The organism is Rothia nasimurium, assembly GCF_042660305.1.
GTDB classification, from domain to species: domain Bacteria; phylum Actinomycetota; class Actinomycetes; order Actinomycetales; family Micrococcaceae; genus Rothia; species Rothia nasimurium.
The window spans coordinates 1-86,859 of record NZ_JBHSTW010000035.1; the positions used below are offsets into that span (position 1 = coordinate 1).

Here is an 86,859-nt window from a genome sequence, read left to right on the forward strand (position 1 = left end):
GAGCTTCGTGCTCGCATAGGAGATGCTCCCCATTAGTTGGTGACTGTTTTTTAGTAGTCCAACTTATGGGGAGCAGTTCATTACGGGGCCTGGGGCTTTACTGCTGTCTGCGTTACTTATCTTCTGCCTTATCCTCGGCCTGTTTGCCGGGCGAGGGGAAGAGGGAGCGAGCAACGACGTTCAGCAACAAGAAAGCCTGCACCGCGATTGACGCATTGAAAGAGATGAGCACTGCTGGCGCAAGATGGGTTCCCCCTATGGCGGCAGCGGAATTGAGAACCACGATAGCTACCAGGGAAGCAATGACTACCGAGACGATAACCCAAAATATGATCTTCTGATACTGAAGATTCTGCTCAAGGCCATCGTTGATGATCTGGAGCTTACGCTGCGCCTCGGAATCTTGGGGAAGGTCTTTGGCGACTTTCGAGGTACCCACAGACTCCTTGGAGAGATCGTCGCGATACTTGGTCCATCTTCCACCGCCTGCAGCTGCCACAGCTAGTACTCCTTACTCAGGGTTGACGGTCAAGCGATGCAAACGCATGCTCATAGCCGGCAGGGAAACACCAAAGAAGCGAGCCATCTCCACTAGGCTCTTGCCCTCCTTCTGGAGCTCGTCAATCTTTGAGGCAGGCATGAGCAAGGAACCTGCAAATTCATCGGCATAGAACTCATGGATGTCGTAGTTGCCAGGCTTGCGCAGGTCAATGAACGAGTAATCGAAGTCCTCAGCTAAGGTGGTGCGCTCGGCCAGGTGCCCTAGTTCATGTGCCCAGGTAAAACGCTGACGCTCAGCTTTGTCCTTCTTATTGATAAGAATCTGTGCTGGCTGGCCGGGCTCTTTAACGATCATGCCGGAGATGTCCCCAAGCTGGTCATCCAGGCGCCGCTCGGCATACATCAGCTCAGAGACCATTGTGAGGTCTACAGGGAAGGTGAGGGCGTCGCCGAACGCTTCGAGAGCCTTTGCCGCTTCATCTCTAGCTGCTTGGTAAACGAGGGTGTTGTCGTCGTACTTGGCCATTGCCTTCTCCTTTCTCCTGGAATGGTACTGAGGCAGGGACACGAATAGACGTAGTTATATCCAGATTCTAACTCATTTATCGCCTCTGATAACCCCTTATGAGATACCTGATTTTGTGCCGTTCCTCGTTTAAAGGCAGTCAAAACAGCCTGTTTGGAAAAAGCAAAACCCCCGACCTGGAATGTTTCACCAGGTCGGGGGCTTGTTGTGTGCCCAAGGTGGGACTCGAACCCACACTCCGAAGAACCGCATTTTGAGTGCGGCGCGTCTGCCAATTCCGCCACTTGGGCAAGTGCGAAAGCTCTTCTACAATACACGTTTTTGCCCGCTAAAAGCCAATCGGCCCTCACCCTGGAAGAAAGGGCCCGCCCCCGACTAAGATAGGAACCGAAGAGGGTACGCACCGTCACCCGTTGCATGCACGCCCACAAGGTTGTGCGCGTGCGAAAATAGATAGCGAACCTCAACTAAACGCTGAAACGACCTAAGGAGCAGGGTATGTCAGAGCAGACCACCCAGGAGCCCGAGAACCACGATCAGCAGCCCGCACGCACCGTCGTCGTCGCTGAAGACGAGGCGCTGATTCGCCTCGACATCGTCGAAATCCTCAAAGACCAGGGCTTCAACGTCATCGCCGAAACCGACAACGGCAAAAAGGCTGTAGAACTGGCTGAGGAGCACCGCCCCGACCTGGTGCTCATGGACGTCAACATGCCCATCATGGACGGCATCGAAGCAGCCGGCCAAATCAGCGAGAAGCAGCTGGCGCCGGTTGTCCTGCTCACTGCCTTCAGCCAGAAAGAGCTGGTAGACCGCGCCACCGAAGCTGGCGCCATGGCCTACGTGGTCAAGCCCTTCACCCCCAACGACCTGATTCCCGCCATCGAGGTGGCAATTAGCCGCTACGAGCAGATTCGTGCCCTTCAGGACGAAGTCACCAGCATCAAGGAACAGTTCGAGACCCGCAAGCTGGTTGACCGCGCTAAGTCCCTGCTGATGACCAAGATGGGCCTGAGCGAGCCCGAGGCCTTCCGCTGGATTCAGAAGACCTCCATGGACCGTCGCCTGTCCATGCGCGAGGTGGCAGAAACCATCGTCAAGCAGGTGCAGTAGGGGAGTACCCCGCAGCCTATAGCAAGGCCCGCCCCGGCCGTGAAGCTGGAGCGGGCTTTGCTGTATCAAAAGAAGGGGGGGCGGACGCCTGCCGGTGGGGTAGGCGTCCGCCCCTGCTTCGTGGTGCTAGAGGGCGTCCTTGTGGTCGCTCCTAGTTCCGATTCCCCAGAGGGTAATGGCGGCGCTGATGGTCACAGCGGCCCACCAGAGGCCGCCCTGGCTCAGGGCCGTCACCGTGAAGATGAGGGTCAGTACCAGGAAGATATTGCCGATGAGTTTGCGGCGTGCGGTCATGGTGGGCCTTTCGTGAACTGGAGGTTAGTGGGCTGCTGCCAGGCTGCCGTCGCGTTCGTCGGTCTCGGGCAGGTCGTCCTCGTCCGCGCCGAAGGCCTTAGCCACGCGCTCGGTGAGTGAGGCGATAGCGGCGTCGCCGGTGACGTTGGTGGCGGTGCCAAAGGAGTCCTGGGCCAGGTAAAGGGCAATCATCAGGGCAATCATGGACTCATCGAAGCCCAGCATGGACTGGAGCAGGCCGATAGCGGTCATCACGGCGCCGCCGGGCACGCCGGGGGCTGCAACCATCATGAGGCCCAGAACCAGAACCACGGGGATCATGGCGGTGAAGCTGAGGGAGCCGCTGGTCATGTACACCACGGCAACCGCGCAGGAGGTAATGGTAATCATGGAGCCTGAGAGGTGGATGGTGGCGCAGAGGGGGATTGCGAAGTCCACGATCTTGCCCTTGATACCCACGTTCTTAGCGGACGCCACGGTCACGGGGATGGTGGCGGCTGATGACTGGGTGCCGATTGCGGTGAAGTAGGCGGGCAGCATACCGCGCAGCATAGTGATGGGGTTGCGCTTGGAGACGGCGCCGGCGACGGTGTACTGGATAGCCAGCATGACCCAGTGCAGGATGATGACCATGATGAAGACCTTGCCGAAGACCGCAAGAATCTGGCCGACCTGGCCTGCCATGGTCATGTTGGCGAAGACGCCGACGATGTGGACGGGCAGCAGGGGGATGATGACGTAGCCCAGGAGCTTTTCGATGATGGTCTGGAAGTCCTGGAAGAGGTTCAGCATGTTCTTGCTGTTCAGGGCGGTGATGCCCAGGCCCATGATGAAGGCCAGAATCAGGGCGCTCATGACCGACATGATGGGGTCAAGGGTGAATTCCAGGTAGCCGGCTGAGAGGGCTTCTTCGGGGTTTTCGAAGGCGGTGAGCTGCTGGCCCTTAAGGATGATGGGGTAGAGGAAGTGGGCCACAGTGACGGCAAGGAAGCCCGCTGCGATAGATGAAGCGTAGGAGAGACCTACGGTGGTGCCGAGCAGTTTGCCTGCGCCCTTGGCCAGTGAGCCGATACCGGGCACGATGAAGCCGATGATAATCAGCGGAATCGCGAAGCTCAGGAAGGCGCTAAAGACGGTGGAGAAGGAGACAAAGAGCTGGACGACGAAGTCGGTGGGAATGGCTGTTCCCAGGGCGTCGTTGATTCCGGAGATGAGGCCGGGGGTGAAAGCACCGATGAGGATACCGCCGAGGATTGCGACGATAATCCACACGAGCAGAGGAATCTTCTTCATGGGGTTCCTTGGTGTTGTGTGGTCTTGTGTGCGTTTGCACGGACTGCCAGTTTACCAGGGCGCCGCCAGGGGTGCCCGGAGTTAAGGGGCGGACGCCGGGGCTTAGGGGTAGATTGCTAGGGCAGGTCGATGATGTTGTTGGTAATGCGGGCGGTAGCAATGAGCTTGCCCGCCTCGTCAGTGATATCGATGGCGTGGACGCAGACGGTGCGGCCCAGCTTGACCGCCCGGCAGGTCGCGGTGACGGTGCCGGAACGAACCGAGCGCAGGTGGGTGATGTTCAAATCAACGCCCACAGCAGCCTTCTTTTGCTTGGCCACCGAAAGAAAGGCAGAGATAGACCCCAGGGTTTCTGCCAGGGCGGCAGAGGCGCCCCCGTGAAGCAGGCCCACCGGCTGGGTGTTGCCCTCCACCGGCATGGTGGCGACGGTCAGTTCGGGGGAGGCTTCGAGAATCGTGATGCCCAGCTTCTGCGCCAGGGCCCCCGCGTCTAGCCGTTCAAGGATCTGCTGGTAGCGGGCGTCCTGCTCCCGGGTCTCGGTCATGGGTGCTCCTTAGAAAATAGGGGGAGATTGTCTGCCTTCAATCGTAGGGCAGGGGCAGGCGGTAGGATGGTAGGCGTGATGACTAGACCTGAAACTTCTGCACCTGCACCCGGTAAGCTCATGCTCATTGACGGGCATTCCCTGGCTTTCCGTTCTTTCTACGGCACCCCGGTGGATGTCTTCGTGAATGCTGAGGGCCAGCACACCAATGCGGTTCACGGCTTCCTCTCAACCCTGATTTCTCTGATTAAAAATGAGCAGCCCAGCCACATTATTGTGGCCTTTGACCTCTCTGGCGGAACCTTCCGCACCGAGGAATACGGTGAGTATAAGGGTGGGCGTAATGAAACCCCGCAGGAGTTCTTTGGTCAGATCGAGCTGATTCAGAAGGCCCTGGCGGCCCTGAATATTCCTTCGGTGACCCTGCCGCGCTATGAGGCTGACGATATCGTCGCTACCTACACCCGTCAGGGGCGGGAGGCTGGCTTTGAGGTACAGATTGTGTCGGGTGACCGCGATGCCTTCCAGCTGGTGACCGATACCGTTACTGTGCTGTACCCGGTCACGACCGGCCCTACCAAGGGCATCCGCTACATGACCCCGGCTGCCGTTGAGGAAAAGTATAAGGTTGCACCTCATCTTTACCCCGATCTTGCTGCCCTGACCGGCGAGCAGGCGGACAACCTACCGGGCGTGCCCGGTGTGGGCCCCGGCTTTGCCGCCAAGTGGATTAACGAATACGGCGATCTCAAGGGCGTGCTGGACAACGCCGAGAAGATCAAGGGTAAGAAGGGCGAGGCCCTGCGCGAGCATATCGATGATGTGCTGCGCAACCGCCGCCTCAATCGCCTGGTGGACGACCTTGACCTGCCTGTAACCCTCGATGATGCTGAAGGCTACGGCCCCAACGTCGAGGAGCTAGAAGAGCTCTTTGACTACCTAGAGTTCAATTCCATCCGCAAGCGCGTCGCTGAGCTCTTTGAGGGTATGGGGCAAGCTACACCTGCGGTTGAGATTGATATTGAAACGGTAGAAACTATCACCAGCGCGGACGCCCTCACCGCCTTCCTGGCGGCTGCCCCCGAAGCGCTCGCGGCGGTTGAACGGTCGGTCGAAGTACCTGAACGCCTGGCGCAGGCCATCACCCTCTGGCCCGTGGCTGATGAGCAGGCCGGTGAAAAGGGGCTGGCCCACGGCCAGGCCCTGCACGGCCTCATGCTGGTTGCCGGTGCCCGCGCAGCCTACCTTGATTTTGAGAAGCAGGCGGACGGCGTCCGCGCGGCCCTGCGTACCTGGCTGGGGGACGCGTCCGCCCCCAAAATTACCTTCGATGTCAAGCAGAACTTCAAGTCTCTTGCAGCCCATAACCTGCCCCTGGCAGGCGTTATCGAAGACCCGGTGCTCTCCTCCTACGTCTGTGGCTTCATTCCCACCGCCCGTCGCCGCGGCCACCGCGAAATGCTTGAAGACTTGACCCGCGATTACCTGGGCCAGACCTACCCCGCCGCACCTGAACAAGAGGACCAGGGCGAACTCTTCTCCCTGGAACCGGCAGTCGATACCGCCCACCAGGCGCTCCTTGCCCGCTACGTCCAAGAACTGGCCTACGCCCTGCATCTCGATCTGGTGGCTAAAAATCAGCTCGGTCTCTACGAAGAGATTGAACTGCCGGCCGCGTCCGCCCTGGCCCGCATGGAAATTGCCGGTGTTGCTATCGACGCCAGCGCTATCACAGACCTCAAGAGCTACTACGGTGAGCATGTCACTCGCGCTACCGAAGCGGCCTACGAAATTCTGGGGCACGAGGTCAACCTGTCCTCGCCCAAGCAGCTGCAGGGCGTCCTCTTTGACGAACTAGGCCTGCCCACCACCCGCAAACTCAAGAGTGGCTACTCTACCGATGCCGATTCCTTGGAAGGAATCCTAGGCCAGGTAGATCCCGAGAGTCAGGGAGCCTCCTTCCTCGGCGAACTGCAAACCTACCGCGACTACACCAAGCTCAAGCAGACCGTTGAAGGGCTGGGTAAGGCAACCGCAGCGGACGGTCGCATTCACACCACCTACCAGCAGAATGTGGCTGCCACAGGGCGACTCTCGTCCACCGACCCCAACCTGCAGAACATCCCGATCCGCACCGAAGAGGGGCGAAAGATTCGCGATGCCTTCGTCGTGGCCCCTGAGCCGGTCGACGGCACCGACTACACCACCCTGCTCACCGCCGACTACTCCCAGATTGAAATGCGCATCATGGTGCACCTGTCGGACGATGAGGACCTCATTGCTGCCTATCAGGCGGGGGAGGACCTGCACCGCTTCGTTGGCTCAGAAGTCTTTGGTGTAGCCCCCGAAGACGTAACTCCCGAGATGCGTTCCAAGGTCAAGGCCATGAGCTACGGCCTTGCCTACGGCCTCTCACCCTTTGGGCTCTCTAAGCAGTTGGGCATCAGCGTGGACGAAGCTACCAGCCTGCGCGCCAACTACTTCCAGCGCTTCGGCAAGGTCGGTAGGTTCCTGCGCTCCATTGTGCGTGAAGCCCACAAGACCGGTTACACCGAAACCATGTTTGGCCGTCGCCGCGCCCTGCCAGACTTGGCTTCATCCAACCGTCAGCGCCGCGAAGCTGCTGAACGCGCAGCCCTTAACTCGCCCATCCAGGGCACGGCCGCCGACATCATTAAAATCGCCATGATCAACATCGACGAACGCCTGCGCCGCGAAAACCTGGCCACCCGCATGCTCCTTCAGGTTCACGATGAACTCATTCTTGAGGTCGCCGCAGGCGAAGAAAAGATTGCTGAGACCATCCTGGTGGAAGAAATGAGCGGGGCAGCCTCCCTGCGCGTGCCCCTGGATGTGCAGGTCGGCTGGGGCCGCTCCTGGCACGAAGCGGGGCACTAGCAGCCGGACCGATAGGCGTGCGGACGCCGGTCAACACACCCGGGTGCGGGGTAAGACCAACATCACCCCACTTTCCCGTGAACACGCGGTGAAAACGCCCACTAAACCATTGACCGGCACACCTGCGCACCCTAGACTTGAATCTGTGCGTGTACAGTGTCCGCCTCGGCGTCCGCACGGCACCCGCACACCATATTGTCCGTATCAACGCTCAATACAGAGAACCATGCGGACCTTACCCCGCGTAACAGCCCACAGGTTCCACCGCGGGAGCACGTAAGGGCCTGCCTGTATTGACCTAGAAAACTATCCATATTGGAGCCCTACTCTCTATGAGCACCAACGTTCCCCAGGTTGCAATCAACGACATCGGCAACGAAGAAGAATTCCTCGCAGCAGTCGACGCAACCATCAAGTACTTCAACGACGGCGATCTCGTTTCAGGCGAAGTTGTCAAGGTTGACCACGACGAGGTTCTGCTTGACATCGGTTACAAGACCGAAGGCGTCATCCCCTCACGTGAACTTTCCATCAAGCACGACGTAGATCCCGACGAAGTTGTTTCTGTTGGTGACACCGTTGAAGCTCTTGTCCTCACCAAGGAAGACAAGGAAGGCCGCCTGATTCTCTCCAAGAAGCGCGCACAGTACGAGCGCGCCTGGGGCGACATCGAGAAGGTCAAGGAAGAAGACGGCGTCGTTACCGGTACCGTCATCGAGGTCGTCAAGGGTGGTCTTATCCTCGACATCGGCCTGCGTGGCTTCCTCCCCGCTTCACTCGTCGAAATGCGCCGCGTTCGCGACCTGGCACCCTACATCGGCCAGGAAATCGAAGCCAAGATTATCGAGCTCGACAAGAACCGCAACAACGTTGTTCTGTCACGCCGTGCATGGCTTGAGCAGACCCAGTCAGAGGTTCGCTCAACCTTCCTCAACCAGCTCGAAAAGGGCCAGGTTCGTACCGGCGTTGTCTCCTCCATCGTTAACTTCGGTGCCTTCGTTGACCTCGGTGGCGTTGATGGTCTCGTCCACGTATCCGAGCTCTCCTGGAAGCACATCGACCACCCCTCAGAGGTTGTCGAAGTTGGCGACGAAGTCACCGTTGAGGTTCTCGACGTTGACCTCGACCGTGAGCGCGTCTCACTGTCACTGAAGGCTACCCAGGAAGATCCCTGGCAGGCATTCGCTCGCACCCACGCACTGGGTCAGGTTGTACCCGGTAAGGTCACCAAGCTCGTTCCCTTCGGCGCATTTGTTCGCGTTGAAGACGGCATCGAAGGCCTCGTCCACATCTCCGAACTCGCCGTTCGCCACGTGGACTTGGCAGAGCAGGTTGTCTCCGTTGGTGACGAACTGTTCGTCAAGGTCATCGACATCGACCTCGACCGTCGCCGCATCTCCCTGTCACTGAAGCAGGCCAACGAAGGTGTAGACCCCGAGTCCACCGAGTTCGACCCCGCTCTCTACGGCATGGCTGCAGAATACGACGAAGAAGGCAACTACAAGTACCCCGAGGGCTTCGACCCCGAGACCAACGAATGGCTCGAAGGCTTCGAAACCCAGCGTGCAGCATGGGAGCAGCAGTACGCTGACGCCCAGGCTCGCTGGGAAGCTCACAAGGTACAGGTTGCTAAGGCCCTCGAAGCCGATGCAGAAGCAGCAGCTGCTGCCCCCGCGTCCGCTCCCGCCGAAGCTGCACCCACCTCATACTCATCCGAGAAGCCTGCCGAAACCGGCACCCTGGCTTCCGATGAGGCACTTGCGGAACTCCGCAAGAAGCTGACCGGCAACTAGTAGGTGAAGGAAGCGGAGTTCCGATTCCAGCGAAGATTTATTTCCTCGCGCGCTCGGAATCTTCGCTTCCATCCCCGCAAGAAGCTGACCGGTAACTAATTCTCTGAATTAGTCACAGCAATCAAGGGCCCCTTCCACCTTCGGGTGGGAGGGGCCCTTGTTTGTAGGGTGCAACGTGCGTGTGAGGGCGTAGAGGCGGGCGTCATGCCTATAGTTCATGCTCAGGCTAGGGTTAGTTAACCTTGCGTTAACCTTTTCCCCAGACTATTAACAGGGCTCAAATTTTGCCTTAAGACCGTATGAACACAACCTCAAAGGGGGACTCGTGGATTCCAGCGCGAATTCGGGTTCACATCTCGCAACCCCCGCGTTGCAACGAGACACCACCGACAAATGGTGGCACCTCGCCTTCGGCGGCCTCATGGCTGTCTCACTGACACTCTTTACACTCTGGTCCCTCAACTACGTCGACCAGTCAGCTCGCACCCTCGTCCTTATCGCAGCCGTCCTCCTGGGTCTCTTCATGGCCTTCAATATCGGCGGTAACGACGTAGCGAACTCCTTCGGAACCTCCGTGGGCGCGGGTACCCTGACCATCAAGCAGGCCCTGCTCATCGCGGCTGTCTTCGAGGTATCGGGTGCCGTGATTGCTGGCGGGTCGGTCACCGACACCGTGCGTTCAGGCATCGTCGACCTGGGTGCTATTGACCTGGACCCCATGCAGTTCGTCTACATCATGATGGCAGCCCTGCTGGGCGCAGCTATCTGGCTGTTGGTCGCCACTAAGATGGGCTGGCCCGTCTCTACCACCCACTCCATTATCGGCGGTATCGTGGGTGCGGCCCTGACCATCGGCTTCACCACCGGCACCGGCGGCATGGACATGGTGCAGTGGAACAAGATTGGTCAGATTGCCATTTCTTGGGTTCTCTCACCGCTCCTGGGTGGTCTCTTCGCCTGGGTTCTCTTTGGCTTTATCAAGAAGTACATCCTGGGCTACAACGAGAAGGTCGATGCGGCCATGCTCGAAATCAAGAAGCACCAGGAAGAAGAGCGCGCAGCCCACACCCCGCACGACGGCTTCCAGCGCATTACCGACCTGCAGCAGGACGCCTACTCCAACGCTATGCTGCGCAAGAAGAAGTTCAAGCTCAAGAAGCTTGACCCTGAGGCCCCTGAGAGCGAGTACTACCGCCAGGTGCACAAGCTTGACCAGAAGGCTAAGCGTGCTGACTCCCACCGTGCACTTGAGGTTTATGTGCCTATCCTGGCTGCCTTCGGTGCGGCTCTGATTGCAGCCATGCTGCTCTTCAAGGGCCTGGATAACCTGGAGCTGGGTATCTCAACCATGGGTAACGTCATGATTATGGTGATGGTTGCGGCTATCGCCTGGGTGAGTGTTTCAGTCTTCGCCCGCAGCCTGCAGAAGCAGGAACTCTCCCGCGCCACCTTTACCATCTTTGCCTGGTTGCAGGTCTTCACCGCAGCTGCCTTCGCCTTTAGCCACGGTGCCAACGATATTGCCAACGCTATCGGCCCCTTCGTGGCAATTCTCGATGTGCTCAAGACCGGTGCCATTGGTGACGAGGCCGTTGTGCCTATGCCCGCGCTGGTGACCTTCGGTATCGCCCTGATTGTGGGTCTTTGGTTCGTTGGCCGTAACGTGATTGCTACCGTTGGTCACGGCCTGACCAAGATGCACCCCTCATCGGGCTTTGCCGCTGAGCTGGCCGCTGCCGGTGTGGTTATGGCTGCATCTGTTCTGGGTCTGCCCGTTTCGTCCACCCACATCCTGATCGGTGCAGTGCTGGGCGTCGGTATCGTCAACCGCTCAGCTAACTGGAAGCTCATGCGACCCATTGCCCTTGCCTGGATTATCACCCTGCCCATCTCAGCCGCTATCGGCTCGGTAGGCGTGTTGGCTATTTCAGCAATCTTCTAGGCTAGATCAACCCACTGGGTTTCACCCCACGAAATGTGCCCTGCGCCGGCTGTCAGCTCGGCCAGGGCCGTTTCTGTTTGGGCGCGGGTTGCTGCGTCATCAAAAACGCCCAGGGTGATGTGGGCGCCGCTGGCTGTGTAATCTGTACCCAGCACCGTGTAGCCCAGCGCGCGCAGGTCGTTCTCGAAGCGTCCTGCTTCGGCGTGGGAGGCGGTAACGGTTCCCAGTCGCAGGCGTTCGCGGGGCACCAGGGGAGCGGCGTCTAGGGTGGCGACCACCGCGTCCGTATAGGCGCGCACCAGCCCACCGGCCCCCAGCTTGATGCCACCGAAATAGCGCACCACCACAGCGCAGATATCGGAGAGGTCGGTGGTTTCGCCCTTGCGCCCTTCGGTGCGGCGGGCCAGCAGGGCCTGGAGCATGGGAATCCCTGCGGTGCCGGCGGGCTCGCCGTCGTCGTTGGAGCGCTGGGTCTGCCGGTCTGCCCCGATAATAAAAGCAGAGCAGACGTGGCGGGCATCGTGGTAGGTCTTGCGCTTGGACTCAATAAAAGCGCGGGCCTCTTCTTCAGTTTCCACGCGCTGAACATAGCCGATGAACTCACTGCGCTTGATTTCTAGCAGGTGCCGAGTCTCGTTGTGGGTGGCGAGCACGGTGTAGCGGTTGGCGCGGGTTTCATCAGTCATGGTGTCTATTCTAGTGTGCGGTGGTCGCGGCGCGTAGGCTGGTGGGAGCGGGCACCTGCCCGATGCTTAGAGACGAAAGGACGCCTGTGGTTGCGAGAATTGGTCTGACCGGCGGTATTGGGTCGGGTAAGTCGACGGTGGCGAAGATACTGGTGGAGTGCGGGGCTGTGCTGATTGATGCCGATGCTATCTCCCGTCAGCTGATGGAGCCGGGCCAGGCGGTGCTGGCTGAGACCGTCCGCACCTTTGGTGAGGGCATTTTGACCCCTACCGGTGAGCTTGACCGGGCTGCCCTGGCGTCGTTGGTCTTTGCAGACGAGTCTGCCCGTGCCCGTCTGAACGCCATCGTGCACCCGGCGGTGCGGGCTGAAGCCGCGCGGCAGCGGGAGGCGGCGGTGCAGAAGCTGGGGGAGGGCGCCGTTATTGTTGAGGACATCCCCCTGCTGGCCGAGACCGGCCAGGCGGCAGACTTTGATGCGGTGATTGTGGTGGAGGCGCAGCACGGGGAGCGGCTACGCCGCCTGGTTGAGATGCGCGGTATGAGCGAGGCGGACGCCCGCGCCCGCATTGCTGCGCAGGCCAGCGACGAGCAGCGCCGGGCTATTGCCACCTGGGTCATTGATAACTCGGGAAGTTTAGAGCGCACCGCTGCGCAGGTGCGCGAGGTCTTTGCCAAAATCACAGCCGGTTCGTTACATGAATAAATTTTTAGCAAGGAGTATTTGAACTTTTGGTCTAAAAAACCCGGTTGTGACCAGTGGAAACAGGCGAGAACAAGGAAAAGTATAAAAATCAAGTAGACTTACCTCTCCTGGAAAACAACCCCAAGCCCGCTTATCATTGATACGTTGCCCAGAGACCGGGCAGCCGCTGTGCGGGCGGTGGATGCAAGGGGCCCGCACGGTCACACACATACTTCCACCGGGATAATCCTGTGCTGAACAAGCTACACGACAGACTGGGGCTGCGAACCAACCCCGTCATTTTCTTCTCATCTGCACTCTTTATCATCGTCTTCACCCTGCTGATGATGATCTTCCCAACGGCCATGTCAGATGGCATTGGTGTTATCTCTGACTTCATCATCACCTACCTGGGCTGGGTCTACACTCTGGGTATTGCCATCTTCTTTTTCTTCCTGATTTACATGGCGATGAGCCGCTTTGGCCGCATCAAAATCGGTGATGACGACGCTGAACCCGAGTACTCCGGCCTTGCCTGGTTCGGTATGCTCTTCGCAGCTGGTGTTGGCGCCGTCCTGCTCTTCTGGGGCGCGGCAGAGCCCATCACCCACTACGCCAACCCGCCCTACGACGGGGTAGAGCCCCAGTCGGATCACGCGGCTCTCGAAGCACTCGCTATTGCTAACTGGCACATCGGCCTGGGCGTCTGGATTATTCTCACTATTCCCGCCCTGGCTTTCGGATACTTTACCTACAAGCGCAAGCTGCCCCCGCGCGTCTCATCCATCTTCCAGCCCCTGCTGGGCGAGCGCATCCACGGCCCTATCGGTAAGACCATTGACTCGGTTGCCATCGTTTCTACCGTTTTCGGTATTGCGGTTTCGGTGGGTCTGGGCGCTCTGCAGATCAACTCGGGTATGGGCATCATGTACGGTGTGCCCCTGGGTGGCTGGATTCAGGCCGCTATCGTTGCTGTGATTACTGCCGCCGGTATTACCTCGGTGCTGATGGGTATGGATAAGGGCGTTAAGCGCCTGTCCTACATCAACATTCTGCTGGCTATTTCCCTGATGATCTTCATCCTGATGACCGGCGCAACCCGCTTCGTCACCCTGGGCACCATCGAGTCAGCCGGCTACTTCCTGCAGAAGCTGCCCGTGATGATGCTCTTCAACGACGCCTTTGCAGATACCGGTTGGATTGGCTCCTGGACGGTCTTCTACTGGGCTTGGACCGTGACCTGGGCGCCCTTTGTTGGCCTCTTTATTGCCAAGATTTCTCAGGGCCGCACCATCCGTCAGTTTGTTGTCGGCGTGCTGGCTGCCCCTACCACCTTTACCCTGATGTGGGTTGGTGTCTTTGGCCTGAGCGCTTTCAATATCGAGCGCAATGAAAACGGAACCCTGGTGCAGACCGTAGTGGAAGAAGGCGACATTCCCGCTGCCCTCTTCGAGTTCCTGGGCCACTTCCCGCTCTACCAGCTGGTCGCTGCGGTGACCCTCGTGGTGATTACCATCTTCTTCATCACCTCCATTGACTCAGCAGCCCTGGTCATGGACGCGATTGCTAACGGTCATGAGGACCCGGCCCCCAAGAAGCAGGGTATTTTCTGGGCTGCCTCCATCGGCGTTGTATCGGCTTCCATCCTGGTAGCAGCAGGCGATAACGGTCTGACCGCCCTGCAAAACGTCATTATTGTGATCGGCTTCCCTGTCTGGCTTATCGGCTTCATGCAGATGTGGATGCTGGTGCGCGCCCTGCGCGAGGACGCCGGTGAACTGCCTCCCATGCGCACCCGCCAGTGGAAGCAGGTTATCCCCATCGAGGAATACCACCGCCGTGCTCAGGAAGACTTCTCGTCGATTGAAGAGGTCACTATTCGCCCCGAGTACGAGCTGGGCACCGAACCCGAGTTCGAGGGTCTGGTTCCCAATACCGGTCAGATTCCTGTGGTAACGGCCGAAGATATTGCTGAGGACGCCGCCGCGAAGAAGGCAGCCTCCAAGCCGGCTGAAGAGCAGGGCACCCACACCGCTGTGGTAACCGGTGACCTGCCCGCTACCGATATCGACCCGAAGAAGTAAGGTCTGAGCGACCGCTTGTTAGCCCCCGATGAAACTAGTACATATGTTCTAGTTTTGTCGGGGGTTTTTCGGTAGGGTAGAGGGCATGAGCCTTGCCCAAGAAATTAACCGCGTCGTTGCACCTTTTGAAGTTGTCTCTGAGTATCAGCCGGCTGGCGACCAGCCTAAGGCAATCGCGGAGCTGACCGAGCGCGTCCAGAACGGTGAAAAAGACATCGTGCTCATGGGTGCCACCGGCACCGGTAAGTCTGCAACGTCTGCCTGGCTCATTGAGGCCGTCCAGCGCCCCACCCTGGTTATGGTGCAAAACAAGACCCTGGCTGCCCAGTTAGCTAACGAACTGCGCGAGCTACTGCCCAACAACGCTGTTGAGTACTTCGTTTCCTACTACGACTACTACCAGCCCGAAGCCTACGTGCCGCAGACCGATACCTTCATCGAAAAAGACTCCTCCATCAACGAAGAAGTCGAACGCCTGCGCCACTCCGCCACCAACTCCCTGCTGACCCGCCGCGACGTTGTGGTGGTTGCTACCGTCTCCTGCATCTACGGCCTGGGCACCCCCGAAGAATACGTTGCCCAGATGGTGACCTTGCGACAGGGCGAAGAAATCGACCGGGACGAGCTGCTGCGCCGGTTTGTCTCCATGCAGTATGCCCGCAACGACCTAGACTTCCACCGCGGCACCTTCCGCGTCCGCGGCGATACCGTCGAAATCATCCCCATGTACGAAGAAAACGCGATCCGTATCGAGTTTTTCGGTGACGAAATCGAAGCTATCTACACCCTGCACCCGCTTACCGGCGACGTCATCCGCGAAGAAACCGAAATGTACGTCTTCCCGGCCTCTCACTACGTCGCCGGCGCCGAACGCATGGCCCGAGCTATTGCGTCTATCGAGGACGAGCTGCGCGACCGCCTGCAGGAGCTGGAGTCCCAGAACAAACTGGTGGAAGCCCAGCGCCTGCGCATGCGCACCCAGTATGACCTTGAGATGATGGAGCAGATGGGCTTCTGCAACGGCATCGAAAACTACTCCAGCCACATCGACGGGCGCGCTCGCGGCACAGCCCCGCACTGCCTGCTGGACTACTTCCCCGATGACTTTCTGCTCATCGTCGACGAATCCCACGTGACCATTCCCCAGATCGGTGCCATGTTTGAAGGCGATATGAGCCGCAAGCGCACCCTGGTTGAACACGGCTTCCGCCTGCCCTCAGCCATGGATAACCGCCCCCTCAAGTGGGAGGAATTCCTCGACCGCATCGGCCAGACCGTCTACCTCTCAGCTACTCCCGGCAAGTACGAGCTGGCCCAGGCCGACGGGGTCGTGGAGCAGATTATTCGCCCCACCGGCCTGGTCGACCCCGAAATCGTGGTCAAGCCGACCGAGGGGCAGATTGACGACCTGCTCGAAGAGATCCGTTTGCGGGTAGAGCGCGACGAACGTGTGCTGGTCACGACCCTGACCAAGCGTATGGCTGAGGACCTCACCGACTACCTGCTGGAGCACGGGGTTAAGGTGCAGTACCTGCACTCCGATGTTGATACCCTGCGCCGCGTGGAGCTACTCAGCGAGCTGCGCCAGGGCGTCTTCGACGTGCTGGTGGGCATCAACCTGCTGCGTGAGGGTCTAGACCTGCCCGAGGTTTCCCTGGTTGCTATTTTGGACGCTGACAAGCAGGGCTTCTTGCGTTCCACCACCTCCCTGATTCAGACCATCGGTCGAGCCGCCCGTAACGTGGGCGGTCAGGTGCACATGTACGCCGATAAAATCACCGACTCCATGCGCACCGCTATCGACGAAACCAACCGCCGCCGCGAGATCCAGCAGGCCTACAACCGCGAGCATGGCATCGACCCCCAGCCCCTGCGCAAGAAAATTGCCGACATCACCGATGCCCTGGCCCGCGAGTCAGAAGACACCGCAGAGCTCCTTGCCGCCCGCAAGGGGGCATCGGGCAAGCTGGCTCCGGTCAAGAAGGGCACAAAGTACGCGGCGACCAGCCCCGAAGCCGAAGAGCTCTTCAAGAAGGCAGAAGCCCGGGTACGTCAGGACGGCCTTGCGGCAGCTCCCGCCGAAGACCTGCTGGGTCTGATCGAAGAGATGCACGCCCAGATGATGCAGGCCGCCGAAGAGCTCAAGTTCGAGCTGGCGGGCCGCCTGCGCGATGAAATTGCCGACCTGAAGAAGGAGCTACGCGCTATGCAGGAAGCCGGGCACGCCTAGGCCGAGGGGCAGTGGCTAGGGGAAGAAGGTGTGTCTAAGGCCCTAGGGTATACCTGCCAGACAAGCCATATAATTGCACTACACTTGCAAACTCGCATCACCTTAGGGACTTATGAAAAACTCCTCTACCGCAACCCGCGTCGGCATTGTTGTAGCTGTCGCGCTCGCCACCCTGGCAGCATTCTTTGGGTACAACCTGCTGGCCAATAACCAGGACGACACCGCGTCAGTTCCCCAGCAGACTGCTTCTGCCACAGCAGAGGCCACCATTAGCAACAACTCTACTGAAGGGAACCTACGAGTTCCTCGTAACGCTCGCTTCGTCGTGGCCAATACTGAAACTCAGCCACGGCTTGCCCTCGCCCTGCCCGCAAAATGGATCGTCCTTCAAGCTCACGACTTCGACCCTGAGCAGAAGCAGGCCTACGCAGACCAGCAGGGAATTACCCTAGACGAGCTCGACGCTATTATTGGTAGCGCCCAGATTTATGCAGTAGGTGGGTCTACCGGCTCTAACGGCCAGGTCGCGAACGCCAGCGTGGTCGAACAAACCGGTGGAGCAGCCCTCGCTACCGAAGATGAACTGCGTCAGATTATCGAAACTGAAGGGTCTACACCCGATAAGTTCTCCCTACAGTCCACCCCCATTGGTGAAGTCGCTGTTATGACCTACACCAAAACTTCCAGTACCGGTACTGCTATCAACGGGGCTTACCTCAGCACCGCCCCCGATGAAAATGGCACCTACTACACCCTGACTGTAGCCCATGGCGATAAAGACGAAGTCACCACGGTTCTCAGCTACGTCGTTTCAAGCCTAAACTTCGTTCAGTAACTCTCACCGATGCAAAGCATCAATGCTGCCTCCTGCCTGGCGTTTACCGCGGGCAAGAGGTAGCTTTCTTAATATCTGCTCTTGTTTCAAGAAACCTGTGGTACTAAACTGGTGAAGTTTGCGTCAGAACCACCTTGGAGCCTCTATGAGCCAGAAAACCGCGCGTCCCAGCGTTGCCCGCATGCCGGGTATGCCCCAGATTCTGCTTACCTTCGGGCTGACCATTTGCAGTCTATCTATCCTGCTTCCTGCCTCGCCGGCTTGGGCACTGGTAGGTGGGGCAGGCTCCCTGGGTGCGGGTGCCACCAACGCGGTACTCATGGCTGTCACCGTAGCCACCCAGTTCAGCGTCCCTGCCCTCACCCGTCGCTTTTCCTGGGCACTCGTGCTGCCGGTGGGTACCCTCTTTATGGGGCTGCCCTCCCTCATTCAGGCTCTGAGCCCCGACCTACTCAACGTCCTTGTTACCTCGGGTCTGCGCGGTATCGGCTTCGGTATTGTCACCGTCTGTTGCTCATCGGCCATGTCCTACCTCATCCCCGTCGAGTACCGGGGGCGGGCTGTCGGGCTCTACGGGCTGGCAGCTGCAGGTGCTCAGATGTTCTTCACACCCGTCGCCCCCTGGGCCCTCGATACCTTCGATTACCGCTCGGTAATCTCAGCCGGTGCAATCGCAGCAATCGCAGCCCCCTTTGCCCTGCAGCTAGGCCGACTGGTTGACCACTTCATGGAAGAACAAAGGGCCGGTGAGCAGGGGAGTGACGCCACCCCTGCAACTTCCACCGCAACCATCATTGCCCGCATCTGGCCCGCGCTGCTGACCCTCACACTCGTCACCAGCGTCGGCGGTGCCTTCATGACCTTCTCCACCGAAATTGCCCCCACTGCCACTCTGGCGACCGGGGCCCTGCTCCTGCTCTGCGCCCTGGCAACCCCCACCCGCCTCTATGGCGGCTCTCTCACCGACAGGTTCGGCACCCGCCTTCTCATGACTCCGGTGCTGGCCCTCACGGCCTTGGGTGTCGCCTTTGTCGGCTGGGTCAATGGCGTGAGCCTGCCTTCAGTCATATTCCTCCTGGCTGGTGCAACCCTGATTGGGTTCGGCTACGGCTTCCTACAGTCGGTCACCATGGTGCGTGCCCTGTCGGACGCCGGTGGGGCGGACGCCACCCAGCGGGCGTCCGTCGCTTGGAACTCCCACTTCGACATCGGCACCGGCCTCGGCTCTCTTGCCATCGGTGCCGCCGCGCAGGCGACCAGCTTTGCCGCAGCCTGGGCGGGCGCGGCCGTCCTTCTCCTGGTCTGCGCCATCGTGCTCGGCCTTAAGGACGCCCGCGCGTCTGTTCAAAAGTAAGAAGATGGGTTATAGTTGTAGACCGAGCAAGGGAGTATCCCACTAATTCCTGCATCGTCAGCACGTTGATCGAAGGCGCCCAACCGGGGCAGGAAACCACCCCTCAGCGGTGGTGGGAGAGACTTGTGGATTTTGGCAAACCCCAACCACAAGAAAGGCTCCCAATGCATATCACTGGGTTGCAGTGGGGTGTAACGATTGCGTTCATCCTGGCACTGCTTGCTTATGACTTCTTCTTCCACGTGCGTAAAGCGCACGAACCCACCATCAAGGAAGCCGCGATTTGGTCGGCCGTCTACGTGGGTATCGCCCTGCTCTTTGGCCTGGTCATCCTCTTCTGGGACGGCACCCAGTTCGCCGCAGAATACTACGGCGGCTACATCACCGAGAAGGCTTTGAGCGTCGATAACCTCTTTGTCTTCCTGATTATCATGGCCTCCTTCAAGGTGCCGCGTGAGGACCAGCAAAAGGTTCTGCTCTTCGGTATTATCTTCGCGATGATCGCCCGCACCATCTTTATTCTGGTGGGCGCTGCCGCTATTGAGCGCTGGAGCGGGGTCTTCTACCTCTTCGGCCTGGTCCTGATCTACACAGCCGGTAACCTCATCAAGGGTGAAGTCACCGACAAGGAAGAAGAGGACGAAGCCAACAACTTCGTCGTTCGCCTGGCCAAGAAGATGTTCAACACCGTTGACTACTACGACGGCGATAAGCTCTTCACCGTAGAAAACGGCAAGAAGGTCATGACCCCCATGCTGCTGGTCATGGTGGCTATCGGTGGTACCGACATCCTCTTCGCCCTGGACTCCATCCCCGCAATCTTCGGTCTGACCCAGGAAGCCTACATCGTCTTCACCGCAACCGCCTTCTCCCTGATGGGTCTGCGTCAGCTCTACTTCCTGATTGACGGCCTGCTGGACCGCCTCATCTACCTCTCATGGGGCCTGTCCATCATCCTGGCCTTCATCGGTGTGAAGCTGCTGCTGCACGCTCTGCATTCCAACACTCTGCCCTTTGTCAATGACGGCCACCCGGTTCACGTTGTTGAAGTTGGAATTGAGCTCTCACTTGCTGTTATTGTAGGCGTTCTGATTGTCACTGTTCTGGCTTCTCTTTACAGCCCGAAGGGCCGCGCCCTGGCCACTATCCAGCGTGTTCAGACCCTGTCTGAGAAGTACCTGAATCTGCCCGCCGATGCTTCTGAGGCTGAGCGCGCTGAGATTCAGAGCAAGCTTGATGCTGAGGTGGCTAAGTCCCGCGAGATTCCGCAGAAGTACCGCGACGAGCTGATTGAGTCTGAGAACGAGTACCAGGACCTGGTACGTCGTGCCCGCACCGCTCACGCCGAGCGCAGCGCCTAACCGGCGGTAGGCGTCCGCCCCAAGAACTAGGGGTGCGGACGCCCGCCCCGGCTTCACGACCGCTGGCCCCATCCCGAGAGGGAAGGGGCCAGCGGTCTTTGCGTGTGGCGGTGTCACAAGAGCTGGGGCTCTAGAACTAGATTTCAGGTTTGAGTAGAATTGACCTTAACCCCTGTTTCTGCCCAAGAAGGGAGTTTCCATGTCTGCAGCCGATTATCTACCCCTGGTCTTTTGCCTGCTCTTGCTGGGCGGGCTCTTTCTGACGATAGCCCGCATGGGTGCAGCCGGCACCCTGCGCCGTAACGGACTGGTGGGAATCCGCACCACAGCAACTATGCGGTCGGATGCCGCCTGGTACGCGGCCCACAGGGCGATTGCTCCAGTTCTGCGAATCTGCGCCTGGGCTCAGATTGTTGGGGCGGCCGTCGTCCTAATCCTGGGGCTGATGGCTCACAATTCTGCAGTTATTCCGGTTGGTCTCGCCTTTCTGATCCTTCCCACCATCGCCATGATGGTAGCTGCCATGACAAGAGGAACGTCCGCCGCCAACGACGCCCACCGGGCCTGGGAACAAGACCAGCAGACCTCCCCAACCCATCGCTGAACAAAAAGGCCGAGAGGTGCAGCTACACCCCTCGGCCTTCTTGTTATAGCTAAACTCAGTTAGCGCATATCAGCCAGCAAATTCTTCAGATGGCCCAGAATCAGGGGGCCGTCAGCGCCCAGATCGTCATGGTGGTGGGTCTTAGACGTCCACACACGGGTGTTACCCACAAACTCGGCGGTCTTCATCGAGTGGGCGTAATCCACGTACACATCGGGCACGTAGGCCGCTGCAACCAGGGGAACCTCGTTGCGGGCCAGCTGGTCGTGGTCGTAGAGGCGGCCCCAGTCCTTCTTCTCCGCCAGCAGCTGGGCAACCTCAGCCAGCGGACGCAGAGCCGGGTCCTCCTCGTAATACCAGGGGAAGATATGCTCACCGGTCAGAAGCAGGGGAGAGGCGTCTTCGGCAAAGTCCGGGCGCTCCGCGTACATGCGGGCAGCAGACCAGTTCGTCGGTGAAGCGGACGGCGAGGTTCCCCCCAGCTCCTGCGCGGGTCCGTCCGCATAAATCGTCTCGTGCAGCAGGCCGTAGAGGGGGCCAGCCTGGAAGCTGACCTGGGCGCTAACCTCTGCCAGGAACTGGTCAGAGAGCCACTTATCAGACTCAGCAAAAGCCGACTCCAGTACATAGTGCAGGCCCCTAGCCCGGCCGTTACCCCCCAGAATATTGCCCAGCATCTGGAAGCGGTGCGGGGTCAGGCGCTCGCCGGTGGGCAGGTATTCCTCGTTCTTGGCCAGGTGCTCGCAGATGCGGACGGCCAGGTCCTTATCTTCGGGGTACCAGCCGTAGTATTCCTCGGTGCGCTCCTTCATGCGGTCGAGGGTGGAGCGGTAGACATCGTCCACATGGGCACGGATGGGGGCAAGCCCGGCAGTCATGCGGGAATCCTTGACGGACTCGGGCGCAAAGGAGAGGTAGGAGAGAGTCAAGAAGCCGCCGAAGCTCTGGCCCATGGTCGACCAGCGCTTGTCTGTGCGGTCTGCCAGCAGGATTTCGCGGACGACCTCGGCGTCGGCAATGATGGAGTCGGCGCGGAAGAGCTCGCAGAACTCAGCCTGTATCTCGGGGCTGCCCTGGGCGGTGATGACGCGGGCAGAGAGCGGGGTTGAATTGCCGGTGCCGCGCTGGTCCAGCAGAATCAGGCGGTGGGTCTTGGCAAGTTCCTGGACCCAGCCGCCTTCAGAGATGGGGCGGGGGCTCTTGCCGCCGGGGCCGCCCTGCAGGTAGACCATGTAGGGGCGATCGTCGACGGGGGTGGTGAGGGCATCAGAGGTGTCGATGACTTCGCGGGCGAAGATGGTGATGGTCTGGTCGGCAAAGCGGGATTCCAGGGCTGCCGCTTCACCCTTGCCGTAGATGAGCCCGTGGGTTAGGGGTACGGTGAACCAGTGGTCTACCAGTTTGAGGGAGTCGATGGTGTGGGTGACGCCGACGCGGTGGGTCGGCTGGGGTAGGCGGGGGTGGGTAGGCATGGGGCTCCTTTGCACGCAAGTGAGGTCTTTCTTCTACCGATAGGCTACCCTAGCTTCCCGGCACGGGCTCTGAGGTGGTGCGTAAGAAGTTCTAATGTGACCGCTTTAGGTGAGAGCACCCCTAGAATGTGACTGAGGTTACCGATTCAGGGCGCAAATGCAGTAATCTATCTGCATGACACAGAATCCCCTGCTCACAGAATCTTCCCTGCCCTACCGCCTGCCTGACTTCGCTGCTATCCGCGCAGAACACTATCTGCCCGCACTAGAGATTGGGCTGGCTGAAGCCCGCTCAACCTATACCGCAATCGCAGAGCTCACCGATGAGCCTACCTTCGACAATGTGGTTGCCCCGCTGGAACGCCCCAGCGATACCCTCGAACGAACCACCAAGGTCTTCTACAACCTGGTATCGGCGGACGGCACCCCCGAACTGCTAGCCCTCGAAGGGGAGATCACCGAAAAACTCACCCAGCTTGAGAACGACCTCTACCTTAACCCCGCTATCTACTCTAAGCTCGATGCCGTCTACCGGGGCCGTCATGAGGCAGGGCTGACGGACGAACAGGTGCGCCTGACAGAGAAACTCCACCAAAGCTTCACCCTGGCCGGAGCTGCCCTGAGCGATGCTGACCGTGACGAACTCGCTCGCTTGAACCTTGCTATTGCCCAGGCCCAAACCGCCTACGGCCAGCAGGTCACTCGGGACCTGAATGCGGCGTCCGTCCTTATTACCGATGAAGCTGAATCGGCCGGTATGCCCGCATCAAATAAGGACGCTGCCCGCGCGGCAGCTGTTGCCGCCGGGCATGAGGATGGCTGGCTTCTTACTTTTGAGCTCTACACCCAGCAGCCTGCCCTGGCCCACCTCTCGGACCGGGTTGTGCGCCAGCGCGTCTATACCGCCAGCGTAGAGCGAGGCAATGAGACCTGGGCTATGGCGGCTGAGATTGCAGCCCTGCGAGCGCAAAAAGCTGCCCTGCTCGGGTTTGACTCTTTTGCGGCACTCGCGGTTGCTGATCGCACGGCAGGTACTCCTGAGGCTGTGGAGAAGCTGTTCGCCCAGACCATTGAACCGGCTATGCAGAACGCTGACCGGGAGGCGCGTGCGATTGCGGCGCTGGCGGCAGAGGACGGTATAGACAAGCTAGAACCCTGGGACATGACCTATTACTCAGAGAAGGTCAAAGCCCGGGAATACGCTGTTGACCATGAGGCCCTGCAGCCCTACTTTGAGCTCAACCGGGTGCTTGAGGACGGGGTCTTCTATGCTGCCAGTCGGGTCTACGGGCTGAGCTTTACCGAACGCACTGACCTTGCTGGCTACCACGAGCAGGTGCGTATCTGGGAGGTATTCGATGCCGACGGTAGCCCCCTGGGGCTCTTCCTAGGGGACTTCTTTACCCGTGATACTAAGCGTGGCGGGGCCTGGATGAACACCTTTGTTGACCAGTCCCGGGCTGAGGGTACTCGCCCGGTGGTGGTCAATAACCTCAACATTCCGGCCCCGGCGGAAGGGCAGCCGGCTTTTGTTACCTTTGACGAGGTCAATACCCTCTTTCACGAGTTCGGCCATGCCCTGCACGGCCTGCTCTCTGATACGGAGTACCGCTCCCTATCGGGCGCCAGTGTTGAGCGGGATATCGTGGAGTACCCCAGTCAGGTCAATGAGATGTGGATGCTCCACCCGGAGATTCTGCCAAACTACGCTGTGCACTACCAGACCGGGGAGCCGGTGCCTGCCCATCTGATTGAGGCCGTACTCGCGGCTGAAACCTGGGGCCAGGGCCAGGCCACGGTGGAGTACCTGCGTGCCGCTGCCCTGGACTGGGCCTGGCATAAACTGCCCGCCCAGAGGGATGCCACCCCGGTAGAAGACCCCAGGGCTTTTGAGCAACAGGCTCTGACCGAGCTAGGGCTGTGGCACGAACTGGTGGAGTCCCGTTACCGCACCAGCTACCTGAACCACACTTTCAGTGGCGGGTATGCGGCGGGCTACTACTCCTACCTGTGGGCTGAGGTGTTCGACGCGGATACGGTCGCCTGGTATGAGGCTAACGGTGGGCTAACCCGTGAGAATGGGGACGCCTTCCGCCGCCATATTCTGGCGGTCGGCGGCACCCGGCCCATTCCTGAGAGCTTCAAGGCCATGACTGGGCGCGAGGCCGAAACAGCCCCGCTGCTAAAACGACGCGGGTTGGCCTAGAGCCTGTAACGACAAAGGTATATCGTACTGCTGTTATATTTAGAAATATAACAGCAGTACGATACATATTTATTTGAATTAGCGACTAGTGTTAAAATTTCCTGTGAATATTATATTTCCTAATTGGTAGAGTGTTAATGATTTCTATTGTTTCCACGCATGTCCCACTCGCTGGCTAAATCTTTGAGTTGTTTGATTTCGCCGATGTCTGCATTAAGCGTTTTGTTGAGTTTTAGAATTACACCGTCTTTTCCAACTGACCAATCAACCCAATTTCCTAGCGTATTCATCAGTAGGCGCTTCGGAGTGGGGGTTAAGAAACTGATAGATTCATACACTGCTTGTGTACGGCGTAGGGCCCAAACAATTTTGAACATCGAATCAATCACTTGTTTTTCACTGTAGTCAAATTCAAATCCCTCAGGCGCTCTTCCATGCTCATCGTGAGCATTTTTCCAAGCCCAGTATGTGCCGACGATATGTCTGGCTTCGGCAACCTCACCCATGGTTGCGTCCTGAATCATAACTTGAACCCGGTCGTAGGCACCTCGATTTGAGCTCAGGAATGAAGTGACTATGGTTATTATGGTGCCCAGAATCAGTATAATCGCTTCGATATCTAATGGCATTAGATTAGTTTGGCAACGAAGGGGCTTTTTAATTTAAATACTGAAACAATCTGATAGTTTTTTCCATTTCTTGCTCCTGAAGGATTATATTTAATGACCCCGTTACTATTTTGTGATCCGAGAGCAATTGAGGCATCTCCGTTAGGCTTCTTGGGATCTGAATAAATGTATTCAAAATCTCCAAGATTTACTGAAAATTCAGTTTCTATAATTTCAGTAATGACAAATCCTTTATTATTTACGGAACGATTAGATATTTTATTTTTAGTATAGGTGGAAGTGGGGCCATCCTTGAGGGTCACAAGTGTTCCGTCCACGTCTTCGTACCCATCAGCAAACACCACAACGTCCTTGTCGGAGTCATTGGTTGTCGCGGTGCTATCGGTACCTGCGCAAAGGACGTATACCTCTTCTTGCTGGGTGAGTGCTTTTAGGAGGTCTTGGCGCTTGACTAAAGGAAGCCTTCCAGACCATAGGCAATAGCCATAATCCGCGATGTCCGCAGACTTTTTCGTCAGGATATCGTGAATGGTTTCACCTGCATGCATTCCAATTTTGGTAAAGAAATAGTAGTTTCCATTGATCAAGATATGTTCATTCATACGCAATAATGTAAGGTAGAAATATGAGTTTAGCAAGCTCATTTACAGGTTTTACTCAGAAAAGTTTTTACTTTCAGTCTGACAAGAAAAAATAATGCCGGCTTCTTATTGAAACACTTCAAAGAGTGAATCAAGAAGAAACCGGCAGACTGGAGTAGAGAGCTTAGAGACTAATTTAGAAATTGCTTAGGTGTATCAGACTCGTAGCGCAGCTGCTGGCTGGGTCTGGCGTGAATCGCCTTGTGAGCGTTAGCGAACCAGGCGAGAGGGTCAGCGGCAAGCACGAGTCTGAGGCACCTTGTAAAAGAGCTTTTGAATAGTCTCCTAGAAAGCCCCCACGCTCTCAATCAGCACCACGGGCGCGCCTTCCTCGTCTGAGGCGGCTAGGTCGACCCGGGCGACAATCCCGAAATCGTGGTTGTCGTCGGGGTCGGCAAAAACCTGGCGAACCTTCCACACCCCGGGATGAGCTGCTGTATCGTCGTCAATCTCAATCAGACGCGGGGAGCGGGCCTCGGCGTCCGTATAGATATCCTCATACTCCTCAAAGTAATCATCCATGGCCTCAGCCCAGCGGTCGGCATCCCAACCCGAGCGCTCACCGTCCATCTCACCCAACAGACGGTCGCGCTCGTCCGCAAAGAGCTCAACCCGGCGGAAGAGAGCATTGCGTACCATCACCTTGAAGGCGCGGACGTTGCTCGTCACCTTGGGAGCCGACTCGGCCACAAGCTCTTCAAGAGAGTCCTGAACCGGGGTGCCTTCCTCACCGGCAGCCAGGCGCTCCCACTCGTCCACCAGGGAGGAGTCGGTCTGGCGGATAACCTCGCCCAACCACTCGATTACGTCGGTGAGCTCATCGGTCAGGGCAGATAGGGGTACGGTCTGGCGCAGGGCCTTGTAAGCGTCCGACAGGTAGCGCAGTAGAATACCCTCGGAGCGCTCCAAACCGTAGTACTGCACATAATCACCAAAGCCCATGGCCCGCTCGTACATATCGCGCACCACGCTCTTGGGCTCTACCTCAAACTCCTTCATGAAGGGAGCGCCTGCCGAGTAGGTCTCGAAGGCCTGTTCTAGCAGGTCAGCCAGGGGCTGCGGGTAGGTGATTTTGTCGAGCTCAGCCATGCGCTCGTTGTAGTCGAGCCCTTCAGCCTTCATCTCGGCCAGGGCCTCGCTCTTGGCCTTTTTCTCCTGGCCAATGAGCACCTGGCGGGGCTTTTCCAGGGTGGACTCAATCACCGAGACCACATCGAGAGCGTAGGACTCAGACTCCTTATCGAGCAGAGACAGCGAAGCCAGCGCGAAGGGGGAGAGCGGCTGGTTCAGGGCGAAGTTCTCCTGCAGTGAGACGGTCAGGCGCACGGTGCGGCCAAACTCGTCGGGCTCCGGCAGGCGCTCCACCACGCCCCCGTTGAGAAGCTCCCGGTAGATGCCAATCGCCTTGCGCTTGAGGGCGCGCTGCTTAATCGGCGGCTCGTGGTTGGCGGTGAGGAAGAGCATGACGGTCTCAAAGGGGTCAGCCTCACGCTGCAGCATATTGAGCATCATGGAGTGGGTCATCTGGAAGGACGAAGTCAGCGGCTCGGGTTCTGCGGCAATAATCTGCTCGAAAGTCTTGTCGCTCCACGCCACAAAGCCCTGCGGGGGCTTCTTCTTTTTACCCCGGAGCGACTGGGCCATCTTCTTCTCGTCCCCGTTGAACTTCTCCCGGGCCTTGGCCTCAAGCCGGTCGTTCTCAATCTCGTGTTCGGGGGCCTGAACCACCACGTAACCGGCCGTATCAAAGCCAGCCCGGCCCGCGCGTCCTGCAATCTGGTGGAACTCGCGGGACTTCAGGCGGCGGGTGCGCTGCCCGTCAAACTTGGAAAGAGCAGTTACGAGCACCGTGCGGATGGGGACGTTAATACCCACACCCAGCGTATCGGTACCGCAAATGACCTTGAGCAGGCCCGCCTGGGCTAGCTGCTCCACCAGGCGGCGGTACTTGGGCAGCATGCCGGCATGGTGAATGCCGATACCGTTCTTGATGTACTTCTGCAGCTGCTTACCGAAGCCCGCCGAGTAGCGGAAGCCGGCGGTCAGTTCGTTGATACGCTCCTTGTCTTCCTTGGATGCAATAGCCAGGCTCATGAGCGAAGCGGCTGTATCAATGGCCTGAAGCTGAGAGAAATGCACAATGTAGACCGGGGCCTGGTGGGTGCTCACCAGCTCATCTACCTTCTCCACCAGGGGCTCACGCGAATAGGTGTAGTTGAGGGGGATGGGGCGGGTTTCGCTGGTGACCAAGGACGTCTGGCGGCCGGTTAGCTCGGTCAGCTCCCGTTCAAAGCGGCTGGTGTCGCCCAGGGTTGCGCTCATGAGCAGGAACTGAGCCTGGGGCAGATCTAGCAGGGGGACCTGCCAGGCCCAGCCACGCTGGGGGTCAGAATAGAAATGGAACTCGTCCATCACTACCTGGGTCACATCTGCCCCTTCGCCCTCTCTCAAGACCACATTAGCCAGGATTTCGGCGGTGCAGCAGACGATGGGGGCATCGGCGTTAATAGAAGAATCGCCGGTCACCATACCCACGTTCTCAGCCCCGAAAATCTCGCAGAGATCAAAGAACTTCTCAGATACCAGGGCCTTAATAGGGGCAGTGTAGTAGGAGCGCTGGCCGGTCGCCAGACCCATAAAATGAGCCGCAACCGCCACCGTAGACTTACCCGATCCGGTAGGGGTCGCCAAAATGACGTTGTTGTCCGCCGCCAAATCAAGCACAGCTTCGTCCTGGGCCGGGTACAGCTGCATACCGCGAGCCTCAATCCAAGCTAGAAAGGCCTCGTAGGCTTCATCGCCCGTGAGCGGGTTAGAGGCAAAATCGCCACGGAAATAGGACTTGCTGTTATCGGCTAAAGAGGGGGAGAGAAAGGGAAGAATCTTCATGGTTCTTCTAGTTTAATAGACCGGTCAAGATAAAGACGGGTGTGACGCTTGTCAAACCTGCCCAGAGTGTTCTAAGGTAAAGGGCAGAACTTAACCGCATATCTAGCTCACGAAAGGAGGCCCACGAAATGAATAATCGACCTATTCCCTTCAACAGCCTCCCCGTGGGTAGACACATCAATGGTGCGCTCGCTACTAGCCCGACTGCTGGTTAGACGAGTACGATAACCTGACGTAGACACACCTATCGGGGCAAACGAACCCGGTAGGTATTTTTATGCCCTGCGGGTTTTTCCCTCACACACGACCTGCACACCCGCACGCACACGCTGAAAGAGTAGCCTGATGGCTGAGATGACTGACGAGACAAAGACGCCCAAGGAAAAAGTTAAGTTCCGTATCGCCCCGCCGGGCTTCCGCTGGAGGCCCCTCTTCTTTCTGCCCTTCCCCCTCGATATTCTGACCTCCCTCGCCCTGGTATTCCTGCCGGTTCTGGTAGGCACGATTATTGACCTGCACACCTCAGGCGATGAGGCAGGCGCCTGGCGACTGGTCTGGCTCCTGGTGGGCGTGGTGGTCTACCTGTCGGTCGTTGAGTTCGTGGGCTGGGGTATCACCTTTAGGGTGGTGGCCCGCATCGAGCGGGACTGGCGTCTCTACATTGCCAGCCTGATGTCCCGCAGCCCCAACCGCGATACCGGCGCCCTCATTGCGATTTTGAACAAGGACGCCCGCTCTATGGCCCAGATGTGGCAGCCCATGATTCTGGCCTTTTCCGCGGTGGGTGTAACCGCCCTGGGCACCTGGCAGCTGTGGCGCATTAGCCCGGCGATTGCTGTGGTGAGTTTGGGTGGCTTGATCCTAACCATGCTGACCCTCACCTGGATTTCCAAGCTGCTCGAGAAGCACGCGGACGTCTTCCGCGACAAGGTGGGCGTGTCTACCTCCCGCGCCTCTGACGTAGCCTCCTCGATTCGCACCATTCTGGGCCTGGGTGCCCAGCGCCGCATGATGGACCGTTACGGGGCAACAGCCCAGGACGTCTATACCTCCCAGATTCGCCTAGAGAGCGTACAGACCTGGTCCTATGCGGTGCGCAACCTGCTGGTAGGAACCGTGACCTGGGTAGTCATTGCGCTCGCCCTGCGCGGGGCAGCCCCCGAGGGTATCTGGATTACTGAGGTTCCGGCCGGCCAGCTGGTCACGGTGGTTGGTCTGATTAACACCCTAACCGGGCCCATCTGGTCAGTGGAAATGTTGCTCTTCTCCTGGCGTAATGCCCGCGTTGCCCTCAAGCGCGTAGATAGACTTGCAGCTGAGGTTGAGACTAACTCTCAGGTAGAGGGTAGGGACGCTCCCGCCCCGGTGCCCAGCGCCGCAGCAGGGCAGGCGCTGGTTGAGGTTCCTCGGGCCAGCGCCCCGGTTCACTACATCAACCCGCGCGAAGCCGGGTTGCCAGCCCAGGACTACGCCGAAGCTCTGATCGAAGCCCTACGCCAAGCTCAACCTGCCCCGGGTGGGGAACGGGCGGCGGGCGTCCTCGCCGGGGGCGAGCGCGTGCTTCTTTCGGAGCCCAACCCCATGATTTTTGCCGGCTCCCTGGCTGACCACCTGCAGATGGGCACCGAGGGGCTGAGCCGGGAACGCATGATTGAGCTGCTGAAGCTCACCGACTCCGAAGAAATCGCTTTCCGACTCGGTGGTCGCGACCCCGAAAAGTACCTGGCCAGCACCCTGGCCTCAGAGGGCACTAATCTCTCTGGTGGCCAGCGGCAGCGGCTGGCCCTGGCCCGGGCACTAGCCCAGCCGGCGTCCGTGCTGGTGCTCACCGAACCGCTGAACTCGGTGGACGAACCCAGCCAGAAGTTCATCCTGAACCAGCTCGAAACCCATACGGGCCAGCCCGGCCCCCTCGAACACATCCGCCAGATTTACCTGGTCTCAACCACCATGGAGGTTGAGCGACGACTGAAAGCAGGTGAGGCCCGTGGCTAACCTCCTCCCCATTACTGACGGTAAGACTACCTGGAGGCTACTGGCCCGCTCGATTCTCAAAACCCCCTGGCAGCTGATTTGGCTGGTGGTTCTGTTTGTGGCTAGCTCCGTGGCTACCCTGGTGACCCCTATTATGGTGGGGCAGCTCATTGACCGGGCCACCACCGGGCAGCTGACCGGCTACCCCTGGGCAGAGCTGACGGTCATTGGCCTTGCTGTGGTCGCCGGTGCCCTGCTGGCCCGCGCCTGGACCTTCCAGGGCCAGAAAATGGGTGTGCGCCTCAACCGCGACTTGGGCATTGACCTGGTCGGGGCCTCCCTGCAGCTGGACGCCCAAACCGTTGAGGACGCCGGCTCCGGCGACCTGGTAGCCCGCCTGACCGACGACGTCGACAGCGTACGCCAGGTACTGGCCACCGGCCTGCCGGAATTCGCCCATATCAGCATCTACATGCTGATTACCGCGGCTACCATCTTCACCGTCAACCCGGCCATCGGTCTGGTGACCGTGCCCATGTTTATCGTGATGACCATCGTGCTCTCAATCTTCCTACCCCGGATCGCCAAGCTCACCCGGGAAAAGACCGAGGCAGTCAGCGACCTAACCGTAGTGGCAACCGAAAACATTCGCGGTGCTGGAACCGTTGAAGAGCTGGGGATCAGTGAGGCCCGTGCCCGGGTGCAGGATGAGCGCATCTGGAAAACCTTTGAGGTCAGCGATCGCATGGTTGTGGTGCGCTCCATCTTCTGGGCCGTGGACGCCTTCAACTCCTTCCTACCCCTGGTGCTCTCCATGGTCTGGGGTGCCTACTGCGTGGAACAGGGGTGGGCGACCTGGGGCGACGTTGCAACCGCCTCTATCATGCTCTTCACCATGCGCGTCAACTCGGATATCTTCACCTTCTGGCTCGACCGCCTGCGCGAAATGACCGTCACCATGGGCCGCGTCTTTGGTGTTATTGACCTGTCGAACCAGCAGCAGGCCCGCCGTGCCGCCGGGCAGGTACCTGCCCCGGCGCACCTGCCCGAGCAGGGCGCGTCCGCCCCGGTTATCGATCTGAAGGGCGTGACCTACGGGTACGACCCGGACGCCCCCGTGATTAAGGGGGTGGACCTGCAGCTGGCAGCGGGGGAGAGCCTTGCCCTGGTAGGACGCTCCGGCTCGGGCAAGACCACGCTGGCTCGCCTGATTGCCGGGTCGCTCACCGCAGACAGCGGCACCGTGCAGGTTGGTAGTCAGCTAGTGGGCAACGGGCTGTACCCCACCCAGCCCGATGCCAGCGGACGCCCCGCCCTGCTGATTTGCACCCAGGAGGCCCACGTCTTTGTCGGCTCCCTGGCCGAGAACATGACCGTGGCAGCCCCCGACGCTAGCGCCGAGCAGATGCTCACCGCCCTGCGGTCGGTCGGCGCCACCTGGGTTGATGACTTGCCCGAGGGGCTGGAGAGTCGGGTCGGTGGCGGTAGCACAGAGCTCACCCGCGACCAGATTCAGCAGCTGGGTCTAGCCCGCATCGTGGCGGCTAACCCCCACGCGGTGATTCTGGATGAGTCAACCACCCAGCTGGAACTGGCGGACGCCCGCCAGTCCCTGGCCGCGGTAATGCAGGGCCGGGCCGTCATCATCATCTCCCACGATGCCCGCATCGCCTCACTGGCTGACTGGGCCGTACTCCTGGAAAACGGTGAGCTGGTTGCAGAGGGGGCTCCGGCAGAAATCTTTGCCCGCGCCTAAGAAACCTCACAGGTCTAATCCGTCTGGGTCTTACTTGCTCTGACTAAGCCGCCCCGCCCGATACCCCGGGCGGGGCGGTGCTAATCTAGACCCGTGAGTTCATCTAAGCCCCTAACCGACCCCGTCCGCCTGCGCCGCGCCGTCCTGCTCGTTGCCGGTCTCAACCTGGCCTACTTCTTCATCGAGGGAGCTATCGCCCTGGCCATTGGCTCGGTCAGCCTGCTGGCCGACAGCGTAGATTTCTTCGAGGACTTCGCGGTCAATACTCTCATTGCAATCGCCCTGGGCTGGTCACTGACCTGGCAGGCGAGGGCGGGGAAGGCGTCCGCCCTCATTATCCTGCTCCCGGCCCTGGCCGCTGTCTGGCAGATTGTGGCTAAATTCCCTGACCCTGGCGCCCCCGATGCGCTCACCCTCTTCATTACCGCAGGTGGGGCTGTGGTGGTCAACCTTATCTGTACCCTGATTCTGGCCCGTTTCCGTGCCGGTGCCGGGTCGCTCACAGCAGCCGCCTTTTTGGCAGCTCGCAACGATGTACTCATTAACCTCGCTATCATCGTTGTAGCCGGTCTCACCGCCTGGGTAGGAAGCGGCTGGCCTGATCTGGTACTTGGTGCCCTCATCCTGGTGCTGAACCTGGGGGCTGCCAAGGAAGTATGGGAAACCGCCCATGAGGAATCGCTGGCCGCCAAGGCCTTAGCTGGCGACCTCGACGACGACTAAGGCCCTGCCCTGAACTTGCGGGGAGCTGTCAGGGCAGGGCCTCTGGTCTTTAGCTAAAAAGCGCCAGTGAGCGAATCACGGTCTGGGCCAGGCCATAGACCAAGCTGCTTGTGACGAGCAGGGTCAAGGCCCAGGCTGCCAGGGTATGCAGCGGGCCACCGGCGTTGACCTTAACCTGCTGGTCGGAGGTGCCTAGCTTCCCGTGGCCTGCCAGCTTGGCTATGTCCTTTTCTGAGGCATGATGCTTCTCATTCACCGGCTTAACCAGCAGGTTGGCGATGAACCCAACTGCCAGTACGCCCACCATCATGAAGAGGGAGGGCTGGTAGAGCCCGGCGCCCGAGGCATTGGGGTTGCCGCCGCGTACGGTGTCCTGAACCAGGTTGACGATGAGCGGCCCAGCAATGCCCGCAGCTGACCAGGCGGTTAGCAGACGGCCGTGGATGGCCCCTACCTGTAGGGTGCCAAACATATCGCGCAGGTAGGCCGGGATAGTGGCAAAGCCACCGCCGTAGAAGGAAATAATGATGAAAGCGGTAGCGATGAAGAGCACCAGACTGACGTTGCCGAAGAGTGCCCAGATGATGTAGAGGGCCAGCCCTACACCCAGGTACATGACGTAGATATTCTTACGGCCGATGATATCTGAGGTTGATGACCAGACGAAGCGGCCACCCATGTTGCCCAGGGACAGTAGGCCGACAAATCCGGCTGCCGCCGCGGCGGAGATGGGGAAGTAGGACTGAATCATGGGGGAGGCTGATTCAAGCAGACCGATACCGGCGGTGACGTTGGTGAACAGTACCGTCCAGAGCAGCCAGAACTGGGGCGTGCGGATAGCCTGGGCTGCGGTGACGTTCTTATTGGTACGCATGGTGTTGGGCTTCTGCTGGGACGGGTCGAAACCGGCGGGCTTCCAGTCGGGGTGGGGGACCCTAATCACGAAAGCGCCCAGCAGAATAATGAGGGCGTAGGAAGCAGCGAGAACCAAGAAGGAGGGGACGAGCGCTGATGCCTGTTCTGTCTTTTCCGCTGAGCCTGAAAAGAGTTCCATGAGCTGGGCCGATACGGGGGAGGCGATGAGCGCACCGCCACCAAAACCCATGATGGCAAGCCCGGTGGCCATGCCCGGGCGGTCAGGGAACCACTTCATGAGGGTAGATACCGGGGAAATGTAGCCCAGGCCAAGCCCAACGCCGCCGAGTGCACCGTAACCCAGGAAAACTAACCACAGCTGATTGGTGGTCACACCGAGAGACGCGATAAGAAAGCCTAGAACCCAGCAGGTTCCTGCCGTCAGCATCGACTTGCGAGGGCCCACCCGCTCCACCCAGGTACCGCCGATGGCCGCTGAGATACCCAGCATGGCGATGGCGAGAGAGAAGACCCAGCCCACCGCGGTTTCGGTTGAGCCAAAGTGGGTGACCAGCTGGGTCTTGAAGACTGACCAGGCGTAGACCTGCCCGATGCAGAGATGAATGGCAAGTGCCGCTGGGGCCATGAACCAGCGGTTAAAAGTGACGGGTGCTACGATAGCTGACCTATCAAGAACTGACATGAAGCTTTCCTCTGAGATGTGTGTCTGCTGGCGAAATTTAATGTGTAGTGATGCGCTCAACATTACCCCATGCCGGCGGCTGGCGTATGCTGCCTTTTCTAGGGGTGGCAGGCCTGGTAGCTCTTCTAAAATTTTGAGTATTCCTTGAGATGTATGAGTGTGCTGGCTCTACAAAACATGACTCAGGGCACTAAACTGGGTGGTGGCAGATAAGCTAGTAAACAAGGAAGTTCACATTATGAGCAAGCCCTTCCCCTCTGATCTTGAAATCGCCCAGGCAGCGACCCTGCAGCCGATTACCGAGATTGCCGCAGCGTCTGGCATCAATGAAGATCGCCTAGAGCCCTACGGCAAGTACGTTGCCAAGGTGCAGCTGACCGACGATACCACCGCAGAAAAAGCCTTGGCTCGCGGGTCTAAGTACATCGTAGTTACCGCAGTAACTCCTACCCCGCTGGGTGAAGGCAAGACCGCTACCTCGGTCTCTCTGGCCCAGGGTATGGCAGCTACCGGCCGAAAGGCCATGCTGACCCTGCGTCAGCCCTCCATGGGGCCCACCTTTGGTATTAAGGGCGGTGCAGCGGGCGGCGGCTACTCCCAGATCGTCCCCATGGAGAAACTTAACCTGCACCTGACCGGCGACTTCCATGCGGTCACGGCGGCCCACAACCTGCTTGCTGCCATGATTGACAACCACCTGCATCACGGCAACGAACTGCGGATCGATACCCGTGCCATCACCTGGCGCCGCGTCATTGATATGAACGACCGGGCCCTGCGCAACATCGTGGTTGGCCTGGGCGAGCGCATGGACGGCGTGCCCCGTGAAACCGGCTTCGATATCACCTCAGCCAGCGAAATCATGGTGATTCTCTCGCTTTCCACCAGCTTCGCCGACCTGCAGGAGCGCCTGGCCAAGATCGTGATTGGCCTCAACGTGGACGGTGACCCCGTCACCGCAGCCGACCTCAAGGCCGACGGTGCTATGGCCGTCATCCTGGCTGACGCTATCAACCCCAACCTGCTCCAGACCCTCGAGAAGACCCCCGCCCTGATTCACGCAGGCCCCTTCGGAAATATTGCCACCGGTAACTCTTCGGTTGTCGCTGACTACGTTGGTCTTGAGCACGCCGACTATGTGATTACCGAGGCCGGCTTCGGTGCAGACATGGGTGCGGAGCGCTTCTTCAACGTCAAGTGCCGCGTCTCCGGTCTCAAGCCGGACGCCGCCGTCCTGGTGGTTACCGTCCGCTCCCTCAAGTCCCACTCGGGCCGCTACAAGATTGTGCCCGGCAAGCCCCTGCCCGAGGGCCTGCTGGCAGAGAACACCGAGGACGTCGAGGCAGGCGCCGCTAACCTGCTCAAGCACATCGAGATTGTGCGCTCCTTCGGTGTGCAGCCGGTGGTTGCTATCAACGCCTTCCCCACCGATTTCGAGTCAGAACACGAGACGATCCGCCGCATTGCCGAGGAGGCTGGCGCTCGCGTGGCGATTCACCGCGGCGTTGCCGAGGGCGGTAAGGGCGTGACCGAGCTGGCGGACGCCGTCGCCGCAGCCTGCGATGACGTGAGCGAGCTGACCTACACCTACGAGGACGAAGACAGCCTGACCACCAAGATCGAGAAGGTTGCCACCAAGGTCTACGGGGCGGACGGCATTGAGGTCGCCCCGGCTGCGGCCAAGCAGCTGGCCCGCTACGAGGAGCTGGGCTACGGCAAGCTGCCGGTTGTCATCGCCAAGACCCACCTGTCCATCTCGGCTGACGCCTCGCTGAAGGGTGCTCCGACCGGTTGGACCCTGCCCGTGCGCGAGGTGCGCCTGGCCGCCGGTGCCGGTTATATGTACGCCATCTGCGGTACCATGCGGACCATGCCTGGCTTGGCCAAGTCCCCGGCTGCCGAGCGAATTGGCTTTGACGAGAACGGCACCATGGTCGGCCTCTTCTAAACCGTTTTTAAACAGGTAGGTACCATTTAAATCAGAAAAACCCACCTGACTGGTGGGTTTTTCTGATTTAGATGGTACCTAGTCCCTTAAGGGCGAGGTTACTGCTGTTCGGGGGCGTCCTCACCCGGGGCGTCCGGCTGGCACACCGTCCCGTCCTTGGGCACGGTGCCCTCCACCAGGTAGGCGGTTGCTAGCTCATCGACGCAGGTAGAGCGACCCGAGAAGGACGCCCCGTGACCAGCTCCTTCAAGCGTTACAAAGGAAGCCTTACCCAGCTGACGGGCCAGCTCCTGACCGTGCTGGTAGGGAGTGGCATGGTCCCCGGTAATACCAATGACCAGCAGGTCGGTTGATACCTTGGACGCATCAAATGAGGTCGTAATATCGGTGCCGGTCGCAGGCAGAACCGGGCAATCAAACTCGGTAAACTCAGCCAGCACATCATCGGTAATCTCAGGGCCACCGATAAACTCGGGTACGCCCACCTCCTTCATGTGGGCGAGCAGGGCCTCCACATCGGGGGTCTTGGGCTTAGAAGGGCAGACCACCAGCTGACCCGCTGTATCAATCTCAGCGCTATTGGAAGCAATCATTTCAGCCAGAGAATCAATAGCCTCCTTGTCCCCAGCCTTAGCCTTACCCAGCAGGTCCAGGCCGTCTCCCTGCATCATATCCGGCCCGTAGAGCTGGCTGGTCAGGTAGTCCCGCAGCTCAGAACCGGTAATCTCGGTGCCGTCACTGGCCACCAGGGGCTTATCTGTCAGGGATTTTTGATAGTCCAGCATCTGGCGCTCGCTGGTGAAGGGGCAGGTCACAGCTTGTCCCTCTGAGGTGGTGAGCTCAGAGCAACGATCTGCTAGAGCGCCCACAGCTTTGGATACGGCCACCATCTGGTCGAAGTTGTGGGTGAGAGCTCCCCACTGGGCGTTTTCAGCCGAGTCGAGCACCATGCGTCCTGCCTTCTCGGGGAAGAGAGTAGCGTAGGTTGCCCCCAGCATGGTGCCGTAGGAGTAGCCCAGGTAATCCAGGCGCTCGCCTCCGGCCAAGGAACGCAGAAGTTCCATGTCTCGGGCTACCTGGGAGGTGCCCATGTAGTTGGCAACCTCTGAGCTGGCAGCGCACTCGGCGAGCTGCACGGCAGCCACCTCAGACTCAGACTCGCAGATAACGGGGGAGGAGGCCCCGATCCCGCGGGGGTCAAATCCCCAGAGCTGGTGACTTTCCAGGACGGGGATAAAGGACGGGTCGGTGGCCAGTGACATAGCGTGCTGAATTCCGCCGATTCCGGGACCGCCGGGGTTGGTAAAGAGGGGTATCTGCTCCTTACCCCCGGTTGATACAGTGCGGCTGACGGCCAGCTCGACGGTGCGGTTGTCCTCTGGGTCGCCCCAGTTCAGCGGAGCTGTAACGGTTCCGCACTCGTAGTTGGCATAGTCAAAGCCGGTTTCCTTCAAGATTTCTTCGTTCTCGGGTGAGAAGCCGCTGTGCTCGGCAGTGCACTCACCCCAGGTGATGCTCTGGTCGTAGAAGTTCTCAAAGTTTTCCCGCTGCCAGCTTGCCCCGTTTGCCCGGTCGGCGGCAGGAGCAAGCGCCTGATCGGAGGGCTCCTGGGCTGAGGGGATGCTGAGGCTACAGCCTGCTAGCGCCAGGGCACTGATGGTGAGAACGGCTGTGGTCAGGTAGGTGGCACGACGGCCGGTCGGTCGGGGGATTGGGGTGGTCACGGTTGTCTTCTTTCTGTGACCGGTTGTGCGAGCCTGCCCTATACCGAAGGCAGGCCCGCCAACCAATCAGGTGAGAACGGTTTTCATATGTCAGTAAAAACCAGTGTAGTCTCACGCCTGTCTTAAGAAATCAGCCGTCAGGATGAACCTGGTACCCCGCCGCTAGACGGAGAATTTACTCAGCCCAGTTCCTCTTGGGGGAGGTGCCACCGATGCCGGCGTTGAAGGTGTTGGTGGGATCCAGTTCCTTGAAGTGCTCCACCATAGCCTCGGGCATGTGGTAGAGACGCCCATAGTTGTGCTCAGCCGGCAGTTTGGCGCCACGGGCCTCGAGCAGCTCCTGGATATCGTCGTGCAGCTTATGGGGGTCAACGCCCTTCTTAGTAACGTAGTCCTGGTGCATGACGTGGCAGAAGAAGTGGCCGTAGTAGGCGGTAACATCCAGCTGGCTAGCAATTTCAGGGGGCAGTACCTCTAGCCAGTCCCAGTCATCGCGGCGCAGGGCAACATCGATGGGAATGAGCTCGCCCAGCTCCTTGCGCTTCATGCTGGCGTAGCGGGTGGCCGCGCTGGCAGCGCCGAAGCGGTGAAGGTTGGCGCTCTGTGCCTCGTCCGCCGTGCAGATGAAGAAGTCACCCTCGTGCTCGGGGGCCGCAAAGAAGTCCTTGAGCATGGTTTCGGTCGCCTGCTTCTGGGCCTCGCTGACGGTGAGTAGCAGGTGGTGTTCGAAGCGGTCGCGGTACTCCAGCATACGCTTGGGTAGCTGGCTGGGGACCAGGTCGAAGAAACGCTGGGAGACGGTGTCTGCGAAGGTGGGGCCGATGCCCGGTACCTTACCGAAGAACCCGTTGGCCCAGGTCTTGAAGGCGAACATACGGGTTTGCAGGGCAGAGCTCATGTACTTGAGGAAGACGAAGGTGTCTTTACCGTACTTTTCTGCCAGGTCGAAGGCACTACGGCCCATGTACTCACCCGAGATGGGCAGGGGCATGTCGGCTTCGAGGAAGATGCGGCGGATTTCTTCGAGCTCGCGGGGGTTGTGGGTGCCGATGTAGAACATGGCGGGGTTCTTCTCGAGCGGGAAGGTGCGGGTTCGCACGGCAAAGACCATGATTTTGCCAGCGGATCCGGACGCCTCAAACAGGTACTCGGGGTTGGAGTTGTAGCGGGCGGGGGTCGGCTCCATCTTGCGGAGGTGGGCGGCGTACTCGGTCTCGCTGCTGTCGGCAGGGGCGGGGGTGACATCGTCCGCCGACCAGGCGCCGCGCTGCAGGCGGTCGAGGGCGACCTCGGGGTCATCGCCCAGGGAGATGCCCAGGTGGTTGACCAGCTCGACCTTGCCTTCTTCGGTGACGCGGGCGTAAGATGCTTCGCGTGTGAAGGCCGGGCCCTTACGAATCTGGCTGCCGCCGGAGTTATTGGCGATACCGCCGATGACCGAGGCACCGATGGAGGTGGACCCGATCACCGAGTGGGGTTCGCGGCCGTGTGGTGCCAGTTCTTCGGTCAGGTGGGTGAGGGTGGCGCCCGCCAGGGAGATGGCCTCGTGGGCGTCGTTAATCAGGTGCACCTGGTTGATGAGGTGGGTTGAGATGAGCACGATGGGGCGGTCGTAGTCCTGGAAGCCGGGGCCGGAACCGCCGGTCAGACCGGTGTTAGAGGCCTGGGGAATTACCATGAGGTTGTGGTCGACGCAGACCTGGAGCGCCTTCCACATCTGCACCAGGGTGGTGGGGCGGAGGACGGCAAGCAGGGGGCCGCCGCCGAAGCGGTAGCCCTTGCTGTAGGGCATGGTCGCGTGCTCTGCGGTGAGCACATGGTCAGAGCCCACAATGTCCTTGAATGCCGCGAGGGCCTGCTGATGGGCTCCTGAGTTTGCTGGGGAGGTCATCTCACATCTTTCTGTCGAGGGTTAGTGCTTTCACTTTGATTCTACTACCAGCCCCGCTCCTTCCACGCAGGCAGCTGGGGGCGTTCCCTGCCCAGGGTGGTGGAGTCGCCGTGGCCCGGCAGCACCAGGGTGCTATCGTCAAAGCGGGCGAAGATACGTTCTGAAACATCGGCAAAAAGCTGCTCAAAATCCTGGGGAGAGTTAGTCTTACCCACCCCGCCCGGGAAGAGTGAATCCCCGGTGAACAGCAGAGCCCGCTTACCGGCGTCCGCCCCCTCAGATACCCGCAGGGCAAGGGCAATTGAACCCGGGGTATGCCCGCGCAGGGCAATCACCTCAAGCTCAATACCGGCTAAGGTCAGACGCTCGCCGCCCACCAGGCGTTCTTCAACCTCTACGCCTTCCTGCTCGGCGATAGCCTCAGCATCGGGGGCACCGCAGTAGGTTACCGGGTCCCAGGCCTCAACAGCCTCGGGCAGGGCGCGAATATGATCCCAGTGGGAATGGGTGGTTACCAGGGCGCGGACGCCGCCTCCCGCCTGGCCGTGGGCAGCGGGGGAGTCAGCGGCGGCAGCCTGCTGAGCGAAGGCGTTGATGGCGGGAAAATCGTCCGCGGCATCAATCAGCACCTGCCCACCGCTTGCCCGGTGGGTCAGCAGGTAGACGTTGTTTTCCATCTCCGATACCGCAATGGACCGCACGGTCAGGGCATCGGACTCAAAAATTAGGGTATTGGCTAGGTCACTCATGGCCCCATTCTAGGCTCTCACACCACTTTGTACCATGCCCTGCCCGTTTTAAGACCCCAGAATGAGCAGGAGGCGGTACAAACCGGGAGGGGTAGACGCTTTCATCGCCCACGCAAACCCTATAGAATATATCTTCGAAACAATCTCTTAGATAGGTGACTCATGGCAGGCTCAGCCACACAACCCACCGGCAACGACCTCACCCATATCCGTGTGCAGGGCGCCCGCGAAAACAACCTCAAAAACGTCGACCTCGACATCCCCCGCGACGCCATGGTCGTCTTCACCGGCCTCTCCGGGTCGGGCAAATCCTCCCTCGCCTTCGACACCATCTTCGCCGAGGGCCAGCGCCGCTACGTCGAATCCCTCTCCTCCTACGCCCGCATGTTCCTGGGCCAGGTCGACAAACCCGACGTCGACTTCATCGAGGGCCTCTCACCGGCCGTCTCCATCGACCAGAAATCTACCTCTAAGAACCCGCGCTCAACCGTCGGCACCATCACCGAAATCTACGACTACATGCGCCTGCTCTGGGCGCGTGTGGGCCACCCCCACTGCCCCGAGTGCGGCGAGGAAATCTCTAAGCAGTCCCCCCAGCAAATCGTTGATACCCTCATGGACTACCCCGAGAAAACCCGCCTGCAGGTGCTCGCCCCCGTGGTCTCAGCCCGCAAGGGCGAGTTCGTCGACCTCTTCAAAGAACTTTCTACCGCCGGCTACGCCCGCGCCCGCGTGGACGGCGAGGTCATCCAGCTCACCGACCCGCCCAAACTCGAAAAGCAGTACAAGCACACCATCGAGGTCGTTGTTGACCGTATTGCCATCAAGGAGAGCGTCCACCAGCGCCTGACCGACTCCGTCGAAACCGCGCTGGGGCTCGCCGACGGCAAGGTGCTCATCGACTTCGTGGACGAGGACGCCGACGCCCCGGGCCGCACCCGCTCCTTCAGCGAAAACCTGGCCTGCCCCAACGGCCACCCGCTGGCCGTCACCGAGGTAGAACCCCGTGCTTTCTCCTTCAACTCGCCCTTCGGCGCCTGCGCCGCCTGCGACGGTATCGGCTCCACCCTTGAAGTAGACACCGACCTGATCGTGCCCAACCCCGACCTTTCCCTGGCCGAGGGAGCCGTCGCCCCCTGGGCCACCGGCAAGGCAACCAGCGAATACTGGCTGCGCCTGCTCGCCGGTCTTGCCGACGAACTCGACTTCGACCTCGCCACCCCCTTCAAAGACCTTCCCGCCAAGGTCAAAAAAGCTATCCTGAACGGCAAGGACTACAAGGTCACCGTCGCCTACAAAAACCGCTTTGGCCGCGAACGCCGCTACACCTCCGGCTTCGAGGGCGCCAGCGCCTACATCAAACGCAAGTACGAAGAAACCGAATCAGACTGGTCAAAAGACCGCTACGAACAGTACATGCGAAAGGTCGCCTGCACCTCCTGCAACGGCGCCCGCCTCAACCCCACCATCCTGGCCGTCACCGTCGGCGGCAAGTCAATTGCCGACGTCACCGACATGCCCATGCGCGAAGCACTCACCTTCATGCGCTCGCTGACCCTGAGTGAGCGCGAGGCTAAGATTGCTGAGCTGGTGCTCAAAGAAATTGATGCCCGCTTGCAGTTCCTACTCGATGTGGGCCTGGACTACCTGAACCTGGCCCGCTCAGCGGGTACCCTCTCGGGCGGCGAAGCCCAGCGTATCCGCCTGGCAACCCAGATTGGCTCCGGCCTGGTGGGCGTGCTCTACGTGCTGGACGAGCCCTCCATTGGCCTGCACCAGCGCGATAACCGCCGACTGATTGAAACCCTCACCAAGCTGCGTGACATGGGCAACACCCTCATCGTGGTGGAACACGACGAAGATACTATGAAGGAAGCCGACTGGATTGTGGACGTTGGCCCCGGCGCTGGCGAGCACGGCGGGCAGATCGTGCACTCGGGTACCTTTGCCGAGCTCCTTGAGAATAAAAACTCCGTGACCGGTGACTACATGGCCGGACGCCGCGCCATCACGGTGCCCGCCACCCGCCGTCCGGTTGACCCCAAGCGCACCATCAAGGTCATTGGGGCTCGTGAAAACAACCTCAAGAACGTAGATGTCGAGTTCCCCCTGGGTGTGCTCACCGCCGTCACCGGCGTCTCCGGTTCGGGCAAGTCCACCCTGGTCAACGATATTCTCTACACCTCCCTGGCGAATAAGCTCAACGGGGCCAAGCAGGTGCCGGGCCGTCACAAGACCATTACCGGCCTGGAGCACCTCGACAAGATTATCCACGTGGACCAGTCGCCCATCGGCCGCACCCCGCGTTCAAACCCGGCGACCTATACCGGCGTCTTTGACCACATCCGCAAGCTCTTTGCAGAAACCACCGAAGCCAAGATGCGCGGCTACCAGCCCGGTCGTTTCTCCTTCAACGTCAAGGGCGGGCGCTGCGAAGCTTGCTCGGGCGATGGCACCCTCAAGATTGAGATGAACTTCCTGCCCGATGTCTACGTACCCTGTGAGGTCTGCAAGGGCAAGCGTTATAACCGCGAGACCCTCGAAGTGCACTACAAGGGCAAGACCATTGCCGACGTCCTTGAAATGCCGGTCTCTGAAGCCGCCGAATTCTTCGCCGCCTTCACCAAGATCTCGCGCTACCTCGATACCCTGGTGGACGTGGGCCTCGGCTACGTGCGTCTGGGCCAGTCCGCGACCACCCTCTCCGGTGGTGAAGCCCAGCGCGTCAAGCTGGCTACCGAACTGCAAAAGCGTTCTAACGGCCGCTCCATCTATGTGCTCGATGAGCCCACCACCGGTCTGCACTTTGAAGATATCCGCAAGCTCCTTGGAGTGGTACAGGGCCTGGTGGATAAGGGCAACACCGTCATTACCATCGAGCACAACCTGGACGTCATCAAGAGCGCCGACTGGCTCATCGACATGGGCCCCGAAGGCGGCGACGGCGGTGGCACCGTGCTGGCAACCGGTACCCCCGAGCAGCTGGCAACCGTTCCCGAATCCCACACCGGCCGCTTCCTAGCTGAGATGCTCTAGGGCAGCAGCACCCCGCCGGGGTATGCTAAATAGGTCAAAACAGCCCTAAAATTTCAAAAAGCATACCCCGGGTGGGGTGCCTGCCACGGTAGGCCCCGCCAGCTGTGCACCAAGGAGTTCTCATGTCCCTCAAATACAAGGCAACTCAAAAGACCGTCGAAGCCCTGCTCCGTACCGTCTTCCGCGCCCGCGTGACCGGCCTTGAGAACTTCCCCGCTGAGGGCCCCGTCATCGTGGCCTCCAACCACCTGGCCTTCCTCGACTCGGTGATTATCTCAGCCCTCATGCCCCGCCGGGTTGCCTTTCTCGCCAAGTCTGAGTACGTCAACTCACCGGGTCTTAAGGGCAAGGCCATGAAGACCCTCTTCCAGGTCATCGACATTATTCCGGTCAATCGCACCGACAAAAAAGAGTCCATGAAGGCCCTCGAAACCGCCCTCGACCGCCTCAACGAGGGCAAAGTCTTCGGTATCTACCCCGAGGGCACCCGCTCCCGCGACGGCTACCTCTATAAGGGAAAAATCGGGGTAGCCTGGCTGGCTCACATGACCGGGGCCACCGTAGTGCCCATCGGCCTGATTGGTACCGATAAGATTCAAAAGCCGGGCTCCAACATGGTCTACCCTCACCGGTTTACGGTGCGGGTGGGGGAGCCCATGACCTTCGAAAAACTGGGGGAGCGTATGAGCGGCAAGCAGCGCCGCCAGACCACCGACCAGATTATAGACGCTATCGCCCAGCTCTCTGGCCAGCCCCGCAAAAACGAATACAACGTCTCACCGTCAGCAGAACGCGACGGGGGAATCTAGCCCAGCACCCAGCGCGGGCTAGAGGCTCCTGCCGCTCCTGACCTAGCTCAAAGGACCTGATACACGTGGCCGATCCTGCCTCCTACCGCCCGGCGTCCGGCGAAATCCCCACCAACCCCGGGGTCTACCGCTTCCGCGACGAGGTGGGGCGTATTATCTACGTGGGTAAGGCCAAGAATCTGCGCAACCGCCTGAACTCCTATTTTGCCCGCGTAGATTCCCTGAGCCCTAAAACCTACGCTATGGTGCACACGGCCGCCTCGGTGGAGTGGACGGTGGTGGGCAGCGAGCTCGAATCGTTGCAGTTGGAGTACACCTGGATCAAGGAATACAAGCCCCGTTTTAACATCGCCTTCCGCGATGATAAGTCCTACCCCTACCTGGCTGTCACCCTGAAAGACCGCTTCCCGCGCGCCCAGGTCATGCGCGGGGAAAAGAAGAAGGGGGTGCGCTATTTCGGCCCCTACTCCCAGGCCTGGGCTATCCGCGAAACCCTTGACGCCCTCTTGCGGGTCTTCCCGGTGCGCACCTGCTCAGCCGGCGTTTTCAACCGGGCGCAGGCGTCCGACCGACCCTGCCTGCTGGGCTACATCGACAAGTGCGCCGCCCCCTGTGTGGGTAGGGTGAGCCGCGAAGACCACCAGAAAATTGCTGAGGACCTGTGCTCCTTCATGGCCGGGGGAGCCGAGAAGTTCATTGCCGACCTGACTCGGCAGATGAAGGACGCCGCCGCCGACTTTGATTTTGAAAAGGCTGCCCGCCTGCGCGATGACATCGAAGCCCTGACCAAGGCTTTTGAACGCAACGCCGTGGTGCTGCCCGATTCGGTGAATGCCGACCTGTTCAACTTTGTTGAAGATGACCTAGAAGCTGCGGTGCAGGTGTTTTATGTGCGCGGCGGACGCATTCGCGGCCAGCGGGGCTGGATCGTTGAGAAGGTCGAAGACTCCACCCCCGAAGCCCTGGTCGACCACCTACTGGTTCAGGTCTACGGCGAGGCCGCTGCCGCCCTGGCCGCTGGGTCAACCGAGGAAGAAATCAACCACAACCTCAACGAGATACCCCGCCATATCAACGTGCCGGTTCTACCTGAAAACCACGAGAAGCTCGAAGAATGGCTCTCGGGTGTGCGCGGGGCCAAGGTGACCATTAGTGTGCCCCAGCGCGGCGACCGGGTTGAGCTGATGGCAACCGTTGCCGAGAACGCCAAACAGGCCCTGACCCTGCACAAGACCCGCCGGGCAGGGGACCTCACCACCCGCTCAGCCTCCCTGGTAGAACTCCAAGAGACCCTGGAACTGCCCGAAGCCCTCATGCGCATCGAGTGCTACGACATCTCCCACGTACAGGGCACTAACGTGGTGGCCTCCATGGTGGTCTTTGAGGACGGCCTGCCCAAGAAGAGCGATTACCGCAAGTTCTCCATTACCGGGGACGCCGCCCGCGACGATACCGCCAGCATGTACGACGTCATCTACCGACGCTTCCGCCGCTATCTCACCGACGAGGCCCCAGGGGCCCGAGTGCGGGCGTCCGGTCAAATCAGCGACGAGGACCTGCACACCAAGGAGCCGGCCAAGTTCGCCTACCCGCCCAACCTGGTCGTGGTGGACGGTGGCCAGCCCCAGGTTGCCGCCGCCACCCGCGCCCTCGAAGACCTGGGAATTACCGATATCTATGTGGTCGGTATCGCCAAGCGACTCGAAGAGCTCTGGCTGCCGGACGACGACTTCCCCGTCATCCTGCCCAGAACCTCTAACGCCTTGTACCTAATTCAGCGTATTCGCGATGAGGCCCACCGCTTCGCTATCACTTTCCACCGCTCTAAGCGGGGTAAAGAAATGGTCAAATCAGCCCTCGACACCGTACCCGGGCTGGGCCCCGCCAAACGCGAAGCCCTCATCAAACACTTTGGCTCTCTCAAACAGCTCTCTGAAGCAAGTGCCGATGAGCTGCAAGAAGTACCCGGCATTGGCCCGGCTATGGCTCAAAAAATCCTGGAGCGTTTTACGCCGAGTGCAGGGGAGGCCGCCCAAAAGGGAGCTGAGAGTGAACCGGTGCACTAAGCTAGAAGTACTAACCGTTTGAAGCGTGGAAACGAGAGACCCCCATTCATGTCACCCAACTCCAGTGAGCAGACCGTCAAGCCGCAAATTCTCGTGATTACCGGTATTTCTGGAGCCGGTCGATCCACCGCTGCCAACACTCTCGAAGATGAGGGCTGGTACGTGGTCGATAACATTCCCCCGCAGATGCTCGGTTCTCTGGCCCAGCTCGTCAAGGAATCACCGGGCAAACTCCCCAAGGTTGCTGTGGGCATCGACATCCGTGCCCGCCGTCAGCTGGCAGATTTGCCCGAAGCTATCAATAAGCTCCGCGCCTCTGATATCGACTTCTCTATGCTCTTTATGGACGCTGCCGATAAGGACATCATCGCTCGCTACGAAGCCCAGCGCCGCCCCCACCCCCTGCAACAGGGCGGTCTTGTAGCTGAGGCAATTGCCGAAGAACGCCGCATCTTCGCTGGCTTGCAGGAGGAAGCCGACTACGTTATCGACACCTCCGGCATGAACATCCACCAGCTGGCAAAAAAGGTGCGCGAAACCTACGCCCCGGGTAAGGAACGCCTGGTCAACATCACCGTCATGAGCTTCGGCTTTAAGTACGGCACTCCCTCCGATGTGCACTACATGGCCGATATGCGCTTCATCCCCAACCCCCACTGGGTGCCCGGCTTACGCGCCCAGACCGGGCAGGACGCCGGTGTCCGCGACTTTGTCTTTGCCCAGGACGGCACTGAAGAGTTCATCAGCAACTACATTGCCGCCCTCCAGCCGGTGATTGCTGGCTACCGTCGTGAGGGCAAGCTCTATGCAACCTTTGCTATCGGTTGCACCGGGGGTAAGCACCGGTCAGTGGCTGTGAGCGAAGAAATCGCCCGCCGCCTCGGTGAACTGGAAGACGTCAATATTTCGGTCCACCACCGCGACATGGGGCGTGAATAATGTCCGAGGCAACCCGCATGAGCCGCTTCCCCGAGACAGGCCTGCTACCGGTGACTGCTCAGGGGCACGACCTACCCGTGCGCGTCACTGCTCTGGGTGGCGGACACGGCCTCTACGGCTCCCTATCTGCCCTCAAGCTCATTACCACCGCTCTGACCGCCGTGGTGACCGTGGCGGACGACGGTGGCTCCTCGGGTAAGCTCCGCGAAGAGCTGGACGTGCTGCCACCCGGCGACCTGCGCATGGCCCTCTCGGCCCTGTGCGACGACACCGACTGGGGGCGCACCTGGCGCGATGTTATGCAGCACCGCTTCACCTCCCGCAGCCCCGAACGTCCCACCGCCCTTGAAAACCATGCCCTGGGCAATCTGCTGATTGTCACCCTCTGGGAGCTTCTGGACGACACCATCGCCGGGCTGGACTGGGCCGGGGCCCTGCTTAACGCCCGCGGACGCGTGCTCCCTATGGCTACTAGGCCCCTGGTAATCGAGGGCGATATCGTTACCACCAACGACCACGGGGTGACCTTCCGCGATACCGTCCAGGGCCAGGCCACCCTGGCCAAGGCAGGGCGTGTAGACAAGGTTCGCCTGCTCCCCGAGAACACCGAAGCCTGCCCGGACGCCGTCCGCGCGGTGCACGAGGCCGACTGGGTGGTCTTGGGGCCAGGTTCCTTCTATACCTCTCTACTCCCGCACCTGCTCCTGCCCGGCCTACGCGACGCCATACTCAACACCAGCGCCCAGATTTGCCTGGTGATGAACCTCGAACTTGACGCCAAAGAAACCCGTGGCATGAGTGCCGCAGACCACCTGCTCGTTTTGCGTGAATACGTTCCAGAAATTAGGGTTAATACAGTCATTGCTGATCCCGCCACGGTGGGGGAAAGTAAGACCTTTGAAGAAGTAGCAGCCTAGCTAGGGGCGAAGGTGCTCTGGGCCGACGTGACAGAAGCTGACCAACCGGGCGTTCACGACCCCCTCAAATTAGCAGCTGCCTACAAACACGTCTTCAAACACTAAGGCCGAGCACACATCGGCCCCGCGCTGACGAGAGCACACACAATTTTGGAGGAAGACCCGCATGGCCCTAACGGCATCGGTCAAAGAAGAGCTGGCTCACTACGAGGCCACGCGCTCATCTGTGCGCAAGGCTGAAGTTGCCACCATCCTGCGTTTTACCAACGGTCTGCACCTGGTGCAGGGCAAAATTGTGGTTGAAGCTGAAGTTGACCTCGAAACCACCGCAGAGCGCCTGCGCTACAACATCGCCGAAATGTACGGCCATGAGGCTTCCATTACCTCTATCTCGGGTGGTGGACTGCGCCGGGGCGGGCGCTACCTTGTTCGCGTTGATCAGGGCGGTGAGGCCCTGGCCCGGCAGACCGGTTTGCTGGACGGACGCGGCCGCCCCGTCCGCGGTCTACCCCCTGCCGTGGTCAACGGTTCTTTGGCCGATGCTGAAGCTGTCATGCGCGGGGCCTTCCTGGCTCACGGTTCGCTGACCGAGCCCGGGCGTTCGTCCGCCCTGGAATTTACCTGCCCAGGCCCCGAGGCCGCCCTGGCCCTGGTCGGTGCCGCCCGCCGACTGGATGTGATTGCTAAGGCCCGCGAAGTGCGCGGAGTAGACCGGGTGGTCGTACGCGACGGTGAAACCATCTCCCTGCTGCTAGAGCGAATGGGTGCTGTTGACGCCCTCGATAACTGGCGGGAACGCCGCGCCCGTAAAGAGGTTCGCGCGACCGCTAACCGCCTCGCTAACTTCGACGACGCCAACCTGCGCCGTTCAGCTCAGGCCGCTGTCGCCGCCGGTGCCCGCGTTGAACGGGCTCTGGAAATCCTGGGCGATAAGGTACCCGAGCACCTGCGCTACGCCGGTGAACTGCGCGTTGCCCACAAGCAGGCCTCCCTCGACGAACTGGGCCGCCTGGCTGAACCACCCATGACCAAAGATGCTATCGCCGGCCGTATCCGCCGACTGATTGCTATGGCCGATAAGCGAGCCGCCGAGCGCGGAATCCCCGGCACCGAAGCGGGCGTGAACGGCACAAACCACCTTAACTAGGCTGTGTGGGTTTTTGTTGGTTTGCCCTTTACTGGGTGGTCTTCCTCATGCTCTCACCCGACAAAACCCATATTTCCAGGTCAAAACTGGGGTCAAGCGTCCATAAACGCACGCAAGTCCACTTAAAAAGCCGACAGAAACACACCAAAACTCACATAAACAGGGTATGATGGTTAACGAACCGGACGAGAGCTCACCCGCTTGAGCTGAAGGAACCACGTTTTCCCAAGTTCGGCGATGAAACGCCAGAACCGGCGTCTCGTCCACCAACGTCACTAACTGTATCTAGGAGTTTGATTTCAGTGACTGTACGCGTAGCTATTAACGGCTTTGGCCGCATCGGTCGTACCTTCTTCCGCGCAGCACAGCAGCACGGCGAAGGCTTCGAAATCGTTGCTATCAACGACCTGACCGACGTCAAGACCCTCGCACACCTGCTCAAGTACGACTCCATCATGGGTCGCTTCGACGGCGAAGTTGCTGTTTCCGAAAACGGCCTGACCGTCAACGGCAAGGAAATCAAGGTTCTGGCTGAGCGCAACCCCGCAGACCTGCCCTGGGCAGACCTCGGCGTAGACGTTGTTCTCGAATCCACCGGCTTCTTCACCGACGGTGAGAAGGCAAAGGCTCACCTCGAAGCTGGCGCCAAGAAGGTTATCCTTTCTGCACCCGGTAAGAACATCGACGGCACCTTCGTCATGGGCGTCAACGACGACCAGTACGATTCAGCCACCATGAACATCGTTTCAAACGCATCCTGCACCACCAACTGCCTGGCACCCATGGCTAAGGTACTGAACGACAAGTTCGGTATCGAGCGCGGTCTGATGACCACCATCCACGCCTACACCGCTGACCAGCGCCTGCAGGACGCCCCCCACTCAGACCTGCGCCGTGCCCGCGCCGCAGCCCTGAACATGGTTCCCACCTCAACCGGTGCAGCAGCAGCTGTTGGCCTGGTTCTGCCCGAACTCAAGGGCAAGCTGGACGGCTTCGCAGTTCGCGTTCCCACCCCCACCGGCTCCATCACCGACCTGACCTTCACCGCTTCACGCGAAGTTACCGTTGAAGAGGTCAACGCAGCCGTCAAGGAAGCAGCAGAGGGTGCCATGAAGGGCATCATCACCTACTCCGAGGAGCCCATCGTCTCCAAGGACATCGAAGGTGAGCCCGTTTCAACCGTCTTCGACGCACCCCTGACCAAGGTCATCGGCAACCAGGTCAAGGTTATCGCCTGGTACGACAACGAATACGGCTACGTTTCACGCCTGGTCATGTTCACCAACAAGGTAGTTGCAGCTCTCTAAGCTGTCATCCACCGGTCTTTCATGAGACAGCAATAGGATAGGGTTAGCGAATCGACGCGCACACGCGCGGTTCGCTAACCCTTACCTATACCCGGCACCGCCCTGGTGCCCACCCCATTTACCCTCACAAACAATGGAGATGAAAACTCCCATGGCAAAGACTCTCGCAGAGCTCATTGACGGTGGCGTAGCAGGCCGCCGCGTTCTCGTCCGCTCCGACCTGAACGTACCCCTCAAGGACGGCGTCGTCACCGATGACGGCCGCGTCCGTGCCTCCCTGCCCGTACTCAAGAAGCTCACCGATGCCGGTGCCCGCGTCATCGTCACCGCCCACCTGGGTCGCCCCAAGGGTCAGGTAGACCCCCAGTACTCCATCAAGCCCGCAGCAGAACGCCTGGCAGAACTGGCAGACTTCCCCGTCATCATCGCAACCGACCTGGTGGGCGAGGACGCCAAGGCTAAGGCCGAGGCTCTGAAGGACGGCGAACTACTCGTCGTTGAAAACGTACGCTACGACGCCCGCGAAACCTCCAAGGACGACGCCAAGCGCGCCGAATTCGCAGCAGAACTGGCAGCCCTGACCGGCGAGAACGGTGCCTACGTGAATGACGCCTTCGGTGCTGTGCACCGTAAGCACGCCTCGGTGTACGACATCGCTAAGGAACTGCCCGCCTACCTGGGCGACCTGGTCAAGACCGAAGTTGACGTCCTGCAGAAGGTCATCAAGAACCCCGACCGCCCCTTCGTCGTTGTTATGGGTGGCGCTAAGGTCTCAGACAAACTGGCAGTTATCGACAACCTCATCGGCAAGGCAGACGCCCTACTGATTGGCGGCGGCATGGGCTACACCTTCGCCAAGGCCATGGGCTACGAGGTCGGCCAGTCCCTGCTGGAAGAAGACCAGATCGAAAACTGCAAGCGCTACATGGAAGAAGCTCCCAAGAAGGGTACCGAACTCATCATCGCCTCAGACATCGTCTGGTCAGATGACTTCTCCAACGACGCTAACACCGAAATCCGCCCCATCGAAGACCTCACCGGCGGCAAGCTGGGCGCCAAGGCAGAGGGTCTTGACATTGGCCCCGCCACCCGCGAACTCTTTGCCCAGAAGATCAAGGAAGCTAAGCTGGTCTTCTGGAACGGCCCCGTAGGTGTCTTCGAAATTGAAGCCTTCGCAGGCGGCACCAAGGCAGTAGCCGACGCCCTCGTCGAGTCAGAGGCCTTCTCCATCATCGGTGGCGGCGACTCAGCATCAGCAGTGCGCAACCTGGGCTTCTCCGACGACAAGTTCGGCCACATCTCCACCGGCGGTGGCGCTTCCCTCGAATACATCGAAGGTAAGACCCTGCCCGGCCTCGAAGCACTCGGCGCCTAAAACAACACCACGTGGCAGTAAGCCACCCGGCGGTTAACCCGCCAGCGGGCAGGACGGGCGCACCCGCCGCGTCCTGCCCACCCACCTCAAGATTTCGCGAAAGGAACGAGCCCATGACTCGCAAGCCCCTCATCGCAGGCAACTGGAAGATGAACATGGACCACACCGAAGGTGTGACCCTGCTCCAGAAGCTGGCCTGGACCCTGGACGACACCAACTTCAACTACGACACCGCTGAAGTTGCCGTTTTCCCTCCCTTCACCGACATCCGCTCTGTACAGACCCTCGTTGACGGCGACAAGCTCAACATCGTCTACGGCGGCCAGGACCTCTCAGACCAGAATTCCGGTGCCTACACCGGCGATATCTCCGGCGTCTTCCTCAAGAAGCTCGGCGCAACCTACGTGCTGGTCGGCCACTCAGAACGCCGCACTATCCACGGTGAGACCGACGCCGTCTGCGCCGCTAAGGTACAGGCTGCCTACCGCAATGAGCTCACCCCCGTACTCTGCGTCGGTGAAGGCCTCAACAAGCGTGAAGCCGGCGAACACGTCGACTTCACCCTGGACCAGCTGCGCGGCTCCATCGAAGGCCTGACCGCAGAACAGGCTGAGACCCTGGTCGTAGCCTACGAGCCCGTCTGGGCTATCGGTACCGGCAAGGTTGCAACCGCAGCTGACGCCCAGGAAATGAGCAAGGCTATCCGCGAGGAACTGACCAAGCTCTACTCCGCAGAGGTCGCCGATAAGGTTCGCGTTCTCTACGGCGGCTCCGTCAAGGCAGCATCAGCCCCCGAAATTATGGCTGAGGCAGACGTTGACGGCGTACTGGTGGGCGGCGCTTCCCTCGACGCCACCGAATTCGCTAACATCGCTCGTTACAAGGCCTAAAAAATACCCTAACTAGGGGTATAGTAGATTGATGGCGCTTCGAAACGCCCTTCAACCCGACTGAAAGGTTCTGCGTGGAAACCCTCAAGATTATCCTGATGGTCCTCATCGCTATCGCGAGCATTCTTACCATCCTGCTGGTTCTACTGAACCGCGGTAAGGGCGGCGGCCTCTCAGATATGTTCGGTGGTGGCATGACCACCTCTCTGAACTCTTCGGGCATGGCATCTAAAAACCTGATTCGCCTGACCGTTACAGTGATTCTGCTGTGGGTCTTTGCGATTATCGGTTACGCCCTGGTGCTGCGTTTCTCTGAGGTTGCTGTTATCTAGGCTTACATCAAAAATTCCCGCCTACCGGTTCACCGGTAGGCGGGAATTTTTTGTCTCTGAATCCCTGAACTCTAGGAAGCTGAGCCGAGGGCGTCCTCGGTTGCCAGAATCAGGGTTTCGAGCAGGCCGCGGGCCCCAGCTGCCGGGGTCTGAGTGAGGATTTCGGCGGTTAGCTGGGTTTCAGGCAGAGCGGACGCCGCCCGCAGGCGGGCAGTTGCCTCGGCCTTGTCGCTACCGGCAACCAGGAACCAGATGCGCTCTGAGTAGTTAATCACCGGCAGGGTCAGGCTTACGCGGGTGGGTGGGGGCTTGGGGGAGTCGTGCACCGCAAGGGCGGTGGCCTCAGCCTCTAGAATCTCGGCCCGGTCGGGGAAGAGGGAGGCGATGTGGCCATCGGGCCCCATACCCAGCAGGGTCAGGTCAAAGAGGGGGGACGCCTCACCCTCGGGGGCGTAGCGAGCCAGCTCAGCGGTGTAGGCTTCGGCCGCTGCCTCCGGGGTGTCAAAAACATCTGAGGCACCCATGACGTGCAGGTTCTCCTCCGGTAGCCCCAGGGAGGTGAGCCAGGCGTCCTTGGCCTGCTGTTCGTTGCGATCAGCGTGGCCGCGAGGCACAAACCGCTCGTCTGACCACCAGAAATGAACCTTGGACCAGTCCACGGTAGCGCTCAGCGGGCTTTCTGCAATACCCGCAAGTACCGCAATGCCCATGGTGCCACCGGTTAGCGACAGGTGGGCAATACCGCGGGCAGCCACAGCGGTGGTGGCCACATTGATGATGCGGGTGGCACCGGCCAGCTGCAGCTGGGCCTTATCAAGATGGGAAACGACAATAGGATTAGGCATCGTAGACCTCCGTATAGTCGGCGCCCTCATCGTGCACATCGTCTACGTTCACATCGACCACGATGTTGCCACTGGCGACAACAGACTTGAGCACCTCGCCGTAGACCTCATCGGGATCAAGGCGGCGCAGTTCTTCTGCCAGGCAGTCGGCCAGGGAGCGGGCCGGCAGGGAAATCTGCTGGTCGGGTACACCGGGGGAAGAAATGGTAGCAATGTTGCGACCGGGGCGGTGGATGATGATGGAGCCGTCTTCACGTTCAAGTTCTACCTTGTAGAGGCCGCGCTGCACGTCGGTGGTGCGCAGGTGCACCTCAGCGCCCAGGCGGTCACCCAGCCAGGCACCGAGCAGAACAACCGAGGGGCTCATGGACGAACCGGAGACCACCACGCGCTTGACGGGGGCAGGCTCAATCTGGTCGAAGACAGCAGCAATCTGAATACGCCAGAGGGTCAGGCGAATCCAGGCCAGGTCGGTGTCGCCGTCCTTGTAGCTGGCAGCCAGCTTCTCTAGCACACCCAGGGGGTCGTAGGCACGGGCTGAATCGGTGATACGGCGCTGGGCAATCTTGCCGATCGAGTGCTCTGCTGGGTTCTCGGGGACCGAGTGGGGCCACCAGGCAACGATGGGGGAGTCGGGTAGCAGCAGCCCCGAAATCAGGGACTCGGTAGCAACAGCCGCTGAACCGTACCCGCGCAGAATGATGAGTTCTGAAGCACCCGCGTCGCCGCCCACGTAAATGCGGGCATCGAGCCGATCGTCGGCGTCCTGACCGTAATCAATGTGGACGATAATGCGGGAGGGGTGCTCGTAGGATGCCTTCAGGGCCGCCTCAACAGCGGTTTTTGAGTGGCCCTTCTCGGCCAGAATGACCAGGGTCAGCACGCGAGAGGACGTGGTCGCCCCCTCCTCACTGCGCAGGCGGGAGAGCTCCTTGGCAACTTCGCCCACAGTGGTGTCTTTGAGTTTCTTCATCATGGGCGCCTCCAAGCACGGCCGTCGCGTTCCAGCATTTCGTGGGCTGAAGCCGGGCCCCACGAGCCGGGGGCGTAGGCTTCGGGTTTGATTTTGTTTTCTTCCCAGTATTCTTCGAAGGGGTCAAGAATCTTCCAGGAGAGCTCAACCTCTTCGTGGCGGGGGAAGAGCGGGGGCTCACCGAGCAGCACATCGAGAATCAGACGCTCGTAGGCCTCGGGGGACTCTTCGGTGAAGGAGTGGGAGTAGCCAAAGTCCATGTTGACGTCGCGGATTTCCATCTGGGTGCCGGGCACCTTCGAGGCAAAGCGCAGGGTCATTCCCTCATCGGGCTGCACGCGAATCACAATCGCATTCTGGCCGGAGCTATCGGCGCTGCCGCCAAAGAGCAGGTTGGGAGCCTTCTTGAAGACCACGGCAATTTCGGTGACGCGGCGACCCAGGCGCTTGCCCGCGCGCAGGTAGAAGGGCACGCCCGCCCAGCGGCGGGTGTTTATGTTCAGCTTGAGGGCGGCGAAAGTTTCGGTGCGGGAGTCGGCGGGAATGTCGTTCTCGTCAAAGAAGCCGTTGACCTCTTCACCGCCCTGGTTGCCGGCAGCGTACTGGCCGATGGCAAAGGCTGAGGCAATATCATCGGGAATCTGGACTGCCTCAAGCACCTTGGCCTTCTCGGCGCGCAGGTGCTCGGCGTTGAAGCTGACGGGCTCTTCCATGGCGGTGAGCGCCAGCAGCTGCAGCAGGTGGTTCTGAATGACGTCGCGGGCAGCGCCCACGCCGTCGTAGTAGCCAGCGCGGGTACCGATGCCGATGTCTTCGGCCATGGTGATCTGCACGTGGTCGACGTTGGTGGCGTTCCACAGGGGCTCGAACATCTGGTTGGCAAAGCGCATGGCCAGAATATTCTGCACGGTTTCCTTGCCCAGGTAGTGGTCGATACGGAAGACCGAATCGGCGGGGAAGACCCGCTCAACAATGGCGTTGAGCTCGCGGGCGGTTTCGAGGTTGTGGCCGAAAGGCTTTTCGATAACCACACGGCGCCACCCCTCGTGCTGGTTGTGGTTGGCCAGGTCGTGATCGGCTAGCTTCTGTAGTACCTGGTCGAAGTCCTTGGGAGGAATTGACAGGTAGAAGGCGTGGTTGCCGCGGGTGCCTCGGGTTTCGTCGAGCTCTGCCAGGGTTGCCTTGAGCTTTTCAAAGGACTCATCGGAGTCGAAGGTGCCGGTGACAAAGCGAATGCCGGCAGCGAACTGGTTCCAGACGTCCTCGCGAAAGGGGGTGCGGGCGTGGGCTTCAACGTGCCCGCGCACCTCCTGCTGGAAGTCCTCGTGGCTCCACTCGCGGCGTCCAAAACCCACCAGGCCAAAGCTGGGCGGGAGCAGGCCGCGGTTAACCAGGTCATAGACCGCGGGGAGTAGTTTCTTGCGCGCAAGGTCGCCGGTGACGCCGAAGAAGACCAGGGAGGACGGGCCTGCCACGCGGGTCAGTCTGCGGTCGCGCGGGTCGCGCAGGGGGTTTGAATCGTGAGTGTTGGCCACCGCCGTGAATCCTTCACAGGTTGGTTGGGGCGGCAGCTGTGAAAGGTGTGGGGGCTGCCGCGGTTCTCTTGTTCTAGTGTACTAGTGCCCACCGCCGGCGGGTGCTTGCCGCCGGGCTGGGGTGATGGTGAGCGGGTGCAGTGAGGGTGGGGGATACGACCCCCACCCTCAGCGTGAAACGGTACTACTTGCTGTCAGCCAGTGCGGCGGTGACGGTGTTGAGCAGTTCCTTCCAGGAGACCTCGAACTTCTCAACGCCTTCGGTTTCCAGCTTTTCTACCACGTCGTTGTAGGAGATACCTACAGCTTCGAGCTGGTTGAGGATCTCGGTGGATTCCTCGTAGGTGCCCTCGATAGCGTTACCCGCAACCTCTGCGTGGTCGAAGGTTGCGTTGAGGGTTGCCTCGGGCATGGTGTTGACGGTGCCGGGGGCTGCGATCTCGGTGACGTAGAGGGTGTCGGGGTAGGCGGGGTTCTTCACGCCGGTGGATGCCCAGAGTGGACGCTGGCGGTTGGCACCTGCGGCTTCCAGGCGGGCCCAGCGCTCGGAGGAGAAGGCCTGCTCGTAGACCTCGAAGGCCAGGCGGGCGTTAGCTACACCGGCCTTGCCGCGCAGGGCGAGGGCTTCGTCGGTGCCGATGGCCTCAAGGCGGGCATCGATCTCTGTGTCGACGCGGGAGACGAAGAAGGAGGCAACGGAGTGGATCTTTGAGAGGTCCTTACCGTTTTCCAGTGCCTTTTCGAGGCCCAGCAGGTAGGCGTTGATGACGGCGCGGTAACGCTCCAGGGAGAAAATCAGGGTTACGTTGACCGAGATACCTTCAGCCAGGGCCTCAGCGATGGGCTCTAGGCCCTCTTCGGTGGCGGGAATCTTGATCATGACGTTTTCACGGCCAACTGCTGAGTAGAGTTCCTTAGCCTGGGCCAGGGTTGCAGCTGATTCGCGGGCCAGCAGGGGAGAGACCTCGATGGAGACGCGGCCGTCAAAGCCCTGGGTTGCCTCGTAGATGGGGGCAAACACGTCGCAGGCGTCGCGCACGTCGTCAATCATGGCAGCAAAGCCAGCTGCCTCTGCTTCGGTGCCCTCTGCTGCCAGCTTCTTCATCTGCTCGGCGTAGGCTGCGCCGTTCGACAGAGCGGCAGCGAAGATGGAGGGGTTGGTGGTTACGCCGACCACGTTCTTGGTGTCGATGAGCTCCTGCAGGTTACCGCTGGTGAGACGCTCGCGGGAGAGGTCATCGAGCCAGATGGAGACGCCTGCGTCTGAAAGCTTCTGGGTGGGGGTAGTCATAATGTTTTCCTTAACTTGAAGTTCTGTTAGCGGGCAGCGGCGATGGACTCGCGGGCCTTGGCTGCGACGTTCTCGGCGGTGAAGCCGTAGTCGGCGAAGAGTTCCTCGGCTGAGGCTGAGGCACCGTAGTGTTCCAGGGAAACGGCGCGGCCTGCTTCGCCCAGAATGTCCATCCAGGGCATGGCCAGGCCGGCTTCAACGGTCACGCGGGCCTTGACGGCGGAGGGGATAACTGACTCGCGGTACTCGGCAGACTCGGCTGCGAACCACTCGCGGCAGGGCATGGAGACAACGCGGGCGGCGATACCCTCTTCTGCTAGCTGGGTGCGGGCAGCTAGTGCAACCTCGACCTCAGAACCGGTGGCAATGAGGATGACGTCGGGGGTGCCCTCGGTGTCAGCCAGTACATAACCGCCGCGGGCAGCACCGTTAGCCGAAGCGAACTTCTCGCCCTCGGCGTCCGCGTGCAGGTCTTCACGAGCCACGTTGGTCAGGTTCTGGCGGGAGAGCACCAGGCCGGCGGGGTGGTCCTTGATGTCCAGAATCTTGCGCCAGGCTACAGCGGTTTCGTTACCGTCAGCGGGGCGCACAACATCGAGGTTGGGGATTGCGCGCATAGCGGTCAGGTGCTCAACGGGCTGGTGGGTGGGGCCGTCCTCGCCCAGACCGATAGAGTCGTGGGTCCAGACGAAGATGTTGGGCACACCCATGAGCGCTGCCAGGCGGACGGCCGGGCGCTGGTAGTCGGTAAAGACGAAGAAGGTTCCGGAGAAAGGACGGGTGGGCGAAGACAGCGCGATACCGTTGGTGATAGCTGCGGCGGCGTGCTCGCGAATACCGAAGTGCAGCACACGACCGTAGGGGTGGCCGGTCCAGCTCTTGGTGGAGCGGGACTCGGGGTTGAAGGACTTCTCGGTATCGATGGTGGTGTTGTTTGACCCTGCTAGGTCGGCTGAACCGCCCCAGAGCTCGGGCAGAACCGGAGCGATTGCGTTGATAACCTTGCCCGATGCTGCACGGGTTGCGATGGAGGTGCCAGCCTCAAAGGTGGGCAGAGCCTCATCCAGCTCGGCGGGCAGCTCGCCAGCAACCAGGCGCTCGTAGAGCTTGGCCTGCTCGGGGTTGGCAGTAGCCCAGGCGTCGAAGGACTTCTGCCACTCGTCACGCTCAGCTGCGCTGCGCTCGACCAGGGCGCGGGTGTGCTCAAGAATCTCGGGCTCTACCACGAAGTGCTGTTCGGGGTCGAAGCCCAGTACCTTCTTGGTGGCTGCAACTTCGTCGGCACCCAGCTTGGAGCCGTGGATACCACCGGTGTTTTGCTTAGTGGGAGCGGGGTAGCCGATGATGGTGCGCAGTTCGATGAAGGAGGGCTTATCGGTGACCTTGGTGGCTCCAACGATAGCGTCGTAAAGGGCTTCGACATCTTCCTTGTAGTCGCCGCCTACGGTCCAATCCACCTTGGCAACGTCCCAGCCGTAGGCTTCGTAGCGGGCTGCGACGTCCTCGGTGAAAGCCACGTCGGTGTCATCTTCAATGGAGATGTGGTTGCGGTCGTAGATCACGACCAGGTTGCCCAGTTGCTGGTGGCCGGCCAGAGCGGACGCCTCTGCGGTTACACCCTCCTGCACATCGCCCTCAGAGGCAATGGTGAAGACGGTGTGGTCAAAGGGGGAGGTGCCGGGAGCAGCTTCGGGGTCGAAGAGGCCGCGCATGCGACGCTGGGCGTATGCAAAGCCCACAGCGGACGCCAGGCCCTGGCCCAGGGGGCCGGTCGTGATTTCGACGCCCTTAGTGTGACCGAACTCGGGGTGGCCGGGAGTCAGGGCACCTGCGGTACGCAGGGCCTTAATATTCTCAAGTTCCAGACCAAAACCACCCAGGAATAGCTGGTTGTACAGGGTCAGTGAGGTGTGTCCGGGGGAGAGGATGAAGCGGTCGCGGCCCTCCCAGCGGTCATCACGGGGATCCTGACGCATGACCTTCTGGAAGAGCAGGTAGGCCACAGGAGCCAGGCTCATCGCGGTACCGGGGTGGCCCGAGCCAACCTTCTCAACGGCGTCCGCAGCAAGCACGCGAGCGGTATCAACCGCGCGCTGGTCTTTCTCGGTCCATTCAAGCTTCTGATTCAGGTTAGGCATCAGCCGTCCTCTCTCAATCTGGCTACCCAGAAATATTCATCAAACTTATTCTTCTACCCGCCCACCGACGCCCAGCGGGACAAGCCCACACAAGCACACGGTAAAACCGGCAAAAGACGCTACTTCCAGGATAGTTCACCTGCGCATATGTGGGCTTGGTTTGCCTCTCAGCGGACGCCCCCGCTTTAGGGGTGCGCTTAATCTATTAGCCAGGGGGTAGGTAGGCGTTATACGATGTAATTTGACCAAAAGCTCTTTTGGCGTGCTCACAAACCGGCCAACCCCGGCTAAAAGTGATGGGCACCACCCAAAAAATCGGTGCGAGGGGCACTCGGGCGCGCAGACGGCGTCCGCACCTCCAACACGCCGAAAACCGCCACCTGTTTCACATAGTGAATCACCCGGCGGGGGAACCGAAGAGCTGCACACACAACAGTCAAGGGAAGTCAGCATACGTGAAGGGCCATGGCATCAACACCGTGATCGACCGTACCGAAGAAGGCCAGCAAACCCCCGCTGCGCCTGCACCCGGCCGCGTCTCCCTGGGTCGCAAAATTAGGGCCTACATTCACCTCACGAAGCCTCAAATTATTGAGCTGCTTCTGGTAACCACCGCGCCCACCATGATTTTTGCCGCCGGCGGCTTCCCCAACCTCTGGCTGGTGCTCCACACCATGATTGGCGGCTCACTTGCCGCCGGTGCGTCCTGTGCCTTCAACTGCTATATCGACCGCGAAGCTGATCGACTGATGAAGCGCACCGAGAAGCGTCCGCTAGTCACCGGCGAACTCACCGACCGGGAAGCCCTCGTCTTTGCCTGGGTGCTGTCGGTTGTTTCAATCGTGTACCTCTACTTCCTGGTAAACCCGCTGGCTGCCGGTCTCGGTGTCGTCGCGATTTTCCTCTACGTTGTCTTCTACTCCCTGTGGCTGAAGAAGCGCACCAAGCAGAACATCGTCTGGGGCGGCCTGGCGGGCTGCATGCCGGTCTTTATTGCCTGGGCGGCTGTAGAGAACACCATTTCTTGGGCAGCTGTGGTGCTCTTTATGGTGATTTTCCTGTGGACGCCCCCGCACTACTGGCCTCTGTCGATGAAGTACGCCGAGGACTACCGGGCCGCCGGCATTCCTATGCTGGGTGCGACCGATTCGGCCAAGAGTGTTTCGGTGCAGGTGGTGCTGTACGGCTGGGCCATGGTGATGTGTTCCCTGCTGCTGGTGCCCCTGGGCGGCGCTGGCTGGGTGTACACGGCGACCGCTGTGCTGATTGGGGCCTGGTTCCTCTACCACTGCCACAAGCTGCACCGCCTGGCGCTGGCGGAGCAGGCAACCAGCCGGACCGCTATGGTGGTCTTCCACGGCTCAATCACCTACCTGACCGTGCTGTTCATTGCTCTGGCGGTCGACCCCTTCGTGGGTGGCCCGGTGCTCCCCCTCTAAACAGGTAGGTACCATCTAAATCAGAAAAACCCACCAACTAGGTGGGTTTTTCTGATTTAAATGGTCTTTTCTGGCGGACGCTAGCGGTTAAGGAGGTAACGGATTTCGGCAACGATTTCTGCCCGGCGCGTCATAAGATCAACCCACCGATACCGGCGGACTGTCCACCCCGAATTTTGGAGAAGAGACTCCCGACGGCGCTCAGACCACTCAGCATCTTGTCGTGGGCCGAAGTTCTTATACTTGACCTCGCCATCAAACTCAAGGGCAATCATCTGATCAGGGTAGGCCAAATCAAGCCTGAAACGTAGCCCGCCAACGGTTACCTCAACCTGTTCGGCCGGTGCTGGCAGACCCGCATCAATCAAGATAAGACGAAGTAAGGTTTCACCCGGGCTTTCGGCATGGGGGCTCATACCCAGTGCAACCCTTCGACATTTGCGAGAACCCCACCCAACTATCTGAGAAAGCTCAAGAGAGAGTTCCTCTACACTCACCAGTTTTTGGTTCAAGGCACTATCTGCGATGACGGTTGACTCGTTTACGGGAAGATACCGCGCGCAATCTACCACCGTCTGAAGCAAGCCTGTCACTCTCAAGCCGCCCACGAGCGTCCTGTGCTCCTCTATCGGTTTATAGGTGTAATGTTTGCGGGTTCCGGCAGCCCGTCCGCGTGAATCTGGTGGGCCAACGATATCGACTGCTGGCGGGGTTTTCGCTAGAGCTAATCCGTGTAGGCAAGCGGCAGCGGCGTGCGAAAAAGTGGTAGATGGGTCTGACAGGTGTACTGCGGCGATCTGGACTCTGTAGATTTCATAGGGTTTCAGGGAGTCCCACCAGGCTGTTGGGCAGTAGATACCCTTTCTGACGCGTGTGAGTTTCTGGGTTTTTACGTCTCGGTTGATGTGGTCGTAGGTGTAGCCCTGGTTCAGAAGCTGCCGGGCCGTGCGGACTGCGTTGATGTATTCATGCATTGACATGGCTCTAGACTCACTGATGCAGTCTCACTTTTGCTAGAGCCAGTGCAGTCTGTGGATAACCTGAAGGCGGGTGAAGCGAGAAAATTCAAGGGAATGAGCCCTGACACGGTAGTAAGTTGGTGCAGTGATGACGCCTCTATGAAGCATTGGCGCGCGCCTGTGGAAAAGACCATTTAAATCAGAAAAACCCACCTAGTTGGTGGGTTTTTCTGATTTAGATGGTACCTACTGGAGGAGGAGGAGGGCTACGCCGTCCGGACGCGTCCCACCGCCTTCTCACGCGCAGCGGGGGAGGAGAGCACCAGCTGCCGCTCAAACAGCGAAGACGCCGCCAGGGCGAACACACCCGACCCGATCAGGTGCATCTCCACCAGCCAAATCGGCAGCCCGTTGAAGTACTGGGTGTAACCCACGATGGCCTGGTAGCCCAGCACCACCAGCACAAAGGCCAGAGACTTCCCAAAGATAGGGGCCCACCCCTTTGACCGCCACAGCGCAAAGAAGCCCAGCACCGAAGCGCAGTAAATCCACACAAGAGAACCGTGCAGGCGGGTCACCCACACCGGGTTAAAAGCGTGGCGGTGGGTCTCGGCGTCACCCGCGTGCGGGCCGGTACCCGTCGTAACCGTGCCCATGAACATCAGCGCAACAACCAGCACCACGCCGACCCAACCGAGCACCCGCATGAGGTGGGCGGACGCGGGGGCGCCGGCATCCGCGCCCTGAGTTGGGGCATGAGCCGGGGCGGCAGCGGGGACGAGCCCCTCGCGGGCAGCTGTACCCTCAAAGTAGCGGTAGACACGGTTGAGGTAGATACCGGCAATCATGATCATCAGGGCTGAAAGCATGTAGTGGGCGGTAATCATCCAGGGATTGAGGCGCAGCCAGACCGAAATACCGCCGACCACAGCCTGCACCGGAATACCCCAGAGCAGCAGCAGGGTCAGGTTGAAGAGGTCAGAATAGCGGGAGCGGGGGGCGACAAAGCCGCGCGACTCGAGCCAGGCGCCTAACCCTTGAGCGCGGAAGCTCTCGGATCGACTGCCCACGAGGAGGCTCCAGATGAAGCGACCCAACGAGAGACGCTCAGGGAATACCACCCGCAGCACCGCCAGGAAGGCGATGACGGTAACGGCGGCCAGCACGAAGGTTAGTAGGCGGTTGCCGAATTCGACCATGCCGTGGATGCCCATTTCGGGGGTGGTGGTCCAGGAGCCGTCTGAGGTGCAGCGGGGCCAGGCGTCGCAGCCCAGGCCGGAGCCGGTCAGACGGACGACGCCGCCAGAGATAATGAGCACGATATTGGCGATGGCTACTGCCCAGGCGGTCTGTTTGACCCAGCGGGTGTAGCTGCGGGGGATAAGTTTTTCACCCAGGCTGGCAGGCTGGTAGGTGCCTGCGGTGGGTGTGTGCGTGGTCGGCATGGAGCTTTCCTTCACGAGGGTTGCGGACGGTGTGGGGCAGGTTAGGCTGACCATTTGAAGAATCGGGTGGCCAGGGTGGCAAAAACGACGGTTGCTATTACCAGGATGAGGTGGGGGAGCAGCAGGAAGCTGTGGTAGATGTAGTCCCCGCGCAGGGCGTTGCCTAAGGCGGCTGAGGGCAGCAGGTCGATGATGGAGCCCAGCCAAGCGGGGTAGCGGTCGGTGGGAATCAGGATTCCTCCGGCGGCGGCCAGCAGCACCCAGGCCATGTTGACGATAGCCAGGGTTGCTTCGGCGCGCACGGTCCCGGCGATGAGTAGCCCCAGGGAGGTGAAGCATGCTGCCCCCAGTAAGAGGGTCGGCAGGGACATGAGGACGCCGGGCACGGTGGCCGTCCAGCCCAGTAGCTGGCCGAGCGCCCCCACTAGCAGGTACTGAATCAGGAGGACCGCGAGCACCGCCAGCACCTTGCCCGCAATCAGGCCGCCCTTGCCGAGCGGGGTGGTGGAGATAAAGCGCAGCACCCCGTAGCGGCGGTCGAAGCCGGTGGCAATACCCTGACCTGAGAGCGCGGTGGAGAGCACGCACAGGGCTAGCACGCCAGGTACAGCAATGTCGACGCGGCTTACCCCGTAGCGGTTCGCCCAGGGGTCGAGAAAGCTGGTGTAGGCAAGAGCCAGTAGGCCCATGATGGGGAAGGCGATGTTCAGCATGAGCTGCTCACCGTTTTTGAGCATGGCGATGGTTTCGAACTTGCCCTGGGCTAGCACGCGGGTGAGGGCTGGTGCTGCTGTTGAGGTGGTGCTCATCGGATATCACTGCCTGATAGTTCGAGGAAGACGTCTTCTAGTGTTCGGTTGGCCAGGGAGAATTCGCCGGGCATGTAGCCCTGGACGGCCCAGTAGGCGGTGAGGTCGGCTAGGTGCTGGGCCGTGAGCGGGCCGGTGAGCTGGTAGTGACCCTGGGGCTCTTCGACCAGGTGCAGGGGGGAGTCGCCTGCGGGCCAGATGGCTGCAAGGGTGATGCCGGGCGGGGCGGTAAAGGTGAGGCGGCGGGCGTCGTCCTGCCCGCTGGCTAGCACCTGGACCATGGTTCCGGCCAGTACGACTCTGCCGTGCTCAATCATGTAGACGTAGTCGGCGATGCGCTGGGCGTCATCGAGCAGGTGGGTGGTGAGTACAACGGCTACGCCGGCGTCGCGCTGTTCGCGGATGATGTCGAAAACGACGCTGCGTGATTGGGGGTCGAGGCCGGCGGTGGGTTCGTCGAGAAAGAGAATGTCGGGCCGGCCGATGATGGCAGCGGCCAGGGCGACCCGCTGCTTTTGCCCGCCCGAGAGTCTGCGGATGGTGGTGCCGTTAAAGGCATCAATCCCGAGTCGGGCTGCTAGGGCGTCAACGTCGAGGGGGTTGGTGTACATGCTGGCGATGTGCCGCAGCAGGGGAAGCGGACGGACGGACGGGGGTAGGCCGCCGTCCTGCAGCATGATGCCAACGCGGGCACGCAGTTCAGGGGAGGCCCCCCAGGGTGTGTGACCGAGCAGGGAGATATTGCCGCCGGTGGGTTTGAGCAGGCCCTGGGCGCAGGCTAGGGTGGTGGTTTTCCCGGCCCCGTTAGCTCCCAGCAGAACCGTTACCTGACCCGGTTCAATGGTGAGGGAGAGGTGGTCTACCGCTCGTTTGAGCCCCTCGCTGGTGAGGGCTTCGGGGTGCTTGCGCGCGAAGTCCTTGGAGGGGGTGAAGTCCTTGACCAGGTTGTCAATGATGAGAGCGGCGGACGCGGGTGCGTCAGATACGCTCTCACGTGGGCTAAGGCTGGGGGGCAGGTGGTGTGTCGTCACCCGTCTATTCTAGCCCTTTCGTTTCGGCTCTGGGCGGACGCCTGCTGCCGTACTGCCTTAAATAGGTAGTCCTTACTAGCTTAAAGGACCCCAATTACGACATACTTTATTTGTGTATTCCGCAGAGAAAGGCAGAACTGTGACCACTAAAACTGCCCGCCCTGCAGAAACAGAGGAACGCACGCGCGACCGCGTGCTCCAGGGAGTTCTCACTCACGGCCCTGTTTCTGCGGCCAAACTGGGTGAACTGCTCAGCCTCACCCCGGCAGCCGTCCGCCGCCACCTCGACGCGCTTGAAAAGAACAGCCTCATCGAGGTTGCCTCCCACCGCCAGCACGGTGCCGGAGCAGGCCGTCCCGCCCGCCGCTACGTCATCGCCCCGCAGGGGCACAGCGAACTGGGCAACGACTACCTCGATATCGCCCGCGACGCCCTCACCATGCTCAAGGACGCCGTCGGCGAAGACGCCCTGCGCCAGTTCGCCTCAGCCCGCGCCCACGACATGGCAGAGCGCTACCGCCCCATCGTCGAAGCGGCAGGCGATGACGTCTCAGCCCGCGCCGAAGCGCTCGCAGAAGCAATGACCCACGACGGCTTCGTCGCCACCGCCAACGAAATGGCCCCGACTGTTGGCATGCGGTCTAAGCTGCCCGATAACCTGCTGGCCTCCATCCAGCTCTGCCAGGGCCACTGCCCCGTGCGAGACCTCGCCGAAGACTTCTCCGTCTTCTGCGACCAGGAAACCGAAATCATCTCCGAACTTCTCGGGGTCGATGTGCGCAGACTCTCCACCATGGCAGGTGGCGCCCACGTCTGCACCACCCACATCCCGCTCGGACGCCCACCGGCGTCCGCCCCACAAAACCCCGAAGAAACCCCAGGCGACATCGCCCCCTAAAACTTTCCACCGGCAGGGCTTGCCCGGCAGGCCCTGCCACTGAGAAGAAGATTTCACCGATTTACCTCGGTGAAAACCAACCCACCAAGAAAGGCCGTAATGACTGAACAGGTTGAGCGCACCGCCAACAACACCGTCATTTCAGAAATTCTGGAGGCAAACCCCGAACTCGAAGGTATCGGTACCTACGAGTACGGCTGGGCTGACTCCGATGAAGCAGGCCAGGCTGCAAAGCGTGGTCTTGACGAAGATGTCGTGCGCGACATTTCAGCCAAGAAGAACGAACCCGAATGGATGCTGGACCTTCGCCTGAAGGCCCTCAAGTTCTTCGACCGCAAGCCCATGCCCACCTGGGGTGCAGACCTCTCGGACATCGACTTCGACAACATCAAGTACTTCGTCCGCTCCACCGAGCGCCAGGCCGAAACCTGGGAAGAACTGCCCGAAGACATCCGCAACACCTACGAAAAGCTCGGCATCCCCGAAGCAGAACGTAACCGCCTGGTCGCCGGCGTAGCCGCCCAGTACGAGTCAGAGGTTGTCTACCACCAGATCCGCGAGGACCTCGAAGCCCAGGGCGTTATCTTCCTGGACACCGACACCGCCCTCAAGGAACACCCCGAATTCTTCGAAGAATACTTCGGCTCCGTCATCCCCGCCGGTGACAACAAGTTCGCAGCCCTGAACACCGCCGTATGGTCAGGTGGCTCCTTCGTCTACGTGCCCCCGGGAGTTCACGTAGAGATCCCCCTGCAGGCCTACTTCCGCATTAACACCGAGAACATGGGCCAGTTCGAGCGTACCCTCATCATCGCTGACGAGGGCTCCTACGTTCACTACATCGAAGGCTGCACCGCCCCCATCTATAAGACCGACTCACTGCACTCAGCAGTGGTTGAAATCGTGGTCAAGAAGAACGCCCGCGTTCGCTACACCACCATTCAGAACTGGTCGAACAACGTCTACAACCTGGTGACCAAGCGCGCCATCGCCCACGAAGGTGCCACCATGGAATGGATCGACGGCAACATCGGCTCCAAGGTCACCCAGAAGTACCCGGCTGTTTACATGGTCGGTGAGCATGCCAAGGGCGAGACCCTCTCCATCGCTTTCGCAGGCGAGGGTCAGCACCAGGACACCGGTTCCAAGATGGTTCACATCGCCCCCAACACCTCATCCACCATCGTGTCCAAGTCTGTGGCTCGTAACGGTGGCCGTGCGGCCTACCGCGGCCTGGTACAGGTGCGCGAAGGTGCCTCCCACGCTAAGAGCTCGGTGGTCTGTGACGCCCTGCTGGTCGACACCATCTCCCGCTCAGATACCTACCCCTACGTAGATATCCGCGAGGACGACGTCACCATGGGTCACGAGGCAACCGTCTCCCGCGTCTCAGAAGAACAGCTCTTCTACCTGCAGCAGCGCGGCCTGCCCGAAGACGAAGCCATGGCCATGATCGTGCGCGGCTTCGTGGAGCCCATCGCCCGCGAGCTGCCCATGGAATACGCGCTTGAACTCAACCGCCTGATCGAACTCCAGATGGAAGGATCCGTAGGCTAAATTATGGCTAACGCAGAAAACCAGGGTCACAACAACCCCGCGATTCCCGGTATGGACCAGGAAGGTGAGAAGCTCGCAACCGAGCTGGCCACCGACGACACCATCCGCGTCTCAAAGCACAACACCGACAAGGTCGAGATTGACGTCTCCCGCGCCGAGCGCAAGACCTCCTACAAGGTTGAAGACTTCGCAGCCCTCACCGGCCGCGAAGAAGACTGGCGTTTCACCCCGCTCAAGCGTCTGGGCGGCCTGCACACCGATGAACTCACCGGTGCTGCCCCCGCCGTAGAGGTCAACGCGCCCGCCGGCGTCCAGGTCGAGACTATCGCTCGCGACGACGCTCGCATCGGCTCAGCCGGTATTCCCGAGGACCGCGTAGCGGCCAACGCCTGGAGCACCTTCTCCGAGGCAACCGCCATTACCGTTCCCGCCGAAGCTGAACTGGAAGGCCAGATTGAGGTTGCTATCAACGGCACCCACAAGGACGCCGCAGCCCAGCACCTCTTCATCGAGACCAAGCCCTTCTCCAAGGCTGTTGTCGTGCTGCGCCACACCGGCTCAGCCGTGCTTTCCCAGAACGTTGAATTCAAGGTGGGCGACTCGTCCTCACTGACCGTCATCACCGTTCAGCAGTGGGAGGACGACGCGATTCACGCCTCAGCCCAGTACGCTGCTCTGGGTCGCGACGCCAAGTTCAAGCACGTCAACATCTCCCTCGGTGGCGACCTGGTGCGCGTCACCTCCTCCACCAAGTTCACCGCCCCCGGCGCTGAAACCGAGATGTACGGCCTCTACTTCGTCGATGCCGGCCAGCACATTGAGAACCGTCTCTTCGTAGCCCACACCGAGCCCAACTGCAAGTCCCGCGTCACCTACAAGGGTGCCCTGCAGGGCAAGGGCGCACACTCGGTATGGGTAGGCGATGTGCTCATCGGTAAGGACGCAGAAGGCACCGACACCTACGAGCTCAACCGTAACCTGATTCTCGAAGACGGCCCCCGCGCTGACTCCGTACCCAACCTGGAAATCGAAACCGGCCTCATCGAAGGCGCCGGCCACGCATCCACCACCGGTCAGCTCGACGAGCAGCACCTCTGGTACCTGCAGGCCCGCGGTATTCCCGAGGCTGAAGCCCGCCGCCTGGTCGTCCGCGGCTTCCTCAACGAGATTATTCAGCAGATCCGCATCCCCGAGCTCGAAGAACAGCTCACCGACGCCCTCGAAGCTGAACTCGCGATTTCCAACAACTAAAGCTTTACCTTTTACAGGAGAAACAAACTATGGCAACCCTTGAAATCAAGGACCTCCACGTCTCCGTTATTCTGGACGACGAAAACACCAAGCCCATCCTCAAGGGCGTCAACCTCACTATCAACTCCGGTGAAATCCACGCGATTATGGGCCCCAACGGCTCCGGTAAGTCCACCCTGGCTTCTACCATCGCCGGCCACCCCAAGTACCAGATTGACTCCGGTGAGATCCTGCTCGACGGTGAAGACGTCACCGAGATGTCCGTCGATGAGCGTGCTCGCGCCGGTCTCTTCCTGGCTATGCAGTACCCCGTCGAAATCCCCGGTGTCACCATGAGCAACTTCCTGCGTTCAGCCAAGACCGCTGTTGACGGCGAAGCTCCCGCCCTGCGCACCTGGACCAAGGACGTTAAGGCAGCCATGGAGAACCTCTCCATCGACCCCGCCTTCATCTCCCGTAACGTCAACGAAGGCTTCTCCGGCGGCGAAAAGAAGCGCCACGAGATCCTGCAGCTGGAACTGCTCAAGCCCAAGTTCGGTATTCTCGATGAGACCGACTCCGGCCTGGACGTCGACGCTCTCAAGGTCGTTTCTGAGGGTGTTAACCGCGCCCACCAGGCCAATGACATGGGCGTTATGCTGATTACCCACTACACCCGCATCCTGCGTTACATCAAGCCCCAGTTCGTTCACGTTTTCGTGGACGGCAAGATGGTAGACCAGGGCGGCCCCGAGCTCGCTGACCGTCTTGAAGAAGAGGGCTACGAGCGCTACCTGGCTGCTAAGTAGTAGCGGCTGAACTGAAAGGTGACTGCTATGTCAGAAGCCCCCGCTGGTGCCCCCAGCCAAGAGGCCATCGAAGAGGCCCTCATGAACGTGATTGACCCCGAACTGGGTGTCAATATCGTTGATCTGGGTCTGCTCTACGGTATGCGCTGGAATGACGAAGGCGCTCTCGTGCTCGACATGACCCTGACCACCGCCGCCTGCCCCCTGCAGGACGTCATCGAGGAACAGGTTCAGCAGAACCTGGAAAACATGATTGATGAGTGGCACGTGAACTGGGTTTGGATGCCCCCGTGGGGCCCCGAGCGCATTACCGAGGACGGCCGCGACCAGATGCGAGCCCTGGGCTTCAACATCTAACCAACGCGGTTAACATGTGAGGACGCCGCCCCGCACCCTCCCTGCCTTTGGGCAGGGGAGTGCGGGGCGGCGTCCTTGTTGTATTCAGTTAAAGTGAGCTGGTGTGGCTGGTTCCACAGCTTAGTCTATTTCGTGCTGAAGACTCCTTTAGCGCGGTGTAGGAGCTTTCATATGGGAGTATATCCTGGCCGGTTTTTATTTGTGGGCCGGTTGGTGGCACTTAGCCCCAGCAATGACCACAGGCCGTAATGGTTAAGGTGGGTGCGGTAAACCCTAAGCTAGATATACACACCTTGCACCGCCCATCAGCCGGCGGGCTACTCGCACACTAGGGAACACATGGAACATAAAGATACTTCGGCGCGCCCGTCGAAGCGCGCAACAGCGCGCGATTTTTGGGCAGCAACTCGCACCCAGTTTAAAGCCCCCTTCTCACTCAAAAAACCCAACCTGGCCACTAAAGCCGGGGTGGGCGTCCTCGCTCTGGCTACCGCTGTGACCGTGCTGCCGGGCGCAACCGCCTCGGATAGCTACACCCCTGACGGTAAAACCAGCGAAACCGCAGCCGCCAGCTGCTGGGAAGCCAAGCAGACCGACCCAGCTGCCACCAGCGGCACCTACTGGCTCTGGACTCCAGAAATGGCAGCCCCCGAACAGTTCTACTGCGACCAGGAAACTGACGGCGGCGGCTGGGTTATGATCGGCCGCGGCCGCGACGGCTGGGAAGAAAACTACAACGGTAAGGGCAAGGCTTCAGAGCTCTACACCAACCCCGACGGCACCGACGCCTTCACCCCCGTGCAGTTGCCCTCATCGGCAACCAGAAGGTCTCAGACCTGACTGGGGGCTTCCGTATTCGCCGTGCAGCCAACGCCGAGGGCACCAAATGGCAGAACGTCACCGCCACCCGCGCCAACGCCACCGACTGGACCTGGGCCCTCTCAGGCACCCAGACCTGGAAGAATGTGCGCTTCACCGGCGACTCACCCACGGTATCCCGCTCCAACGGCTCCTTCGCCAGCCTCACCGGGCAGATGATGAAGCCGGTACTCTCCATGTACCAGGTCAACTTCCTCGGTACTAGCCAGCAGGCCTGGCGCCTGGGCTTTGCCTACGGCCCTATCGCCCGAGGCGCTGATAACGCCACGACCCACCTGTGGTCCAAGACCGGCTCTAACCCCATCCCCTTCTCCCAGGTGTTCCTGCGCCCCAAGCTGACCCAGGCAGACCTGAACCTTTCCGACTACGCTGACGCGGGGGCGTCCGGCTCTACCCGCCGTGCCCTGCCCAACTCCTACTCAGCCAAGGTCACCTGGCGCACCAGCGACACCACCGGCACCGGAACCCTGGGCGAACTCAACACCTACGTGCAGGCCATCACCCAGGTGGGTAACACCGTCTTCACCGGCGGCGACTTCGCCTGGGTAGAAAACGCTGCCACCGGCGAAAAGGTACAGCAGAAGTTCCTCGCTGGCTACGACGTGACCACCGGTGAGCTTGTGCGAACCTTCATGCCCACCTTCAACGGTCAGATTAAGGCCCTTGAAGCCCTGCCCAACGGCACCCTGGCTGTAGGCGGCGAGTTCACCGAGGTCAACGGCGAAAAGGTGGCCGGCCTAGTCATTCTTAACCCCGTCACCGGTGAAATCGACCGCACCTACAACTTCGGCATCGAAAACCGCGGTGCAGGCTCCATCACCAGCGCCCGCACCCTGGATGTGCAGGGCGACTACCTCTACGTGGGCGGTGCCTTCTCCCACGTGGTCAATACCGAAACCGGCGCTACCGGCTACTCCCGCAACGCCGGTCGCTTCAGCTTCAGCCAGAACGGACCGGACGCCAACTGGCGCCCCTACCTCAACGGCACCGTCAACGGCCTCTCAGCAGCAGATGACGGGGCAACCGTCGCCGCCGCAGGCTACTTCTCAGAGGTTAACGGCACCAAGACCTGGAAGCTAGCCCAGCTCAACACCACCGACGGCAACATTGCCAAGGCATGGACCTGGGAACCCTCCTTCCCCACCATCCAGCGCCAGGGCTACCAGAACGACGTTGAGGACGCCGGCGCTACTGTCTGGGCTGCCGGTTCAGAGCACATTATCCACCAGTACGCCAAGAACACCATGAGCCGCCTCTACTCGGCGATCACCATCGAGGGCGGCGACTTCCAGGACCTCTACGAAGACCAGAACAACAAGGTCATCTACGGTGCCTGCCACTGTGGCAACTACATCTATGAAGGCTCCGGCACTTGGATGCAGCCCTGGACCAACAAGGGCCTCTTCAACCTGCAGTCCATCCGCCTCTCAGCAGCCTTTGACGCTGAAACCGGTCGCGTAATTGGCGAATTCGCCCCCAACCTGCGCGGCCCCCGCGGTGACGGTGTTTGGGAGCAGTTCGTTGACTCCACCGGTACCCTCTGGCTGGGTGGCGACATCAACCGTTCTCAGGGTGCTAACGGTATGCAGCAGACCGTGGGCTTTGCCCGCTTCGCCCCGCGCGATGTTACTGCCCCTGCCGCCCCGCGCTCACTGGCTGTGAGCACCGACGGGGCCACCGACGTCCTGACCTGGCCCTCAGCCGGTCGCAACGTCATCTACCAGGTGCTGCGCGATAACCGCGTCATCGCAACCACCACCGATACCACCTACTCGGTGGCCCACACCGACGATGCCCGCTACTTCGTGCGATCAGCGGACGCCGCAGGCAACTTCTCAGCCTCAACCCCCGTTGCTCTGGCACAGAAGACCGAGCAGCCTGTAGCTCCGGTGGAGCCCACCGCCGAACCTACTGTTCAGCCTACCGCTGAGGTGCCTGCCGAGCCTACTCCGACCGCCGAAGCAACCACTGAGGCCCCTGCCCCGGTAGAGCCCCCGGTTGTGGAAGAGCCCGCTCCCGCTGAGCCCGAGCGCCTTGCTGAGGCTCCTGCCAACGGTACCGTCATCAACAACCCTGCTCCCATTGAGCCTTTTGCGGTTCCGGCTGAAAACTCTGAGCCTGTTCTGGCATCGGGCGATGAGTGGAAGATTGCCTTTGGCCTGAACGCCTGGCAGGGGCTGGACTCCACCTGGCGTGCTACCGACTACAAGTACGACACCGCCAAGTGGTACACCACCTACTCATCGGTTGGCTGGGGCGAACCGCGCGTAGCTACCATGTACCAGTTCTCATCCAGCGCCCAGCCGGTATCGATGATGCTGCGCAAGGAACTCAACCTGAACTTGGCTGCTGGTCAGAAACTCGTTCTGACTACCTACGTGGATGACGGCATGATGATCTGGGTCAACGGTAAGGAATACACCCGCCAGAACCTCATCTGGGGTGCCCTGCCCACCTACACCGCCACCCGCGCTGTAGACTTTGGGGCCGCCCGCACCACCCCGCTGGTCATTGAGATTCCCGCCTCTGACCTCAAGCAGGGTAAGAACTCCATCGCGGTGATGGTCAACTCCAACACCAAGGGTGCAGCAACCACCTTCGACATGATCGGTGAGGTGCGCTAACCCAGAGCTAGAACTTACCCTAGCCCCGACAACTCCCCGCGAGCAGACGAACTCTATCTGCTAGCGGGGAGTTTTTTCTCTGCGAAATTGCTAGGCAGGTGCCCGGGGCGGACGCCTGCCGGGAGTAAGGTAGACAGGGTAAGATCCGTAATCGACTTTCATACAAAAGGAGATCTGGTGGAAGAATTAACCGTCGATGTGCTGGTACTGGGCTTTGGTAAGGCGGGTAAAACGATTGCCATGAAGCGGGCAGCTGCCGGCGATAGGGTAGCGCTGGTTGAGCAAGACCCTGCCATGTACGGTGGCACCTGCATCAATATTGGCTGTGTTCCAACCAAGTTCCTGCTGGAGCAGACCCACCTACACCGGGATTTTCCTGAGGCTCGCGATGACCGTAATGGTTTCATTGCCCGACTCAACGCCGCCAACCAGAAGATGCTGGAAGGCAAAGGCGTGCTGCTTCTAGACGGCGCTGCCCGGTTCCTTGATTCTTCTACTGTGCAGGTGGGGGAGCAGGTGCAGGTGAGCGCATCGACCATCATTATTAACACCGGGGCCAGCTCGGGTGTGGAAGTGGGCGGACGCGTGCACGACTCCACCAGCATCCAGCAGCTAGAGCACACCCCGGCGTCACTGGCCATTATCGGCGGCGGGCCGATTGGCCTAGAGTTCGCTACCATGTTCTCGGGCTTCGGTAGCCGGGTGACCATTTACAAGGGCGAGGGGGACTTCCTGCCCGCCCTCGACCGGCACATTGCCCAGGCGGTGCGCGAGCACCTAGAAGCCCAGGGCGTGACTCTTGTTGATGAGCGCGTCTCGGTAGACCAGGCCACAGACCAGCTCGACGATGAGGTGATACTGGTAGCGACAGGACGCCGCCCGGCAGTTGCGGGGCTGAACCTTGAGGCTGCCGGGGTCAAGTACACCGAGAAGGGAATCGAGGTCGATGAACACTGCCGCACCAGCGTTGAGGGTATCTACGCGGTCGGGGACGTAACCGGCGCACCCCAGTTCACCTACGCGTCCTATGACGACCACCGCATTGTGCTGTCGCACCGCTGGGGCGATGGCTCCCGCACCCGCACCGGCCGTCTGCTGCCCACCACCACCTTTATTGACCCGCCGCTCTCAACCGTAGGGCTCACCGCTGAGGCTGCTCGTGCTCACCACGAGATTGAGGTGCGTGAGTCAAAGATCGCTGACCTGGCGATTGTACCCCGCCCCCAAGATTATGGGCCGGCCTGAGGGCATCGCCCAGTTCGTGCTCGACCAAGAAACCAACCAGATTCTGGGTGCCACCCTCTGGTGCATTGATTCTCAAGAACTCATCAATACCGTAGCCCTGGCTATTACCCATCAGATTCCTGCCGCTGAGGTCGGCGAGGGTATCTACACCCACCCTGCGACGTCCGAGGTATTTAATGCGCTACTGCCCTAATAATGTCGGTTGGTGACCTAGAGTAATTGATGATAGCTGTTGCTACTACGTGATGGAGATGAGCCGTGAATAGGGCAAAGGGAAAAGTCAGTTCCAGGATTGTAGATGCATTAGCGCCCGTTGCACTTGTGCTCGGAATTTCAGCTTTAGCAGGATGTGGGGGATCAAGCGCGGTACCAGAACCGACTCAGGTCCCTCTTGCCAGCGCATCGTCCTCAAGTGAAATCTCAGCAACCGCTCAAGCTTCTTCGTCAGGAGCAGCAGCTGAAGAAACTCAACCACAGCCAGCTGTACCCGAAGCAAGTGAAGTAGCAGCTGAAGAAACTCAACCACAGCCAGCTGCACCCGAAACAACCGAGGCTAGTGAAGCGGCAGCTGCAACACCTACCTTCAACCAGGAGGACTACAGGGCTGCCGATACAGGTGACGGTCGGGCTCGCTACGAGTTCGATGCCCTGGATCTTGAGTGCCATTTGGACGCTGATGGAGCATCGTGTTGGCGGGTTCCTGTCGAATTTACACAGTTCAGTTTTGAGGGTGCCACAGTAGGAGAGAAGTACGGGTATCGTTTTGAAGCGATACCGGAGGTGGATCCTGCAAACATTTTCACTGAGAAAACTGATTTGCCGGTGGGTGAATCAATCACGGTTGGACCTACTACCTGTACCAACACGGGCGCTGTAGTTCGTTGTGATGCATCAGGTGGCTATTGGTTTGAAATGAACGCCACAACAATTGCGCCGACTCCAGAAAATTTGAAAAACCGATAGAGCAGAACTCGCTCACCAACAATATCAGGTGAGCGTGCGTCATATCGCTGAGTGTGCGCATGGCTAGTGCACGCTCAACGATATGACGCACGCTCGGTTAGAGCGCAGCGGAGCCTACCGCCGCCACAGCCGCCCCCACCCGCGCGAGCGGGCTTCAGCGTCCTGAATCTGCCGAGTCAACAAAGCAACCCGCTCAGCCTCTAACTCCAACCTCAGCTCGGCCTTCTCCCGCTCAGACCTCTCCCGCTGCGCTTCTAGCAGGGCGAGGGTATGCTCGCTCTTGGTCACCACATTGAGCGGGCTGCGCTCGCGGTAGCCGGCTAGCAGGGGCTCGCCCAGATAGGCGTCGGTGCGCTCGATGTTCAGCGTGATGGCCTTAGGGGTTGCCTCTAAAACGCAGTCGGCGGGCAGAATAGAGCGAAATTCAATCATCTCTTCTTTCTGGGTCTTGTTGAAGGTGCCGGTTGCCTCCCAGGCAGAGCGCAGGACGGACGCCACCTCGGGGCTGTGCGCGCTGAAGGCTAGGGCGTCCTTGGCGTGGGCCTGGTGGATGGTGTCGGTGATGATGCCGCGGGCGATTTCGTCGCGGTAGCTATAAGGGGTGAACAATTTGGCGGGAAAGGCCGTTTCTAGCCCAAAACGGGCCAGGGTTTCTTGCAGAATCTCAGCGGTGAGCCAGACCCAGTTGCGCGAAAAACGCTGAATCTCGTGGGCGGTCAGGTGGTCGAGCCGCTGGCTGAGGGTAAAGACCACGTGGCGGTAGAGGTTGCTGTTGACCGATCCCGCCAGGGAGGTGAAGTTATAGACCTGCTGGTCAGTGGGCTTGTAGTCGCTGGTGATGGAGATGTACCAGACGCGTTTTTTGATGGCTTCTTGCAGCACAGCCCCGTCGGCGTTTGAGGTCAGAATGATGGTTCCCTGCGGGCCCTCAAACCCGTTGGAGCGCAGGTTGGCCCAATGCTTGATTTTGCCCTGCACCGTTGCCCCGTTCAGGAACTGGGTGCCCACCTCGTCAATGATGAGGGGTGAGACTTCGCCCGATTCCATGTAGCTGTTCATATAGTTGATGGACCCGGTTTTAGAGCCGTAGGTGGTTTTGAGCAGTTCTTCAGCCAGTAGGGGAGAGGAGTCACCGATAAAGGGCTTGAGGTAGTCGTCAACCATGGTGGTTTTACCCGATGACCCAGACCCCAAGATAGCCAGGAGAACGGGGATTTTGTCGGGATTTTCGCCGGTTTCCATAACCAGGTGGCGGATGCGCCAGAGCACCGGGGCCGTCATGGCAAAGAGGAAGGCACTCAGGGCCTGGTGGGATTCATCGCGCATCTTGTTGTCCCGGTAGGAGAGCACGATATCGACGAAGGTTGAGGCGTCGCGGGCTGTTACCTCTGCATCGGTGAGCGGGGTAAGTTCCTTCCCCTCGTGGTTGATGAGCAGGGTGCCGTCGTCGGTGGCAACCCAGCGGGGTTGCGCACCCGTGATGGGGCTGGCGTCCGCCGGGGCGACCTGCCTTTGTTTGAGGTGCACGGTCTGCAAGGCCTTGGTCGCGGTGGCGGGGGTGCGCGGTTTACCGGTGGGGGTGTAGGTGGCTTTGAGGGTGTGCAGGACGACGGGGTCACCCAGCTGGTAGGTTGTGGTCACGCTTTCGGGTGTGGCTGTATCAGATTTTTCCTCGCGCAGGAGCTGGCCGATGGCTTCGCGGTGTTCGGTGGGTAGGAGTTTGGCGTCCTTGATGATGCGGGTATCGATGATGCTGGTGCGCTGCTCGGCGGTGCTGGCCTGTCGGAATTCCTGCACGGTGTTGCGGTCGAGATAGTCGGTGGCTTCGACCTCGAAGTTTTGGGTGAAGAGCTCGGTGTATTCGCGCAGGTAGGCAGTGTCGGCGGGGTTATCGAAGCGGCCCCTGTAGAGGGTGTTGTGCTCGTGATTCTGGGTCATGGCTGCCCGGGTGAGGTTCATGGACCCGGTGAGAATCGCAAACTCGTCGGCCGATGTAAGGATGAAGTATTTGGAATGAAAGAGCTTATCGGCGTTGTATTTGAGGTGCACGCGGCCGCTTTCGAGGGCGTCGAGCAGGGGCTCGCTAGCGGTTTCTAGTTCGCGGACGCGCCGGGTTGGGTCGAAGATTTGCCGCAGCAGGCTGCCGGTTTTGGCTTCTTCAAGGCCCAGAATCAGCTTGACCTGCTCGAACCTCTGGCTGAGCTGGTCAATCGTAGCGAAGGACGAGACGAAGCTGACCCCGTGGAACTCCGTGTAACCTGCCGTGAGCTTCCAGAAGTCCGGCCCGTAGAGCATGGTGCGGGTGTTGAGGTCGAAGACGGTGAGCATGAGTATGCCTTTCAGCTAGTGGGTGGGGTGTGTGGTTTACCCAGTAGCATGACAGACTATTTTGAACAGGGTGCAAATGGCGGCAAGATGGCGAGAAGATGTCTGGTAAATGAATAATGAAAACTTTTAGTCGCTGGTTTTCCGCACATTGCGGCGAAAACAAACGAGCGTGCGTCATATCGCTGAGCGTGCGGCTGATAGGTGCACGCTCAGCGATATAACGCACGCTCGGTTAGGTAAGGTAACTAGTCCTAATCCGGCTGCTGCCCATCGTGGGGCTGCCAGGCGCATTCTGTCAGTTCGAAATCGGTGAAGACAGCGGTGAACGACGAATCCTCGGGGGAGCAGGCATACACCCCAAAAGTGATTTCCTCGCCTGCCTCGGCTAGATGGCAAATACGCATCTGATGCCAGACAAGGCCGTCCTGGGAATTCTCAATACGGAAGTCCTGGCCCCTGCGGCTGAGCCGATACCACATGTAACCGGTTGATGCAGGTATCTCTGTGGTAGCCCAGTCGGAATAACCCCCGTTTGTCACGACTGAGCCCAGGTGCTGGAAGTCCTCATTTTCGTATTCGATAGACCCCTTGATCCAGTTTTCGCTGTCGAGGTAGACAGCTACTCCACACTGGTCAAAGCGGTGCTGGGCGGTATCGAAGTTAGCTTTGACGATGAACGAAAAGTACTGTTCTCGGGTTGTGGTCTGCAGAACGGGGGCGTTGTCGTTGCGGAAGTGGTAGTAGGTTCGCTGCCAGAGATCTGTGCCGGGTTCTGTGGTGATTTCAACTCGGTCGGGGGTGACGGTATATCGCTGGGGTTGGCGTGTCCAGGTGAAGGTGGTGAGGTCCACAGGCTAGTCTCCTAGGTCTCCATCGATGTTTTCTCGGAGCAGGTCGGCATGGCCCAGGTGCCTGCCCCACTCTTCAATGAGGTGCAGGGCGACCCAGCGGTAGCTAAAGCGGGTGCCGTCCTTGAGGGCACCTTCGCTGAGGTCATCCCAGTTACGTTCAGTTAGCAGTTCCCGGGTAGCTTCCATGCTGGCCTGTAGGTTCTCTAGAACCTGAGGCAGGGGAAGGGTTAGATGCCAGTCGGCGTCCGCATCCTGCTCCCAGTCGAAGGACGCCCACGGCTCAGGTAGGGTGTGGCCGAGTAGGATTTCTTCCCGCCAGTAGTCCTCAACGAACCAGAGGTGCCCAGCCATACCGGCTAGGTTCATGCTGGTGGGGTGCAGGGGAGTTGCAAGGACGCTCTCACTCAGCCAGGTGCCGTCCACGCCCTGGAGTTTGCGCAGGAATACCTCTTGTTGAAAACGGATATAACCGAGCACCAGTTCTTTTTCGGAGCCGGTCAGGGGCGGGTCTGTAAAGGGCATTTTCATAGGGCCAGTTTACCGGCCGTACAACGAGCGTGCGTCATATCGCTGAGCGTGTGCATGGCCGGTGCACGCTCAGCGATATGACGCACGCTCGGTTAGGGGAGATGCTGTAGTTAGTCCCAGGTGGGGTTAGCCAGGTCCACCCCGGCACGTTGGGCCTCTGCCTCAATAGCGTCGGCCAGCCACCGGGCTAGGCCGGGCTGCTGGGACTCGTAGTAGCTGGTGAACCGCTCATCCGTAACGTAACCGCGTGAGATCAGGTAATGCTTGGCGGGGGTGACGGGGAAGAACTCGCTCAGCAGCTGACGGTGGGCGTGGACGAGTTCGCTCGCCTCGGTGCCGTCCGTCGGCAGGTTGCGGCGCGCGGCATCCGCTAGTTTTCCGTCCAGCTCAGCGGCACGATTCTTGTAACCGGCCCAGTCGGCCTGGCTCCAGCTTGCGGTGCGCTGCTGACTGATAGCCCAGTCGTCCGTACCGGCGTAGCGTTCCTCAGCTTCGGCCTGGTAATCGGCAAAATTGGCGTCGCCGAGAACTTCGCCAATTTCGGTGAGGGTGAGTTTCTTGTTCGTCATTTCGTTCTCCATGAGGGTGTCGATAGCAGTGACCATAGCGGAGAGCTGCTGTTGCTGCTCCATGAGGGCCTGGCGTTGCCTGCGGAGGTGCTCCAGGCTGGTTGAGCTACTGGCCAGGGCTTCTTTAATGTCGGTGAGTTTCATGCCGGTTGCCCGGTAGATAAGGATCCGTTGCAGGGTCGCAATATCGTCGGGAGTGTACAGCCGATAATTCGACCAGGTACGTTCAGCAGGGGCAATGAGCCCGAGGGATTCCCAGTGGTGCAGGGTGCGCACCGTGACACCGAGAGCCTGCGCTACTTCCCCTACCGTGTAGAGGGTATCTTGATCCTTCATGATTCCATTGTGGGGTCTAACGTAGCGTGAGGGTCAAACAAGATGAGAACTGCGGCTGCATGCTGTCGATTAACTTCGGGTTTTGTGCAATAATTTGAGGAGTCGATATCTTACCGATAGGAGCGGTGTCTTGCCTCTGAATGCGTTTGCCCCTAAGCCAACTGTAATTATTGAGCCTAGTGAAGCCCCTGAATTTTTGGCCAAGTTTGGTATTGATATTGCTGATATTCAGGAAGGCTTAGAAGCTGGGGAGCAGGCGGCAGGTAATACACGGTCATCGGCTCCTGTAACAGCGGCAGGAACCCGCCGGTGGTTTGACACGACAGAGGTAATCCGCGATCACCTCATGGTGAAGAGTGGTTGGAAGCTAGCTAACCCAAAGGGACGCCCGCTTTCAATTCATCCATCAGGAAAGCACATCCTAGGTATTCTCGGCGGTGACGCTAACACCGGTATTCTTGACCCTGATGTGGTTCCGAAAGCTAATCGGAAGAAGGGGCCCGCTACTGGTGAGTCGGTGAAGGCTAACCAACCGGCACTGTTTTATCTCAATATGCCTTCGGATGAACCGGCACTGTTTTATCTCAATATGCCTTCGGATGAAATGGTGCGGGAACTCGTCTCTGGAGTTCCTTCGGAGGGGCATTGGTTCTTGCTCTATTATCGGGACGTAGAGGAAATTCGTTGCGAGATTTCCCTGCCTTACCCTGAATTCGACGGTGGTCAGTTCCATAGGTGGCAGTACCGGGTTATTCTTCCCTCTATAGATAAATCGGCTATTGACCGTAGCAAAATTCCTGATATTGGTGGCGGAGACGTTGAGTTCAAGATTGCATAGCAGTTACCCTGAGCGTGTTGCCCTCGCCCGTAAGAGGCGGGGGCATACCCGTGTGTCTTTGGCACAGGTGCTAGGGGTAACTGACCGTACTACTCAAAAATATGAAAAAGAGGGTGCGCCAGATTCTGCAGTCAGTCAGTTAGCTCAAGTTCTTGGATACCCGGTTGAGTATTTTTCACGCCAGCCGCAGGTTGCGGTTGAGGTTGACGGTGTTAATTTTAGGGCTGGCCGTGCGGCTACTCGCAGTGCCCGTGATTCTGCAGTTGCAGCAGGCGTTACCGGTATTGAGGTCATGCAGTGGGTGGAAGATAAGTTCACCCTACCTTCAATTGTTGTGCCCTCATTTGAGGGGATAGCTCCAAGGGTAGCTGCTCAATTACTTCGTGAGGAGTGGGGGCTAGGTACTAAGCCCCTGCCGAATTTGGTGCAATTGTGCGAGTCGCGGGGTATTAGTGTGATGGTGCTTCCAGATGCTGCCATGCAGGTTGATGCTTTCTCGCTCTGGTATGAGGGTAAGCCTTTTATTTTTATTGCTCGGCAGAAGACACCCGAGAGGGCTAGGTTTGATATTGCTCATGAGCTGGGGCATCTAGTGCTGCACCGGTTTGCTCCTGTTGATGATTCTTTGGCTGTGCAGGAGCGCGAGGCTGATGAGTTCGCGTCTGCTCTGTTAATGCCTGAGTCGCTGTTGGCTGAATATCTCCCTCAGAATGCTTCAGTGGACGATCTTGTAGAAGCTAAGTACATTTTTCAGGTATCTGCCTTTGCCTTGGCAACCTCTTTGCATAAGAGTGGGCGGATGACTGATTGGATTTACCGCAAGGTGTGTATTGAGCTAACACGCCGGGGGTACAGGGATGGCGAGCCTGAGGGCATGGGAGCCTTTGAGCAGTCCAGGCTTTTCCCACAGGTGTTCACTGCTGATAAGGGCGGTGCTGTGACGGCTGAGCGTATTGCTGTTGATCTTGCGGTGCCCGTTGATGACGTGCTGACTTTGACGTTTAGTTCTCGTCTGCGCCTGGTGCAGGGGGAGGGCAAGGCCGAAAAGCATGGTGAGAGCGGACGCCCGGCCCTGCGTGTAGTGCGTTAAGTTGAACCCTGATCTGTTAATAGTTAGGGTGTATGTGCAATTTCGGTTGTTGTCTTGCCGGGGTTACTGACGGCGCTATTTCTGCCGAAGGTCTTTGCCTGGCAAGGTGGGGACTAGCTCGAAGAAACGCTCAGTCATGGCGAGCAGTTTTCCTGTTTTAACAAAGCCAGCGATGGTGCCTTCACAGAACCTCTCGCCGCGTCCTGCCATGAAGAAATAGAGGGTGAGGTCAGCCAGGCCGCATTCCTCAATGGGGGCGGGGTTCTGGTGGTTCTTCAGCCAATTGCTGTAAGGCTCGGAGCCAACGCCCATGACGCCGGACAGAAAGGTCATGGCGTCAGAGATTCCGTTCCACAACCACGGGGGAACATCCGAGTAACCTAGTCGGGCGGGGGAGTCCTCAGCGGGGCTTGTTTCTGCACCATCTTTTAGGTTGCGGTGCATGAGGGTAATACCGTCGAAAAGCTGTTCAGCAGTTTTGTTGTCTCTAAATCCCATGTACCTATTAAGCCAAATTAGAACAGAAAATCGAAGGGATATCAGTGTTTTGATCTTTAGTAGATATCTTCGATATTGCCGGTCAGTCCACGGTGCGGTTTGGTTGCTGGGTATTGCCCGATTTCACGGGTGATTTCGGTATGCCAGCCTCCAGTACTGCCGGTCAAAGGTATAACACCTAAGAACCTCTTGTTTTCAGAACTACTTCTGAATAGTCTACTGCTATGTCTGCACATACCTACGCTCGAACCTTCAATTCCTCAGAGCTGAGCCGCAACCCCAAACCAGTTTTTGAAGCGGTTGAGTCTCAGCCTGTTCTTGTGACCCGTCGTGATGGTGAAAACCTGGTGCTAATGACTGAGCACGAGGCAGACGAGCGTCGCGACATGTTTGCAATTGCAGCTCAGATTATTGCTGCAACAACACTTGAGGGTGGTTCACTGGCTGAACGTATGGCCACTGTTTTCCCCTGGATGTTAGCGCTCGATACTGGGGACCGTGAGCTTTGCGCCCGTGAACTGATCGACACCGCCAGAGCTGCTTTTGCTACCAACCAGCCAAAGACTTTACTGGTAGGGGTAACGAGCTGGTTTGAGTCCGCAACTGCTCTAGCTGCTGGGCTAGATGAAGTGGAACCTGAATGGTTGGCTGAGCCTGTGAACTTAGAGGTTCCTTGAAAAACTTATTGCGTTAGCTGTCACTAGCGGAAGAATAAGCCTGTCTAATATTGCTATGATAATCGAAGATGTATTCGAGAGGTGGTGCATGATGGCAGGCCATCAGAATCTTGCTTCAGGAACGAAGTTCCACAGCCGGTGTGACGAGTGTGTAGAGACCTTGCCAGCGATTAGGTTTCACCTGGACGAGGAACGGCAACTGGAAGCAATCGACAGGCATATTACTTGTTCTTCGTTTTCCAGGAATAATCCTTTAGTTGTGCAATTCAGTGTTGGATTAATGGCCTACCATTCACCTTCAAAAGATGTGGTTGATGTGATTCGAGCATGCTCAGCTCACGAGAACTTCCACTACCATGTTGGTGATTACCTGAGGCCCAAAAAGAAGCTACCTGCTCGGGGCATTCGAGTATTAAATAGTGCTGAGGATAGCCACGAAGCGTATTATGAAGCTTGTAGCTACATTATTAGTGAAGCGTTTGAAAGGTGGCGAGAATGGCATCCGAGAAAATAATCATGAAGAGAGCTCAACTGGCGGCGTCATTTAGCCGGGCCGCAAGAACAACCGTCGAAGGCAAGGCATTTGTTAAGGCGGTCATGAAAAGCTCTCCTGACGAAGCGGAACTAACTGTGGTTCCTGCTGCTGCTGAAGAGTCCGCAGCTCTAACTTTCCACCGAATCGAACGGCTAAACGTCCCTGTCGTCGTGTTGGTAACCAATGACGGGAACGAAATTGTTGCGCGTAACCTGTTATGGAACAGCCAAGAAGTTAAGACAAGCTCCTACACCGATATCTCTACAGAGGTGACTACCTTGGACTGGATGAAGTCTATGGATGAAACTCCAGGTCAGAACTTCGCTGTCACTGGTTCTGAGTTTGCAACGAGAATCAATTCTGTAGCCACTTTGACTGTGGCTTAAAATCACTCATTCGCTTTACTTTAGAAGGACTAGTGTACTGTGTCTAACGCTTCTGTAGATTTCGTTGCTGTTGATTTTGAGACTGCGAATGCGAGCCGGGCTTCGGCTTGTGCAGTAGGTTTGACTGTTGTGAGGGGCGGCCAAGTCGAGGAGACTATTGCATGGCTGGTGAAGCCTCATGAGTCTGTTGCTGATTTTCACCCCTTAAACGTGAGTATCCACGGTATTACTCCTGCAATGGTTGAAGCTGATGGCGTGAGTTGGGCTGAAACTCGCCAGAAAATGCAGGAAATCATTGGCAACCTGCCTGTGATCGCTCATAACTCGGGGTTTGACCGGTCCGTGTGGAATCATGCCAATAAGGTTGCTGGTGTTGATGAGTTAGCTCCTGATTTTTATTGCACACTGAGCTTGTCTCGTAGGTTGAGTAAGACTGGCGTGATTGCGGGGCTAGACCAGCACCGTCTTGACGTTCTCGCTGAGTTTTTTGGGCTAGAGCAGCTTCATCATCATGAGGCTGGCGAGGATTCTTTGATGGCGGCTATGGTTGCTTTACGTCTGGTTGAGCTTGTGGGGGCGTCTTCGGTTGAGGACGCTTGGGGTGGGCCAACTAGTTCAGGCATGATTCGTGCTGACCGTGTTCCGGTGCCTCGTAAGGTTCGACGAAATAATGTTCCGTCTGTTGTTCCAGTGGCTCCTGCGCCGGAGGGAATAGCAGGGGAGACTTTTACCTTGACGGGTGGGCTTGACGCTATGACCCGTGAAGAGTGTTGGGCTGCAATTGAGGCTGCTGGTGGCCATATTGCAAAGTCGGTGACGAAGAAAACCACTGTCCTGGTGATTGGCGCCGGAGCTGAGGAAAGTATGCCGCCTTTGCTGGGTGAGAACCGTAAGGAGCTTAAGGCTATTTCTTTGATTGAGGCGGGGCAACAGATTGCGGTGATCGGGGAACCTGATTTGCTTGAATTGCTTTACGAGAACTAGCTATTAGTGTGAAAGCCTTTTGAAAAGGTCTTTGTATCTACTGAGGCTTATTCAAAAGTCCCACCCGCAGCCAAAAACACCAACCCCCGCACCACCGCAAACACCCGCCCATACAACCCCAACGGCCGCCTAAACCCCGTATGAAGAATCCGCCAAGTCTTGATGTGAGCGATAACCCGCTCTACCACCGACCGCAGCCGATTCAGCACCCGATTATTTCGCCTCTGCTCCCGACTCAGCCGCTGACCCGGCTTGCGCCTGGCCGGGGTAGCCAACCCCAACCCGATATAGCCCTTATCAGCCACAGTGCTCTCATCAAGATATCTTTCCAAGCCATGATGTTTGAAGGCGTAAGCATCATGCCTGGCCCCGGGCACCGGGTCTGTGATAGCCAGCAACTTTCCCTCCAAGGGGGACTGTCAGGAAAACGGTGTAAACCCTCCCAACCCCAACAGGAGAAAATAACACCATGACAACAGAACACCAACTCGC

71 protein-coding genes, 1 tRNA gene and 1 pseudogene are annotated in these 86,859 nt (G+C 59.5%); 43 read left to right on the forward strand and 30 right to left on the reverse strand.

What is annotated here, in order from left to right; translation table 11 throughout:
• Positions 1 to 112: 112 nt before the first annotated feature.
• From ACFP6B_RS11075 to ACFP6B_RS11085, 3 genes are all read right to left on the reverse strand, one after another.
• The gene (locus tag ACFP6B_RS11075; protein ID WP_377129974.1) at positions 113 to 499 is read right to left on the reverse strand and encodes a hypothetical protein; all 387 of its coding nucleotides are present in this window, start codon (positions 497 to 499) and stop codon (positions 113 to 115) included.
• Positions 500 to 511: 12 nt separating this feature from the next.
• Positions 512 to 1,027: an ImmA/IrrE family metallo-endopeptidase gene (locus ACFP6B_RS11080; protein ID WP_377129976.1), complete on the reverse strand. Its 516-nt coding sequence runs from the start codon at positions 1,025 to 1,027 to the stop codon at positions 512 to 514.
• A 210-nt stretch (positions 1,028 to 1,237) separates the two neighbouring features.
• A tRNA-Leu gene (locus ACFP6B_RS11085) sits at positions 1,238 to 1,317 on the reverse strand.
• A gap of 208 nt (positions 1,318 to 1,525) precedes the next feature.
• Here ACFP6B_RS11085 and ACFP6B_RS11090 point away from each other — a divergent pair.
• A complete protein-coding gene (locus ACFP6B_RS11090; RefSeq protein WP_185173006.1) occupies positions 1,526 to 2,140 on the forward strand; it encodes an ANTAR domain-containing response regulator in 615 nt (204 codons plus the stop codon).
• A gap of 126 nt (positions 2,141 to 2,266) precedes the next feature.
• Here the strand turns inward: ACFP6B_RS11090 and ACFP6B_RS11095 are convergent, their stop codons facing one another.
• The 3 genes from ACFP6B_RS11095 to ACFP6B_RS11105 form a co-directional block, all read right to left on the reverse strand.
• Positions 2,267 to 2,434 (reverse strand): hypothetical protein, encoded by a 168-nt coding sequence (locus ACFP6B_RS11095; protein ID WP_237212015.1) that lies wholly within the window; start codon positions 2,432 to 2,434, stop codon positions 2,267 to 2,269.
• A 24-nt stretch (positions 2,435 to 2,458) separates the two neighbouring features.
• Entirely contained in the window at positions 2,459 to 3,727 is a 1,269-nt protein-coding gene (locus ACFP6B_RS11100; protein WP_377129979.1) for a dicarboxylate/amino acid:cation symporter, read from the reverse strand.
• Between the two features lie 116 nt (positions 3,728 to 3,843).
• Positions 3,844 to 4,272: a PaaI family thioesterase gene (locus ACFP6B_RS11105; RefSeq protein ID WP_377129981.1), complete on the reverse strand. Its 429-nt coding sequence runs from the start codon at positions 4,270 to 4,272 to the stop codon at positions 3,844 to 3,846.
• Positions 4,273 to 4,350: 78 nt separating this feature from the next.
• Here ACFP6B_RS11105 and polA point away from each other — a divergent pair, with 78 nt between their 5' ends.
• From polA to ACFP6B_RS11120, 3 genes are all read left to right on the forward strand, one after another.
• Entirely contained in the window at positions 4,351 to 7,170 is a 2,820-nt protein-coding gene (gene polA, locus ACFP6B_RS11110; protein ID WP_377129983.1) for a DNA polymerase I, read from the forward strand.
• Between the two features lie 332 nt (positions 7,171 to 7,502).
• Positions 7,503 to 8,963, forward strand: coding sequence for a 30S ribosomal protein S1 (rpsA, locus tag ACFP6B_RS11115; RefSeq protein WP_377129985.1), 1,461 nt, complete (start codon positions 7,503 to 7,505; stop codon positions 8,961 to 8,963).
• Between the two features lie 325 nt (positions 8,964 to 9,288).
• Positions 9,289 to 10,905, forward strand: coding sequence for an inorganic phosphate transporter (locus tag ACFP6B_RS11120; protein WP_409348910.1), 1,617 nt, complete (start codon positions 9,289 to 9,291; stop codon positions 10,903 to 10,905).
• On the opposite strand, the gene ACFP6B_RS11125 is transcribed toward ACFP6B_RS11120, so the two are convergent.
• Positions 10,902 to 11,591 carry an IMPACT family protein gene (locus tag ACFP6B_RS11125; protein ID WP_237204876.1) on the reverse strand — a complete coding sequence of 230 codons (690 nt, stop codon included), beginning with the start codon at positions 11,589 to 11,591 and terminating at the stop codon, positions 10,902 to 10,904. The two genes, ACFP6B_RS11120 and ACFP6B_RS11125, sit on opposite strands and share 4 nt — an antisense overlap.
• Before the next feature lie 62 nt (positions 11,592 to 11,653).
• Between ACFP6B_RS11125 and coaE the strand changes: the two genes are divergently transcribed.
• From coaE to ACFP6B_RS11160, 7 genes are all read left to right on the forward strand, one after another.
• Positions 11,654 to 12,295: a dephospho-CoA kinase gene (coaE, locus tag ACFP6B_RS11130; RefSeq protein WP_237204877.1), complete on the forward strand. Its 642-nt coding sequence runs from the start codon at positions 11,654 to 11,656 to the stop codon at positions 12,293 to 12,295.
• Between the two features lie 230 nt (positions 12,296 to 12,525).
• Positions 12,526 to 14,358 (forward strand): BCCT family transporter, encoded by a 1,833-nt coding sequence (locus ACFP6B_RS11135; protein ID WP_237185583.1) that lies wholly within the window; start codon positions 12,526 to 12,528, stop codon positions 14,356 to 14,358.
• Positions 14,359 to 14,443: 85 nt separating this feature from the next.
• Entirely contained in the window at positions 14,444 to 16,588 is a 2,145-nt protein-coding gene (uvrB, locus tag ACFP6B_RS11140; protein ID WP_377129989.1) for an excinuclease ABC subunit UvrB, read from the forward strand.
• 112 nt (positions 16,589 to 16,700) lie between these two features.
• Complete coding sequence (locus tag ACFP6B_RS11145; RefSeq protein ID WP_377129991.1) at positions 16,701 to 17,423, forward strand: hypothetical protein; 723 nt, start codon at positions 16,701 to 16,703, stop codon at positions 17,421 to 17,423.
• 145 nt (positions 17,424 to 17,568) lie between these two features.
• Positions 17,569 to 18,777 carry an MFS transporter gene (locus ACFP6B_RS11150; protein ID WP_377129993.1) on the forward strand — a complete coding sequence of 403 codons (1,209 nt, stop codon included), beginning with the start codon at positions 17,569 to 17,571 and terminating at the stop codon, positions 18,775 to 18,777.
• Positions 18,778 to 18,941: 164 nt separating this feature from the next.
• Complete coding sequence (locus ACFP6B_RS11155; RefSeq protein WP_377129995.1) at positions 18,942 to 20,138, forward strand: TerC family protein; 1,197 nt, start codon at positions 18,942 to 18,944, stop codon at positions 20,136 to 20,138.
• Positions 20,139 to 20,337: 199 nt separating this feature from the next.
• Positions 20,338 to 20,742 (forward strand): SdpI family protein, encoded by a 405-nt coding sequence (locus ACFP6B_RS11160; RefSeq protein WP_377129997.1) that lies wholly within the window; start codon positions 20,338 to 20,340, stop codon positions 20,740 to 20,742.
• Positions 20,743 to 20,801: 59 nt separating this feature from the next.
• Here ACFP6B_RS11160 and ACFP6B_RS11165 read toward each other — a convergent pair whose 3' ends face one another.
• Entirely contained in the window at positions 20,802 to 22,214 is a 1,413-nt protein-coding gene (locus ACFP6B_RS11165) for an alpha/beta fold hydrolase (protein ID WP_377129999.1), read from the reverse strand.
• A 175-nt stretch (positions 22,215 to 22,389) separates the two neighbouring features.
• Here ACFP6B_RS11165 and ACFP6B_RS11170 point away from each other — a divergent pair, with 175 nt between their 5' ends.
• Complete coding sequence (locus ACFP6B_RS11170) at positions 22,390 to 24,420, forward strand: M3 family metallopeptidase (RefSeq protein WP_377130001.1); 2,031 nt, start codon at positions 22,390 to 22,392, stop codon at positions 24,418 to 24,420.
• A 134-nt stretch (positions 24,421 to 24,554) separates the two neighbouring features.
• Here the strand turns inward: ACFP6B_RS11170 and ACFP6B_RS11175 are convergent, their stop codons facing one another.
• The 3 genes from ACFP6B_RS11175 to ACFP6B_RS11185 all read right to left on the reverse strand — a co-directional run bounded on the left by ACFP6B_RS11175 (position 24,555) and on the right by ACFP6B_RS11185 (position 28,579).
• On the reverse strand, positions 24,555 to 25,049 hold the full coding sequence (locus tag ACFP6B_RS11175) for a hypothetical protein (protein WP_377130003.1): 495 nt from the start codon (positions 25,047 to 25,049) through the stop codon (positions 24,555 to 24,557).
• Complete coding sequence (locus ACFP6B_RS11180; RefSeq protein WP_377130005.1) at positions 25,049 to 25,693, reverse strand: hypothetical protein; 645 nt, start codon at positions 25,691 to 25,693, stop codon at positions 25,049 to 25,051. Before ACFP6B_RS11180 ends, ACFP6B_RS11175 begins: the two co-directional genes overlap by 1 nt.
• A 282-nt stretch (positions 25,694 to 25,975) precedes the next feature.
• Positions 25,976 to 28,579, reverse strand: coding sequence for a DEAD/DEAH box helicase (locus tag ACFP6B_RS11185; protein ID WP_377130007.1), 2,604 nt, complete (start codon positions 28,577 to 28,579; stop codon positions 25,976 to 25,978).
• Between the two features lie 345 nt (positions 28,580 to 28,924).
• Here ACFP6B_RS11185 and ACFP6B_RS11190 point away from each other — a divergent pair, with 345 nt between their 5' ends.
• The 3 genes from ACFP6B_RS11190 (at position 28,925) to ACFP6B_RS11200 (ending at position 33,032) form a co-directional block, all read left to right on the forward strand.
• Complete coding sequence (locus ACFP6B_RS11190; protein WP_377130009.1) at positions 28,925 to 30,574, forward strand: ABC transporter transmembrane domain-containing protein; 1,650 nt, start codon at positions 28,925 to 28,927, stop codon at positions 30,572 to 30,574.
• On the forward strand, positions 30,567 to 32,309 hold the full coding sequence (locus ACFP6B_RS11195) for an ABC transporter ATP-binding protein (RefSeq protein WP_377130011.1): 1,743 nt from the start codon (positions 30,567 to 30,569) through the stop codon (positions 32,307 to 32,309). The genes ACFP6B_RS11190 and ACFP6B_RS11195 overlap by 8 nt, the downstream gene beginning before the upstream one ends.
• A gap of 93 nt (positions 32,310 to 32,402) precedes the next feature.
• A complete protein-coding gene (locus ACFP6B_RS11200; RefSeq protein WP_377130013.1) occupies positions 32,403 to 33,032 on the forward strand; it encodes a cation diffusion facilitator family transporter in 630 nt (209 codons plus the stop codon).
• Between the two features lie 49 nt (positions 33,033 to 33,081).
• Here ACFP6B_RS11200 and ACFP6B_RS11205 read toward each other — a convergent pair whose 3' ends face one another.
• Positions 33,082 to 34,590 (reverse strand): L-lactate MFS transporter, encoded by a 1,509-nt coding sequence (locus ACFP6B_RS11205; RefSeq protein WP_377130015.1) that lies wholly within the window; start codon positions 34,588 to 34,590, stop codon positions 33,082 to 33,084.
• Between the two features lie 238 nt (positions 34,591 to 34,828).
• On the opposite strand from ACFP6B_RS11205, the gene ACFP6B_RS11210 reads away from it, so the two are divergent.
• On the forward strand, positions 34,829 to 36,538 hold the full coding sequence (locus ACFP6B_RS11210) for a formate--tetrahydrofolate ligase (protein ID WP_377130017.1): 1,710 nt from the start codon (positions 34,829 to 34,831) through the stop codon (positions 36,536 to 36,538).
• A 98-nt stretch (positions 36,539 to 36,636) separates the two neighbouring features.
• On the opposite strand, the gene ACFP6B_RS11215 is transcribed toward ACFP6B_RS11210, so the two are convergent.
• From ACFP6B_RS11215 to ACFP6B_RS11225, 3 genes are all read right to left on the reverse strand, one after another.
• Positions 36,637 to 38,262, reverse strand: coding sequence for an alpha/beta hydrolase (locus ACFP6B_RS11215; protein WP_377130019.1), 1,626 nt, complete (start codon positions 38,260 to 38,262; stop codon positions 36,637 to 36,639).
• 175 nt (positions 38,263 to 38,437) lie between these two features.
• A complete protein-coding gene (dld, locus tag ACFP6B_RS11220) occupies positions 38,438 to 40,153 on the reverse strand; it encodes a D-lactate dehydrogenase (protein WP_377130021.1) in 1,716 nt (571 codons plus the stop codon).
• Between the two features lie 44 nt (positions 40,154 to 40,197).
• Positions 40,198 to 40,902, reverse strand: coding sequence for an MBL fold metallo-hydrolase (locus tag ACFP6B_RS11225; RefSeq protein ID WP_377130023.1), 705 nt, complete (start codon positions 40,900 to 40,902; stop codon positions 40,198 to 40,200).
• Between the two features lie 162 nt (positions 40,903 to 41,064).
• On the opposite strand from ACFP6B_RS11225, the gene uvrA reads away from it, so the two are divergent.
• The 10 genes and pseudogenes from uvrA (at position 41,065) to secG (ending at position 53,720) form a co-directional block, all read left to right on the forward strand.
• Positions 41,065 to 43,938, forward strand: a complete 2,874-nt coding sequence (gene uvrA, locus ACFP6B_RS11230; RefSeq protein WP_377130025.1) for an excinuclease ABC subunit UvrA — start codon at positions 41,065 to 41,067, stop codon at positions 43,936 to 43,938.
• Positions 43,939 to 44,060: 122 nt separating this feature from the next.
• Positions 44,061 to 44,747: a lysophospholipid acyltransferase family protein gene (locus ACFP6B_RS11235; RefSeq protein WP_377130027.1), complete on the forward strand. Its 687-nt coding sequence runs from the start codon at positions 44,061 to 44,063 to the stop codon at positions 44,745 to 44,747.
• A 65-nt stretch (positions 44,748 to 44,812) separates the two neighbouring features.
• On the forward strand, positions 44,813 to 46,813 hold the full coding sequence (gene uvrC / locus ACFP6B_RS11240) for an excinuclease ABC subunit UvrC (protein ID WP_377130029.1): 2,001 nt from the start codon (positions 44,813 to 44,815) through the stop codon (positions 46,811 to 46,813).
• Between the two features lie 48 nt (positions 46,814 to 46,861).
• Positions 46,862 to 47,752, forward strand: a complete 891-nt coding sequence (rapZ, locus tag ACFP6B_RS11245; RefSeq protein ID WP_377130031.1) for an RNase adapter RapZ — start codon at positions 46,862 to 46,864, stop codon at positions 47,750 to 47,752.
• A 17-nt stretch (positions 47,753 to 47,769) separates the two neighbouring features.
• Positions 47,770 to 48,774: pseudogene (locus ACFP6B_RS11250) on the forward strand (gluconeogenesis factor YvcK family protein).
• A 61-nt stretch (positions 48,775 to 48,835) separates the two neighbouring features.
• A complete protein-coding gene (gene whiA, locus ACFP6B_RS11255; RefSeq protein ID WP_237185602.1) occupies positions 48,836 to 49,816 on the forward strand; it encodes a DNA-binding protein WhiA in 981 nt (326 codons plus the stop codon).
• Between the two features lie 302 nt (positions 49,817 to 50,118).
• Entirely contained in the window at positions 50,119 to 51,123 is a 1,005-nt protein-coding gene (gene gap / locus ACFP6B_RS11260) for a type I glyceraldehyde-3-phosphate dehydrogenase (RefSeq protein WP_237185603.1), read from the forward strand.
• A 151-nt stretch (positions 51,124 to 51,274) separates the two neighbouring features.
• Complete coding sequence (locus tag ACFP6B_RS11265) at positions 51,275 to 52,498, forward strand: phosphoglycerate kinase (protein WP_377130034.1); 1,224 nt, start codon at positions 51,275 to 51,277, stop codon at positions 52,496 to 52,498.
• A 113-nt stretch (positions 52,499 to 52,611) separates the two neighbouring features.
• Positions 52,612 to 53,388, forward strand: a complete 777-nt coding sequence (tpiA, locus tag ACFP6B_RS11270; RefSeq protein WP_377130036.1) for a triose-phosphate isomerase — start codon at positions 52,612 to 52,614, stop codon at positions 53,386 to 53,388.
• Between the two features lie 74 nt (positions 53,389 to 53,462).
• Complete coding sequence (secG, locus tag ACFP6B_RS11275; protein ID WP_237185606.1) at positions 53,463 to 53,720, forward strand: preprotein translocase subunit SecG; 258 nt, start codon at positions 53,463 to 53,465, stop codon at positions 53,718 to 53,720.
• Positions 53,721 to 53,791: 71 nt separating this feature from the next.
• Here secG and pgl read toward each other — a convergent pair whose 3' ends face one another.
• The 5 genes from pgl to tkt all read right to left on the reverse strand — a co-directional run bounded on the left by pgl (position 53,792) and on the right by tkt (position 60,502).
• A complete protein-coding gene (gene pgl / locus ACFP6B_RS11280) occupies positions 53,792 to 54,565 on the reverse strand; it encodes a 6-phosphogluconolactonase (RefSeq protein WP_237692911.1) in 774 nt (257 codons plus the stop codon).
• Positions 54,558 to 55,541, reverse strand: coding sequence for a glucose-6-phosphate dehydrogenase assembly protein OpcA (locus ACFP6B_RS11285; RefSeq protein ID WP_237692910.1), 984 nt, complete (start codon positions 55,539 to 55,541; stop codon positions 54,558 to 54,560). Before ACFP6B_RS11285 ends, pgl begins: the two co-directional genes overlap by 8 nt.
• Complete coding sequence (zwf, locus tag ACFP6B_RS11290) at positions 55,538 to 57,073, reverse strand: glucose-6-phosphate dehydrogenase (RefSeq protein ID WP_185172973.1); 1,536 nt, start codon at positions 57,071 to 57,073, stop codon at positions 55,538 to 55,540. Before zwf ends, ACFP6B_RS11285 begins: the two co-directional genes overlap by 4 nt.
• A 184-nt stretch (positions 57,074 to 57,257) precedes the next feature.
• Entirely contained in the window at positions 57,258 to 58,364 is a 1,107-nt protein-coding gene (gene tal / locus ACFP6B_RS11295; protein ID WP_377130040.1) for a transaldolase, read from the reverse strand.
• A gap of 26 nt (positions 58,365 to 58,390) precedes the next feature.
• Positions 58,391 to 60,502, reverse strand: a complete 2,112-nt coding sequence (tkt, locus tag ACFP6B_RS11300; RefSeq protein ID WP_377130042.1) for a transketolase — start codon at positions 60,500 to 60,502, stop codon at positions 58,391 to 58,393.
• Positions 60,503 to 60,981: 479 nt separating this feature from the next.
• On the opposite strand from tkt, the gene ACFP6B_RS11305 reads away from it, so the two are divergent.
• The gene (locus ACFP6B_RS11305) at positions 60,982 to 61,941 is read left to right on the forward strand and encodes a heme o synthase (protein WP_377130091.1); all 960 of its coding nucleotides are present in this window, start codon (positions 60,982 to 60,984) and stop codon (positions 61,939 to 61,941) included.
• A gap of 80 nt (positions 61,942 to 62,021) precedes the next feature.
• Here ACFP6B_RS11305 and ACFP6B_RS11310 read toward each other — a convergent pair whose 3' ends face one another.
• From ACFP6B_RS11310 to ACFP6B_RS11325, 4 genes are all read right to left on the reverse strand, one after another.
• A complete protein-coding gene (locus tag ACFP6B_RS11310) occupies positions 62,022 to 62,357 on the reverse strand; it encodes a hypothetical protein (RefSeq protein WP_377130044.1) in 336 nt (111 codons plus the stop codon).
• An 809-nt stretch (positions 62,358 to 63,166) separates the two neighbouring features.
• Positions 63,167 to 64,345, reverse strand: coding sequence for a COX15/CtaA family protein (locus ACFP6B_RS11315; RefSeq protein WP_377130046.1), 1,179 nt, complete (start codon positions 64,343 to 64,345; stop codon positions 63,167 to 63,169).
• Positions 64,346 to 64,386: 41 nt separating this feature from the next.
• On the reverse strand, positions 64,387 to 65,154 hold the full coding sequence (locus ACFP6B_RS11320) for an ABC transporter permease (protein ID WP_377130048.1): 768 nt from the start codon (positions 65,152 to 65,154) through the stop codon (positions 64,387 to 64,389).
• On the reverse strand, positions 65,151 to 66,185 hold the full coding sequence (locus ACFP6B_RS11325) for an ABC transporter ATP-binding protein (RefSeq protein ID WP_377130050.1): 1,035 nt from the start codon (positions 66,183 to 66,185) through the stop codon (positions 65,151 to 65,153). The genes ACFP6B_RS11320 and ACFP6B_RS11325 overlap by 4 nt, the downstream gene beginning before the upstream one ends.
• 139 nt (positions 66,186 to 66,324) lie before the next feature.
• Here ACFP6B_RS11325 and ACFP6B_RS11330 point away from each other — a divergent pair, with 139 nt between their 5' ends.
• From ACFP6B_RS11330 to ACFP6B_RS11375, 10 genes are all read left to right on the forward strand, one after another.
• The gene (locus ACFP6B_RS11330) at positions 66,325 to 67,083 is read left to right on the forward strand and encodes a helix-turn-helix transcriptional regulator (protein WP_377130052.1); all 759 of its coding nucleotides are present in this window, start codon (positions 66,325 to 66,327) and stop codon (positions 67,081 to 67,083) included.
• Between the two features lie 99 nt (positions 67,084 to 67,182).
• The gene (gene sufB / locus ACFP6B_RS11335) at positions 67,183 to 68,640 is read left to right on the forward strand and encodes a Fe-S cluster assembly protein SufB (protein WP_135011742.1); all 1,458 of its coding nucleotides are present in this window, start codon (positions 67,183 to 67,185) and stop codon (positions 68,638 to 68,640) included.
• Between the two features lie 3 nt (positions 68,641 to 68,643).
• Entirely contained in the window at positions 68,644 to 69,891 is a 1,248-nt protein-coding gene (gene sufD, locus ACFP6B_RS11340) for a Fe-S cluster assembly protein SufD (RefSeq protein WP_377130055.1), read from the forward strand.
• Between the two features lie 29 nt (positions 69,892 to 69,920).
• The gene (sufC, locus tag ACFP6B_RS11345; protein WP_185172967.1) at positions 69,921 to 70,679 is read left to right on the forward strand and encodes a Fe-S cluster assembly ATPase SufC; all 759 of its coding nucleotides are present in this window, start codon (positions 69,921 to 69,923) and stop codon (positions 70,677 to 70,679) included.
• Between the two features lie 27 nt (positions 70,680 to 70,706).
• On the forward strand, positions 70,707 to 71,036 hold the full coding sequence (locus ACFP6B_RS11350; RefSeq protein ID WP_377130057.1) for a metal-sulfur cluster assembly factor: 330 nt from the start codon (positions 70,707 to 70,709) through the stop codon (positions 71,034 to 71,036).
• A gap of 339 nt (positions 71,037 to 71,375) precedes the next feature.
• Entirely contained in the window at positions 71,376 to 71,876 is a 501-nt protein-coding gene (locus ACFP6B_RS11355; RefSeq protein ID WP_377130059.1) for a fibrinogen-like YCDxxxxGGGW domain-containing protein, read from the forward strand.
• 125 nt (positions 71,877 to 72,001) lie between these two features.
• Complete coding sequence (locus ACFP6B_RS11360) at positions 72,002 to 74,539, forward strand: hypothetical protein (RefSeq protein ID WP_377130061.1); 2,538 nt, start codon at positions 72,002 to 72,004, stop codon at positions 74,537 to 74,539.
• 177 nt (positions 74,540 to 74,716) lie between these two features.
• Positions 74,717 to 75,784: an FAD-dependent oxidoreductase gene (locus tag ACFP6B_RS11365; RefSeq protein WP_377130063.1), complete on the forward strand. Its 1,068-nt coding sequence runs from the start codon at positions 74,717 to 74,719 to the stop codon at positions 75,782 to 75,784.
• Positions 75,771 to 75,977 (forward strand): hypothetical protein, encoded by a 207-nt coding sequence (locus ACFP6B_RS11370; RefSeq protein WP_377130065.1) that lies wholly within the window; start codon positions 75,771 to 75,773, stop codon positions 75,975 to 75,977. The genes ACFP6B_RS11365 and ACFP6B_RS11370 overlap by 14 nt, the downstream gene beginning before the upstream one ends.
• Before the next feature lie 65 nt (positions 75,978 to 76,042).
• Complete coding sequence (locus ACFP6B_RS11375) at positions 76,043 to 76,747, forward strand: hypothetical protein (RefSeq protein WP_377130067.1); 705 nt, start codon at positions 76,043 to 76,045, stop codon at positions 76,745 to 76,747.
• 114 nt (positions 76,748 to 76,861) lie between these two features.
• On the opposite strand, the gene ACFP6B_RS11380 is transcribed toward ACFP6B_RS11375, so the two are convergent.
• The 4 genes from ACFP6B_RS11380 to ACFP6B_RS11395 form a co-directional block, all read right to left on the reverse strand.
• Positions 76,862 to 79,075, reverse strand: a complete 2,214-nt coding sequence (locus ACFP6B_RS11380; protein ID WP_377130069.1) for a phospholipase D family protein — start codon at positions 79,073 to 79,075, stop codon at positions 76,862 to 76,864.
• 251 nt (positions 79,076 to 79,326) lie between these two features.
• Positions 79,327 to 79,926, reverse strand: coding sequence for a DUF1349 domain-containing protein (locus tag ACFP6B_RS11385; protein ID WP_377130071.1), 600 nt, complete (start codon positions 79,924 to 79,926; stop codon positions 79,327 to 79,329).
• A 3-nt stretch (positions 79,927 to 79,929) separates the two neighbouring features.
• Positions 79,930 to 80,454 (reverse strand): mycothiol transferase, encoded by a 525-nt coding sequence (locus tag ACFP6B_RS11390; RefSeq protein ID WP_377130073.1) that lies wholly within the window; start codon positions 80,452 to 80,454, stop codon positions 79,930 to 79,932.
• A gap of 110 nt (positions 80,455 to 80,564) precedes the next feature.
• The gene (locus ACFP6B_RS11395) at positions 80,565 to 81,359 is read right to left on the reverse strand and encodes a MerR family transcriptional regulator (RefSeq protein ID WP_377130075.1); all 795 of its coding nucleotides are present in this window, start codon (positions 81,357 to 81,359) and stop codon (positions 80,565 to 80,567) included.
• Between the two features lie 130 nt (positions 81,360 to 81,489).
• Here ACFP6B_RS11395 and ACFP6B_RS11400 point away from each other — a divergent pair, with 130 nt between their 5' ends.
• Together ACFP6B_RS11400 and ACFP6B_RS11405 are read left to right on the forward strand one after the other, a co-directional pair.
• Positions 81,490 to 82,197, forward strand: coding sequence for a hypothetical protein (locus ACFP6B_RS11400; protein ID WP_377130077.1), 708 nt, complete (start codon positions 81,490 to 81,492; stop codon positions 82,195 to 82,197).
• 52 nt (positions 82,198 to 82,249) lie between these two features.
• The gene (locus tag ACFP6B_RS11405; RefSeq protein ID WP_377130079.1) at positions 82,250 to 83,287 is read left to right on the forward strand and encodes an ImmA/IrrE family metallo-endopeptidase; all 1,038 of its coding nucleotides are present in this window, start codon (positions 82,250 to 82,252) and stop codon (positions 83,285 to 83,287) included.
• A 75-nt stretch (positions 83,288 to 83,362) separates the two neighbouring features.
• Here ACFP6B_RS11405 and ACFP6B_RS11410 read toward each other — a convergent pair whose 3' ends face one another.
• The gene (locus tag ACFP6B_RS11410) at positions 83,363 to 83,785 is read right to left on the reverse strand and encodes a hypothetical protein (RefSeq protein WP_377130081.1); all 423 of its coding nucleotides are present in this window, start codon (positions 83,783 to 83,785) and stop codon (positions 83,363 to 83,365) included.
• Between the two features lie 224 nt (positions 83,786 to 84,009).
• Between ACFP6B_RS11410 and ACFP6B_RS11415 the strand changes: the two genes are divergently transcribed.
• The 4 genes from ACFP6B_RS11415 to ACFP6B_RS11430 all read left to right on the forward strand — a co-directional run bounded on the left by ACFP6B_RS11415 (position 84,010) and on the right by ACFP6B_RS11430 (position 86,367).
• Complete coding sequence (locus ACFP6B_RS11415; protein ID WP_237189552.1) at positions 84,010 to 84,462, forward strand: prevent-host-death protein; 453 nt, start codon at positions 84,010 to 84,012, stop codon at positions 84,460 to 84,462.
• An 88-nt stretch (positions 84,463 to 84,550) separates the two neighbouring features.
• On the forward strand, positions 84,551 to 84,976 hold the full coding sequence (locus ACFP6B_RS11420) for a hypothetical protein (RefSeq protein ID WP_377130083.1): 426 nt from the start codon (positions 84,551 to 84,553) through the stop codon (positions 84,974 to 84,976).
• On the forward strand, positions 84,958 to 85,383 hold the full coding sequence (locus ACFP6B_RS11425) for a hypothetical protein (protein WP_237199035.1): 426 nt from the start codon (positions 84,958 to 84,960) through the stop codon (positions 85,381 to 85,383). Before ACFP6B_RS11420 ends, ACFP6B_RS11425 begins: the two co-directional genes overlap by 19 nt.
• A 39-nt stretch (positions 85,384 to 85,422) precedes the next feature.
• Positions 85,423 to 86,367: an exonuclease domain-containing protein gene (locus ACFP6B_RS11430; protein WP_377130085.1), complete on the forward strand. Its 945-nt coding sequence runs from the start codon at positions 85,423 to 85,425 to the stop codon at positions 86,365 to 86,367.
• A 47-nt stretch (positions 86,368 to 86,414) separates the two neighbouring features.
• Here ACFP6B_RS11430 and ACFP6B_RS11435 read toward each other — a convergent pair whose 3' ends face one another.
• A complete protein-coding gene (locus tag ACFP6B_RS11435; protein WP_377130087.1) occupies positions 86,415 to 86,777 on the reverse strand; it encodes a transposase family protein in 363 nt (120 codons plus the stop codon).
• Positions 86,778 to 86,859 lie beyond the last annotated feature (82 nt).

What these genes read in the sequence shown, in the direction of transcription:
- uvrB (WP_377129989.1), top strand. Translation starts at nt 14,444, where the DNA reads ATGAGCCTTGCCCAAGAAATTAACCGCGTCGTTGCACCTTTTGAAGTT.
- ACFP6B_RS11370 (WP_377130065.1), top strand. Translation starts at nt 75,771, where the DNA reads ATGGGCCGGCCTGAGGGCATCGCCCAGTTCGTGCTCGACCAAGAAACC.
- pgl (WP_237692911.1), bottom strand. Translation starts at nt 54,565, where the DNA reads ATGCCTAATCCTATTGTCGTTTCCCATCTTGATAAGGCCCAGCTGCAG.
- ACFP6B_RS11155 (WP_377129995.1), top strand. Translation starts at nt 18,942, where the DNA reads ATGCATATCACTGGGTTGCAGTGGGGTGTAACGATTGCGTTCATCCTG.
- ACFP6B_RS11095 (WP_237212015.1), bottom strand. Translation starts at nt 2,434, where the DNA reads ATGACCGCACGCCGCAAACTCATCGGCAATATCTTCCTGGTACTGACC.
- ACFP6B_RS11285 (WP_237692910.1), bottom strand. Translation starts at nt 55,541, where the DNA reads ATGATGAAGAAACTCAAAGACACCACTGTGGGCGAAGTTGCCAAGGAG.
- rapZ (WP_377130031.1), top strand. Translation starts at nt 46,862, where the DNA reads ATGTCACCCAACTCCAGTGAGCAGACCGTCAAGCCGCAAATTCTCGTG.
- ACFP6B_RS11380 (WP_377130069.1), bottom strand. Translation starts at nt 79,075, where the DNA reads ATGCTCACCGTCTTCGACCTCAACACCCGCACCATGCTCTACGGGCCG.
- ACFP6B_RS11080 (WP_377129976.1), bottom strand. Translation starts at nt 1,027, where the DNA reads ATGGCCAAGTACGACGACAACACCCTCGTTTACCAAGCAGCTAGAGAT.
- ACFP6B_RS11175 (WP_377130003.1), bottom strand. Translation starts at nt 25,049, where the DNA reads ATGCCATTAGATATCGAAGCGATTATACTGATTCTGGGCACCATAATA.
- ACFP6B_RS11225 (WP_377130023.1), bottom strand. Translation starts at nt 40,902, where the DNA reads ATGAGTGACCTAGCCAATACCCTAATTTTTGAGTCCGATGCCCTGACC.
- ACFP6B_RS11315 (WP_377130046.1), bottom strand. Translation starts at nt 64,345, where the DNA reads ATGCCGACCACGCACACACCCACCGCAGGCACCTACCAGCCTGCCAGC.
- ACFP6B_RS11150 (WP_377129993.1), top strand. Translation starts at nt 17,569, where the DNA reads ATGAGCCAGAAAACCGCGCGTCCCAGCGTTGCCCGCATGCCGGGTATG.
- rpsA (WP_377129985.1), top strand. Translation starts at nt 7,503, where the DNA reads ATGAGCACCAACGTTCCCCAGGTTGCAATCAACGACATCGGCAACGAA.
- coaE (WP_237204877.1), top strand. Translation starts at nt 11,654, where the DNA reads ATGCTTAGAGACGAAAGGACGCCTGTGGTTGCGAGAATTGGTCTGACC.
- ACFP6B_RS11410 (WP_377130081.1), bottom strand. Translation starts at nt 83,785, where the DNA reads ATGGGATTTAGAGACAACAAAACTGCTGAACAGCTTTTCGACGGTATT.
- ACFP6B_RS11395 (WP_377130075.1), bottom strand. Translation starts at nt 81,359, where the DNA reads ATGAAGGATCAAGATACCCTCTACACGGTAGGGGAAGTAGCGCAGGCT.
- ACFP6B_RS11190 (WP_377130009.1), top strand. Translation starts at nt 28,925, where the DNA reads ATGGCTGAGATGACTGACGAGACAAAGACGCCCAAGGAAAAAGTTAAG.
- tpiA (WP_377130036.1), top strand. Translation starts at nt 52,612, where the DNA reads ATGACTCGCAAGCCCCTCATCGCAGGCAACTGGAAGATGAACATGGAC.
- ACFP6B_RS11425 (WP_237199035.1), top strand. Translation starts at nt 84,958, where the DNA reads ATGGCATCCGAGAAAATAATCATGAAGAGAGCTCAACTGGCGGCGTCA.
- ACFP6B_RS11165 (WP_377129999.1), bottom strand. Translation starts at nt 22,214, where the DNA reads ATGCCTACCCACCCCCGCCTACCCCAGCCGACCCACCGCGTCGGCGTC.
- dld (WP_377130021.1), bottom strand. Translation starts at nt 40,153, where the DNA reads ATGACCTCCCCAGCAAACTCAGGAGCCCATCAGCAGGCCCTCGCGGCA.
- ACFP6B_RS11125 (WP_237204876.1), bottom strand. Translation starts at nt 11,591, where the DNA reads ATGACTGATGAAACCCGCGCCAACCGCTACACCGTGCTCGCCACCCAC.
- tkt (WP_377130042.1), bottom strand. Translation starts at nt 60,502, where the DNA reads ATGCCTAACCTGAATCAGAAGCTTGAATGGACCGAGAAAGACCAGCGC.
- ACFP6B_RS11210 (WP_377130017.1), top strand. Translation starts at nt 34,829, where the DNA reads ATGAGCAAGCCCTTCCCCTCTGATCTTGAAATCGCCCAGGCAGCGACC.
- ACFP6B_RS11145 (WP_377129991.1), top strand. Translation starts at nt 16,701, where the DNA reads ATGAAAAACTCCTCTACCGCAACCCGCGTCGGCATTGTTGTAGCTGTC.
- ACFP6B_RS11100 (WP_377129979.1), bottom strand. Translation starts at nt 3,727, where the DNA reads ATGAAGAAGATTCCTCTGCTCGTGTGGATTATCGTCGCAATCCTCGGC.
- ACFP6B_RS11310 (WP_377130044.1), bottom strand. Translation starts at nt 62,357, where the DNA reads ATGAGCCCCCATGCCGAAAGCCCGGGTGAAACCTTACTTCGTCTTATC.
- ACFP6B_RS11185 (WP_377130007.1), bottom strand. Translation starts at nt 28,579, where the DNA reads ATGAAGATTCTTCCCTTTCTCTCCCCCTCTTTAGCCGATAACAGCAAG.
- tal (WP_377130040.1), bottom strand. Translation starts at nt 58,364, where the DNA reads ATGACTACCCCCACCCAGAAGCTTTCAGACGCAGGCGTCTCCATCTGG.
- ACFP6B_RS11265 (WP_377130034.1), top strand. Translation starts at nt 51,275, where the DNA reads ATGGCAAAGACTCTCGCAGAGCTCATTGACGGTGGCGTAGCAGGCCGC.
- ACFP6B_RS11420 (WP_377130083.1), top strand. Translation starts at nt 84,551, where the DNA reads ATGATGGCAGGCCATCAGAATCTTGCTTCAGGAACGAAGTTCCACAGC.
- sufD (WP_377130055.1), top strand. Translation starts at nt 68,644, where the DNA reads ATGGCTAACGCAGAAAACCAGGGTCACAACAACCCCGCGATTCCCGGT.
- ACFP6B_RS11355 (WP_377130059.1), top strand. Translation starts at nt 71,376, where the DNA reads ATGGAACATAAAGATACTTCGGCGCGCCCGTCGAAGCGCGCAACAGCG.
- ACFP6B_RS11415 (WP_237189552.1), top strand. Translation starts at nt 84,010, where the DNA reads ATGTCTGCACATACCTACGCTCGAACCTTCAATTCCTCAGAGCTGAGC.
- polA (WP_377129983.1), top strand. Translation starts at nt 4,351, where the DNA reads ATGACTAGACCTGAAACTTCTGCACCTGCACCCGGTAAGCTCATGCTC.
- uvrA (WP_377130025.1), top strand. Translation starts at nt 41,065, where the DNA reads ATGGCAGGCTCAGCCACACAACCCACCGGCAACGACCTCACCCATATC.
- whiA (WP_237185602.1), top strand. Translation starts at nt 48,836, where the DNA reads ATGGCCCTAACGGCATCGGTCAAAGAAGAGCTGGCTCACTACGAGGCC.
- ACFP6B_RS11180 (WP_377130005.1), bottom strand. Translation starts at nt 25,693, where the DNA reads ATGAGCTTGCTAAACTCATATTTCTACCTTACATTATTGCGTATGAAT.
- ACFP6B_RS11320 (WP_377130048.1), bottom strand. Translation starts at nt 65,154, where the DNA reads ATGAGCACCACCTCAACAGCAGCACCAGCCCTCACCCGCGTGCTAGCC.
- ACFP6B_RS11170 (WP_377130001.1), top strand. Translation starts at nt 22,390, where the DNA reads ATGACACAGAATCCCCTGCTCACAGAATCTTCCCTGCCCTACCGCCTG.
- sufB (WP_135011742.1), top strand. Translation starts at nt 67,183, where the DNA reads ATGACTGAACAGGTTGAGCGCACCGCCAACAACACCGTCATTTCAGAA.
- sufC (WP_185172967.1), top strand. Translation starts at nt 69,921, where the DNA reads ATGGCAACCCTTGAAATCAAGGACCTCCACGTCTCCGTTATTCTGGAC.
- ACFP6B_RS11350 (WP_377130057.1), top strand. Translation starts at nt 70,707, where the DNA reads ATGTCAGAAGCCCCCGCTGGTGCCCCCAGCCAAGAGGCCATCGAAGAG.
- ACFP6B_RS11105 (WP_377129981.1), bottom strand. Translation starts at nt 4,272, where the DNA reads ATGACCGAGACCCGGGAGCAGGACGCCCGCTACCAGCAGATCCTTGAA.
- ACFP6B_RS11205 (WP_377130015.1), bottom strand. Translation starts at nt 34,590, where the DNA reads ATGTCAGTTCTTGATAGGTCAGCTATCGTAGCACCCGTCACTTTTAAC.
- ACFP6B_RS11160 (WP_377129997.1), top strand. Translation starts at nt 20,338, where the DNA reads ATGTCTGCAGCCGATTATCTACCCCTGGTCTTTTGCCTGCTCTTGCTG.
- ACFP6B_RS11390 (WP_377130073.1), bottom strand. Translation starts at nt 80,454, where the DNA reads ATGAAAATGCCCTTTACAGACCCGCCCCTGACCGGCTCCGAAAAAGAA.
- ACFP6B_RS11235 (WP_377130027.1), top strand. Translation starts at nt 44,061, where the DNA reads ATGTCCCTCAAATACAAGGCAACTCAAAAGACCGTCGAAGCCCTGCTC.
- ACFP6B_RS11090 (WP_185173006.1), top strand. Translation starts at nt 1,526, where the DNA reads ATGTCAGAGCAGACCACCCAGGAGCCCGAGAACCACGATCAGCAGCCC.